Source organism: Paenibacillus sp. FW104-T2 (assembly GCF_058789975.1).
The window spans coordinates 115,344-205,629 of record NZ_JBYTCE010000011.1; the positions used below are offsets into that span (position 1 = coordinate 115,344).

Genomic DNA, 90,286 nt, shown 5'->3' on the forward strand with positions numbered 1-90,286 from the left:
ATTACGAGCCTTCTCACTAGCCCGGCGCACCAATTCATCATACATATCAATCCCGATAAAATTGTATTGCGGATATTTATAACTCATTTGGCTGATAAATTGACCTTTACCCATACCAAATTCAACAAAGATCGGATGGTCGTTGCCAAACAGTTCAGACCATTTCCCCTTGTACTGTTTGGGTTCCAGAACAACAAGATCCACTTGCTCCTCCAGATTTTCCCGAATCCCTTTTCTGCCACGTAAACGCATTTTATTCCTCCGTTTGTCCATACTTGTCTCAGACTCATTTTGCCGAAGAACCGGCCAATTGTAAAGAGCAATGAAAAGGGAATCTTCGGATCTGCCACTTGGGGCAAATCTCAAAGATTCCCTCTTCGATTTATTTGGAATTGGGGTCCAACTACTTTAATAGTTCATAGTCTACCTTATCTTGGTGTGAAAAATCAAATGTCTTTTCGAAAGCCGTGCGAACTTTTTGTCTTGCAGCCGCTTCCACTTTCGGATTGCCATTAAATCGAACACCTGTCAAAGCCAGTGCTTCTTCTGCCGTCAGTTCTACTGAAACATGATGAAGGTTATTGTTTTTAACTTGGGAATTCATTCATATCACCTCACGGTTTAGTATGGTCCATGACGTCAATTTTGATTCAAATGCTATGATGAATAGTACCCATTGGATGCTGTCTGACGTTAAGTTAAATATAACACAATGTGTAAACTATAGCAAGCGAAAAACCTTGATAATACAGTCTATTTTTGACTTCGAATTCCCCTTTTTTTGCGTTTTTTGATACAATGGTTAAAGTCCATGGAGACACGGATTATCACAATCCGTTCTATCACGTGAATAGATAAACATCTGTCTCTCCCGAGAGGGAATCCGGCAGCCAAAGGAGCACCCTGAAGATGAATGCACCTGCAATACAACCTCCTCTTTCCTGGGGAGATAAACGATTCCACACCTGGAATTACGAAATGCGAAACGAGTTCAACAATAAAGTGTTCAAAGTTATGCTTGACGCAGGATTCACCTGCCCAAACCGTGACGGTTCAATTGCCAAAGGCGGATGTACCTTCTGCAGTGCTCGGGGATCAGGAGATTTTGCCGGCAGCCGACGGGATGATCTGGTTACCCAATTTAATACGATTCGGGACAAACAGCACCTCAAATGGCCTACGGCCCAGTACATCGGATATTTTCAGGCATATACGAACACGTATGCTCCTGTTGAGCAGCTCCGTGAGTATTTTGAAGTGATTTTACAACAGCCCGGTGTCGTCGGTCTGTCCATTGCCACTCGCCCCGATTGTTTGCCTGATGATGTTGTGGATTACCTGGCCGAACTGAATGAACGTACCTACCTGTGGGTTGAAATGGGACTTCAAACCATCCACGAGTCGACCTCAACGCTCATCAACCGCGCGCATGATACGAAATGTTATGAAGAGGCCGTAGAGAAGCTGCGGAAACGGAATATACGTGTGTGCACACATATCATCTATGGCTTGCCTCAGGAAACGCATGAAATGATGCTGGATACCGGACGCGCAGTAGCCAATATGGATATGCAAGGCATTAAGATCCATCTGCTGCACCTCATGCGTAAGACGCCAATGGTCAAACAGTATGAAGCCGGGCTTCTTCGATTCCTGGAACAAGACGAGTACATCAAACTGATTGTCGATACACTCGAGATGCTTCCACCGGAAATGATTGTGCACCGCCTCACCGGTGATGCTCCGCGTGATCTGTTGATTGGACCGATGTGGTCCATGAAAAAGTGGGAAGTGCTGAATTCCATTGACCGCGAATTACGTTTACGTGATTCATGGCAGGGTAAATATTGGAGGGGAGCATAAGATGGGCTTTCTCTCGGTTCTTAGCTGCGCCCATCAATGGGTATCCTCCCGTTTGCAGCCCGGGGATTTTGCGATTGATGCCACTGTAGGCACGGGTGCGGATACCCTGTTTCTCGCACAGCAGGTTGGGAAACGTGGTCAGGTCATCGGTTTCGATATCCAAAATGAAGCGCTGACTCTTGCACAAGCCCGAATTCGTAAACAGCAAGACGGATCAAAGCTCGGTTCCATCTCCCTGATGGAGTTAAGCCATGACCGAATGGCTGAAGCTGTTCCCGAGCAATGGCAGGGCCAAGTGGGCGCAGTCATGTTCAACTTGGGATACCTGCCCGCCGAAGGTGCGGATGCTTCTGTTATTACTCTAACGGACAGCACGATTGGGGCATTGGAAGCAGCACTGGGCCTATTGCGACCACGCGGCATAATTACAGCTGTATTGTATCCGGGCCATGAGGGTGGTGCACAGGAGGCAGATGCAGTACTGGCCTGGTGTTCGGCTTTGCCTGTAGACCAGGCACAAGTTGTGATGTACCGCCAGCTGCAGCGCGCAACCTCTCCATTTCTGATTGGTATTGAGAAAAAGTAATTTCCTTTACTCTCCAAATGCCATAAAATAAACACATTAAATAGCACGACATCGCTGTGCATGAATATGGGCCAAGCTCTAACCTTGGCTCGTTTACTATGACGATGCGTGCTTTACATATTTGGCTGCTGCAACCGTATACAATACGGAATGCACAGGCATGGATTTGATTAAAGCGATTCACCACTTCATATACTAGAGGAGAGATTACGATGTCTAAGCCATACCCACTACAATTTCAACCCGAGTTTAAGGAACGTGTATGGGGAGGTCGGGCGCTGGAGCAATTCGGTCTGACACCACCTGAAGGACATATTGGAGAAGGATGGATGATTGCAGATCATCCTAACGGTACAACCAAAGTCATTAATGGCGAACTTGCTGGTAAAGGTCTGGATGAAGTGCGGGAACAGCTAGGCACTTCGTGGCTCGGAACAAAAGGTGTATCTGAAAAAGGCGGACGCTTCCCCCTCTTGATCAAACTGCTGGACTGCAATGATGATCTATCCGTACAGGTTCATCCGACAGATGATTATGAAGCCCTTCCTCCAGGCGAACTTGGCAAAACGGAAATGTGGTATGTGCTGGACGCGAAACCGGGAGCGCACATCATTTATGGTTTAAACGAAGGAGTCGATCGTGCGGTGCTGAAGGAAGCATTGGAGAATGGCACCGTGATGGATACGCTCCGTCAAGTACCGGTTGAAGCGGGAGATACGTTCTTCATTCCTGCCGGAACGGTACATGCTCTGTGCGCAGGAGTGGTCGTTGCCGAGATCCAGCAAAATTCGGATACAACTTATCGGATCTACGATTATAATCGCCCAGGACTGGATGGAAAACCACGCGAGCTGCATGTTGAAGATTCCTTGAATGTGACTGCCTATGAGGGCGCTGGTGCTACCACAATGAAAACCAATAACGCGACACCAGGCGAATGGCTGAGGCTGGCGGAATGCCCTTATTTTGTCGTAGAAAAAGGAATTGTTTCGGATCGGTGGGAACTCTCTACTCATGCTGACAGTTTCACCATTCTCGTCGTTTGTGAAGGGAACGGAACCTTGGAATGGGACAATGATACGCAGGAAAAAATTGAATTGAGCGCTGGACAATGCTACCTGCTGCCTGCCAATCTTGGAGCTTATACGCTGGATGGCAATACGACAGTTCTTCGTTCTTATCTACCTTAATCAAACCAGTGAAGGAGGGGTTACACGATGCAGGAATCTACGTTTGCCCTTGTGGGTAATGAAGGGACCCGCATTCATGTCTACCGCTGGCTTCCCGATCCGGAATGCGATATCAGAGGCGTTGTACAGATTGCGCACGGCATGGCCGAGACCGCAGCACGATATGGTGAATTCGCCGAGTGTCTTACCAGTCACGGGTATGCTGTCTACGCCAATGACCACCGAGGACATGGAAAATCTGTCGAGAATCCGAAACTGCTCGGCAATGCCGGAGCAGACGCCTTTCGCTGGATGGCAAGTGATATGATTAATCTCGGTGAGGTCGCATCCAAGGAACATCCGGGAGTCCCCTTGTTTCTGATGGGACATAGTATGGGGTCGTTCCTGGTGCAGCATCTGATGTATGCTGGACATGAACGTTACCATGCATTTATTTTGTCCGGAACCAATGGGAAGCGTGGTCTTCTCCGATTTGGTGAAAAACTCGCACTCATGCAATGTGGTATCCAGGGTGCGGCACATCCAAGCATGCTGCTCAACGCCATTGTGTTTGGCGGCTTTAACCGTTCCTTCCGTCCGGCTAACACACCTTTTGATTGGCTATCACGTGATGCGGATGAAGTTAAACGATTTATCGACGATCCATTGTGCGGGGCCATCTGTACCGCCGGATTCTTTCGTGATTTTTTCAAACTGTTGTTGGAAATCCATATGCCTGAACACATGAAGCGGATTCCGAAAAATAAAGCAGTGTATCTGTTCTCCGGAGAACTGGACCCTGTTGGACTGAATGGTAAAGGTGTGTATAACCTGGTCTCCCAGTACAGACAGCTTCAGATTCAGGATGTGGAGTATCGCCTGTATCCCGAAGGACGGCACGAGATGCTGCACGAGACCAATCGTGAAGAAGTATACTTGCATGTGGTCAACTGGTTAGAGCGTCACACGCCGGGCTCCGAGCAAGACAGCACAAATGACATTCGTGATACACTCGCTGATACGGTCTGAATTTCCTTACAAAGCTATAGCAATACGAAAGCCCCTACCGAGGGACACAGTTTGCACTGTGCCCCAGGTAGGGGCTTTCTGCTAGGTGAATCTATAATGATTGCTAATGTTGTTTTGGTCCGTGTTACCCTTCGATCAGCAAGGATTCTGGATCTTCCAGCAGTTCCTTCACCGTAACGAGGAAGCGTACTGCCTCGCTACCATCGATAATACGGTGATCGTAAGACAATGCGATATACATCATTGGACGATTTTCCATCCGCTCTGCGTCGATCGCAACCGGACGAAGCTGGATCTTATGCATACCTAGAATACCTACTTGAGGTGTATTCAGGATTGGTGTAGACAACAGGGAACCAAAGGTTCCGCCATTGGTAATCGTAAACGTACCGCCTTGCAGGTCGGAGAGCGCAAGAGAGTTGGAGCGAGCTTTGGAAGCGAGGTCCGCAATACTCTTCTCAATCTCAGCGAAGCCCAGTCGATCTGCATCGCGAACAACAGGAACGACAAGACCTTCCTTGGCAGACACTGCGATTCCGATGTCATAATATTTTTTGAGTACAACATCTTCCCCATCAATCTCAGCATTAATGGTTGGGAATTTTTTGAGTGCGCCAACCACGGCTTTGGTAAAGAAAGACATGAATCCCAGGCCGATATCGTGCTTCTCTTTGAACTTGTCCTTACGACGTTTACGAACATCCATGATTGCAGTCATGTCTACTTCGTTAAAGGTTGTCAGCATTGCCGCGGTTTGCTGTGCTTCTACCAGACGCTTCGCAATGGTAGCCCGGCGACGGGACATGCGTTGGCGTTCAACCGGTTTAGCATAAGTAGAACCTCCAGCTGCCGGAGCACTTGCTGGTGCTGCCGGAGCTTTGCTTGCAGGAGCTGGCGTTGAAGCCGGTGCCTGCGTGTTATGACTTTTTACGTCTTCCTGATACACACGTCCAATCGGATCTTTGCTCTGAACCTGATCCAGCTCAATGCCGCGCTCGCGAGCAAGCTTGCGTGCGGCTGGTGAAGCCGTTTTGGTTCCATTCTCGGAAGATTCCGGAGCTGCAGTTGCAGGTGGAGTTGCTACCGCTACTGCCACTGCTTCTGGAGCTGGGGCCGCAGCCTGCTGCTGTTCTGCAGCCGGCTGGGAAGCGGGTGCTCCGCTTCCTCCTCCAGTTCCTGCTCCCAGCGTACCAATCGTTTCTCCGATTTCAACCGTCTCGCCTTCCTGACGAATAATTTTCTCGAGTACTCCGCTCTCTTCGGCACTGATTTCGATATTTACCTTATCTGTTTCCAGCTCCAGAAGAACGTCACCCTGATTTACAGTTTCGCCTTCTTTGACAAGCCATCTGGAAACCGTTCCTTCAGTAATCGATTCACCCATTGCAGGTACTTTAATTTCACTCACAGCTGTTACCTCCCCAGTGGAATATTATTCTTCGTCGTTTGCTTCAACGCGGATGTAATAATCTGTTGCTGTTCCATGCTATGCACACTTTGATAACCGCTGGAAGGACTCGCGTGTTCCGGACGGCCTTCGTATCTCACGGTTGTTCCTTCCGGTGCAATAGCGCGCAAGCGAGGTTCCATGTATGTCCAGGCTCCCATGTTTTTGTTCTCTTCCTGAACCCAAACCAGTTCTTTCAGCTTGCTGAAACGTGCAAGGACGCGCTTGATTTCTTCCGCCGGGAACGGATACAGCTGCTCAACACGAATAATGTGAAGCCAGGACCAGTCGGCTCTGTCTTTCTCAAAAGCGTCCTCGAGATCGATGGCGATCTTACCACTGCACAGAATGATGCGTTCTACGCGATCCGGTTTGGTTCCAAGCCCTGCTTGTTCAAGTACAGGCTCAAACTTGCCTTCACTGAACGCTGCAGCGGGAGATGCAACACGCGGATTACGAATAAGACTCTTCGGCGACATCAAGACCAGAGGACGTGCATCTTCTGTTTCAGTCAACGAAGCCTGACGGCGCAGCAGATGGAAATACTGGGATGCACTCGTCAAGTTGGCAACCGTCATATTATCTTCTGCACAGAGCTGCAGGAAACGTTCGAGACGGGCACTTGTATGCTCAGGTCCCTGCCCTTCATTGGCATGAGGAAGCAGCATGACCAGACTCGATTTCTGAGACCATTTGGCACGGCCAGCGGATACGAATTGGTCAAAAATAACCTGTGCACAGTTGGCGAAGTCACCAAATTGAGCTTCCCAGATAACAAGCGTATCCGGGGAATACACGTTATATCCATACTCGAATCCAAGCACCGACTCTTCCGACAGCGGGCTGTTGTAAATGGCAAACGCTGCACGTGCTTGTGGCAGATGATGCAGCGGGCAAAATGTTGTCCCGTTCTCCGAATCATGCAATACCAGATTCCGGTGAGCGAAGGTTGCACGTTCTGCGTCCTGTCCGCTGATCCGAATTGGCTTGCCGTCAGCCAGAATTGTGGCAAATGCCAGTGTCTCGGCAAGACTCCAGTCCACTTTTTCGCCTTCGTTCAGGGAAGTGCTGCGACGCTGCAGAATACGCTGCAACTTCGGATATACATTGAAGTTCTCTGGCCATTTCAACAGATCGGCATTAATGCTGCGCAGATTATCCAGCGGTACAGCTGTTGGAATAAGCGAAACCGCCTCAGGTTGAGTGGCTTTCAGTTGTGACTGCTCATGAACTTCGTTTTTCTTCATTTGTTCATAAGCTTCTTTCAGACGATTAGTCACCGCTTCGCGAATGCTGCTAATGGATGCATCATCAATAACGGCTTCCTGCTTGAGCTGGTCCTGATACAGATGACTCACTGTAGGGTGACTCTTCACTTTTTCATAGACCTTCGGTTGGGTTGTCTCCGGATCGTCCGTTTCATTGTGACCATAGCGGCGGTAACCGATCAGATCAATTAGGAAATCCTTTTTAAACTTGTTGCGATACTCTGCTGCCATGCGAATCGCCGCGATACATGCTTCCGGATTGTCTGCATTCACATGCACAATCGGAATCTCGTAACCTTTAGCAAGGTCACTCGCGTAATAAGTAGAACGGGAATCGCTGCTATCGGTTGTAAACCCGAGACGGTTGTTCACAATAATATGAATCGTTCCGCCGTTTTGATAGCCCGGGAGTGCTTTGAAATTGAGCGTTTCCGCCACAATGCCTTCACCAGGGAAGGCTGCATCGCCATGCATCAGAATTGTCGCTGCTTTTGTAACGTCCTGTTTCGGATATCCCGGATCACGCCGATCATCCTGCGCCGCACGTGCAAAGCCTTGAACGACAGGGTTAACGTATTCCAGGTGACTCGGATTGTTAGCCAAAGTCAGACGAGCCTGTACTGCTTCGCCATCTTTTACAAAGCGGTTCGCACCAAGGTGGTATTTGACATCCCCTGTCCAGCCGTAATTGATTCCTGTCGATCCTTCAGACGGAACCAGATCCTTGTTCGGGGAATGATGGAATTCAGAGAAAATTTTGCTGTAAGGTTTACCCAGGACATGGGCGAGTACGTTCAGGCGACCCCGGTGAGCCATCCCCATCAGAATATGGCTTGAGCCCGAGTGTGCCATAATGCGTACTGCTTCATCCAGCATCGGAACGAGCACATCGTTTCCTTCAATCGAGAAACGTTTTTGTCCCACAAACGTTTTGTGAAGGAAATCCTCGAACTGCTCCACCTCAACCAGACGTTCCAGCAGTGCCTTCCGTTCATCCTGATTCAGTGGTGCCGGGGAAGTCCGTGATTCAGCACGGCGGTTCAGCCACTCGCGTTCATGAACTTCATGAACATGGCTGAATTCATAAGCAATCGGACCTGTATAGATCTGGCGCAGACGCTGAATGGCATCCCAGCCGTTGCTTGTCTGTCCATCTGCACCCTCCCAGATCAGGGATGCGGGCAGTGCTTTCAAATCTTCTTCATTCAATTCAAAATGCTTCGGTTCCAATAAAGATGTATCTGAATCTTCACTTATGCCAAGTGGATCAATATCCGCGGCAAGGTGACCATAAGTTCGAATATTCCAAACCAGTTTCCCGGCTGTAACCGCTTTCTGTAATAATTGAATATCCACGCTCCCGGAAGCTGTTTGGGCGTTGCCGGAATAAGTGGCTGTATGTGCATCTCTGCCAGGCATCGGCGGAGCACCCCATTGTTCAAACAATTCCCGATATGCGGGTGTAACCGATTCAGGATCTTGAGAGAATAATTCATATTGTTCTTGTACGTATCCCAAATTGGGTCCATAGTAACTTTCCCAGGGCTTCTTGTTGCCTTCCTCGATCGTCATCGACGTTCCCTCCGTCTTGATTTAGTCGTGTTTTTTGACGGAAATCATTGACTAAGCCGTAATTTGCGTTCGTTCAACATTTTAAGCGAAATTTTTCATGAAGTCCAATCATCGTGATGTTGGGGGTAAATAACGTTGTTCCGACGCTCCCGTCAAGGTTTGTCTGCGTTTTCAAAAACATAATAAACAATAATTGGATATGCCGCCGACACAGATGTCGAATCGTGTCCGGATCTGCTCGAGGGTTCCATCTAGCTCAAGGTAAATCGAATTCGTTTTCTAATGTCTATTCTATAAACTTTTACGCTCAGGAGCATTTCCTATTTTTAGTTCAATTGATGCATAAATTAGATGAATCAGATAAATGAAGCATAAACTCTGCATATCGCAGATATATCTGTTCCCACGTTTCCGCATTAACCCCCTTTAATATGAATTGTAGTCCATAACAAGCCAAAACAAACCGTCCAGTTAAACATTAACCATTTGAGAACAGATTCAACAAAAAAAGACCGTGAATCGACACATTCACAGCCTTCGCTTCGGTATACAGGTTTCGAATCGGAGTAGCGGGATTTGAACCCACGACCTCACCCACCCCAAGGGTGCGCGCTACCAGGCTGCGCTATACCCCGATAAATCGCAAATTGATTTCGAGAATTATAACGTGTGGTCTTTTCATACCACAAGGTCGCTGAATCCTATTGCGGGATCCCAATCAACATATATCCAAATTATACCGTACGCTCGCTTCACCTGGCAATATATAACATTGCGTCTACCGATGTGTTTCTATAAAAAACTCTATCGTACCAAATCCATGGATTCCGATATACAACCCTGGCTCCTAACTGCGTCCATAGATCATATGTAATGCAAATGGGGTTAAGGAGAGCTGTTGAATCTGCTCCATTGTGAACCAAGCCGCACCCAATGAATCTTCCCCATCCGGTTCTTTCCTGATCTCACTTGCCTGCTTGTCAGACTTCAACTGCACATCATACAAAATGCCGATATGGTAAAGCTCCTCAGGCATTCCCTGATACACCCAATGCACAACAGTGGATTCCGCAGAACGAATGGTCACCTGCACATCTGTAAGTCCCGTTTCTTCTTCAATTTCGCGGTGCAGGGCAGTCTCCGGCTGTTCTCCGAATTCCAGTCTGCCACCAGGCAGATCCCAATACCCTTTATATGCCCCTCGTGCTTTATGAATTAACAATATCTTGTCGCCCCATCGAATGAGACCATATACCCCCAGATGTGTATGTTGATTCATCAATGACTCCTTCTTTCATCTGTGAGGTTGTGAGGTATCTGACTTGTTCCTCGAATTTTCGTATCCGCTTATTCATCTGATAAAACGATGGAGTGAAGATTAACCCCGTTATAATGACAACCACCCAGAGCATACTCAAAGGCTTCAGCTCCCTTTTCAGATTCATTTAGCATGCAAGGACAAACGAATATCCAGCTCACTTCCTTCGATCAACATGGCCGTTAACCCATGCTCCGAACCGGAACGATGGTTCTCACCGTCCATCCAGAATGCAGCTTCTCCAGCTTGGATAACTATACGTTCCCCCGTTTCCCCTTCAACCCAGCCTTCACCTTCAAGTACCAGAAACACCTGCTCCCCTACAGCCGGATGCATACCCAATTCTCCGCCGCCAGTGAGTTTGAGATAAGACACCTGGCAACCCGAGGTGTTTCGAAGTATTGGCATAATTTCTGCTCCGCTACTTCCAAAAGCGGTAACCGTTCGCGCATTTCCAGGTGCTACATGATAAATTCTCACTTGTTGTTTTCCTCCGCTAGAGTATCCAAGTCCACCGCCAGGCGGATCATATCCACGCAGCGAATACCGTCCTCGATAATCTCTTCATCGTAATGTCTCACAAAATAGTCGCGATCAACTCCTATAATGCGAAAACCGCAGCGCTGATACAGCTTCAACTGATGAAAGCTTGAATTGCCTGTTCCGATCTCGACCGTTCGACAGCCCAGCCTGCCTGCTGCTTCAATTGCTTCCTTAATCATGTGCTTGCCGACGCCTTGCCCCTGTAATTCTTCCTGAACAGCAATATTAACAATCTCAACAGTCTCGGGCCGGGTCTTAAGCAAAACAAACTCGCCTACCATCTCGCCTTCATATTCAGCGATAAAACACACACCACGACTTAAATATTCGTCTACTTTGGCTTTGGAGGGATCAGCCATTAGCAAAAGTTCATAGGGCTTTTCCTCTTCCCAATCCAGTATTCGGAACGTTAGTCTCATACGGATCTCCACCTTTTCATCGTAAAATATTCTTTTACGGCCCGTTTGCTGAAGCCTATGTATCAGCTTAAACGCTAAACTCGGATGATTCTCGTCACACGTTGGCACTAGGACTAATAGAGAAATATATCTTGAACTCACTTCTAATCTGGTCATAGTGAAACATCTTATATTTCTATTTACTATAAGTACGCTGCTCCATTCTGATTGGAATAATGGCGAACCATCATGCCGCTGGCTCTGCGCATTCCCTGCCTCTCATAAAAAGGCTGCGTTTCGGTATCACATAACAGATCGATCATGTACAAACCCTGGAGCCTCTTCAGCATCCTCTCTGTTAGCGTTGTCCCAATCCCCTTACCTTGGAACTCCGGCACCACTTCCACAATGGAATGTATGCACTAAGCACCCCATCCGAAATAGCTTGAATAAAGCCTATGACCTTCCCTGTCTCATCATCCACTGCAAGCTCAACTGCATACGATTGCTCCAACAGTCTCAAAAAAATCGCCTTCGACGGTGGATTGGGCCAGCCATCAAAAAAATGTTCGCTCAGTTGTTCCGCGCCTATTCCGTCCAGATTCGATCGGTATGACACCTTCAACGCTCACCTCTCCCTTCAAAAAAAGCAAACCTCATTATATCACAATATATGGATACGTATACATGAAAATGGATGATACATTTTGTTCAATTCCGGTGAGTATTCATCTGTTTTCATAACCTTAATTCTTCTATTCCATTGCCCTATCGTTATACACCATAAACGTTTCTTGTAGTGTACGGTTTGTCGACTTTTCCCAGATCACGCTACGTTCAAATGTACCTTCTTGAAAGAAGCGCGGGAATCGTTCTGCAAACCAATCCTGCATAGGCAGTTCAAGCGCCTGTTCCACCGGGATCCACAGCAATTCGCCTTCAGGCGGATCCTGCAATAATTCACCTTCAAATGAAGTGGCCAGATAATTAAAAACCATATACCGCAGTCCCTGCTCGGGATCACAAAACTCATCCAACCCCTTGTATGTAATCTCACGGACCACAAGTCCCGTTTCTTCCTCAACTTCCCTCATAGCCCCGTCCACGATGCTTTCCGGAAAATCCACCTTACCTCCAGGTGCAATGTATCCCGGGAATCCTTTGCGATCAGGTCTGTTCATCAATAAAACCTTGCCACTATGCTTGTCCCACACCATACACATCGTAAATATGTCAATTCTGTTACTCATCGTTATCCTCCTGAGCTGATCTCCCATGGTTGTACATTAACATTTCTGGTCATCCCTTGAATTTTCCTGCCTCTTCGCTAGGATAAAAAAACAAAAGCAAAACAGACCTCGAATTCATCTTCGAGGCCTGCTATTAAACCGTTATGATTCAGTCCATACTTGTAATCAACACTCTGCGTTCTTTCCACTCGGCACGACGATAAGCCTGAAGCAGGCCAAATTTGCGTATGCTTGCTTTGGGCACCGATTTGTAAGGCAGACCGACTGTGAATTCCTGAGTAAATGGAAAGTAGGAGAGTCCTACCTTTTCACCCGAGATCCATTCGGCGCGAATCGGTTGTCTTCCACAGGCATCGAAGGTGCAGCTGAGTCCCTCTGCAAAAAAATCATAGCGCGATGCAGGGGTTCCCGGCTCCTCCATACAGAGAAAAAGGCTTAGCTGATCACAGAATAACATGATCTCCAGGTCGCTTTGCAATCTGCGCTTGAGTTCATCTCCTCCGCCGAGCTGCTGCTGCCAATCCTCCTGAAAACGTTGTTCTTTGTTCAGATATTCCCTGATATCGTCATCATCGTTAGGGTTAGCACCCAGGGTGTTCTGAAATAGCTCCGTGTACATCATGCTGCACAAAAGCCCGGCATACAGACTTTTTTCACGGACTTCTTCAATTCCTTTTTGGTAAAATACAAAACGCGGGCGTAACGGAAAATCCCGAAACGAATACGGGGACTGACTGTAATCATTCCAAAAAGGTACGGAATCCAGCTCAATCCAGCCACGATCGTGTTCTCTTGCTGCAAGTATAAGCTCCTCCCGGTGACGGGAATCAGCGAGCAATTCATCTTTCCAGTGGGAAGCCATCACGCCGGCTACTTGTCCATGCTCATGCTGTGCGGTCAAAACAAAATCATGCTCTCTCTCATATACGATCATTTGCTGTCACCCTTCCGCATGGTATACTTCGACTTTTACATATACTGGTATAAATTGTCCCATTATCTCTTCACTTTTTCTTCTTCACCCGGACGGCATAACAAATTTGCAAATGTAAAGGTGTTGTCAGTTGCCTGAAATTTGGTACACTAAAGATTGTGTCACTGATTACATTACATACAGAAAGCGGGATCTCATGAATTTATACTCTCCTTACATCGAGTTTAACCGCAAGGAATGGGCTGAACTGAAAGAACATCAGACCACCCTTCCACTGACGGAAGCCGAATTGGAACAACTAAAGGGATTGAACGAAGAAGTATCCATTCAGGAAGTGGAGGATATTTATTTACCACTTACCCACTTTATTGACTTATATGCAAGAGTTTCACGTGAATTGAATCAATTAACGGCTTCTTTTTTGAAAAAGGAACAATCTCCCGCTCCCTACATCATCGGAATTGGGGGCAGTGTTGCCGTGGGCAAAAGCACGGCAGCCCGTTTGCTCCAAGCCATGCTCGCCAGAGGTAAAAACAAACCCAAGGTTGACCTCGTTACGACCGACGGTTTTCTATATCCCAATGCCATACTGGAAGAGAAAGGCATCATGAACCGGAAGGGTTTTCCCGAAAGCTACGATATCAAGTCTCTTATTCAGTTCATGGGCGATGTAAAATCGGGTAAACCTGAAGTAAAAGCGCCAGTGTATTCCCACCTTGCGTATGATGTCATTCAAGGAGAAGAGCAAACGATCTGTCAACCGGACATCCTGATTATTGAAGGCATTAACGTTCTGCAGGTGAAAAAGGAAACACCGCTGCTTGTCAGCGATTTTTTTGACTTTTCCATCTATATTGATGCAGAAGAGGAGCACATCCGTCATTGGTACATTGAACGTTTCAAGCTGCTGCGCAGCACCGCATTTCAGAATGCAGATTCCTTCTTCCATGACCGCTTTGCCCACATTGGTGAAGAGGAAGCTGTACTGACGGCCAGTCAGATCTGGCAGGACATTAACGCCAAGAATCTGCACGAGAACATTTTGCCAACCAAGGGACGAGCCAGACTAATCCTAAGAAAAGAAGCCGACCACTCGATTCAGCAAATTAAACTGCGCAAACTGTAATTGCTGTCAGCAAGCTGTACGGAAGATCCAACTACCCCTCTACTAAAGGAGACAATAGCCTATGCAAACCTTGGTTGTACTCGGTAGTATCATGATGTTTCTCGCCGTAGCTCTCGGAGCGTTCGGTGCACACGCGCTCAAGCGAAAATTATCTGCAGACATGATCAAAATATACGAAACCGGAGTTCAGTATCACATTGCCCACGGTCTCGGATTGATCCTTCTGGGCCTGATTGCGGACCGCCTGGAACAGTCTTCGCTCATTATGGCAGCCGGATGGCTGCTGTTCGCAGGCATCCTTCTATTTTCGGGCAGCCTCTATGCACTGAGCATAACGGGTGTCCGCAAACTTGGTGCGATTACTCCGCTTGGCGGAGTCGCATTCCTTGCCGGATGGGTCATGGTCATCATTGCCGTTCTGTAATACAGAACGGATTGTAAACGAAAAAGAGTGTTCTAGCCGATGTAGATGATCGCTGGAGCACTCTTTGTTGTTTAATCTGTCCATATTCTGCGAATGGAAGGTGGCCCCTGCTCTCCTCGCTGCCGTTCCAGCACATACACATCTGGATTGGTTAGCAGCCTCCACTCTTCGTAACCAAAGGACCTTTGATAATGGCGAAGGAGCAGAGATAACATGTTGCCATGAGTTATAACAGCCGCAGATTGCTCCGGGCGACTCCAGCATTCCTCCAGCACTTCCATCCCACGTGCGGTCGCGATGCGTGACGACTCTCCGCCTTCTTCTGCGAAGTTCTCATCGGTATATGTCCGTTCCAGTACTTCCATCCAGTTCTCCAGATGACGCGTGCTGAGCACTCTTTCCTGAAGACGCTCATCGGTATGTATATGTTGAGATGCAGCTCTGGCGAGCGGTGCTGCCGTCTGGAGCGTTCTTTTCCACGGACTGGAGACAATGTAAGCTATGGAATGAACAGCAAGTTTCTCCGCCAAACGCTCTGCCTGACGAAGACCATCATCTGTAAGTTCTGCATTCGGCTCCTGTCCTGTTGCCTTGGCGTGTCGAATGAGGTAGATCGATTGCAGGATTCTCTCCTCCTCTGGTACAGCTCATCTGGACATCGTGTCAAGATACCGAAGAGCAGCCTTCATTTTCTCCTGATCCTCCAAATGTCCTCCTGAACTCAAAAATGTAACCTGCTCCTCCGGTCTCTCCCCATGCTGTTCCGTCAACTCAAGCAGTTGCTTCAGACGGTTGACCGTGCCTGTACTGCCATCAATAATCTGTACATGATCCGGAAGTACAGTCCGGAGAATGTCTGAATAGAACGGATAATGTGTACAACCAAGTACAACCGTACCGTATGAATCCAGATCCAGATCAGCCAGTTTCCGGCGAAAATACGCAGCACTTTTTTCCGGATCAAAATCCAGCTGTTCACACCATTCCACGAGTTCAGGCAGTGGCATGGAATCCACACTGTGATGGTCATCCACACGGGATACGAGTTCGTTATATTTGCTCTGACTCAAGGTTAGTGCCGTTGCAAATACGAGAACTCTCCTCCCGCTTTCACGGTTCATCTCTACAGCCGGCTTCACCGCAGGCTCCATTCCGATGACCGGGATATCATACCTGGCACGCAAATCCTTTACCGCCAGACTTGTCGCCGTGTTGCAAGCAACCACGATTGCTTTTACATGTTCCCGCACGATCGCTTCCGCGCAATCAAAGACATGCCCTCTTACTTCATCGGCCGATTTGGTTCCGTAGGGGACATGAAGCGTATCTGCATAATACAAAAATTGTTCTTCAGGCAGCTGCTGTAAAGCTTCATGCAGGACGGTTAAACCGCCGATGCCCGAGTCAAAAAATGCAATTTTCTTATTCAAGGGTTTCACCTCTATAACGTATTCTTTTGGGTACCAGGTCCAGGAACCTGTATTTCCTGCTCATGATGACTGGAGGTGAGGATTGTTCTAGAGAACTAATATTCTTCATTCATTTTATACTGTCTAAGCCAGTCTTTGCCACTGTTCCACTCGTTCACGGAATTCTGCTCCCCGAGCAGCTCCGTACTTGCCTGAGCCATAATCCATTCCCTTAGGCCGTTATCGGAGCTGGACTCAAGTTTCTGTAAAAGAACATGCAGCCCTTCCTCACCCGTATTCAGGATCAGTCCATACGCCTCCGGGCTGCCTGTAATATAATCGTTAGGATTACTGCTGCTCACGATTACAGATTCACTAACCATTTCCTGCAGGCTGTGCTCAATCACCCCTGATATATTCTGTTCTTCGGTCTGGACCGAGCACCCTCCCACCACAAATACAATACTCAGGGATACCAGGCTGCGTACCAAATGTTTACGTATCATCGGACCACGCCTTTCAACAAAAGTTTAACGAAATAGGGACCTGCCATTCATTTCCCAGTACCGCTGCTCCTCTGGCACCCGATCCAGGAAATCCACATAGGATCCAACCCAGCCCTGAGGCATGTAATGTTCGAAAGACGCCGGCTCGGGAAACATGGAGCAAAACTGTCTTTGGTCAAAATCCACAAGGAATGAAGGTACAAACTTCAACCACTCGTCACCTTCTTGATGCTGCTTCCTAAATTGATAGAGACGGTCTCGCAGCTCTGCGGCGGTTACTCGCTCATCCTGAATAGCCTGCAGGAATACTGCAGCGGTTTCCTCGTTCAGTATTTCAATGCCGAACCGTTCCTCCATCTCCACATTCAAAAACCAGTACTCCCGCTCAGTTACATACCAGCAAAACGTCCCACGAAACAAGACTCCCGCAATGGTATTCTGCGCATATTCAGGCTCTGTCTTCATAATTATACTCCTCCCGGTAAATACGGATATGAGCTTCAATGACATGTTGCAGATCCTTTTGTACATATATCCGAATCACCGGGTTCACCCTCTATGACGAAGTCGTAATGCTGAAATCCATGCCGTATTGGTACAGTCCCAGTTTGCGGGCCACCTGCTGCGAGGAAAGATTGTCCCAGGATGTACTGTAGAGAGGAATGCGTCCGCTCTCTTGCACGTGGTACTGCCAGCATTTGACCGCCTCCACCCCATATCCATGTCCTCTGTAGGCAGGAACTGTATGCAAGCTCGCTTCTGCGCCCAGCTCCGAAGTTCGGGCAGAGCAGCATACGGCTACGGCGGAAGCTCCAATAACATAAGCGACTACAGGTGCTTTCGCATGCAAGCGTCCGATGAGATCGTGAAAATGCTCTTCCAGCAAAAACGTATGATGGTGGTCAATAAGCTGCACATATGAATGCCACTCATCCCATTTCTCCCGGAAGACAAATGCAGGCCCCATCCATAGATTCTTGACGGGCTTATAAGCCTCGATCGTCCCTATCAGCTTCGGAATGTCAAGCGGAAGCTTCGCTTCAGTCGCCAGCAGATCCGTAAGGTTTGGCGGCAGGTCCTCATGATAATAAGGTAGAAGGCCAGCAGAAATCATGCCAATAAACAAGGCAGGCGCACGCCCGCCTTCCGGTTCGTTAATACCAGTCAGACGCTGCTGCATGTTCATCGTATATAAGGTCTGTGCCTGTATTTTCATCAAGTCAGACGGTTCAATATTGAATAGGCGATCCATATTATTTAACCAGCCTTAGTAATAACCGCTCGCCTTCACTTCGTTTATGAACGGACTTTTCCAGAAACTCGGGCAGTTGCCGCAATTCAGCCGGACGATATCCGGGCCCGCAGCCACAACTATGGTAGGTGAATCCGTGGCGATAAAGAATCGCTACCTTCTTCCATTGCTTCAGATCGCTTTGCTTCGGTGCTCTAAAATCTTTTCCCATGCTAACCATGGGTGCTGCACACTGCGGGCATTTAAATTCAAGCCTTTCATACACTTCAGGAGCGAGATCATGTCTCGATATTTGCTTAAATGATTTGCGGCAGTCGAAACAGGCATACGTATCTTTGTATGGTCCTGACATGGCATATCTGCACAAAGAACTGCACCTCCTCATTAATTTCCATTATACGGTATATTCCAAGGAGAAACGAATGCTAACTGATAATTCCTAATGAAGAGCATACTGAACTGAATTTCTGGATCCATCATTCACCAGTAATACATTCATCCTGTTTTACCGCCAGCTTCCAGGCTTCACCGAGCTCCTTCACGGATGCATAGCGACGGGCCCGATCAGGATCCACTGCTCGAATTACAACCTGATATAAGGCTTCTCCAGCGTTCCACTTGGCATATGAACGATCCTTCTCTCCACCAAGCAGTACAAACGCCGTTGCACCCATGTTGAATACATTGGTTACTCCATCGATGGGTGCACCGAATTCAAACTCCTCGGGAGACATGAAGCGGGATGAGCCCCACATGCGTCCCATGGAATTGGTAAACGAACCCTTCTGATACAGATCGATATCACAAATCTTGATCTTATTTTGTTCAAAATCATTGATCAGACTGCCATCGTAAAAATCAACAGCTACATACCCTTTTCGTTCCACCTCAATATGAAAATTCAAGATCTGCTCCATCGCCTGAATTTGCATCTTAATAGGGAGTTGCCTGAAACGATAATATGGTGAACGCGGATCTTCATATTTCGCTGGAGCCGGAAAATACCACTGGGAATGCAGACATTCTCCATCCACCCAATCAAATACACAGACATAACCCTGTTCCGTTGCAAAATGATCTCTTAGTCGAATCAAAGCGTCATGCTTCAAATCCTCGTAGACTGAAACAGAAGATCTCAAACTACGGATGGCTTCCGGCGGACTATTAAGTATACTCGCATGAATGGTACGTGCTCCCGCATATTTAACAAAGAGCCTTGTACCGTCCTCCTGTATCATACCAAAGGACAGATTGCCGGAATCCTGCTGATCAAATACGCGAAATACCTTGCCCAAGGGCCGTAACCATTCGAAAGAATGGGGCTCTTGTAATACAAAGGCGTTACCGTCCACTTCAAGATGAACCGTATCTGTCATATGGACCTCACAGATGGATAAACATATGTCATATGAGCTTCATCATACCCTTGTCCCTCAACTTCAAGAGCATAATTCTCTATGCCATACGTTTCGAATCCATATTTTTCGTATAACCGTCTGGCTGATTCATTCGTTGTAACCACACTCAGGTTAATTTGCCTGATGCCCTCCAGTGTCTCTCCCCGCTTCAATACTTCTCGGAGCAGCCTTGAAGCAAGCCCATGCCCTCGATATTGCGGAGCCACGTACACTCCCCAGATGAATCCCTTGTGCCTGAGTTTGAGGCCGTATTCTCTCTTGAAACCCATCATTCCAACCAGTGTTCCTTCTGCTGTATAGGCTCCAAGGATGTAATCACCGGGCTCATTATGTATGCGATCCTGCACTTCATTCATTGGAAGCTGAACAGACAACTCGTATGATGCTCCGAAGGATTCCGGATGATTTTTCAGCGCCTCCAGACGCAAAGACCAGTATTGATCCACTTCATCGCGCCGAATATTGCGGATATTGAATCTGCTCTGCTTGATATCTTCGCTCATTCTTCGATCACTCCTTGCATCTCGTAAGGATAGTCGATCTGCTGCTTCACATTCTCGGCTGCCTCCCGTCCGGCAAGCAATCCAAGTACGTAAATTCCGAGATCAATCGACGTGGCGACACCGCCGGCCGTAATGACATTTCCGTCCTTGACAATCCGGGTCTGGATGACCTCGTCTGCGTACGGCTGCAGTAGATCATACACATTAGGGTGAGTCGTAGCCTTCTTACCAGAGAGAAAACCTGCCGCACCGAGCAGCAAAGAGCCCGTGCATACCGACACCTTCATCGGAACCTTCTCTGCCTGTTTCAGCCATCCTACGAATGCTTCATCAAACCGAAGCTTTCGCGTACCCATGCCACCAGGAACAAAAACCATATCGTACTCACCCAAGTCCGGCTTCACTCGATCCACTTGGAGCGTTAATCCGGATTCGTCCGTGACCTGATCGGTCATCGCACAAGTTTCCCATGTACTGCCCTTGGTTGGTTCAAAGAAATTCAGCCGATTGATCACATCATAAAATCCTGCAAAATCAAGAAAGGTTAAACCATCAAACAAAACAAAAGCAATTTTCAACGTGAAAACCTCCCATGTTTTTATTTCGACGCGTCTCGTTCCATCGCTTCCTTCACCCAATCACGATGACTTCGAACAAGCTCAAGCCCTCCTGACTTAAATTTATTAAGTCTGCCCTATTTCAGACCTCGCGCAATAATCCACTCCAACCACTTCCACGGAAGCAGCGTTTTGCCAACAATGAGCACACGAGATCCTTTGCCGAGTGCATAGCGGAGCCGGGGTGCACGCATCCGTGCAATGCGGGCGATCAGGTCAGCCACTTCCTGCGGATCGGGCGCAGTCTGGCCCGCATGTGCAGAATAACGAAGTACCGCATCCAGTTTTTCTTTATAAGGGGAGTTATCATTGCGGTGAATTTCACCCAGCCCTTTATTCCATATGGGTGTGCGATAAGCTCCCGGCTCAACCAGGACTACCTTTACGCCAAACGAAGCCATTTCATGCCGAAGACTTTCGGTGAAACCCTCCACGGCAAATTTGGAAGCAGCATAAGGCGCGTAGCCCGGGAACCCCGACAAACCGCTGACACTGGAGAGGTTGATGATGAGTCCCCGCTTCTGTTCACGCATGACCGGAAGAACCGCACGCGTCATTGCAATCAGACCGAAGAGATTCGTCTCCATTTGCCGCCGCCAATCGTCCATGGTTACTTCCTCGATGAAACCACCAACTGCAAACCCTGCATTGTTCACCAGTATGTCAATTCGCCCATACATCTGAAGCACAGCCGCCACAGCAGCCTGTACCGAAGCCGAATCCGTCACATCCAGACGCATATAATGCAATCGATCCGCAATGCCTGCTTGTTCTGCCAGCTGGACTAATTCTTCATTCCGGCTCAGATCGCGCATGGTTGCGGCAACCCGGTACCCCTGCTTGGCAAGCGTAATCGCAGTAAGCATGCCGAACCCACTCGAGGTTCCCGTAATTAATGCTACTGGTGCAGTCTCTCCCTTAGTGTTCTGTACCATCTCCCCGTCCACCTTCCTCCATTGAATCGATCAGCTTCTCCCTTTCTATCATTACAAGACTGAACATGGCTTAATATCCGCTTCACTCAAGTCCAAGTCCAAGCTCAAGCACGTTGCCTCTCCACTCTGCGCAGCTTGGTCATTCCCGGTTCGAATGAGTAGGGAACATAATCCGTCTGCGGCACAGTGCACTCAAACCGATCTCCCAGTTTCAGGAGTTGACGCTGCACCTCGCCTTTCACCCATTCGAGATCATCACCACCTCCGCCAAGGCGAAGAGCAATTTCCAGTGATCCGTCTCTACGCTGAACAACACGGTAGTGCTCCAAATCCGGAGAAGCGGCTATAACTGCGCGGGTGATGAAGTCCGGAAATACAGGTACCTCCTCACCGGTATGGCGATGTGAAAAATAAAGCGTGTCATCACAGCGACCTTCGATCCGTTCAATGGCGGTAAAGGGTGAGCCGCAGTCACATGGGAATGCCGCCTCGGTTAGAATGTCATTCAGCCGATACCGGATTATCGGCTGTGATGTTCTGGAGAAGTCCGTAATAATGGGAACAAATCGCCGGGAAGCGGAATCAATAAACTCCTTTTCAATATGGACAATATCTTCATTCAAATGCAGTGTACCAAGACGGCAGGTCGCACCCAGAAATCCCTCTGTACATTGGTAGACTTGATGAATCGTTTGACCAAAGACGCGCTCCAGCACCTTGCGATCGAGTGGATCCAACACTTCGGCGACAGAGATGATTTTCTCGGGAGTCGCAGTCAACGAACCCACTTGATAAGCATCGGCCAGCATTCTCAGCATGGATGGAGGAGCTACCCACACGGTGGGACGATACTCTTCCATACGCTCGACCAAGGTATGCACGGGTTTCAGCAGATCAAAATATTGAAATTGCAGCTTGCCCCGCTGCACCGATTCATACAGGTTACTGTTAGCCCGCAGGAAAAAAGCAATCTTGGCAGGCTTCCACAGCCCACCAGGCAGCAGTTTGGCCAGCACAGTCCCCGTCCAGGCGTCCTGCTCCCGCTCACTCACAAGAAATAATCCCCGGTTCCCCGATGTCCCAGAGGAAAGACCAACCGTAATGCCTTGAACAGACGGTTTAAAATCACGTGTGTCTTCACTTTCTCCGGCAAGGGTCATGGCTTCGTTCTTCGAAATCCCGACCGTGTTGAGCTGGTCGAAATGCTGCATCATGATCTTTTTATCGATTATCGGAAAGCTCCTCCAGGCGGATGCTTCAGCATCTCCCCACCACTCTCGGTAAAACGGAGACTGTACACGAATTCGCCCGATATGCCGAAGGATCTGACGTTCCTGCCAATGTTCAAGCTCCTTACGTGATTTCCATTTTCGCAGTCCACGTGCCAATGCATAATGATAAACAATTCGCATGGTACTCATAAGTAATTCCCTCCCGTCCCCCACGCATTCAGCGCTTCCAGACAGTGGCTGGGTACAATCCGAATCTCGGGAAACTGCTGATGCAGCCGCACGAGTTTGTCAAAATTCATTCTGTATTCGGATCGATCCGACATGATGATGCCTGCGAGCACATGTGGTCTGCGTTGTTCACGGAAGGCCCGGCTGGACCACACCGCATCCGCGCACAGGAAGTATTCCTGTTCCCCCGTGCTGAGCAGGATGCCCATCATGCCTTCTGCGTGACCGGATACCTCTACACCAAGCAGGCTGCCATCACCGAAAAGATCGTATACCTCAGCAAAAGGGAAGTCGTCTCCCGCCTTCGTCCATCGCTCTGATTGTCTCATCACGGGCAAAGAACGGTCTGCAAAATCTCCCGGCAAAAGTCCGGATAAGAACCCGGATTTCACTGCTGCAACCGGGCCGAGTGATCGCACGGCCTCATACGCTTGGGGCAGATAGATGAACTGTGCCTCCGGGAAGTCACGCACCCCCGCGATATGGTCACCATGAAAATGGGAGAGAATAATGTAACGAATATCCGATGCTTTTAACCCTAACCGAGCAAGGAATTGTACCGCACTGTCCTCTTCACGATACACCACAGGCGTAATATGGCGATACAGCGCATTGGGCAGATGTGCCGTCTCCTTAAAGAAACGGGAGCTGTACCCCGTGTCCAGCAGCATCGGACCATGCACGGGATGAATAATACAGGCAAAGCCAGCAGGAAAGAGCACTGGCCGTAAACTTCCGCCCCGAATTGTCAGAAACTCCGGGTGGGTACAGAAGCCTGCCGCCCCCAGATGAAGTTCTACCTTCGTTGTTGTCAGCATGATTCTGCCCTCCACCAATCTGCAAACTGCTGTAGGCCTTCTTCAATGGTTACTCGCGGTGTATATCCTATCCGCTCTCGGGCGTCATGAATATTCAGCGTTTGCGGAATGGCTAACGAACCCACGGTGTATCTGGTTAGCTGCGGTTCGCCCAGCTTAGGCAGGAGACGATGCACACTCTCCAGCAGCAATGCTGCTCCATAAGCAGCCCTGTAGGGAATATTTCGGGGGTGCAGCGGCATACCCAGTAATTCAAACAGATGACTCACCAGTTCGTGGAACGGCCTCGGATCGCCATTGGAAATATTGTATGCCCTCCCCAGCGCTTCAGATGGCGCACTCCAGCATAACAGCAGCGCATCCACGACATTATCCACACAGGTGAGATCAATGACAGCCTGACCGCCCCCAATCATGGGCACACCTGATTTACGGTTAGCTGCGACGATTCTGGGGAAAAGCGTCTGATCATGTGGACCGAAGATGGCTCTCGGGCGAATCATGATGGAAGGAAGTCCGTTTGCATGGGCCTCAAGCACCACTTGCTCCGCCATTCTTTTGGTCGCTGCATAATGATTCGCTGGTTTGGCTGGCATGGGATCATCCTCATGAATGTCATATCGCGGTATATAATTAAAATACACGCTGGGCGTTGAGACATGAATGAATCGCTGTACACCCGCTCTCCTGCAACCATCGACCAAATGCTGCGTCGCTTCCACATTGCTGCTGTAAAAGTCCTGGTATCTGCCCCAAGGCGATGATAGCGCCGCACAGTGAAAGACGGCATCCTGATTGGTACATGCCTCAGCTGCTACTGACTTGTCACGCAGGTCACCTTGATAAAATTGGATCCCTTCGGCTTCCAGCTGAATACCGTATTCTTTTTTTCGGCCCATGCCCGTCACTCTCCAGCCCTGCTCTGCGAGCCTTAGCGCAAGATGTCTGCCCAAACAACCTGTTGCTCCTGTAACCAATGCTCTATTCATGGTTGTTCACCGTTCCATTCTATGTCGTGAGTCAATGCTTCAGTCAGAGATAGCTTGTACTTGCGTGCAAGACGCCAGGCGGACAGGACCACGGCCGCTTGTTCCAGCATGGGGCGTCTATCATTCTGCAGGTGTACGACATCTCTTGCACCTCGCCAGGCTGCCATCCATGCTCGCCACTGATCCGGTCGTCCAATCTGCTGCAATCCGCTGCCCAGCATCGGCAGCATGAGCATGGCCCTGCTGTGCTGCTTGGGAGTTATCAGGATACCTTCCTTCACCAGCGCTTCAGGCGTAACGATGGCACGTACCAATTCATCCCCCGGGTAGAAGAGATGGATTCCACTCGTAGCCCTGGGATTACACTCAATTGCAACCACCCGTCCCTCCGGTCCTTCAATAAAATCAAATCCAATCTGACCGCTAAATCCGGTAGCCTCTATAAATTGCTGAACCCACTTATAAGTACTCTCGTGCTCCACGTGTTCGAAATAGACACTGGCTCCCACGCTGCCTGTGCGATAGCGGCTGTCATACGTGGTATGAGCCACCATGTTCCCTTCATGAGCAACGCTGTATGTGCACAATGCTCGCCCAGAAACGTAAGCCTGAGCTACCCAGGGGAGGGCTGATGATATTTCTGCCTCACCTGGAGGAACGTTCCGTGAACCAGGCATGCGAACTCTGGCTGCAAATCGGGAATACACCGGCTTCCATACCCACTTCCCTTCCGTGTCCAGAACAGATTGGGTTTGAATCCATTCTTCCCGGCTGGTAATCAGACGCGTATCCGGTACAGCAAGGCCCATGGATTGTGCAAGCTGGATAAAATGAAACTTGTGATGCAGCTTATGCAGCTGCTCCAGTGGAGAAACAAGGACATGGCAATACGGACGCAATCTCTCTGCTCCCTGCGCAATATAGAACACTTCTTCACACATTGGAAGCAGCAGGTCGATTTGCGATGCTTGAATAATCCGTTCGAGCTCAGACAGATATGCCGCTGTTTCATGACGCGGGGATGGTACAACATAGCATTGCTCCACTGCACCGGACAATCTGCATAGATGACGTGATGCACTCTCCGCAACATACACACGATAACCTGCGCGCTTGAGCATGCGTGCCAGATCTAGTGTAACGGGAGCACGCCCCCCAGTGAGTAATACACTTCGGATTGCAGCAGCATCATCGGATTCTCTGAATCTAGTAATCAAAAATAAGTCCTCCCAATGACAATCCAGCGGCCGTTCCAATCAGGAGCACCCGATCACCTCGCCGGATACGCTGCTGCCTGATCGCCTCATGCAATCCCATGGGAATGGATGCGGCAATGGTATTCCCATGGTTTCGTGTAATGTCCATAAAGCGGTCTTCGGGAATATTTAATTTTTTGCGAATTAATCTCATGGCCATGGCACTGCCCTGATGCGGAATGACCAGCTTAAAATCTTCCATCCGGTTTCCGGAGGTCTTCAGCATATCGTCCAAGAATCCGGGAAGAAGCCTGGAAGCCATCCGGAAGATCGCCTGCCCATCCATATGAAAAAGGTAAGGCTCCGGCTGATCGGCCATATAATTCGAGGCATGAAGCCGTGTCCCCCCACCCGCAATTTCCGAGAATCTCGCCGCTCGGCTGTACGTCTTCAGGGAAGCATGCACAATCCGGGAAGATTGCTCTTCTTCGGAACGTTCGATAATGACCGCGGCGGCTCCATCGCCAAAGAGGGCCGCACTCTCCTTATCCGACCAATTCAAGCCAGCAGAAGCGATCTCCGTTGCTACGAGCAGTACCCGGCGATAACGACCCGCATCCACCATATAGGACATAACGTCCAGACCGTTTAGAAAACTCAGACAGGTTGCATCCATATCAAATGCCGGTATACCTGATTCCTGCTCTCCCATGGCCAGTTGAATGAATACTGCAGTGCTTGGCAAAGGCTGCTCCTTCGTACCGCTGGTGCACACCAGACAGTCGATATCGGCAAATTGCAGTCCTGCGTCGGCAAGCGCAGCTTCTGCAGCTCTCGCCCCCATGAACGAAGATGTTTCCTGACCGGAAGCATAATGGCGAACACCTACGCCTGTGGCTTTGGAGACCCAGCCTGCCGGCATATTCAAGCGGATATCCAGCTCCTCGTCCGTTACTTTCCGCTCCGGCAGATACTTGCCCGTTCCGGCAATTCTCACTCTTCTAAGTTGCATTTCCCCAACCTCTTTCTGTTTCATCTGACTGATTCAAATGACTTTTACACTGCGCCAGAGATCTCGAAACGTCAGCGGACCCGAATCTCCAGAACATACAGCAGAAGGGCAGATCATCTGCCCTTCCGAATGAAACGTTGTATTCAATATGGTTATTCAGTATCCACACTATTTCAGGATCTCATCAAGTGCGGTATCGAGTGTATCATATATAAACGTGAACCCTTCCTGCTCCATCCGCTCTGGGATAACCCAGCGGCTTTTGAGGACCAGCTCCGTTTCGGTCCGAATGAATCGCGCTCCCACTTCAAGCATCCAGCGAGGGGAAGGAATACCCACGCGGACGCCCATATGACGTCTCAGGCTCTCCATCAGTTGGCGATTGGTAACCGGATGCGGAGACGAAGCATTAAACACCCCTTCAAGTGCTGGGTGCTGCTGAAGATAAAGGACCATGCGAAACAAATCTTCAATATGAATCCAGCTGAACTGCTGTGTTCCGGGTCCCTGTGACCCGCCCAAGCCAAAACGCACCAGATTCGTGAGCGGCTCCATGACGCCGCCTTTGCCCAGCACAATCGCAATTCGCAAGGCAATCTGGCGGGTAGAAGGCAGACTGAATTCGAAGAAAGCCTGTTCCCACGCCTTGGCAACATCCACCGAGAATCCGGAGCCAATCTCACCTTCTTTTTCTGTCATGGGGCGGTCTTCTGCATGTCTGTAGATCGTGGCCGTACTTGAATTGATCCATAGTTCAGGCGGATGTTCACATTCAAGGATAGACTCGCCAAGAATACGTGTCGTGCTGGTCCTGGATTCTAGGATAACTCTGCGATTCTCGTCGGTGTAACGACAGTTTACAGATTTTCCGGCCAGATTAATCAACATTTCGGCACCTTCAAGTGCTTGCCTGATACCATCGGAGTCCTCCCAGGCAATATGACCTGGCTGACGTGAGATGATGAGCACCTCATATCCAAGTTTCTTGAATCTTTGTGCAAAATCCTGACCGACAAATCCCGTACCTCCGGCCAATACAACCTTCTTCACGTGATCCCCTCATTTCCATAAGCGATAAGACAATCCCTCATATATGGATAAACACGGTTACTGCACGTTTCGTTCGATGTTATCTGGCACCCATGGCTGCATAAAGCCGATCCCGCTCTTGAATAGCCCAGGTGTTTGACGGATTCTGCTCCAGCTGATAACGGAGTTCATCATAGAAATCATGAATCATGAATCCTTCAGGCAGTGTCCCAAGCATGCTTGCAAAATCATACTCCGGCAGGGCTCTCTGTCCTTCCCCAACCTGCTTCAGCCAGGCCATCCACGAGGCAAGATCAAGCACTTCTTCCTGCCACAGTTCTGCCTGTAATCCCAGGGCATCCTGAAGCTGCTCATAGGCAGCCGAATCAGGGAACTGGTGACAGGCCTTAACAGCCAGATCATACAGTTCCATTAGAGCAGGCCGAACTTCATGCTTGACTTCCATGTCCAAGCCTTCCGTGAAATCCTCAACCCGGATGCTCAAGCCGTCATCATATAATAAAGGTGCTTGTGCAAGCAGGCGTACAATTTCTTCCATTTCATTCGTTGAAATCTTCTTTTGCTCATAGAGAGCAGGTAACATATAAGTGGTAATCGTCATTCACTCCTACATCGTTCTTCTATTAATGACGTATATTATAACATGATTTGGCTGAGTATCCTTGAATTCACTTGAACAACGACAAAAAGCAGTCAAGCCGGAATCCATTCTGCTCAACTGCTTTTTGCACACATGTGTTCTGAGATTCAGAACCTCGTGAAACTTTTAAATGTGAATAGAGAAGATTAACTCTACATAAAAGCCTTGACCACCGCAAAATACTCACGGATCATGTTGATCGGTTTCAGGTATCCCGGAGACGGGGCCGAAATGCCGTATTCGGCAGCGTAGCCATTTTTGGCAGCCAAGTACTTGGAACGGAACATATGGTAGTCACTGGTGACAATCATGATCTCGGGGTGCTCCAGCCCCGCTTCGTCAATAATTCTTTTGGAAAAGGCCATATTCTCCTGCGTGCTGGTTGACTTGTCTTCCATAATAACCTGGGCTGGCGTGATCCCCTGTTCCACAAGATAGTTTTTCATGGCGAGTGCTTCTGGGATCGACTCCCCTGGCCCCTGGCCTCCGGATACAATGACCGGCGTCTGCGGATGGTTGCGGATATAGTCCAGACTGGCATCCAGCCGCTGCTTCAGCGTCAGTGATAACTCTGTGCCTTTGATGCCTGACCCCAGAATAATGACATAATCCGCCTGCTCCGGATCATTCGCATTCAGCTGTGTAAATACCAGTGCTTCAATAATGACAAAGGAAACCGCGCCAATACCGAATACCGTTAACAAAATGCGCTTAAGCACCACGTGCTTCTGGTAGTCAATCCGTCGAAGTACGATAAAAGCCACCGTAAGCAGTCCAAACAACATCACCGCGAAATTTCGGCCCCAGAATATCAGAAAAACGATAAAACAGGCTACCAGAACAAGATCAATGATCAGGCCTTTATCTTGAATAAACTTTTTCATTAACCGGGTAACACTCCTTCTTAAACCTGCACCGCTCGCTCTCTACGGATCCCATAACCAGGCTGTTGTATGCCAAATAAACAAATGATATGAATGTTCGTTACGACCCAAATCTGCCACCAGGCTCCATGGATTGAATGTTAGCAGTTTCGCTGAAAGGTCCATTACGACCTCTGAAACTCATCCCTTCACAATTGTTAGCTTCGGCCATTGCTCCTGCCAGCGCTTCTTCTCTACACGCCGATTGTACTCCATGACATTCTCGTATAATGGACTGCGGCGAACAGTTAACGCATACAGGTCATCTAATCCATGCGGGGCACAGAACCCAATCTGGTCCTGTTCATCCAGCTGAACGCCTATGGCGGTTACGATCTCAGGCCAGTATCGCAGGGCATCTTCTGTAGACTGATAGGGCACTGTGCCATTGCGCAGATGCATTCTCGCCTGGTTTTTCACGGACCACTTGGGATTGCTTGTCGCCTCCCGCAGCTGCAGCTCCAGTTGTACATCGCGCCCTTCATTCAGGTCTTCGGGATCGAAGTATACCACATCAATATCGCTGTGCAGTTCGCGCCGAGTATATCCATGGAGAAGATCCCAAATGTAATTACGAATATACCCCGCACCGATGTAACACTGAGGCAGCTCCAGGCTCCGAACCTGCCGCAAATCATGCATTAATTTCTCATGTGCCTTAATGGACTGGATGAATCTCTCCTCAAGCAGCACCTGATCCTCTCCTTACTTCTTTGCTCTTTAGGTCCTATCTATGACTCTACCTCTTTGAACTCGTCTGACTCCAATATACCATGCTTAAGTACCTTCGATAAAATAGACAAATCCCCTCAGTCCATACCTGGAAGATCATCTTGGACAGATGCTCCTTAAGGTATGTCTCCACTGAGGGGATTTGAAAGATTTATTTGTAAGCTTCAGAAGCGCGGAACAGCAGCAAGGACTTACACCATGTATCCATGATCCGGAATTGGGTTCATCCCCACATGCCGATCAGCAGGATTCCACCGAAAATGACGATGGAGCAGAGAATCCGCTTTTTCCCCTGCTGCTCTTTTAACAATAAAATGCCGAGGAACGCCGCAAATACCGTTCCCACTTCACGCAAAGGACCCAATCTCGCCATGGGAGCCTGCTCCAAAGCAAACAGGAATAACAGGTACGAACCTGGGTTCAATAGTGCCCCAAGCATAATGGTGGATCGGTTCACTTTCCATTCCTGGCGTAATTGCCGGGAAGCCAGAAGCGCCGGCGTCAGTCCCGCAACAAATCCGATGTTCGTCACCTCAAGCAGCGACAAGGGCGAGATATGCTGCAGGTTCAATTTGTCCACAAATACATAACTGGTCGTGCATAGTCCCACGCATAAAGCCATCAGTACCGGCTTCAATCCCTGTTCCCGTGAACCCTGCTTGGCATTTTTGCCTCCTACCCCGCTAAGTACCAGAAATCCACCGAGCATGCAGGCAATCCCGATCCATCCGAATGAAGACAGGGTTTCTCCCAGAAAAAAGACACCAATCAGAGGCACCAGCAAGGTACTCGTTCCCCGCATAATGGGATAAATCTGAGACAAGTCTCCAAGCTCGTAGGTTTGAGATAACAGCCAGGAATATAACGCCTGCAGAGCCATAGACAAAACCAACAGGGCATAAGCTGGCATGGTTAAGGGTTCACGTACCAACTCCACAATGAGTACAGGCAGCAGGATGACGGTAGGAATCATCATAATGGACCACAGAAACACACTCTTATTCAAACTTCGTTTGGTGAACATGCTCCAGACGGCATGAGCCATTCCGGATGCGAGCACCAGAAATATTGGTAAAATCATACGTTATTAATTCCTCTCTAATCGCCTTGCTCTATTGAACTCTATTTCGCTGAAGTGCTCTCAGGTTGATGTTCCGGCTGTTCCATGACGAGTGATCCGTCTTCGAGACGAATCCAAGTATCGAAGCTGCGCTGACCTGCCTGCAGCTGAATGACCCTTCCTCCGCGCAGCATACCTTCTCTTCCATACGTATTGTGCCCGCTCGAGCGCCCGTAACATAGACGAATGCCGTGAAGTTTGCCGTGAAAATCATTCACGTGATCATGTCCGCAGAACGTACCCATCACATCTCCCATCTCCAGCAGCGCCGAGAACAGACCCGAGTTGACTTGTGCAGCACAGACGGGTTCGTGCTTGCTGCCGTAACATGTCTGAGTGTCCCACATCACTTGATATTCCGGAATCGGGATATGGAAAAACGCCAAGGCTGGAAGCTTCTCCCCGCGGCTGCGGCCGGGATTTACGCGTGTTGATTCAGACATCAGCCACTGGATCTGATTGGGCTGAACCCAGCCATAACCGGGGATCTCCGGGAACGACGAATAGCTTCCCGAATCAAGAAAATACAACACGGCTGCCGGAGTGCCATCCGCTCCTGCAATCTCGAGTGTGTAATTGCCCAGCCCTGCAATTTGGCTGGGACCCGGTTCCGTTACCGTATGGTGGTGTTCCTGAATGACTTCCATCAGACCCGCCGGTGTAATCCGATTTTCGGTATCATGGTTACCGTACACAAATGCCCACGGAATCCCACATTCCTCCACAACAGATACGGCTTCGCGGAAGGCCTGTTCTGGATGCTCGCACGCCTTTTTCCCTGGATCAACGGGGCCTGTGTAGATTACATCTCCCGTAAATACGACCAGGTTAGGCTGCTCTGTTTCGATGACCGTTTTCATCAATTGACGGGTACGCAAGTCTTCAGGCCGACTATCTTTCCAATGCAGATCCGTAAACTGAACAATTTTGAACGTTTCATCCGCTTGAAATGCAAGCTGACGTCTCATATTGATTCCCCCTAATAGTTCGTTATGTACATACATCACACTGTTGTGGTTTCGTGTGGTTTTATGTTGTTTGTTTGATCCGATCTTATCCCCACCTCTTCATCCTGTCAATACATTTATTCCGGTCATGAAATAAGCACACTATAGCTAGAAGTATAAAAATTAACGTAGAATAGAAAAAAGTACGAAATGGAATACGGGAGGGCAAGTTATGTCGTTAACCTATGAAGAACGCAGACAGACCATTCTAGCTCAATTGGCCACCCAGGGAAAAGTTCAGGTGCAGCTGCTGGCTGACCACTTTCAGGTATCAACGGAGACCATCCGGCGCGATTTAGACCGGCTTGAAAAGGAAGGTGAATTGCGTAAAGTCTATGGCGGTGCAGTTCGTGTACGCTCAGGAATGATTGAAGCCTCTTTTCAGAAGCGTTCATTACAGCAACTGACCGAAAAACAACGTATCGGCGCTGCTGCAGCATCCCTGATTGAGGATGGGGAAACCGTAATGTTGGACAACGGGACAACTACGCTTGAAATCATGCGCCAACTGAAAAATCGGTCGCAGATCACGGTGATTACCAACTCTGTGCCCATTCTTGCCTGTGCTCTGGAGAATTTCGCAGGTAAGATCATTTTTGCCGGAGGCGATATCAATCCAGCGGTACAAGCCTCGACAGGTCATCTGGCTCATGAATTGTTGAATCAATTCAAAGTCAATAAAGCCTTCATCTCTGCCGGCGGAATATCGTTAACGGACGGCATCACAGATTATATGCTGGAGGAAGCCCAGATCTCCCGTAAGATGATGGAACGTGCGGAGGAATCCATTCTTGTAGCAGACAACACCAAATTTGGACGCTCCACCTTTGCGCAGATTGCACCCTTGGATCAGATCTCTATGGTTATTACCGACGATGGATGTCCCCCAGAGTGGGTAGACGCGCTGCACGGAATGGAGATTGAAATGGTTCACAGAATTTGACAACCGAATTGAATTGTTATAATTTGGGGTATAATGATCGTTCTATCTGATCCTAAAGGGAGAGATTGCAGCTATGAGCAGCAAAAAGGAAATGCTGTTGAACGTGGCAGAAGATTTATTCTATCAACATGGATTTCACTCCATTGGCCTGAAGCGGATTATCACGGATGCAGATATTGCCATCATGACCTTATATAATCACTTTGATTCCAAGGATGACCTCATCGTGGAAGTTCTTCTTCGGAGAGAACTGCGATATCTGGAACAGCTGAGACAATATGCAGATAACAAGGCGCAGCCCCTGTTTCTGAATCTAGCCGAAGGGCATGCTCGCTGGCTGATGGAGCACGAGTCCCGGGGTTGTATGTTTTTGCGTGCCAAGGAAGAGTTTGGCGGCGATCCGGAACATGTGATTGTTCAAGCTGTGCATGCGCACAAAAAACATGTGATGACCCTGATAAAAAAATTGGATGCGTCCATTACGGATCGGGATATGATCCGATTTTCCCTACTCTTGGAGGGCTCCACCGCGCTCGCTGAGACTCAAGATGTAAGTATTGTCTGCCGGGAACTGCTTGACATGACTCGAAACAGTTTCAAGTTGTCCCACACCGGGTGAGTTATAGTTCAACTCACTTTTTTTATTTCAGCAGAAATATAATGATCGTTCTATCTAAAAAGGCGGTGGATATGTTGAAAAGAATTATTTTTCCCGGGATCGCACTTATTTCGGTATGTTATGCGTTCGGGAGATTCAGTTATGGTCTGTTTATGCCGGAAATTTCGCAATCGCTGCAGTTGGATGATACCCAGTCGGGTGCAATCAATTCAGCTACTTACATTGCCTATTGTCTCTCTTTGATCATTGCACCTTTGATTATTAATCGCATCGGACATTACCAGGTTATTCATATGGCCGGCATAAGCGCCATAATTGGTTTGCTTGGCATCGCCCTTTCTCCAAATGCCTTGGTCCTAACCATAGCCGTATTTCTCGCCGGACTGAGTACAGGCCTGGCTTCTCCTGCTTTGGGTAACACCGTCTATGCGGAACTTCAGCCTGAGCAGCAGGCACGTGGTAACAGCTGGATTAACACGGGAACAGGCTTCGGCATTATTGTTTCCGGCCCAATTTATCTATTGTTCAGTGAATACTGGCGCTGGTCCTATATTTTCTTCGCTGTTCTTGGTGTTTTGGTTCTGCTGTGGAACAGACGCGTTCTTTCGCCACGCAAAACCGAACCTTGCACCAAATCACTCTGGGCATGCATGAAACCCACCAGACCTGGTGTAGCTCTGCTTATGGCTTCCCTATTGACAGGCTTTAGTTCTGCGATCTATTGGACGTTCGCGCGAAGCTTCCTGACGGACGAAAAAGGGGCCTCCGATTCGGAAGCCGTATTGTTCTGGATTGTAATGGGGATTTTGGGGATTTTGGGCGGATGTGCCGGGCGAATTATCGAACGTATTGGAATCGGGCGTTCCTATCATGTCGGTATCCTGCTGCTCGCCATTTCCCTTGGTGTTATTATTCTGCCATCCATGACTGCCAGTCTGACGTCTGCCGTCTTGTTCGGAAGCACCTACATCTTCCTGACCAGCGTGTTTATCGTGTGGGCGACCAGACTATTCCGCCCAAATACGTCGATCGGGATCAGCCTTGCCTTTCTTGCACTGGGTGCGGGACAGTTCTTTGGCTCTTCCATTGCGGGTTACACGATTGATGCATTCTCCAATACGACAGCATTTATCGCGTTCGCCGTGTTGGGGCTGTTTGGATTGCTGATTCGGGTTAAGGTAGCAGAGTAACGTCGATGTCTATGCCAGATATACGGTCAATACATTCACGGCACATCGGAAACCGATGTGTCCAGTGGATGTATCTGGTGTATTGGGGATTCTTATGTTGAGGGTGCACCTTAAACGCCTTGGTACGGTTGAATGATCAGCTCATCCCACACCTGAACTTCGATATAACGTTCCGGGCCCCATTCACCATTCCGGTTCCATTCCTGAGGCCATCCATAGTTCTGAATGACCTGCAGAATTTCATCTTTGGTATACACCTGCTTACGATTCGGCTTATCATCCGAATAACGCATGGTTGGGAAGAGATCTGATATGCGTTCAGGTCTGTCATACAGATCACGCCTCCGTCAGCGATATAAGTACACACTCTTTTATAAAGATACTAGCATCGTCTATCCTCGTACAGCCTGGCCTTCTGGATGACGGATTGAATAAAAGAAGCCTTAGCTGCAGTGTATCCCACACGGTCATGTCTGAACTGCTGTTCCAGCTTTTTCTTCAACGCGTAATACTCTTCCATAACTTCGGAGTCTCTCCTGAGAGCATTGCGAAACAGCAAGTTATCCTTCCATTCCACGCTCCTGTACTTGTAGACATGAAGATGATGCGTACCTGCTCTCCATTGTCCTTTTCGGAAAAACAAACGCTCCGGAAAATCCGGCTTGGGCACATACTCGTACCCCAGTTCTCCCAATGCTTCTATATGTACTGCCTTCACATCGTTCAACTCATGTACTCCTGCCATCATATCGATTAATGGTTTCGCCCCAAGTCCCGGCACAGACGTACTCCCAATATGTTCAAAATCCACGCAGATTTCTGCCAGCACTTTCATGATGTTATTGCGTTCTACGTGATATTCCTCAACCCATCTTGGGTCATATTCGGATACGACCACTTCTTCTCTCATAGTGATTTAGACCTTTCTGTCCCTTACATTTATTAGTCATAGTGTACATCATGTGAACATTGATGGAAATAACCGTTGTACATCATTTAGGTCTAGCAGCCATGGTTCATTTAACATATTTCACTATTAATGAGGAAATATTAACCATTTAATGATAAACTAATAAAAAAGTGGTTCACTTTAACTCATGATTGATTAGGAGGACATACGATGTTAGGTGTAAAAGTAGAGAAAGAAAATGATCAGCTGATTATTCGCTGGCAGTTTTCTAAAATTAGCATTCTGATCCCAGATATCCAATCCGTTACGCTTGATGAAACCTATGGTGGAAGTGAGCCTTCAGCCATTCGAATCGGTGCAGCGTATGGCGCTTCTGAAACCGTCCTAATCCGCACAGCCCATCAATCCTACGTCCTGTTCACTTCCAATGAGACTTTATTTCCAAAGATCAATGCTCTGATATCCAGCACAGCGAGTAACCCTTACATTTGATCCACTTCAGTATCCATAAAAATCACAATAAAAAAAGCGCTGGCATCCGCATAATTACTTATGCCATGCTAACGCTTTTTAGGTTCACGATACGCTGAACGCCTTGAACGACTATTTCCAACTCCACTCAGGCAACTGATCCAGAGTTATGACATAGTCGCTGTTGTACACTTCTTTTAAGAAATCCACAGTATTATGCTGGCCACCCCTCAGGAATTCACCTGTCCAGGTACAGAACCAGCTCCAATGAATGCCCTGCTCCTCCATCTGCTGTGGATCAGGAATGGAGCCGGTCTCCGCGAGTGCTATCAATTTGCTGTCACTCACCAAATTTCGCAAGTTCTCGTACCGTTCTGCAAGTGGATCATGGTCCCCTGCTTTCGGATATACATCCACGCTCACAATATCCACGACATCATCGCCCGGATACCATTCCGGATGTTCCGAGTTCCACACCCAGATGAGATTGCCCAGCTCATGTTGGTTGACCAATCGATCATACAGCAGACGATACAACTGTTTGGCAGGCTCAGGCCCTTTCGCTCCCCACCAGAACCACCCTCCTTCAGCTTCATGAAGTGGGCGGAATAACACAGGTACGCCTACATCCTTAAGCTCTTGCAGATGCCCGGCGATCACATCGATATCCCGGATCAACAAGGCATACTCATCCGATTCGGGGTGAGCCAGCGCGGAGGCGAGATCGAACGTTGTGGCCTCCGTATAAAATCCCCGCCACCACTCTTTGCCGGGTTCATCAATCAGCTGGGACGGTGCATTCCAGTGCCAACACAAGGTCACGATCCCGCCTTGCTGATGCCATGCAATCATATCTCGTATTTCCTCGGAGGTCGCCCCGCGCTCTTTTCTTGAAGGTGAGTATTCCATCAGATCAAACCCAATCACAGCTGGTTTCCGTCCCGTATTCTCATTAATCCAGTTCAGGTTGCTGTATTCCTGCTGTCCCGAAAGTACTGCCGACCCGTAACTCTTGACCAAGTACCTCATCAATTCCCTTGCCTCGGAAGTCGCATCTTGATTCACCAAGGTACTGCTTATCTTATTTTCCGTCATTGAACATCCCCCATTCCAAGGCAGGGTACATAGCGACCCAAATATCAAAATCAACCGAATTACGTATCCTATATGACTACGCCAAACCCTCTTAACCAACAACGCCAGAACGCTCAATACTTTCCACGAAATAACGCTGTACAAACAGATACAAAATAATCAGCGGCGCAATCGCCAGCAAAATGCCGGTATCCACGATCATGGCGACATAGTTCGGGTCAGCCTTCATGCCGGAATTCGAACCAAAACCCATCAGTTGAGGAATCAACTGATTGGCCTGAGCCGGTAAGGAAGCGACCTTGAGTGAGATTAATGGACTTTCACTCATGAACAACGCCGAATAAAACGTATCATTGTACTGCCACACAAAAGAAAACAGGATGACCGTGATCAGTGGTGAAATGGCGTTGGGCAGCATGATTCGGGCAAATGTACGGAATCCGCCCGCACCATCAATCAGCGCAGCTTCTTCGATCTCTTTGGGCATACCCTTGAAAAACTGCCGAAGAATATAAATGAACAGCCCTGCCTTCAGCCCTCCGGCCGTCGCTGCAGTAATCATGGAAGGCCAATAGGTGTTTAACAGATTAACCCCCTCCCTGCCCGTAAACAGCTGAATGATGCCCAGAAAGTCGAAACTTCGGAAATGCAGGTACATCGGTACCATCAGCGTGCTTGTCGGCACCAGAATGGTGAGAATCACCAGCACAAAGAGGACATTGCTGCCTGGAAAAGTAAAGCGGGCAAATCCATATCCGGCAAGCGCACAGGATATCGCCGTTAAAAGCGTCGTTATGGTAACAAACAGCAAGGTGTTCGCGAGCAAGGGCAGGTAATCCATTACCTGTGCGGCCAGCCTGATATTGTCCAGCGTGAAATGCTGGGGAATCATATAGATAGTTGGATTATAGATATCCTGTTTATCCTTGAACGCAACCGAGATTTTAAGAAATAACGGATACAGAATAATAAATGAAATGCCGATGATCAATGCATATCTGAATATGGAATACAGGAGGTCCGATGTTTTATTTCGAACTCGCTGCAGTTGATAATTCTGCTTCGGAACCACCACCATGCGATCCGTTCCCGACACAGCCATAGTCTAGTAGCCCTCCTTTTACATGATCCGTCAGTTGTAATGAACCCGCCGTGACAATACCCAGCCGACAACGACCAGCACAAGGCCGATCACCAGCGTATACAGCCAGGACATCGCCGAGCTCAGGCCAAAATTCTGGGTCTTAAATGCCGTTTGGTAGATGGCTTGTGTGACTGGACTTCCGGCAAATGAATCAATAATCGTATAAATGACATTTGTCAATATCAGCGGACTGACCATTGGAAATGTAATTTTCCAAAATGATTCATAGGCTGTTGCACCTTCGATTTTGGCTACTTCATACATGGAACCGGGTACGGACTGCAGGGCGGCGAGAAAGATCAGAATCTGAACGCCTGAGCGGCTAATAATCTCGTATATTCGCATAATGGCTTCTACGATGTAATCTACATAGGCCATCGGCAATCCAACATCGGCCAGCATCCGCACGATCGAAACCACGTTAAACGAAGCTCCTCCATCAGCCGTCGATTCAACGGCGCTGGCATCGCCCATCAGATTGATCAGACCTGCAGATTCAGCTGCCGCTACTGCACTGGAGGCCAGAATAACGGGCAGGAAGAAGATTGCTCGGGCCATGGTTCTGCCCTTGAACTTCTGATTCAGCAGGGTCGCCGTAAACAGACTGAAAAACAATATCATGGGCACATTCAGCAGCATGGCACCAACCGAATCAATCAGGATCCGGTTAAAGGTAGCATCCACGAGAAGTGCATCCTTAAAATTTTTCAGTCCGACAAAGTCAAGAACGTATCCTCCGGGAGCCACTGACAAGTTGCTGAAGCTGAACCGAATCGATTGCAGAAGCGGCGTGGCAAAAAGGAAGATGAAACCAAGCAGCCACGGCGATATAAATGCCAGACCGAGCAGTGCTCTCCGTGATTTCAATGATAAACGCAGAGTTCTCATTGGCTCACTCCTTCCACGGCATAGTCCATTTTGCCAACTGACACTCCGTCTACAGTTACCCGATCATCAGTGTAGTTTACAAGGATAGTCGTACCGCCGCTGTACGTCACCCGGACCACGCCTTCCTGAATTTGTTCATGCCCGGTCATCTGCTGATTCCCCAACCCTTTCAACACCTCATTTGCTTCCTTGTACAGAACAACCGCGTCATCTATCCAGTCTCCGTACGCGGTAGCATATGCCGAATCATAATTCGTTAACTTCAGCCTGGATGATGGTTCATGAGTCCATTGGAAATGCGGAGCTGCACCAAGCTCAAGACTTCGCAGCAGCTGCTTGCGCAGATCCTGATCTCCTGTTGTATTCATGGGAGATGCGGCGTAGTTCATATAACCATGAATGACCATTTCATAAAAAGGAACTTCCTCATCGGTAATGTTGAACCAACTGGAGCCTTGAGGCACATCCACTACATGCTCCGCATATCCCCATGCATAGGCATTAGCCGATGATAACATCATGCTCGGATATTCCTGCTGCAGCTTGCCAAGCTGCTCCTTCACAATATTCTTGGCCGTCTCGCGGTGAATGACACGGCTATCCCGATAATCGGAAGCTAGAACCTGCCCGAGATCACGGAGTGATAATCCGCTGAGTTCCAGTTTGGTAATGTTCTCGGCAAATTCGCCAATCACATAAGGAAGCTTCGCAGCCGAGAGCAGATAATAGCTATCCTTGCTCTGATCCATTCGGTTGAGAGCAGGACTGTAAGGATACAATTCCGCGGTCTCCTTGGTTACAAACCGGGCCGCATCGGAAGACGGCGCAAAACGCGAGTCATCATGATAGATCCGCTGGAATGCCACATCAGGGAATAGCGCTCCCCCTGACTGCTGCAATCGGGCAGACAGCTCCTGCAGCTCAGAACGACTGCCTACCTCACGATCCAGCTTCACTTGGGTCGGTGTATGGTGGCTGAACCCGCCACCGAACCAGCCCTGATACCGCATCTGTACGCGGCTCACACCTTCCTGCTGTAAATTTGCTGCCATGCGGGCAGCCTGTTCATACGTCGTCATGGCTAGTGTGGTTCGATAAGGCACACCCAGAAAAGAGGTTTTTTGGTCCACAGCACCGAGTACACTCACATAGAACGGCAGCTCCGTCTGTTCTTCCAGCGGCTTCAGCACACCCCCATCCACCAACTGCTGCTGATATAGGCGAGCCATACCGGAATAACTGGCATCTTCTCCATGCAGGAAATGATATCGGACCTGGATATCTCCGCGATAAGGCTCTTCACTCAGCAGTTGAATCTCCTGCATGTTCTGCGAGGTATACATCTCCAATTCATCCTCCCCACGCAGGGAGAAGGTCGCATGTACATGGTTGTAGCTGTTCTGCCTGCCTCCGATATCGGCAGAGATACTGGCCATTCCGTCTCCTTTTTCAATCACGGCAAACCAGGCATTTTTCCCGTTCTTGAGACCAAATACAGGCATATGGGCTGATTCGCTGACCTGGGGACGACTGAGCGAATTATCGTTAGGGTCTGCACCGTATACACGCTGGACATACTGCTCTTCCTTGACCTTTCCGTTATTCAGATGGATCAGACTGCCTGACCCGTCCGGCACGAACATATACCCTTGTCCTTTGGTATCCGCGGCACCGAAGTATGCGAGCAAATCCATGTTACGAATACGATATTGACCACTCTCTTCCACTTGACTCAGAGGTACGGTCACCACCAGCGAGCCTTGATCCAACCGATATTCCACCGGGATGACGAAGCTGGGCTTATCCGATGCCCCGCCACCTTCAACCCCATTTTCCTGATTGTCATAAGCAAGATCGTCTGCCGTGTAACCCGCTGTCTCAAAAGCATCCAGCATCTTGTTCAGGACAAGCTGCTTCGAGATCTGTCCATCCAGCCTTTCCAGAACATCCGGGTTGTCCTTGGTTGGATAGTAACGGGCAGAAGCATACCTGGCGGCGGTGGCATCCAGTTTCGAAAGAACCTTCTCCTCCAGGCGCTGTTTGCTAATCAATCTCGGCAATGCATCGATACCGAGCGAGGTATCTCCAAGGGTGTAGGTAATCCGGATTCCCCCATCCACATTGGCAGCAACAAATTGTTTGTTGGTAATACTGGTGCTGAAATTCGGAAAGTTCTCCAGTGTACCTATCGCATCCCGGAAGGAGATGTTTAGTTGGGACGACAGGACTTCTTTCTCATAAGCCGAAGCCAGACCATCTTGGGAGCGTCCTTTCGGATTGCTGTACCAGATCTCCCCGCTAGCCCCGTCGCGCACGGCGATCTCGGTCGTCTCCTCGTTATAATAAAGTGCCAAGCCCTGATCCTCAGCGACCAACTGCATGCCTGGCACTCCCTGTGAGGTATCCGTAAGATACTTCAGTGAATCCGTTTCGGCAGGTATTGCCTCCGTTGTTGCTTCCAGATAAGCCGCTACTTCTACAGCGGGTACTCCCCTGTTGTTGATATACAGCAGTCCGGCTGCCATCAGAATTACAGCTGTGCCACTGGCCAGCACCGTATATAATCGTTGCCTTTTGATCACGGATGCCGCCTCCTTTAGGTCCGAAAAATCAACTCGCGGTATATGTTATAACCGAATTCATATAATTGCTGCAGCATACTGAACACGAGCGCTCCTAGGAAAACGATAATCCCCATCACAATGAGCGTCAGCAGCATCGTAATGATCGTTTTGAACACCGTATATTGGTGCACCGTCATCGTGCCAATGAACAGGAGCAGCAGAAACCAGAAGAATGCGATGCTGTTAAACAGGTAATAAAAAGCAGTTTCCTCCTGCACCATGAACCGGCTGATGACGATCATTGGGGCATAGATCAGAATAACCGGTATGAGCGAGTATCCTGTCGCGAGAAAGATTTCCCTGAACTTGCCTTCCCCTTCCATCAGCGTCGTCACCGACCAATTGGCAATGCACCATAGGAAGAACGGCACCGCAACCGTCGCGATTTCCACAATACTGTTGATGGTGCGAGGATCCGTAAAATTGACGAGAAATCCCGCGTATTGCTTTTGCAAAGTCATCATGATGATGGTGAGCGCGAGTGCCAAAAAGGCAACAAGCATCCGTCCCCGGTTATCCGACTTGAGGTCCCAGTATGCATCGATAGGGTGAAAAATGAGATGCAGCGGAAACTTAATGTAATCCTGCTTCACGGTCAATCTGCCTCCTCCGTTTCCATTTAACCGCCACCCGGGCCAGGATCAGAATGAAAATCAGTACCATACCTGCGGTCAGGAACGTGCCGAAATGTTCCTTCATCATCTCCCGCCGGTACCTTTTGAACGCCACCGAATAACTCTTGCGGTCCATCCCAAGCTCGAAGTAGCCGAGAGCCTCCTTATTTTTCTTCTCCATGAGCAAGGATTTGCCGATACCGATATAGGCAATATCATAATTGGCGTTCAGCTTCAGTACTTCTTGCCAAATATGCACAGCTTCCGTATCCTCACCCTGATAATGAAGGGCAACCGCCACATTCACGTTGGTTCCAAACCGAGTCGGCTCATAGACCACCAGGTTGCTCTTCCCCCGGTCAAGAACCAGCTGGTGATCGCCGGATTGCTCAATGGCAACGGGTGTTTTGAGGGTGCCCACCTGATTTCCTTTGCCACCATAGATGTAGAGCAGATGACCCTCATCGTCGTAAGTGAACACCCGATTCTGTGTCGCGTCCAGCACACTGTACATGCCGTTGCCCAGCACTTTCACATCAATAAGCTTGGATGGCCCCGTATTGTTGCGGAACCGGATATCCCCCTTGACGTCAAAATAACCAAACCGCTTCAGCACATCTTCTCCGGACGGATTGAGTCGTTTGATCGGCTCATTCGAACCAGGATCGATATTGGTTGCGTAGACAAACCCTTTATGGTCGATATCCACGCTCGAAAACTCGGTCGGTACAAACAGGACCATCTGTGCCCGCTGGGCCTTGGTGGAGAACATGCGCCAGATATATTCGCCGTAGTCCCGCTCCACCTTATTGGTGCCGACGTATCCGATGAACTTCCCCGTCTCGTCAAACTGCATAATTCCTTCGTAAACGCCTTGAGCTACTACATAAACCCGGCCCACATGGTCAACCGTCAACTTCAGCGGCTGGAATTGAAAATTCGTCGCCAGAACATCCGACTCGGGCGCCTTGATCATATGATCCAATTGTCCCTCTGCATCCAGGATCACGACCCGACTGTTCCCTGTATCTGCGACATAGATTCGCTCTTCTTCATCCACAAACAGTCCACCGGGAGCATTAAATGTTTCCTTGCTGCCTTCTCCCGTGAACCCGTCCATGACCCGAAGAAGCTTATACTCTGCATCCAATATAACAATCCGGCTGTTGCCGCTATCCAAAATATAGATCTGACCGGATGGAGATACATTCACATCACCGGGATCCTTGAACTCCCCGATGCCCAAATCGCTGCCCGAGATGGTTCGCTTGGGCAGATAGGCATCCGGGGAAGGAACGGCTTCTCTCCAGGAGTTGTAGTTATAACTCTCATACGGCGCCGAAGAAGCTGCCGCAGGCACCGCATTCGCCAGCAGCAGGGATACTGCCGCCAGGAGAACAAGCCATCTTTTCACTGTGCGTGCCATATCGCTCCCCCTCAATCCTTCATGCCCGAGCTCGCCATCGTCTCAATAATGCGGCTCTGCGAGAAAATAAACAGTGTAATCGGCACACTCATCAGAATAAGTGCCACCGCAGCACCTGCTCCTGCCCGGGATATTCCGCCTTGAATGATCTGGCCTGCTGCGTAGTGCAGTGTCTTGAGCTGCTCGCTGTAAATGTAGCCATTGCCGTCACTGCCCCATAACATCTGGAACAGCAGGATGATCAAGGTCAGCCAGGCGGGCTTCACATTTGGCATCACAATCGACCAGAAGATCCGGTATTCACTCGCACCATCAATCTTCGCCGCTTCCAGCAATGCATCCGGAATCTGCTCCATGAACTGCTTCATCAGATACAGACCAAGTGAATAGGCGAATGCCGGAATAATAACGGCCCAATACGTGTCGATCCAGCCGAGCCAGGACATGATCATATAATTGGGAATGGCCGTTACAGCAGGTGTGAACATGAGCGATAGCACAACCACCTGGAACATGAACACTTTGCCCGGAAATTTATGCTTGGCAAGTGGATAGGCCGCTGCAGAAGCCAAGAGCACATGACCCACAATACCGATGCCCGTGATAAATACGGTATTGAATATATATCGTGAGAAGGGCACCCACGAGTCGCTCAGCAGATTCAGCAAATCCGTAAAATTGCTGAACGTTGGATTTTTGACAAACAACGTCGGTGGAAAGGTAAAAATCTCATCCAGCGGTTTGAAGGCATTGTTGATCGCATAGATCAGCGGCAGTACCATGAAGGCACCAAATACGAGCAGAAGGGCAAACAGGGAGAGACTGCCGGATAACGAGCGATTCACCCGCTTTTTGCCTGTCGCAATTGCAGCCATAGCTATTCTCCCACCCTTCGCAGCAATTTCTGTACCAACAGGTTAGTGCCTACCATAATCATGAAAAGTACGGTTGCAATCGCCGAAGCATAACCCATCTCAAACCGTGTTGTACCAAAGTCGATCAGGTGAGTGACCACCGTCTCTGCCGCATAGTTCACGCTTGGAAACCCAGCCAGTGCGATGGAGACGTCCGCCACGGCAAACGAGGTGGTGAGTTGAATGACTGCACCGAACATCAGCTGCGGCCGCATGGAAGGCAAAGTAATATACCAGAGCTCCTGCCAGCGATTTTTGACCCCGTCTACCGCACCTGCTTCATATAACGTCCGGTCAACCGTCTGCAACCCGGCGATGAATGCCAGAAACCCCGTACCCAAGCTCAGCCACAGCTGCACGAGGATAAGAATAGGCATGATGTAAGCCTCCGTCTTCAGCCACTGGATCGGTTCCAGCAGGAAGCCCCATCGGATCAATAATCCATTGGCAATACCGTAGCGATCGCCCGAGAAGATCATCAACCAGATAAAGTAGACATTTCCGGAAATGGAGGGCGCGTAAAAGATCAATGTCATGAATGCCCTCCATTTGGGCGTCAATTCATTAATGATCCAGGCAAACACGAAGCAGGCAATATAACTGATGGGTCCGGTAATAATGGCAAACAGCAGCGTATTCTTGATGGCGATCAGGAATACGTCATCCTCCAAAAACAACCGAGTATAGTTCTGCCAGCCAATAAAACGCGGAAACTCCAGCATGTTGAAATAGGTAAAGCTGAGTATGATTGAGATAACAACCGGGATCACGGTAAACATGGTGAACAGAATCATGTAGGGAGCCAGCAGGATATAGGAATGCTTGCTGGCCTTCATCTCCTGGAGCTTCCAGCTCCACCATGATTTTATGCCCATCCTTGAAGCCTTCTCAGGAGGACTGTGTTGACCGTCTCGGAGTGATATTTGTGACACTGTTAACCCTCCCTCTGCTTACGGAAGACCAAATTCATTACGTTTGATCCGAATCTCGTCCTGAATATACTGGGTGTAGTCCATGATGGATTCTCTGGCCTCCACTTGACCAACCACCGTTTTGTAAAAGGCATTGAACAGATGGCGCCCGGTAAAATAACCGCCTGGCACTTCGGGAATGCCCTTCACCGTTTCGAATTGTGCCTTAAGATTGGCATAATCCTCAGCTGGCCACGGCAATGAATCAAGCGCCTTGATGTTGGCCGTTGGATAACGCGCAGCAGCGCCCATCAGTCCTTCCATCTCGCGGCCGAATTCAGCCTGTACCGGTGTGCTGGTCCACCATTTCATGAACTCCCACGCGGCTTCCTTATCCTTGGCGCTCTCCAGCATCATGACTGCGCTGCCTCCGCCCGGTACATCCCGATTCAATGTGCCATCCGCCTGTACCGTACCCGGGACAGGAACGAATCCCCATAGTCCGCGAATCTCCGGTGCAAATACGGATAGCTGGTTATACATCGTGTAATCCGTCAAGCCGATCGGCATCTGCCCTGTTCTGAAGCGGTTGGCAAAGTCATATTCCCGCTCCAGCTTGTAATCGGTATAGAACTCTGTCCACTGCTTGAATGTCTCGATCCCGATACGTGAATCCAGATCGGATTCCTTGCCATCGTTGCGGTAGAAAGATCCTCCATTCTGTAGAAGCATCGTTGCGTACTGCGAGTTGGGCGGAATGTTGACACCCTGCATATTGGCCTGAGTCACAACCGGCATGCCGAATTCCATATGGTTTTTGCTCAGAATAGCCAGCAGACTCTCGACGTCTTCCCACGTTTGAGGGACTTCAAGTCCCAGTTCTGCGAGCACATCTTTTCGGTAAAATAGCATATTAAAAGTCTGTGTTTCCGGCAGGGCATACACACCTGAATCATATACGTAGGGGATAATGGCACTTTCCCTGAACTCCTGTTCCACCGAGCTATAGTCAGCGAACTTGGTCAGATCCACTGCCGAATTCCTCATGGCAAAGTTTACGGGTAGATCATTGCCGATCTGCATCGCTACATCCGGTCCTTCACCGGACAACGTAGCTGGCAATAACGTCCCCATGTTGACCAGCTTCAGATTGACATTAATGCCGCTCTCCGGCGTAAAAGTCTCATCAATCATCGCCTTCATCGTATTGGCCTGGTCACGTCCACTGCCGATCCAAACCGTCACCGTACGCTGATCTTCCGAAGTGGCAACATTACCGATTTGGTTATAGTCAATGAAGAACGAATGATAGAATGTCTTCGCTTCATGGCCAACCTTCGCCATCGCTCCCATCCCTTTATGGGGGATACTGGTGTCGATGGACGCGACATACAGGGCATCAATTTCAAGCGGCTGCTCCCGTGCCTGCTGAACCCATGTTCCGAGCCCACCTGTATTCGTTTTGTAAGCTGCCAGCCGTCTTGGTATGGTATCCGGCTTGTCAATCATCTCGTCCAGCTGCTGTGCCATCGTCTTGATCAACGCTTCCTGATCACTGGACTGGCCAGATAGAAGTCGAAGCTGCGCTGCCACGTCCTTGAGTCGTTTACTCTCCCCGGCAAATACCTCCAGCAGGTTCGGAATTTGCTTCTCCACCCGGTAATCCCGGAATTCATCCGGCTTGGTGCCTGTGATCATCAGAATTCGCCGGTACATAGAGTTCAGGTTATACAGACTATCCTCTACATTGCGGATCAACGGTGCGAAGTCACCCAGGCTGTTCTCCAGCCGTATGACATGTTTGCCTTTTTCCAGCTGAAACTTGTAGGGTTCCTTCCCGCCCATCACATCCACGCGATAGTCGCTTTGGTAGCGGAAAGGTGCTTTTGCCATCTCGGCAAAGGGGACCTCACCATCAATGGTCAGTTTGCGCGTGGAATAGATGCCTTTGACGAAATTCTGCTGTGCAGTCAAGCCGATATGATAAAGTCCACTCTCCGGCACATCGACCTCCCACTCAATCCACTGTCCCGGCAGACGCCAGTTGTAGCCACCAATCGTATTGACGCGCACCTGGGAAGCACTATACGGGGATACCGCTGAACTTGATCTTTCGCTGGTCGGGTACAACGTTGGTGAGGATTTGGCAATCGCCGCTTCTCCTTCAATCCGAATAAGTACATCTTTTGGCTGTCCGGAAGAATCCGTCTGCTGTGCCCCTGCGGTTTCCGCATAAGGAAGGACATTCTTCTCGTTGAAGAGCCGCAAGGATCGTATGACCATCGGTTCACGCGTAGATTTCAGCGTTAGGGTGTGTTCCCCTTTTTCGAGAAAAAACTTGAATGGTGCCTGCTCGTATCCATCTGAATCCTGGAACGTCTCTTCCATCCAGCGTGGTTTCTCCACTTGTTTCGGACGAAGATCATTTCCCTGATTATCCTGCTCAGCGGTTTCTTTCTCACTGCCCCATACCCGGTCAAATTGCAAATAGGCTGCTTCCGCAAATGGAAGTTCACCGTCAATATAGAGTGCACGCTCAATCGCGGAACTTTTGCCTTCTACAGGAAAATAAACTGCCGAGAGATTGTACATTCCGGTTTCCGGCACATCGACAATCCAATCAACCTCTCCTGTCTCACCGGTATACAAGGACACCCCTTCCTTGCCTTCATAATCGATCAGTTTGCGGACCTCTTCACCCTCAGCTCGTATGTAGTCCCCCACTTCAATGGTGATATCCACCTCTGGCCGCAATGCTTCACCTGCTTGGATTACATATTGTTCGTATCCCTTCTTCTGCCTGGTCTGCTGCAAGATTGCATCGACCTCAATAGCTGGCAGACTGCCAGGCGGGACATCTGCACTCTCCACATCCGTACCGGAAGTGAAATACAGCAAAATGCCGGCTGCAGCCGCTACGAGTACAGTAGGCAGGATCCATCGGTTTCGTTGTAGAATTCCAGCCATTCTACGAGTCCTCCTCATCAAGGCTGATGCCAGCAACACCCTGGTTGGAATTCAGAAAAACGGGGTTTCGTGCATGATTACAGGCACCGGAAACCCCACTCTGAATCACTTGCTGGTGTTATTGCTTGCCAAGTTTATCAACTGCAGCTTGTGCCTGAGCCTTATATTTCTCAGCTGTCGCTGTAACGGACGCGTTGTTTTTGATGATGTCGTTCACATAATCTCCGATGGGATACCCTGCGTAGGCATCATCAAGCAGGATACGTCCCGTACCGGCAATATGCTCACGAATCATGGCAATGTCCTTCTCGTCGGTATAGCGGCTCTCCAGGTAATCCTGACCCGGATACTCTTCAATCTGCGGGATATCATAGGTCTCTTCATATATCTGGTAGACAATCTTAGGATCCTCTACACCTTTAGGAATGAATTTCGCTGAGGCAGCGTTATTGGCGTAGGTTATGTCCTTGCTGCCCTGAGGTCCGTTCGGAATGGGAACTACACCAGCGGCAAAGGTGATATCTCCCAGCTGCCATTCAGCGGCAGTGAATAAGGCAACGTCTCCGTCCTTGAATGTATTGCTTTCCTCCCAGTTGGTTTTGTCGCCCGTTTTGACCTTCACGACATTCTCCACGTTATACAGGCGTTTGACGAATTCGGCTGCCTCAATGGTTTTGGGATCGGACAATCCTTCTTTTGCATTTTCGTCATCTACGATCGTGCCGCCATTGGCAGCGGTAAAGTGACGAAGCACGTCAATCGGCCAGCCGGAGAATCCGTATACGTCAATTTTGCCGTCGTTATCCGTATCTTTCGTTGCCTGTTTGGCCAGTTCCATGAATTTGTCCCAATTCCACTCACCCTGGTTATAGAGCTCCTGTGGATCAGGCAGCGACATTTTTTTGAACAGGTCACGGTTATAGTGAAGTCCCAGACCAATGCTGATTGGATTATCGAATGAGTAGTAATCACCGGCGATGGCCGGATATTTGGTAATCAAATTGGCTTCTTGATTGATGTTGTTCTCGGCTGTGGTGAATTCGGAGATCGGCAGCAGCTGCCCTTTGAGGATGGCGGGAAGAGCGGACTTGTACTCCATCTGGACGATGTCTGCGAATGGCTCGCCAGCCAGCGCAGTCGTGGTGAATTTATTCATGTATTCTTCGAATGGGACATTAACAAACTCGATTTTCACGTTATATTTTTTTTCGACTTCAGCAATCTTATCGAGACGGGCCTTATCCGATGCGGTCTCCCCCGCTGGCGTCAGATCCCACCAGGCAGCAACCTTGATGACACGTCCACCGAGATCCGGTACATTCGCTGCCACCTCTTCTGTCTCGCCTTCTGTCTCTGTTCCGGCGGTTTCGGTCGTGGTGCCCGAATTGGGAGTACCCTCTGGATTCGTGCCATTCTGCGCTGTCCCACCTCCACTGCAAGCGGATACAAAAAGCATCACGGCCAGTAACATCAACGGCAGAACGTTCCATTTTCTTATCATGTTTTTTACAACCTCCCCGAATGTGTATGCCTGAAATGGTCATATCAAATCACTAGCATTCACTCACCTAATAAAATCAGCACACCACCACCATTTGTTATTTTAACGTTTGGTTTGAACAAACAAAATTTAACATAGCCAAATGTAAGCGTCAACATTTTATTGTTAACATTTTCTATTTTATCTGATATCATGCTGATATAACCCATAAAATCGCTGATAATAAGCATGTCAGAAAAATTTTCCTGTCCTAATCTTTTCTTCACCATCTCCATATCGTTAAAATTTTGTTATTTTATAAAAATAACAAATAGATAATAACGAGTGACATATTCCGATCTTTTCTCTCACCAAACTTCATCATTCCAGTTTCTTGTCCAACTTAGAACGATAGAACCACTAACATTTTTCATTCTGTATCCGTTATTAGATTAGAGGAAATATATCATGATATACTGGAATCAGTTTCATGCTACATGGTCAAGAATACGGCAGAACTAAGAATGTAAGGATGGTATGATGAAGACGAAGGTAACAATTCAGGAAATTGCACATTTTACGGGTCTGTCAAAATTTGCGGTTTCACGTGCGCTCTCGGGTAAATCCGGTGTGAGCGACCAGACACGTGATATCATCCTCAAGGCCGCTGGCAAACTTGGATATTTCAAAGATAACAGCCTGTTATCTGGCGATATGAACAACAGCAATGAACTTCACGACCCTCAAAACATACGGTGGAGCGGAACGATTCTCATTCTGTTTCCCAATGTCCGTTATCAGAACCAGGAATCCGTCTATTGGGGTCCTATCTTTAACGGGATATCATCCAGACTGAACCAGAAAGGGTTTAACATCCTCACTCTGACGGAGCCTTCTACAGATCAATTATTTACGCTGCTGAATCCCGATGCCATTCGGGGCATTATTACAGTCGGTTCAATAACGACACCCATTTTGCTAGAAATCAAACGTCTGGGAATACCTGTTGTTATGGTGGATCATCTCGATCCAGTCTTCCACAGTGACAGCATTTTTACGGATAACTTTGCTTCCATGCGTGAAATTATGCTATATCTCCTTCGTAAGGGCTTCAAAAGCTTTCAATTTGTTGGAAACACCAGTGACGCCCACAGCTTTTATGAACGTTGGATTGCTTACAGTTCTGTGCTTATGGGTAACGGGATAGAAATGAATCAGATACCTGAATTGTGCAGTCCTGCGGTTGATGATTTCCGGCAAACATTTACCTCTGTGATCCATGAAGCGAACTTGCCAGAGGTGTTTGTATGTGCCAATGACTTCTTCGCCCTCTACACCATTGAAGCACTGGAGAGCATGGGGATTAGCGTACCTGAACAATGTGTTGTCACCGGTTTTGATAACACATACGACAATATTCCCGTGCTTGCCACGGTTAATGTGAACAAGGAATTAATCGGTGCACGTGCAGTGGACCAGATGTTGTGGCGCATTATAAACCCGGAAAGTAATGTGGAGAAAAAGCTGATCATGGCTGATGTCCTCATTCGGGAGCAATATGGCCGGCATAGCGGATAAACCACGCTAACGACAAAAAATCCCCCACGCCAGTGTTCTTACTGGCTGGGGGATTTTAAAGTCATGCCTACATATCAAAGTCCGCTATGCCTATTACGTATCTGTCCGCACGTCGTCCCATTCCTGATCCATATAACAGATCAGCCAATTCAATGCCCGGTGGCGTTCGTAAGCCACGCCTCCATTCAATCCCGCGGGAGGTGTTTGCTCATTAATCCGGCTGTTCACACATACCCAGTTGTAACGGTAGATCAGGTCGGCCGCATCGAGAATTTCACTCTTGCTCCGCAGGGATGCACCTGCGAGGAAGTCCTCGAAGCTGTCCTTTTGCTGCAAATAACCTACGGCCTGTCCAACGTTACATAGCTCTACTGGAGCTCCCAGCTCATCGACGTAACCAAGCGCCCACAACATGACGTGGTAAGCCTCGTATCCCCACGAAAAGGTGATGACTTCCTGCTGCTGCGCACCATACTGCTCAATAAATCTTTTCTCCGCCGGGGAGAAAAATAAGGCTGCATCGTACTTGTCAATGACTTCCTGAACGAGTGCTGCTGTGTCTTCTGGACTTTCTCCTGCCCCGAGGCATTCACCCTTGAGTGCTGCGAGACATAAGGCTACCGCTCGTTGTGCTACTTCTTCCACACTCCGGATCGTTGTATGCTCATCTCCAGCCCTTGCGGGTAAATGCACATTGAATGGAATCCCCTGCGCTGCCATAATCGACTCGGAATTTTCCTTGCGGCGAGTGCCTGACTCGGACGGTGGTCTGACATCATCCAAAAGACTGGTGTGCGCTGTCACTTGGTAATCCTCTACCTCGGATTCCCCATTCACGTCCAGCAGCAGCTGTCCTTGTGCGTCCAGCAGGGAGCCGCCTCCCCAAAATATAACCGCATCCAGCCCTTGAGCAAGCTTCAATAATTCTTGGAAGAACTCCTCCGATATATCCTCTTCGGTCTCAATGCCAATGACCATGTTCAGGGTCGAGCATTTGATCAATACTTTTTCCTGTACTGCCGGATTGCGTCCTTCAATCTGACTCATGAACCCCATCATGCCGTTCATCATCGAAGCGAATTCTTCAGGATGTGTCTGACTTGTCATGATATTGAAGCCCTTGGTTTTCTTGCTGAGCCACTTCTTGCGGATAACCTGGATATGCGTCTTGTCTTCCTTGCGTATGATCTTATCCTGTGGATAGATGGATTGAATCCGTTCAAACAGCTGGTCCAGGTCAAACTGGGAGCTGTATAATGCGCAGTTTCTCATGGTGCTCACCTTCTTCTATTAAGTTCATATCATTCATAATTAAACAAGTGCTTCCGGTACAGAACCTAGCTCACTAGTCCTTATATGGATCAAATTCATTGCCACCAGCCATGGCAACGCCAACAGGGCGCAGCACATGATTGATTTTCAGAGTGTCTGCATGAGCATTCAGGACGCCCTGCAGCTTTTTATACACAAACGGGCTTTCGTCCGTGCCTGCACCCCTCAGTTCCACGCCATAGGCACGAATGGCCGCATGCATCTGTTCTTCACTGATCTCGCCGCCCATGCGAGTGCGCAGCTTGTAGTTCATTTTCCCGGCAGCCTGGGTACGACTCATGATCCGTCCAGCCCCATGCACCGTGCTGCGGTAGGATTCCGTGTTCTCCGCGCTGTGAATGCCCTCCACAATCACTGAGATATCTCCCATGCTGCCTCCGACAAAACCAAGCTGTCCGGGTGCCAGCGGGGTGGCTCCCTTGCGGACGACGACCACGTCTTCCCCCATATGCTGTTCTTTCCAGGCAAAGTTATGATGGTTATGCACCGAGTACTCCGCACTCGCTCCAAGAATACCAAGGACCTGTTCTATTACATAATCTCGTCCTGCATAGGCATACCGGCCTGCGAGTGTCATTCCCTCCCAATACATTTCGCCCATTTCGCTGTTCAAGTCAAACAACGTTGGTGCCTGATCCATGGATTCTCCAGGCGCTTTCCCGCTGAACTCACGACCTGCAGCCAGATTGAGGAAACCGCTCGCGACTTTATGACCAAACCCCCGACTGCCGAAATGATTCGCAACCCATACTTTACCGGTTAATTCCTCTACGAAAATATCCACAAAGTGATTGCCGCTGCCTACCGTACCAAGCTGGTTGCGTGCGAGCGTTTTTAATTTGTGCTGCAGCCCAGGTTCAATCGAATCGAACAGCTTCCAACTCGCATCATCAAACAGCTCGTGATCAACCGGAGTTGGATTATTGCGACCCACGCCGAACGATACGTTTGCATTGATATCATCCATAATAACGGCAATCTGTTCCTTGATATCCTCCCACATGAGATTTGTACGTACCGCCTTGTTTCCGCAGGCAATATCGTATCCAACGCCCGAAGGACTAATCATGTTACGGTAGGCGACAACACCTCCGATCGGTTGCGAGTATCCTTTGTGATGGTCAGCCATCAGTGCAACCCCAAGCACATCTCCATGCTGTGAACACGTCACTGCCTGACTCACTGCATTCTCCAGCGGCTCCCCCCATACCTTGATGTTATCCACGATTCTCATGTTATGTATGACCTCCAGTCTTATCAAACACTTTGTATATATTACCAAAAACCATACCAAATGGGCAGTACATCATTCCCTATTAGATGATACACATTGCTGCTCTGATGGCAGCACTTTCTAATAATCGCTGTGTGTAATCGGAACAATTTCAAGTTTTCATTTTGTTCTCATGCATCCTATATCAAACAAAATGACATATATATATTGCAAAAAGACTCAAATAATATTAACATAAGATCCATAGGAAATATTCCCCACATTTTCAATTCCTACAAAGGAGAGGTCAATCATGAAATGGTTCAACAAAAAAGGAAATCAGGATGAGCGTATCGTCAATCTCAAAAACAAGGTGTACAAGGAAGCTTACATTTTTATTATGTATCTATGCGGCATCTCCATCTTGGTCAAAAGTTTTTTCCAATGGGAAACGTATTCCATGTTGACGGAATTGATCGTCATTCTCGCAGGAAGTATTTATTTCGGAGTTCGATCCGTCATGCTGGGCATTTATTCGGATGAAGTTGAGGTCCACGACCAGACAAGCAAAATGTCGTACAGCCAGCGAAACGTAATTACGGGTCTCATTATCGGTATTTCGATGGCCTTGTTCCTGGGCATAAGAAGCTCCGTTTTGTTTGCCGATACAGCGCATGAGAAGTGGTGGTATTTCTTCCTCGTGTTCATATTTTCACTGCTGCTTTACATCCCGCTCTTTGCGGGGTTTAATGTCATCGTTCATCACTTTGCAAACAAGGCGAGTCAAAAGGCCGCAAGTAAAGATCAGTGTGATTCATAGAAAGGATACAAGGGTGAATGGGCATGAAAAATATACGATTGAAAGTCGCCAGGGTAGAAAAGGATCTATCACAGGATGATCTGGCACGGATCGTCGGTGTATCGAGGCAGACCATTGGTCTCATAGAACTGGGCAAGTATAATCCGTCTCTCAGCTTATGTATCGCCATATGCAAGGCACTCTCCAGAACACTGAATGATCTGTTCTGGGACGATGAGCAGACATAAGCCGGAACGTTCATTACGGAATCATTATCATATTTATAGATGGAGGAGGCGTTATTTTGAGCTATTTCAGAAAACGAAAAACGGGTGCAGTGCTTGCACTGTCTACAGTCATGCTGGTGAATCTGCTCTACCCAACCGGATATGCAGGTGCAGCTTCATCAACCGCTGTGGAGACCATTCATGGACAGGTAACCCAGGTGGAAACTGCGAAAACATCGGATGAGAAAATTGCAGAATGGAACAAGTGGGCTAGAGATCACGCATATCGACTGGAGAGCATCCAGCCTGCAAAGACAGGTCAGGAGACCGATTCCTTCTCGGACCTCGAGATGTTGAGACCCCTGCTCCATGACAAGCGAATGGTATTCCTTGGTGAAAGCTCTCATGGGGTTGCCGAGTTTAATCTGGCGAAGACCCGGCTGATCCAGTTTTTGCATCAGGAAATGGGATACAACGTTCTTGCATTTGAGAGCGGTCTTTCCAACACGTCACTGGCTAATGCCACGGCCAACCAGCAGCATCCAGAGCAAACGATGAAAAACGCCATATTCGGCGTCTGGTGGTCCAAGGAAATGATGCCCTTATTCGATTACCTCAAAACAAGTACAAAAACCGAACAGCCCCTCATTCTAACCGGTTTCGACATGCAGCTGCAATTCCCGTTGTTGGATGGTAAGTGGCTGAAAGATAAAGAACTTGCAAATCGTCTCGCACACACGGAACAGAAACTAGCCAGTTTCTCTGCCGGAACGGACCTGAAAGCCTATCAAGCTGAGAAAAATAAAATCATCAAGGTATACCAAGACGTTCTTCAATCCCTGAGATCCAAACCGAACCAGGCCTATCTGCAAAAAGAATACCCGGATCAGCCCAAGCTTTCCATGCTGCTAGAGCGAAGCCTCAGTGATCGAATTCGCGTCGCGAGGGAATATGTCGATCTGTCCATCCGGGCTACAAGTGAAATGAATGAGGGCAAATATAAGACATTTCTAGATTCCATGGATTGGCGCGATCAGGCGATGCATGACAATCTCATGTGGCTTGCAACCGAAGTGTATCCAAACGAAAAATTCATAGTATGGGGACATAATGATCACATCAGAAAGGCGCAGAGCGAAGTCATGGGCTCACCCTATCCCATAACCATGATGGGGGAGAAACTTTCGGAAGAAATGAAAAAATCCAGCTATGTTTTGGGATTGTATGCATCAAGCGGTCAAACAGCAGATAACACAGGTGGAATTCATGCCGTTGAGCCAGCATCACCCGGTTCTATTGAAGGTATTATGTCTGCGACAAACACACCTTATAGCTTCCTGGATCTTCGGTACCAGAACAGAGAGACCGGGAACTCCTGGATGTTCGAACCACGATTTGCATACAGCTGGGGCATGATCCCTGAGAGCCTCATCCCCCGTGATCAATATGACGGCATTTTGATGATTGACGACGTACATCCGCCGCAATATATCCGCTCCTCCTCATCAGATTCTCAAGAACAAAACAAGGAATAAATACAAAAAGAGAGCTGTCAGCTCTCTTTTCCTTGCGGTTGTATACGTTCTTACTTCTTGCTGATTTTGAATTTGAACTCCCATGTTGCCGTGTTACCCGAATATCGGCCTCTGTTCTCCTTTACTACAACGGAAAGAGTCTTATTTGTTGATTTGGAGAATGAAGATACTTTGACATTCGCGCTCTTTCTTCCGATATCCGGAATCTTATCCTGTTCTTCGGCTTCCGCTTTTATTTTCAGCGTATCGGTTGATTTCAGATTTAATGTAACCGATGAACCCTCCTTCAGGTTTTTACCGTTCACACTTGCCCCTATTGCCCATTCGTTTCCGACGGAATTGTTCTCTGCCAGCTCAGCGCTCATCAGCGTCACCGTTACCTTAAGCGTTTTGGCAGCGGCGTAAGATGTTGGGGAACATACGGCGAAGATCAAACTCATCATCATCAAGACATTAGCCCATTTTTTGAACACGAGAGTGCCTCCCTCAGATCCATGAATTTTTCAATGTTGACTATGCCTTATTCGCCTTGCTCCTTAAGTAATCCTTCTGGTCATCAAGGGGATTCTTATGCTCTAGTGTTTGCCACTGAACACAAATTTTCACTGCACTTGTGCATAGCTTCTCCATTAGCAGCAAATACCTAACTTAGAGGTGTTGACCATATGTTCCAATTTATTTTTAGAAAAAAACAAAAATCAGAGTTCCTTCCTGTACCAACAGGCCCTCAAACGAAGACAGCTGATCAAGGGAGTCCTACTCCTGATTTCATCCAACCAAATCTGGAGTCTAACCTTCAGGAATTACAACATTCGTTCACAAACTGTTCTGATGTCGTTTTCCGCACAATCACTGTTGAAAACTCTCTAGCCGCTTGCCTGATCTATATTGATGGTTTGTGTGACACCGAACTTCTCGATCAGCTGCTGCTCCAGCCTTTTCTTCCAGGGGGAGAACTTGCTCAGGCTGCAGCAGAAAAGAACTTGGGCACTTTAACACGAGATAAACTGGCAGCAGCAGGCAAGGTTCAGCAGGCTCAAACATTGACCAACCTGATGGATGGCATCCTGATTGGACAAACAGGGATCCTGATTGAGGGAGAGAGCCAAGGCCTTCTCGCGGATTTCTCCAAATCCGCACAACGAGGCATTGAGGAACCTACCTCAGAAAAGGTCGTGCGCGGTCCGCGGGATGGCTTTACGGAAACTCTGCGTGTTAACACTTCGCTACTGCGCAAAAGAATTCACAGCAGCCGGCTGAAGATGGAATCCATGAGCATGGGTGAACTGACCAGAACGGAAGTCGTCCTTTGTTATATCGAGGGTATCGTTCAGGATGAGCTGCTTCATCTCGTTCGGAAGAGGCTGCAGCAGATCCATATTCAGGCTTTGGGAGGGTCAGCTAATATTGAGGAACTAATTGAGGATAATCCCTATTCCCCATTTCCCCAACTGCAGAACACTGAACGCCCGGATGTCACAGCGGCGAGTCTGCTGGAAGGCAAGGTTGCCATCCTTGTGGACAACACCCCTTTTGTACTGATTGCTCCAATGAATTATTGGACCGGTCTCCAGTCTGCCGAAGACTACCATGAACGTTTTCAATACATGACGTTTGTACGCTGGATTCGCTATACTTTTGTACATATATCCCTGCTGCTTCCGTCTCTGTATGTCGCACTAACCACCTTTCATCCACAGGTCATTCCAACATCCCTATTGATTAGCGTTGCCTCTGCCCGCGAAGGAGTTCCTTTACCGGCTGTATTTGAAGCGATCATCATGGAATTTGTGTTTGAAGGGCTGCGTGAAGCAGGAATCAGACTGCCCCAGCAAGTCGGTCCTGCAGTCAGCATTGCAGGTGCGTTGGTAATCGGTCAGGCTGCAGTAGAGGCGGGTATTATTTCGGCACCCATGGTGATTATTGTCGCTACGACCGGTATTGCCTCCTTTGCTTTTCCCAGATACAATCTGGGATTTGCATTTCGGATGCTCCGTTTTCCACTGCTTGTATGCGCTGGTTTTATGGGTTTCTATGGGATTGTTTTGTTTCTGATTGCGCTGAGTGTTCACCTTGTTTCGCTGAAGCCATTTGGAGTCCCTTACATGACGCCTGTTGCACCATCATCTTCCCGCCATCTGAATGATGTTCTATTCCGAGGTCCGGTATGGAAAAAGAAAAATAAAAAACAGCTGCTTGCCAGCATTCCGCCCGATATGGAGTCAGACCAAACCCAAGAGAGCAGGAGTAGATCCAAATGAACAGCGTACGATTTTATACCATGATGCCGCTGCTTTTCGTACTTTTGGTGATCACTACGGGCTGCTGGGACCGGCAAGAAATGAATGACAGGGCGATCATTCTTGGCTGGGGCATGGACCTTAATGAAGATGGGAGCTACACCGCAACAGCTAACATTGTGGTACCCATGAATACCAAATCAGGTGGTGCTCAAGGAGGAAATAATGAATATATGTTGCAGACTGCGAGAGGCAGAAGTGTCATTGACGCTGCACAAAACATTCAAAAGAAAATGTCACGTGTTTTGTTTGCCAGCCATCGCCGCAATATTTTCCTTGGGGAGTCTTTGGCCAAGAGAGGTATCGGCCATATTGTCGATGAATATGCCAGAAACCCGGAGTTGCGGCTAAGGACCAATATATTCGTGGTCAAAGGCGGAACAGCCCAGCAGGCTATGTCGTTATCCAATCAGTTGGAGAAGAATCCCTCAGTCGCCGTACTCAAAATTCAGGAAAAAATCGGTGCACCGGTAGGCCGTTCTCTACTTGATTTTTTTATCATGAGTAATGCTTACGGCGGATCGGTCATGCCTGTGCTGCAAATTGTTTCACCGCCTGGCGAGTCCCAAAAAAAGAATGAGAATGATAGCCCCCCTACGCCGACACTGGAGGCTGCTGGTTCCGCGATCTTCGACCGTTCCTTGAAACTGACCGGGTACCTGGGCTACAACGAATACTGGGCAAGATTGTGGATTGTCAACAAACTTCGTAATCGGGATTTGATCGCGCAGATGGACGGACCAGAGAGCACAGTCGCAGTGCGAGCCAGGAATTTCAAATCCAAAGTCACGCCGGTGATTAACACTCATCCCATTCGGCTGAACGTCGTGCTCTCTGCTCAAGGGCAGATACCCGAGAACAATACCAGTTTAGATCTGTCGATTCCCGAGAATATCAAAAAAGTGGAGACACGCTTGAATTTGCAGCTTCAACGGCAAATCGAACATATCGTGACTAAGGTTCAGGATGAGTTTCAGACAGATATTTTTGATCTTGGAGATATCATCCATCGTAAGTATCCTCAGCAGTGGAAAAAGATGGCCGGAGATTGGAATACGCTTTTCCGTGCTGCAGATATTTCCGTTAAAGTGAATGTCAAAGTGGATGGAGCGGGATTGACGGGAAAATCATTGCTGCCGGATGTATACAAAGGAGAAGAACAACATGCAGATCAGTAACCGTCAATTGTTCTGGCTTATCATGTCTATCGAGATCGGCATGAACCTGCTGCTCTCCATTAACTTTGCAATCCAGAGTAGCAAGCAGGATGTCTGGATGTCAATGATCCTGGCCGGTCTGGTAAGCCTGTTCATTGGGTGGATATGTATCAAGGTCAGTCTGCTATATCCGGATCAAACACTGATGGAATTCACCACCACCATCCTTGGCAAAGGATTAGGAAAAGTTGTAGGTCTTTTCTATCTTGCCCAGTGGTATTGGGTGGTCGCAGTTATGCTCAGGGAGGAGTATACTTTTGTCCGGCTCAGCCTGTTGCCCAAAACACCGGACTATCTGATCGTCCTGACAATGCTTGCTGTTGTGGTCTATGCTGTCTACAAAGGTGGAATTGAGACCATTGGACGCTTAAGTGAACTGTGGGGCCCCATTCTCCTGCTTATTCTCGTGTTCACCATCATTTTGACTTCTCACAATCTAAGGATTCATGCCCTGCTGCCTATCTATTCCGATTCAGGCATGCTTCCGATTATGAGAGGAGCCCTGACACCAACCTCTCTGTTAGGCGAAGTCTCTCTAGTCATGATGCTGATCTCTTTTACCTCCTTTTCCAACAAGACAGATAAACAGCGGCAGCTATCCAAAAGTATCCTGAGCGCGGTCTTCTTATCGACAACGTTTCTGATTTTGGGTGCTGTGTGGGTCATCATGACCTTTGGAGCAGAATTGGCCGCACGAATCCATTATCCTTTTTTTGAAATGGTCAAGCTTGTCTATCTGATGGAATTTATTCAGAGTCTGGAAATTATCATGGTTTCCATTTGGGTGATCAGTGTCTTCATTAAGCAATCCGTCTACCTGTTTATCGCCAGTTATGGGTCAGCCCAATGGATTGGTCGCACCCCTGGGTGGAAAAAGTGGTTGTGGGCTGCTGCGTTTATCATTGGGGCTTTGGCCATGACGATAGTCAGGCTCGATCCATCCTCCAAAACCCTGCTGGAAGTGATCTGGATCCGCTTTGTGCTGCCAATTAACTTCCTCATTTTTCCATCCATACTATATATTGTCGGACGCTTGCGAAAGAGAAAACAGGAACACAAAGCAAGCCCATGATTGTAACACATCAGATTTCCCCTCTCGTGCAACAAAGACACACTCCTGTAAAGGAAGCATTAACTGCCCGAGAGGGTTCACTATTATTTTCCCCCCGGCACAATTACAAATGGAAAATACTCATTTCAAATGCTTCCGGTACCCTTGGACCTTCTCATCCTTGAATCCAAGCTTTTCATAGAAAAGATGTGCTTCCTTGCGCTGATCTCCAGATACCAGAATCATGTACTCGCACCCGAGGTCTCTCGCAATCCGTTCAATCTGGAGCATCAGCTTCTGACCGATTCCCTGTCTTCGTACCTGATCGGATACGATCACATTCTCTACAACCATGAAAGGCTTGCATTGTCCCACGAGATCCATGCATTCGATCCCCATAACAGATCCGGTCAGTTCACCATTGTAAAATGCACCAAGCACATGATAATGACCATTATGTTGTATGTACCGAAACATTTTCTGCATCTGCTCCTCATTGGTGGGGGTTCCCATCAACTCATTGTACAATTTGCTTAAGGCCGGCAAATCCTGAAATTCAATGGCTTTGATTGTAACCATAGATCGATCCTCCTAAGTTCCTATCATGTTGTTCCGTACTCTATATCATACCCTACGTTAGATCCTTCTTAAAGTAATAATGAGAATGTCCTTATCCCCTGCCTCATTTTTGATATTAAAATTCAATTCCTCATACCGATGCTTCAGATCCTCACTCAGATGAGCCGCATTAAATGCAATCAGTTGATTACGCACATAGGCTGATTCTTCCGCATTACTTGGATTCAACGTACCTTCAGACATTTTTCATTCTCCTCCCTGTTACTCTCGCTGTTATAAACGGAATCATTCGTATACATCCCTTGAATATTCTAACATTATTGGACTGCATGCAGCATAAAAAACGCACCTCCAGAGGAGATGCGCAGCACCTGATATTATTCGATTGCTTGAATTGAAAAGCCACTCATTTTAGAGCAATTCTTCTCTCGTTTTAAGCATGACCTCTACGTATCCTGCGTCCATTCTGCCCAGCACGTCTCTAGCCTGCACGTGGATTTGAATCGGGGTTTCACTTGATGCAAGAGCTCTGATGTAGAGCTTCTGCCCTTCCATTCTGACTTCAGCTAGCTGCGGGTCCGGTGACTCTGCTGTGAGAATCAGTGTTGAACGGTCATCATCTTCATCTTCAAACATGTATGCCAGATCGATCTCGGTCTCTTCGTCACCAACATAAACGGTATTCCCAGCGGGGGCCTCCACCAGAACTGGTGCAGCATCATCGAAATCGTACATCGGTAAACGTTCAATCAGCCCCATATGCAAAGTAAAGTCAGGCTCGTCTCTGAGCATAATGGAATTGTAACGGATATTTAAGTTTTGCAGTAAAGGCAGGTCAGCAACTCCGGTAGGGATATGATTCAGTTGGTTATCGCCAACGTCCAACACTTGAAGGGAACTCAGGCCACTTACATCAAGTGATGTCAACTGATTGTAGGACAATACCAGCTCCTCAAGGTTTGAAAGTCCTGACACATGGACCTCTGTAAGTTGATTGCTGAATAAATCCAGCTTCTTCAAATGCGTAAAACCTTCAGCATTCACAAGGCTGATGTTATTCCCGGATAGGTCAATTTCCGTAACGTTCATGCCTTTGAAAATTTCGTATCCTGTCAGGTCAGAGATGCCCGCATCTCGCGCATACAGTCCTCCGTCCGTCTGTACCAGTGCATCCACCAGTTCCTGCTTGGTTAATGGATCATTCACATCCTTCTCAAGCCAATAGGCAACAGCTCGCGCTAAATTAGGATCAGGGAATTGCCTGCTGATCGTATTCGCAAGGACCGTGATCTTGAACTGTGCAGTAACACTGGCACCCTGGTTATCGACAGCCTTGACTGTAAGTACAGCTTCTCCTTCTGCCACTGCTGTGAGCTTGATTGTCTGACCATCTACCGCAGTAGAAACAACCGTTTCATCTCCATCTATAATACTAAATTGCAGGACTTCTCCATCCGGATCACTGAAGTAAGAGGAAGCCTGAAACTCCAGAGACGCATGATCCAGAACAAGTTCCTGATCGGGCAACCCATCTTTAATCACCACTGGGGCTTGATTTTCAGGTTCAGGGTTGGAAGGAGTTTCTGGATTGGATGGATTGGTTGGGTTGGTTGGATTCGTTGGCGTTGATCCGCTGCCTCCTCCTGCATTTCCACTTCCACTGCCGGAATTGTTTCCACTCCCATTCGTTGCGTTTCCACCGGTATTCCCTGTAACTTCACTACCTGTAGTCGTCCCCTCAACTTCCGTCACTTGATCTGGCTTATCCGAATCAGAATCTGAAGCAGCATTATCCAATTCCGATGATTGTTCAAGCGCCTTGATCGCGTCGCTTCCACGCAAAGCAATCACAGCCATTTCTTGTCTTGTTGTAGCACGTTTCGGAGCAAACTGGCCATTCTCGCCCTTTAACAAGCCCAGTTCAACTGCCTGCTTCACGCTGTCTGCAGCCCATGGACTGATACTGGAAGCATCCTTGAAAGATAACATTGAGTTCGTACCTGTTGCTTCTGTAAATCCTCTAAAATGAATCAAACGCATCAAAGTCACTGCGAGTTGTTCCCTGGTGACCAATCCATCCGGACGAAATGTGCCATCAGGATAGCCTTTCATGATTCCTGCAGTGCTTATCAATTTAATAAAAGCAATGTTATCCGTGCCTGAATTCAGATCCTTGAAAGCTTCGGATGAATTCTGAATTTCAGAGTCCTGATTCAAACCCGCAATGCGAACCAAGGTATACGCCAGATCACCGCGTGTAAGACTCCCTCTCGGATAAAACAATCCATCCTGCGTACCTGGGAACATCTGTTGTTCTGTTACGATCTCAATGGCCTGTCTCGCCCAAGGCGAGGCTTGCTGTAAGTCATTTGCGCTCCCGGTTCCCGCAGCGGCCCCGACGTTACCAGGAACAGTAAGTGATGAGACGGACAATAGAACTGCCAGATAAGGTAGGATTCTGTTGTTTTTGTTTCGTGTTTTCCCTTTGGATAGACGTGTTGACATGGTTAAGCTTTACCTCCCACATGACTCTAACCGTGCTTTTTCTTAAACAGCAAAGTTATTAATTGTCTTTATTGTAGGAGAGACTTCCATGAGAAAATAGTCTACAAAACGATAGACAGCTTGCTGCACATTCACAGCCAGCCCTGCTGTTCAGCAATCTGTACGGCATGCGCACGACTACTCGCGCCTAGCTTCGCAAACACCCGCCTGATATGCGTATTAACCGTTCCTGCCGAAATCCCAAACTCAGCTGCGATTTGTTTGCTGGTTAACCCTTCAGCAATGTATCCAAATACTCGTTGCTCCATGGGACTAAGTCGCACGGAGGGAATACCACCCCGATTTTCTTTTGAAAATGCAGATAGCAGCTCCTTTACATAGGCCAGTTTAATGCCCGAATCTGGTATGGAATGCGTACGACGCAGGTGCAGGTAATGCTGCAAAAGGCTCTTGACCGGTTCGCCTTCGTTTATAAAAGAACGAATGTAGCCCTCGGAACTGCCAATCGCTATAGCCCGCAGCAGCGGAGCCATACACTCCTCCTGACGCCCTTGGCGTTGAAGAATCTGAGCCTCAAGCAGTCCGCACTCGACTTGTTCCGTTAACCAGTTCCGTTCTTCAGCAAGTGCACGTATGCGTTTCAGCTCATTTAAGGACTCTTCATCATCCCCTAACAAGAATTTAGCCCGCACACGTACAAGCGAGCTGAATACCTGATCACAGCTGATCTCAGGGTTCACCATTTCGATAATAGAGTCATCAACCATGAGCTGTGCTGTTGCTGTAGGTTGAATTTCGAGTTGCAATCGGTATTGATGTGCCTGAATGATCGGCTGCCAGTATTCCAGATCCTTGACAGATAACAGAACGCAGAGCTGCTGCAGCAGCTTCACCCCTTCATTCGGTCTACCTTGAGCCATTTCTATTCTTGCTTTGAGAACGTAGGCTGGTACTAGAAGTGCAGCGACTTTGATCTGGAGTGCAATTTCAAGAGCACGATCCGCATAATGAATCGCTTCGGACAAGCGATTTTGCTCCAGCTTTATTTCAGCATAGCCAGTACCATAATAGGAGGTCACATAAGAACTCTCTGCAAACCAGCGATTCGTGATTGCACCGAAGCATTGTTCGCCTCGTTGCAGGGAACCGTTCACACCGTGGAAGCTGCGCAGACGCATGCTTTCCCTCCGGTCATAATCCATATACTGAAACGCAATATCATCCGGATAACCTTGATCGATATAGAATATCAGATGGTCAGACAGCCCTTGTAAATCCCTGTTTAGATAAGCCATATAAGCCCTCATCACACAGACGACCTGCAGCAAGTAACTGCTTATCTCAGGTGGCAATTGGTCCTGTAAATGGACCTGAATCATGTGCTCCAGTCCATCAAGCTCTTTCATCATCTCACCATATGGCCGTTCACGAGCAATAAGAAATAAATAGGACATATACAATTTGGGACGAGCCTTCACTACCTCCTGTGGCAGAACATCGAAGTACCTTCGAAGTGTCCACCATTCACCCATAATAAAATGTGCAAATAGCTCCTCCAGCAGCCGGGCCGCATCCTGCACATGCTGTCCGTGAATATAATGATCCAGTGCTTCAGCTGCATATCCTTGCTGTTCGTACCACCGTGCAGCCTTCGCATGAAGTGCGTTCACCTGTTCCGTTCCGGAACGAGCAAGCTCACGCCGCAAAAAGGATGAGAACATATGATGATAACGGAACCAGTACGCTCCCCGATCCATTGTAATTAGAAACAGATGCTCCTTCTCCAGATGTCTGAGCAATTGCGGAGCTTCACTTAGTTCGGTCAGTGCTCTGCATAGATCTCCATTCATCCGCTGTACGACAGAGGTGCTGAGCAAGAAATGCTGCATTTCCGGGGATTGCCGATGAAACACTTCCTCCAGCAAATATTCGGAAACTGACCGATCGCCGTAGTGATGCTGTTCATCCTGAGAAGTTGGAGCCCGTCGATTGGCACTGCGCGATCTTACTTGTTCTGTGCTATCGGTATAGGACAGTGCCAGCAGCTTAAGTCCGGCCACCCACCCTTCCGTCTGCTGCACCCAGTCATGCACATGAGAATTTGTAACGTTGAGCTTCAGGGCATCCTGACAGAACTTTACTCCTTCTTCGGCAGTGAACGCCAGATCCTGAAGCTTAACATGCCTGAGCTCACCGCGAAGCTTCAGCTTCTCCAGCTTGAGCGGCAGAGATGTCCGACTCGATAATACGAGATGAACGGACGGGGGCATATTCTCAACAAAATACTCCACTTGTTCATGAATCTCCGCTTGGGTTACAGCATGGTAATCATCCAAAATGAGTAACACCGGTTGCTCTGCCAAGGCAAGGTGATTCATTAACAATACCAGTGCTGATCGCGGGTTCATGCTGTATCCTCGCAAAAAATTCGCTAGAATTTCTCTGCAGAAATCCGGCTTAACCCGATCAAGCGCGTGAATAACATACAACCAAAATTGAAGCGGGTCCTGATCTTTGTCATCCAGACAAACACAGGCTGCTTGCTCGTGCTGCACCCAGCTGCCTAACAATGTGGATTTCCCTGAGCCCGCCGGAGCAGTAAGCAGCGTGACTTTAAAGTTGTATAATTGTTCTCTGGTTGAACTGAGCCTTGGACGATCCAACGTATTTGGAGGCAAGGGAGGCAGTTCCAGTTTGGTCTTTAATATCATGAATTGAATCCAATTTTCCTCTAGACCCACGGTATGCTCTTGGTGCATTAAAATCCTCCTGAATCAGCACACTTGTGCCATTTTCCGATATGTATCATGTGGTTTCAGCTGCTACTACAAGTATACTCGGGAACGCCGCTAAGGCCCTATATTTTTTTGATTGCTGTTGTATCACAGAAAAACGGAACCTGCATTGTTCATGCCTGCTCCGTTTTATGGTGTAAACTATTCGGGTAACTCTAATACCCATTTACGCAATGCATTAATTTCTATAAATAGGTCTTTACCGTCATCTTTCGGTCTTGATATATCAAGACCACTTGGTTTATGGTACTCATGCAACATTTTGATCCATAGGAATTCAATAGATCTCAAAATTTCCAGCAGAAACGTGCGGGCATGTATGGTGAACTGTGTGAGTATATGCTGGGGAACTAGCTCCAAACGTATAGCAAACCTTATTTGTCCATTTGCATACTGCTCCATTTCAAGCAAGAGCGGATCAATGCCGTAACTCACACAGACTTTGCCCTGCTCCATCAACATACGAATCGCTTTCAGATAATCGTGCCAAATATTCAAGCCACTTGGGACTTCATATCCAATTAAAGGTTGTCCGCTAGCATCGAATACGTGAATAGCCATCTGAAGAGCGTCAAGTCCGAACTTTCTACTCCTCATCAATCGATTTATCTGATTACAATCATTTACATCGGCATACTGGACTTCGGGCTGTTGTATCACAGCCATCAGCCAGTTATCTGTCCCCGTTTCCTCCTCTATTAATGAACCTGGTTTGACAAGCAAAACTTTAGCTTCAATCAGTGCTCTCAACCTCCTTCATCTGATTGGTAAACTGTATTCCCCTAATTTATTTTCCTAATTGAAGCATCTTATAGTTCATCCGTATGTAATTCATCCCGGAGAAAAGCCATCCTAGCGAGCGTGATTCGATTAGCCCAATTCATCATATTCCCCCTTTCATGATAACTCATTGGAAAGTACTCTCACTTCTAATCATTTCGTCCATCATCCATTTATCACCTGTTTTTCCAAGAGGTATTTTTTGAACGTGATATCTAAACCTACACATAAAGACTAGCCAGCAGGCGATTTGAACCTGCAAAACATGTTTATATTGTCATGTTCAGAACAAAGCCGGATTTTCATGGTTGATGGAGTGGAGCAACTGCTGGATAAAGGCAGAATCAATTCCTTGATCGTGATGACAAAAAGGCCAGGCTGCAGAGAGACAGCCTGACCTTTTTACGTGATATTTTTCCATATCATTCATTACGATTTACAACGCTTCCTTGATAACCCGCTTGTAATACCACACCGATAACAGTCCAAAGATGGAATACAGCAGTGTATACAGAATCATGACAATGATTGTTGGTGTCACCAGTTCCGTACCGAAGAAGAACCACCCGGATTTCACCGCAAAATAGCTATGACTCAATCCCACCACCAGCGGAATCCCGAAATTGAAGACCTGCTTGAGTTGAATGCCGTGCAGCAGATTGCCCTGTGTGAATCCGAGTTTGCGTAGGATGGTATAGCTCGGTTTTTCTTCTTCACTTTCATTCATTTGTTTAAAGTATAAGATACATCCAGAAGTAATCAGGAAGGTCAGACCAAGGAAACCGACAATGAACATAATTAGCCCCATACTGGTGCGCTGGTTATTTTTGAACTCGATCTGGGAGAAGCTTGGGGTCGTAAGCTGTTGTTTTTGGAAAACGCCATAAGCCTCTTCTGCTTGTTTATCGTTCACAATGCGAACACCATAATAGTCCGTCGGCTCGCCTTCTTGCAATGAAGGATCAAGATCCTTCTGAAGCTGCTGATAGACCGTTTCATCCACCACAGCTACGGGTGTACCCTTGGTATAGTATACGGGAAGAACTCCCTGTTTGGTTGTACCGACCAACTGTTGATCGATGGTTTGCTTCAAACCATGCAGAACGATTGAACCCTTTTCCTGAATGGAAATCATCTGCTTAACAACATTTCCATAACCCATAAAGATCACTTCACCAGGCTTCAGATCCATATCATCGACCATGCTGTCACTGACCACGCTGCTGAATAGAAGCTCTCCCTTCAATGAATCGTCCATTACTTCGCTGGCATCGATTTCAATATAAATGGGCTGTCTGTGCTTCACCTCATACAGAATCTGTTTCTCTTCAAGCTCCGCTACAAACTGGTTTTTTACACTTGCCTGAGCAAAAGAGAAATCTTCCGGCAAGCTTTCTTTGGCTTGGGCTTCAGCCGAATAGTATGAAATGTAACTCAGTGACAGCATGCCGATGGCAAGTGCGGACACCGTCGTAATAATCGTAAGCAGCAGAGCATTCGACTTCATACGGAACATGATGGAGGATAGTGACAAGACTTCATGGATGGAAAGGTAGCCGTTTTTGCTTTTGCGAATCAGATTAAATATAAAACTGACTGAACCCTTGTAGAACAGATACGTCCCCAGGATGACCGAAAATAGGATCAGGAGCATCATATACATCAGCTGCTGCATATCCAGTGCTTGGCCGCTGAACATCCTTGCGGATAATACGTATCCGAACACAATCAGGACAATACCCAGGATGCCGATGATAATCTGTGCGATAGACATCTTCTGCACCTGCTGCTCAGCCTTAGCCGTTACCCGGAAAAGCGAGAGAATACTCTGTGCCTTGATAAAGGTATAATTCATCAGCATGATAAGCAAATACAGCACCGCAAACACAATCAGGGTCTGGACCAAGGCCATCGCAGAGAAATACAGTTTCGTCATCGCATCAATGCCAAGGATCTTGAACAAAATCATCAGCACCAGCTTGGAACCAAGGAAACCGATCAGAACACCTACCGCCATGGAGCCAAAATAGAGAACGAAATTTTCCGTACTCAGAATGCCAAAAATTTTCCCTTTCGTCAGCCCAATTAACTGAAATAAACCAATCTCCTTGCTGCGTCTCTTAATAAAGATGGTGTTGGCGTAGAGCAGGAAAATGCCCACAATGACGATCAATAATACGGAAGACGTACCGATCGCCGCTGCTCCTTTGGTCGAGGCCGCCACTTCATCCATGGAAGGATCATACTGCAGCGTCACAAATGAAAAATATAAGGCTACGCTAAAAATAAGCGCAAATACATATAAATAATAGCTTTTCAGGTTCTTTCTCAGATTGCGGAAGATGATGTAACGCAAGCTCATTGCTGCACACCACCCAACACGCCTTGGGTTTTGATAATGTCGTTGAAGAAGGACTGACGGGACTCGTCTCCTTTATTCAATTGAGTATAGATCTGCCCGTCCCGGATGAAAATCACCCTGCTGCAATAACTCGCGGCAACCGGATCGTGAGTGACCATTACAATGGTAGCCTGATGCTTGACATTCATTTCGCTTAATTTGCCGAGCAGATCCGAAGCTGATTTGGAGTCCAGTGCGCCTGTCGGCTCATCGGCAAATATGATGCTCGGATCATGAACAAAGGCTCGCGCAGCCGAGGTCCGCTGTTTCTGACCACCCGAAATTTCGGATGGGTATTTGTCTTTTAGTTCATAAATGCCCAGTTCACGGGCAATTTGTTCGAACTTCCGATGTGCTTCCTGCTTCGGCACGCTCGTGATGGAAAGCGGCAGCAGCACATTTTCCTTCACGGTAAGCGTATCAAGCAAGTTATATTCCTGAAAAATAAAACCAAGATGATGTTTGCGAAATTCAGCAAGCTGCTTCTCCTTCATCCCGGTGAACTCCTTGCCTTCGATCTCAATGCTACCCTGACTTACCCGGTCTATCGAAGAGAGCACATTAAGTAATGTTGTTTTTCCTGAACCCGACGGTCCCATGATGCCTACAAATTCTCCTCTGCCAACCCCGAGATCTATCCCTTTCAGCACTTCCTGCTTATTCAGTTTGTTGCCATATACTTTGCTAATTTTTTTGGCTTCCAGTATCCACATATCCCACACACTCTCCTTTGGTCTATCTCTATCATAGGCGGGATCTGCCAACTTATCGTGCGATTCACCGAACAAAACGAAAAAGCATGTGACATTGTTGTCACACGCCCGCAAGATGCACCATGTCGTTTTTCCGGGGGAAGGTTAGTTTGACGATTGTGCCTTCGCCGGGAGCAGACTCGACGTGAATGTCCATATGAAGCGTCTGTGCCACCTGCCGGGTCAGGTACAGCCCCATTCCGGTTGCCGCACCTTCCAGCCTGCCTCGGGTTGACGTGAAGCCTTTATCGAAGATACGGGGTAAATCCTGCGCTTCAATTCCTCGCCCGTGATCCTGAATTGAGAGAACGTGATGTCCTTCCTGCTCCCAGCTTCCGATGATAATATCCGAGGATTCACTGTATTTCACCGCATTGCTCAGCAGCTGCCGGATCATAAAACTCAGCCATTTGCTGTCGGTCAAAACACGCGTGACACCTAGAGACACATCGAAACCGATGCCTTTGGAAATGCACCAGGATTTCAAGGCTCGAATCTCCGCATTCAAAATCGGTTCAAGCTCCGTCTCTTCGATAAACAGATCGTTATGCATAAATGGAATTCGCTTCTGATGCAGCTGCTGATCGAGCAGTTGATGAATTCGCAGCCATTCGTACGTCATCTGATTCCGCAGTTTCTCATCCGGGGTACGTTCGATCATTAACTGCAGCGCTGTGAGCGGTGTCTTCACCTCATGGATCCAGGATAACATCTGGTCCTTCTCCTGCTCGAGCAGAATCAGACTAGTTGAGGATTCCTTCCGATAGCGCTCGGTCTGTGAGGTTACGGCATCCTGCACGATAAGCTCGTAGGGACTTTCGGCTGTATCCAGATCTGCCAGATCATAGGTATGGTCCCAGGTCGTTAGTTTTTTATAAAAACGGGTTTCCCTTGGATATCTCGCCCAGATAAACACCATGCAAATCATCACATTCAGGATAACAACGTATGCCAAAGATTGAAGGGGTATGGAAGAGTCCATATAGGCAACAAACAAAATGATGAGCTGCATGGCTACCAGCAGCAAGATCCAGCTGAGCTTTTCTCTGATGTATTTGCCGATCATGCTTCGGCCTCTTCCGTTGCCATATATCCTTGTCCCACTTTGGTTTCAATATACGCATCCAGTCCAAGTGGCTCAAGCTTCTTGCGAAGCCGATTGACGTTGACCGTCAGCGTGTTATCACTCACAAAGTGTTCATGATCCCACAAGCTTCGAATCATTTCCTCACGGGTGACAATCTGATTTTTGTGCTCTATCAGCACTTTGAGAATAAACATTTCGTTTTTGGTCAAAAGAACCACTTCAGAACCCAGTGTCAGTGTATTTTTCACATATTCTATCGCTGCCCCGCGCCAGGTTCGAAGTTCGATGCGTTCCGTGTTGTAGTTATACACCCTCCGCAATGTGGCCTGGATTTTCGCGATCAAGACGTCGAAATGGAAGGGCTTCTGGATAAAATCATCCGCTCCCAGGTGCATGGACATGACCATATCCGTAGGATGATCCCGTGAGGACAAAAAGATAATGGGCACGTTCGAGTGAGCTCGAATCATCCGGCACCAGTGGAAACCGTCATACTTGGGCAATTGTATATCAATGATGACCAGCTGCGGCTGAACGTCACTATACTCCTGCATGACTTTCCCGAAATCCTGTATGCCATATATGTCATAAGACCATTGGGACAGCCTTTCCTTAATTTCGCTGAATAAGGATTCATCGTCTTCAATAAGCATAATTTTAAACAAGGTCCTTCACCACATTTCCGTTCTTCTAAGGCTGGAATACGTTAAATTACAAATGAACTAATCCCATCTCAGTATGTTGTCAGTTTACAGCGAAGTTGAAGTTAGATCAAAGGGAACTTAACATGGAGCAGTAAAATCGAGAAATCGTAATGAATAATGTTAGCTCTCCATGGTATGTATGACTTTGTTTGTAACACTGATCTCTTCGATCCGTTCAATGAGCTGCTTGGCTACCTCCCGTGGCGATCTTAATTGCTTGGCTTCATATACTTGATTAAATAGACCAGATAGCACAAATTCATCTGTACTCTTGCCTCTTGCCACAGCCTGCAGTTCTGTATCTACCATGCCAGGATCAAACGCTATGACCTCTACAGGGTTCATCCTCTCAGACTGTTCCATCGCCACACACGCCGAAAACATGTTAATTCCAGCTTTTGAGGTACAGTATGCGGCCATCGAGGGTGCCGGATAACTACCTGAACCCGAGGTCATATTCACAATTTTTCGACGTGCAGCAAGATGATTAGTTTGCCGTATAAAAGAAGAACTCAACATCATTGGGGCTCCTAAACTAATATTCAAATTTTTGCTTATCTCTTCTGTGCTGCACTGATCTATCGGCTTCAAGGGTTCCAGCATTGCTGCATTATTAATAAGTCCTATGAACTCCGTTTCCTGCAAAGGAATATGCTCCAGTATTCGTGTCACCAACATTTCTATACCCATCAGATCACTCAGATCATACTTAAAATGCTTATATAGGTCATGGCCATGCAGAAGCTCAGCAGTCTCCCGTGAAACGCCATAGACCCGGTCTCCCTGTTCCAGTAGCAACTGAGCCAGTTGCAAGCCAATCCCCTTGGACGTACCAGTAATAATAACCCCCCTATTCCCCATGCTTAGCCCCCCCTTTTTTATCAGTAAGCGGTTTTCTCCATAGCGTCACCCACAGGATCGGAAGGCCGAATCGATGATCTTCCTTACCCATCGCCTGCATCGGGCGCAGCTCCACGCATTCAAACGGATCTTCCAGCAAATAACGAAGCTTCTCCTCTGTAAAAGCCAGTCCGCCCTTCATGGATCTCTCTTGATACACTTCCCAGTCGTTCATCACAGTCTCTGGTCCGCCCAACCCTCCAAAACCGGGAGCAAAACACGTCATGCCAAAATAACCCCCAGGCTTGAGTGCATTGGTAATCATCTGAATATACGGGATACGCTGATGTGGCAGCAAGTGGTGCAAGCAGCCGGAATCATAGACAAAGTCATACGCCTGCTCCGGTTCAAGTTCAAATACGGATCGGCATTCAAAGTTCACATCCAGCTGCATTTCGGCAGCTCGTTCCTTGGCCCATGCAATCGCTGTTTCGGAAAGGTCATACGCATCCACGCTGTACCCTGCCTTTGTCAAATAAAGTGCATTCCGCCCGGGTCCACAGCCAAGCTCCATCGCTTTTCCTCCGGTAAGCAAGCCCGAATTCACTTGGTCAACCAGATTCTCATCAGGCTTGTTAGGGAAAAAGGGAATTGGACGATCCCGATCTTCATAGAATGGCTCCCAGAATTGCTTCGCTGACCTAAACTCTGCATCCAGCATATCATACAGATCCTGTACATTTTTAATTGTCTTCTCCAACGCAATACTCCTCCTCAATTTCCTCCAATAAGGTGCTCCTGCCTAATTTCTCTTATGTATGTAACTAATCGTTAGTTATCCATGCAAACCCCTTGATATCTAGCCGTTTTAACTCGTCATATTGCTTCAGAACTCCACACTATATTATACCATTTTTGCCGAATATATCTCTATTTTTCTTGTACGTTTCCATAGATAAAACCTAGTTCAATAAGGATCAAAAAAAGGACTTATCGCAGGAGATTAACCTCTGCTCAAGCCCTGTTTTACTGCCACGCTCAAATGTATATTATTAATTTTAAACCGTTCTCAATTTCTTTGTTAAATAAAGTACGACGTCATCATCAATGATGGTTTCATCCCCTGGCATAAGGTAGCGATCATGCTTGTGAATTCCCTTGCCATCCGGGATATATCCGCGTCGGGCATATAGAATCTGGGCTTTGCCATAATCGGTGAATACGCCAACCCCAATCCCTGCAGTATCCGTGCGTTCTTGAATCAATTCCTCCGCGCGATCCATTAATCGTGAACCTATGCCTTGACGCTGATATTGGATCAGCACATTGAAATCATTAATTTCAGGGATTCCCTGCTCCTTGAACGACGGGTATGGTGAATTCCATAGGACATTGACGTATCCCGCAAATGCTCCGTCCAACTCGGCGATCAATGTGATGCGTTCACCCTTTTCCTGTTCTGCCAGGTAGTGAAGGTACTGTTCCACAGGTTTGACCCAGCCTTGTTTCTGGAATGCCTGAGAGATTAAGGCTGGATCATTCTCATTCAACGTTCGAATATGTATGTTCATCTTGTCTCTCCCTTACAACATCGTTTAGATTTTAGTAACACCCGTTAAATCCATATCATACTGGATAGTTCCCTTAGAGGGATACGCTGTCCATTGCTCCAAAAAAATATAGAACATTTCTCCAAAGCTCATGCCCGAAGGCAAGGCATCTACCAATTTAAGCCCTCCAATTTCATGATTCGGAAGCTCAAATGACATAGAGTTGAACTCGTCAACAGAGGCATAATAAACCATGCCGAGATTCCCATTCATTTTGTAAATACCAAAAGGCTCAAGATTGAACCTTATTGCTCCTGTCTCTTCGTAGAGTTCCCTGCCTGCAGCGTTCAGCGGAGTTTCACCTGGTTCACAAGTGCCCCCCGGAAACTCCCATCCTTTGCGTTTATTGTTGTAAACAACGACGTATTTCTCCTGAAACTGTGTAACCATAATCACGAATGCAATTCCTCGTTCAGGCTGCTCCATTTCATTCAAATAAAACCATTTCGGCTCTTTCACAATAGCTGCACCTCTCTGTTAGATCCCCAGCCTTTTTCTGAGCGAAGTGATATGGGCAACATGGTGTCTGCCATGCCAGGAGTAAACCCCCAGGTTGTAATCCAGGCTTGTCGTTTCCTGCGAACCCGGATGATAGAATTGTTTAGCATAATCCTCATCGGATAATGTATGCAGCAGTGCAACCCAGCGTCGATGCAGCGCATCCAGTATTTGCAGGGAGAACTCAATATCCAAATCCCTTGAATCGTTTAGCTCTGCCCATCGCTCTTCATAATAAGGTCTTATCGTTGGTGTATCCTCAGTGAGAGCCAATTTGAAACGGATCATACTGTTCATGTGACTGTCTGCCATATGGTGTATAACCTGCTTGAGCATCCATCCACCTTCCCGATAGGGCAGACTTAATTGCTCGTCACTTAATCCTTTTACAGCTTCTCTCGCACGTTCTGGAAGCTCGGCAATATCCTGAATCCACTGCTCCCTCTGTGCGGCTGTAATTTCGCCGGTATGTTCAAATGTGCCTATCGGGTAACGCAAATCCATTCTCCAATCCTCCTTGTCATATTCCATCAACCAACAGTCTCTCATCTGGCCCTCGTGCAGCTCATGTTCCCTCAACAGCCTGATTTTTCTGAACCCACATTTCTCATAACAAGCGATGGCCCGTACGTTCCTTGTCTGGGGATCCATGACTACTTTCCGAGCCAGCTTCTCATCTGTTAAATAGGCTACCATAGATTGCAGAAGTTTTGTGCCCATTCCTGTATTCCAGTACGCTACATCGCCTATGAATTGATCTGTTCCATAGATTATCTCATCCGTATCTCCATAGCCGTATTCATTTCGTTCATCTTCTTCAAGCTCATAGAATTGAATATAGCCTATAGGCTTACCTTCCACCTCAATCAGGCAACGACTCGTGGCATCCTCCTGTCTGTAAAAATGTTCTCTTACCCGCTCCAGATCATGCGGCCGATCACGGCCCTCGTAATATTGCAGTACTGCCGGGTCAGACAGCCACTGAACCAAATGAACTTCGTCTGCTTTTTCCAACAATCGTACAGTCATCTCATTGGATCGGTATATTGACTTCACTCCACACTCTCCTTAATCATCACCATGTGCTCTTTCTTGACCCAATTTAGAGTTTTTCCGAGTACCTTCTCTTGATGCACATAATAGATCTGGGGATCATTTATTGAATGAACATTCTCACTCAATGGAGAGATCGTGAAGCGCACTCTATATGTACCTGCTTCATTAGGTATGGAGAATCCCGTGAAATTCCCATTTTCGTTAGTCGTATTAATATCCTCATCCTGCAACGCTTGATGAACGAGCTGTTCCAATTCGCCTGATGTACCCACAGAAGAAGGCCTTAAATATGAATCGTCCAGTTCCTCATTGAATGACAGATTGCCCCAACCGAAAATCAAAGGGTATACCATGTGAATACCATTGTCTTCCTTGCTACGGGTGATCTGCATATCCACCTCATACTTATCCGTATCGACCTGACGAATGGTGCCTTTCATGCTGACATCCTGCTCCTTCAGACTGGGGACCAAGTTATTGTAGGTAAGCAGCACCACAACAACTACAATAGCGATCCCCGTGATCCAAAATATGGTTCGTTTTCGCATTGGTCCAACCCCCTGACTGCTTAGCTGCCTTTTTGCAAGATTTCATACTCCGATAAGGACTGTGTCAACCGATCCAATTCGGGAGATGCCGTCCAGTCACTTGCGGTGTTGATCCCATATTTGATGGTATGTATTACACTGCCCGCAGACATGTACAGATTGTGATGAACCCCCGGTTGAACAACAATGTGTTGTCCTTCTGTAACAATCCGAAGATGTAAAATGGATTGGCCTTCTACATATGATGCGTAAGCAATCCAGCCAGCTTGAACGAGATAATGCTCGGTCACATGCAGATGGAGATGGCTGTTCTGCCAGGCTCCTTCGCGAGAGGCAACCGTTCTACAATAATAGCTCCCGTCATCTGCTATCATCTTATATTTACATTCTCCATTGTCCATCTGCTCGTAAAGTGCTCTAATATCGTCCCCAAGCAGCAGTTCCTTCGTTTTGTTTCGATTCATATCGTTGCACCTCAAACTGATAAATTGTTGTTATATGGCGGTTTTTACCGCCTTCCAGATGTACTTGTGCTCTCGCACAGCAATTTTCCCGTTCATGTGATGCTCCTGGATTTTCACCTGTAATTGTTCCCGATACTCAGGCAGTGTGTAATCTGGATTGCCTGGAACATCGGAGAGAAAAAGTGCAAATTCCTGTTCATTCGGGAAAATCATGAACGCCTCATTGAACTCCTCAATCTCGATCTGCTCATATCGGTTGCGAAGCAATCGTTCCTTCACCTTCCTTATGTCTGTATGTATGCCGAAGATCATGCCACCACTTCGCAGCACTCTTCCATGTTCAATGATGGAAGTAGGCCCTCTGCGGTCATAGATCAGATCAAACTGTTCATTTTCAAAAGGGACTTCGGTCTTCGTTGTGGCATACACAAACTCAACATTGTTCACTTCGCTTGCCGCTTCAAGTGCAGCTTGCGCGATACGCAGCAGCTCCTTAGAATTATCAAAACCCGTAATATGACGGGTATGTGGAGACATTCTCATTGTAAAATCACCATCACCACAGCCCGCATCGAGCACGGATTGATGCTGAGAGAGCAACCGGATCAATCGTTCTTCGAAAATGTCCTCCGCCGATTGACCTTCCCAGGTATATGTAGATCTCCCCTTATATCCTCCGTTTCGCAGGGCGATCATATCGTACCAATCCATTCCCATCGTTACATCTCCTTCCAGAAGGAAATTCCTAATTAAACAATATTCGACAACTGGAGTTTATTTCTCCTGTCTTTTTCCCCATCTTTTTTGGCTAAGCACAGGCTATGTTCGTTCTCAACAACCATTTACAACAAATTTGAAACGACTATCTCATCGATTCCGTATTAAGGTCGAAGTCATATTTTTTTCCATGTATAAACCATTATGATCTGGAGGTTGAACGGATGTCTTTTTTCAAGAAAATGTTAGCCAGTGTAGGTGTTGGAGCAGCGAAGGTCAACACGGAACTCGATACACCAGAGGTCGAGCCAGGAGGAGTCCTTTCGGGAACCGTCTATATTCAAGCTGGAGATGTGGAACAAAATGTGGACCGGATCTATCTGACCATCAACACGCATTACATAAGGGAACACGATGATCGCAAAGTAAAGGAAACAGCCGTAGTGGCCAGATATTTGCTGACCGAAGGATTTACACTTCAACCTGGGACGAAGCTTGAGAAGAAGTTCTCGTTCGACCTGCCAGAAAACCTTCCAATCACGCTCCATAGCGCAGAGGTCTGGGTAGAGACAGGCCTGGATATCTCAAGTGCCGTTGACCCTTCAGATCGGGACAGACTTCGCGTTGTGCCCACTCAGAATATGCGTACCGTGCTGGATGCCATCGACATCCTTGGTTTCCGGCTGCGCGAAGTGACCAATGATTATGCTCCAAAACTTGGCGGCAATCTGCCATTTGTACAGGAGTTTGAGTTCGTGCCAACGAACAAGTTCCGTGGATATCTGGATGAACTGGAAGTGCTGTTCTATCCGATGGGCGATTCCATGGAATTGCTGCTGCAGATCGACCGAAGAGCACGTGGTCTTGGCGGCATTTTTGCAGAAGCCATGGGTACGGACGAAAGCTTCGTTCGTCTGCATTTGTATGACAGACATTTGGAGCGAGGAGCTCACTCTGTAGCCCAAGGTCTTGAAGAAGTCATTTCCAAGCATCTATAAATCAATTTTTGTAGTAAATCAACAGCTCTCAGGCTGCATTTCATGCGGTCAGAGGGCTGTTTTTTATTTGTTGATTAATTAATAGCCTCTTACGGGATCTTCTTAACCAGCTTGCCTGCTGGAAATAATGGGTATATTAAATAAAACAGAGGAGGCGAATTTCACTTGAGTTCACAACGTAAGAATCAGGAAAAGAACGAAGATTCAACGATTATCATTGGCGCAGGCCTGGCTGGTTTAAGCTGTGCCTTTGAACTTGTGGACCACGGAAAGCCTGTACTAATCCTAGAAGCAGCCCCATATGTTGGGGGACGCACAGGCAATTGGGAAGAGCGCGGGATGGAAGTGGAATCGGGATTTCATAAATTCATTGGATATTATAAAGAATTGCCAAAATTACTTGAACGGGCAGGCATAGATCTGGATCAGATGCTGGCGTGGGAGACAACCATGCAAGTCCGCCATCCTGACGCAGAAGAGTACGGCGAATTTGGACTGGACATTATCCATGCTCCACTTAAAACATTATCAGGCGTACTAGGCAACAATGATTTTATTACACCTGGCGATAAGGCTTCCCTTGTCCCGTTTCTGGCTGCAGGGTTCAAGGACTGTGTCTCTAGACCTGAGGAACTGGATGAGATATCGCTACTTGATTATGCTAAGCAGCACGGAGTAAATGAGCAGGCTCTGGAGCGCATCGTTGAACCGTTATCTTCCGGCATTTTCTTCATGCCTCTTGAGCAATATTCGGCATACGCCTTCTTCGGCCTCTTTCTTCCGGGCATCCCGCGTATTCATAAAATGCGGATTGGTGCCTTCACCGGGGGCATGACGGATGTGATGTGCGCCCCTCTTGCAGCAGCAATCGAGCAAAAAGGAGGACACATTCGTACCAACGCCCCTGTAACGCGATTGTTAGTCGGAGCGAATGGTTTGGAAGGTGTGGAATTAAAAGATGGAGAACGAATTAAAGCGAATCGTATCGTTGTTGCGGCCAATATTCGTCGTTCCCAGCAATTACTTGAGGAGCATTTCAGTGAGCATGAATGGTTCCAACCTTTCCTGACCCTGGATGCGATGCCGCATGTTACCGTACAATTCGAATCGGCACTTCCTCTTCTACCGGAAGATCGGACAACATTTGGACCGGGTACTGATGTTGGTTCGTTCGGAGAACAATCCCGCACTACGTTTCGTGGACGACCTGGCAGAGCTTCTATCATTATGGTAAACCCGGATGAGCTAATTGATCTCCCAGATGAGGAAGTCTGGCATCGGGCTCGGAGAGGCCTTGCTGCCATCGGACTTCATGAAGGGGTTTCATCCGTAACCGAGTATCGTATTGTCCGAGGGAATGAAAACTTTTATCGAATCGCCCCAGGCAATGAACGCAAGCGTCCCGAACAGGTGACTCCAATCCGTGGACTTTATCTTGCTGGTGATTATACCAAACAGCCCATGTTTACCACGATGGAAGGTGCCGTGTTATCCGGGCAGAAGGCAGCAGCCGGCATTCTTGAGGAAGCGACTGAATAGTCATCTGACCTCGCTAATGCCGGTGTAGCAAAATGGGCAGCCTGCGCCGTCATGACCTGACGAGCAGAGCTGCCCTTTGGTGTACAAAAAATATGAGGTAACATGATTTCTAAGAACGTTGCTTTCTCTTCATGAGACCTGACCGGATTCCATAATAAGCGGCGGCAAACAGAATAAAACCAATTCCATAGAGAAAAATCAACCCGGCATCCCATCGAACGACAGCTCCAAATGTAACTTGGGATTGCAAATTAGCAACAGATGAATAGCTATGTGACATTTCAGGTACGTAAGTCGCTGTCATCCACATTCCTCGAGCTACCTTCCAACCGATTATACCCAAAGTCATGAACAGTGTAACCAGTAATGATTCAACGCACAAACGCCTATTGATCCCCATCATTTGGCCCCCTTATACACGGTGTGTTCATCCATCAGTCTGGAAAAATAAGATCCACTACATCACCTGTCGTTTATGGTAGCTCTCCCCGTGAACTGAATTTAATTTATCAAGATTTGCTCAATTTCCTGTCTTAAGCTGGCTTTGTTATTGTCCACATATTGATACAGAAGATCGAATGCTTCTTCATTATCTTCCTGCATGCTTAAGCTTCCGGCTTGCAATTCTACCCGCTGCAGGACTTCATGAATGTGCGGCCCATGTGTTTTCAGCGATGTGGCTACGTCGTGCTCAGACAGTGCATTCACATTCTGCCTCAGTTGCTCGGAAGTTACGCCACTTCCGGATAACTCGTGCTGGATACTCATGAGGATCTCGGCATCAGCCTCATTCCCGATCCGCTGCATCGCTGTTATGGTTTCCTGCAGAAATCCTCCGCTTGCATTTTCCAAAAATCCGGTCATGCCGTTCATGGACAGCTCGGTATCCAGATCAATAATTAGGATCACGTCACGCAGAACCTGCGGAAGTTCAGGCCCACATTTACGAATGGTTGCAAACTCCGCACGGTATAGATCCATGGCCACACTCCCCACCACTTCTTCCCCAGACATGGCTTCTAGCTGATCCAAAGGCAATAATTGTTGTAATTCTTCCTGTAAGGTATTCATCCATTTCCTCCTATATACACTAGACCCATTTGCGGTCAAAACAACCTCTCAGTCGCTTGAACTTTTATATCATAGCAGAATAACCTATTTTAATTGAATACATTCATCATTTTTCCTGGACAGGCTATCTTCAAATTTACATAGAGCGTCTTGAAGTTAACCTTCATTTGACCTGCGGAAAACGATCCATTGTTATGATCTTCACATCAAGAGTCATGGGAGGGGTAATGATGCGCCTGGCCTTGTTTACTGACACCTACATTCCCGAAACCAATGGTGTTGCCGGTACACTGCACCGCCTGAGTAACCACATGAACCGCAGAGGTATCGAACATCTGCTGTTTACTCCGATGTCTGTCATTGATGGCAGTGACTCCGCTTCGGTACGAGCGGTCGCCAATATCCCCTTTTTTCTGTATCCGGAATGTCGGATCGCCTTACCTAACCGGAACTCCATCCATCAACAGCTGCAAGCCTTTGAGCCAGATCTGCTGCACATCGCCACACCTTTCAATATGGGACTTCTCGGTCTCAAGTATGCACTCAAGCATCGACTGCCGCATGTGGTCTCCTACCATACCCACTTCGATCGCTACCTCGAATATTACCGATTAAAAAGCATGATTCCTCTCTATTGGAAGTACATCAAATGGTTCCATCGATCCGCCGATGCCACCCTGACCCCGTCCGTGGAAACGCTAAACACACTCCAGTCGCAAGGTATTCAGCGTCTTAAGCTCTGGTCACGCGGAATTGACTGCGATCTGTATTCACCAGATAAGCGAAGAGACGCGATTCGTACTCGCTACAATATAACAGCCCCTCTTATTTTACTCTACGTTGGACGAATTGCCCCAGAAAAGGATATCGCTACGCTCACGTCTGCCATGCAGAACCTGCCTGAACACATGCAATCCCGTGTACATTGGCTCATTGTAGGGGACGGACCCCTGCTTCCCAAAATGCGTTCACAATGCCCACCGAATGTGTCCTTTACCGGTTATGTGCATGGCGAAGAGCTTGCTGCTATGTATGCTTCGTCGGATTGGTTTGTGTTTCCTTCCTGCACAGAGACCTTTGGAAATGTGGTGCTGGAGGCCATGGCTTCCGGACTGCCTGTTCTTGCTGCAAATGCTGGAGGTGTGAAGGATTTGGTAGTACATCACCGTAGTGGTGTTTTGTTTGAGCCGGGCAATCCCGAAGCCTTGATTCGTGAGATATGTTTCTGGGGCGATCACTTGGATCAGCTTCAGATGATGGGTCTGGAAGGCAGGAAGCTGGCTCTCCAGCGATCCTGGGAACATATATTTGACGGATTGATCAAGGACTATGAAGAAGCCATTGAAAACCGCAACAGACGCTCGAGGTCTCGAATGATAACTGCCTGAACCGTGTTAGAAAGACACATGCTTGAGTTAAGCTAGGTAATACTACAAAAAAGTGGGGATGCAGCCAACATCCTCACTCTTTCAACTATTCCTCCCTTATAGCAAGGGCAGCAATTCACGCAGATGCGTGATGGAATGCAGAGGACGGGCCGTGATGCTATCCCGCCAAGGCTGGTTGACTTTCATCCAGATGGTGTTCATGCCTACATTGGCAGCTCCCTCAACATCGTTCGTCGGATGATCTCCGATGTAAATGCACTGCTCGGGAGACAGACCGAAATGATCGAGTGCCAGCCGAAATATCTGCGGATCGGGCTTTTTCACCCCTGCTTCTTCCGAAACAATAATCAGGTCAAAATCATCCCGAATTCCAAGCTGATCGATTTTGCCATACTGTATGTCTGTTTTGCCGTTGGTGATTAATCCCGTTTGGTATTTGCTTCGGAGCTGCTGCACCACTTCCCGCGCCTCTTCCATCAGCACCGCGCTTCTTACATACTCCTTGTTATAGAACTCCATAAGCTCTGCATGCGGCGGGTACACGGACCAAGGCAGTTCCTGCAGCAATTCATTGAATAGAAGCGGTTTATCCTTATAACCATCCTGATCAAGTTCAATAATTCGTTGGCTAATATCGTCGGTAGTCTCCAAATGACTGAAGTATGTCTCCAACAGACTTTGAGTAAATCCCTCGAAAGTTCGTGTCCTGTTCAGAATGGTATTATCCAAGTCAAAAATAATGGCTTTAAACTTCTCCATTTTACTTATGCCCCCTTAACTTTATCTTAAATTACGTGGATCTGTTCCTCGTTAGGAGTCTTTCTCCAGAAATTGCTCCAGCTTCTGATTTATTCGGGCTTGCTCCTGCATTATTTTTTTGGTTTTCACTTCGATGCTAAGTAATGTGACTGTCATCATCAAGATACACACCAAAAGAATCAATTCTTCGATCACCCTCACCTCTTTATCTACCATTTTATATTAAAATCCATATTAAGGATATATTTTACATTAAATCCTTCTTGCTCATAACAACTTAAATTTCTTCAATGCATGGGTGACCCCGTCCTCACTCGCTTTTAGAGTAACGTAATCTGCGCTTTGTTTAAGACGTTCTCCCCCGTTTCCCATTGCGATCCCGAGGCTTACAAACTCTAGCAGATCAATATCATTCTCCCCATCACCGAAGGCCATGGCTTCCTCTCTGGTCAGATGGAGATAGTCAAGGACTCTTGCTGCAGCTGCAGATTTGGATACTTCGTTTTTTTCCAGCACATTGGACACATACGGATGAAATCTCACAAAGCGCAATGAAGAAAATCTGGCTTGAAATTTCTCTGCCTCTGTCTCATCCGCATATAAACAAATGCAAACCACTTCCTGCTCCAAAGAATCCATTTTCTGCGGAGAATGCGTTACGCCAAGTGTTTCCTGCAAGGCACCTAAGACACGAACATCCGTGGCACGTACACCATTCATCGCAAACGACTCTGTAAAATAGGACATGCAGTGATTGTTCAGCTCGGCAAATTCACTTAATTCCCGGACCGTCTGTCCAGAGAGCACGGACTTATGTATAATCTCTTCCCCGATTTTAATCAATGCCCCGTTGGCTGAAATAATGGTATCGATCCCCAAATCAATGAATTCCTCACACAAACTGTAGGGCCTGCCTGTGACAAGTACCACCCGTATGCCTTTATGTATCAATTCGCGAATGGAATCCGCCGTAGCTGATGATAAACTACGGTCCGTTTCGCTCAACAATGTACCGTCTACATCGAAAAATACTATTCGAATCAAACGTTCTTCCCCCTCTTCTGCGTAATTTGAATTGAATACACTGAGGAAGACAAACCTCAGCAGAAAGGACCCTCACATTTTAAATGTCCCACTTCGTAAAAGAGATGACCCCTGTGAGTCCAGGTAGTCATCTCTTGTGCGCTTCTAATTTGCTGCAAAATCCTTCACATTGCATAACCACACCATATGGTCCGTTCCCTCGCCCCAGTAATTGCGTGCCACGGTGTAGGGTTCTCCAAACTTTCGCTTCCACTTCTTCTGCGCGGTCCGGTAGCCGCTATCAAGGCAAAATTGCTTAACCCCTCGCTTCTGCAGCTCAGTTGCGAGCGCCTCAATGAGCATCGAACCTATTCCCTGCCCTTGAACTTCCGGCAGTATGTATAAGCTACCCAATTCTCCGATATGATTCAGTCGATTCCCACTGAGAATTCGGATCTCCTCACCGCAGGGTGCATATGAAATCGTTCCAACTACGTTATTTCCGCGTTTAGCCAGCAGAAAAAAAGAACCGATATCAGTAGACTCTCTAGAATTGTCCGGATGTAATGTTGATTGAAGCAGGGACTTTTTGTGTTCAATTTCATCTTTAATATCATCTTGAAGCGATCCCAGTCCCTCTTGAGTAAACGCCTGCGTGATGGAACGTTCAAACACCAGGTAGGCACCATCCACATCTGTTGAATTTAAGGGTTGAATAATAATCGGTTGTTCCATATATAACGGTCTCTCCATTCATGATGTCTGATTAATCGGTATGCTTCTCAATTAATGCTCTTAGTTGATTTGAATCCTCTAGCGATATGCTATATCCCGTGGTGGTGTCTATCCCGTCTACCAACAGGGCCTTCATTTTAGGATCAGTTCCTATAGAAAAATCATATTTGGTCACGGATTGATCCGTATTCGTTACACTCATTTTGTATCGTGCTAGGTAATTAAGATTTCCTGGTAAAAGTTCCGCGTTTCCTATCGCATTCATGATCACCCGAACTTCGGTTGGCTCATTGAACTGAATATCTTGGCAGGGTTCAAATGTGTAATCAGGGTTACACGTTAAAGTGATGAGCGAGGGAAGATTTTCATCTGCACCAGAAGTATCGGTATGTGTACAACTCGCAAGGAAAACAGCGAACAAACATAAGAAGATTGCTCCTTTTTTCATTAGATACTCCCCCTCTCTAGCTCCCCATGTTCACATTCAGATGCTGCAACTCAGGGTCCCAAGATTGGAATAACAAGATCAACCGCTGCACCGTATCGGTCACAAACGCCTGTACCAAGTCATCAGTCAAGTATGTTGGCACGATTCTGGGCTCATTGGCCGGCTCGTTAAAAAATGAAATTGTACGATCCCTCCAGCGCAGAATCTCTTCTGCGGTTAAACGACCCTCGACATCATAACTCTGCGTGCTCTTGAGCATATGCCACACGTCCCCACTCCAACTGGCATAATGGTAGAGGTTAAAATCAATCTGATCCGTCTCCTTGTAGTACAAACGGCCAAGTTCATCCTTGGTTCGCTTCACATCGTTGGTTTCATCTGTGCTGGTGACTCGTTCCACGAATTCAGGATACACACTCCGGAACCAGTAATAATCCGTCATGACATGCATGAAATAACCGCGTATAAACCACTTCCAGCCCTCATCTGAACGTTGTTGAATATAGACGGAGTATAGCTCTTGTAAACGTGCGATATATTTCTCATCACCCTTAGGGTTGAAGTGAGTGTATTCCTTGTCCTCCCTTGTTGTACCTTCACGCATATGAATGGAATCCGGTGCAATATTCCCAAGATAGAACGAACCTCTTTCAACACGTTCTGGATTAGCATCAGCAAATAGCACAGCAACATGTAAGTGAACCATCGGCAGTGGCATGGAATATTCTCCTTTACACAAGAGTCTGCTGCTCATAGAACCGATAAGAAACATTACTTAACAGCATTTAGCCGAGGAAAAGCAAATTCATCCCTGAACTCGTTCTAACAGAATTGTATTAAACAACTGTTCCAAATCTGTATGAAGAGCCGGCTGTTCACGAACCAACAGACTGATGTACTCCGATCCGCACTCATAGAAAACCAGACGATTATAAGGGGCTGCGTCCCCCCAATGATTCAATTCCAGCCCGAATTTTTCTCGTATCCGATTCTCAATATATCGCGCATAGCCTTCGTTCCACTCCAGCCAGTTCCAGTACTCCCCTTGTTCCTCTGTTAAAGAGCTGAATAACGCCTTTCTTGCTGATTGTACCTGGACTACATCCCCGCTCTTTAAGGCAATCAACAGTGAATTGATCCGCTGGACCGCATTCTCATCCTCATAAGGGAATTCGTAATCCAACTCCCATGTCACACGTTTAATTTTCTCCATCCTATGTTTAATTGGAAGACGATTTCCGATCTCCTCATATTTCTCATGGACATAACAATGAACATACTCGTGAAACAGAAACACTTTCTGCTCAAAATTTTGGAAGGCTGAGTCTGTCACAATTGCACACATTCGTTCGTCCATATGGTGTACTGGCATGGCTGCCAGACACTCGTCAGGGATATTAAGATCATCCGGAACCGTTTTCACCCATTCATATTGCCCTTTCTCTGCCGAGTAATCATACATATATAATAGGGCTTCAAATGCGACAACCACAGGATAATGCTCTGCAAATAAAGGATGTATGCTGACCAAATCTTTTTGAAGCTCGTTCAAGTCGTTAATTTGACCTAAAAAAGTATCCACCATGTCATTTGCCCTCTCTTTACTTAATTGATGTGTTAATCATACTAAACCAGTAGAAATAAAACACTGAGAGAAAAATGATAATCTTGTGGTTGATTGATTCATGAGAGACTCAGAAGCGTTCCCCACGTTTTTCACTTAGATAGATATCCAGTGCTTGGATTCCACGTTGAGCAAGTTTTATAAACAGGATTAGAGCGTATACGCCCAACCCGTATAACACCAAGTTAAATATAATTGCAAAGGATGACACTATTGAAAACAATACTTTTCCCTCCTAATCAACCTGATCAAAGCAGAAATGTCTAAGCTACAGGCATTATATTTTTTAGTTATCATTCCTATTCTAGCATATTTTTCCTTAAATTACTTTCAAGAGGATTAATATGTAACACTAGTCCAGTTTATTTTTCAAAGTCTCGATACTCTTAACATTTAGGGACTTAAATATCGTCTCCTATACTCAGCTTCGTCGTACTCTTTATAGTTACATGCCATAGAGCCTGAGAAAACACGAAAAAACCCTTGAGTATTCCTCAAGGGTTTCTTAAATTCAGCAGACACCGTCGTTAGTGGAGTTTACTCTCAGCTAAACTAACCATCGTCCATTTTGATAATTTTGAAGTTACACGCCGGATGAATGATCCTCCAACACGGAGATAAACAATGAGCCATGAAGGGCTCGAACCTTCGACACCCTGATTAAAAGTCAGGTGCTCTACCAACTGAGCTAATGGCTCATAATAAAATGGCAGGGGCAGCAGGAATTGAACCCACACCAACGGTTTTGGAGACCGTTGTTCTACCTTTAAACTATGCCCCTAAAATGGTGGAGGCTGAGGGGCTCGAACCCCCGACCCTCTGCTTGTAAGGCAGATGCTCTCCCAGCTGAGCTAAGCCTCCATATATGACCCGTAGGGGATTCCAACCCCTGTTACCTCCGTGAAAGGGAGGTGTCTTAACCCCTTGACCAACGGGCCTTAATAGCTCTCAACAAACAAGAAGCTGTAAATCTACTAAACTGAGCTTATGACTCATACGAGCCAAAAAAAATACCCCAGTGGGGTCTCGCTTGGCAGCGTCCTACTCTCCCAGGACCCTTCGGTCCAAGTACCATCGGCGCTAGAGGGCTTAACGGTCGTGTTCGGGATGGGTACGTGTGGAACCCCTCCGCCATCGCCACCAAACGAGCATTTGTGTAACAAATGCATTCGCGTTCCATTCGGTCCTACACATCGGTGTGGATGAATGGTTCAGCGTCTGTGGAACTGAAAATCATACACACATTGGAGTGTTGTACCGATTTTCATTTCAGAGATCATTCTCTGAAAACTAGATCCGAAACGAAACTTGCGACTAAAACCTGCTATTTGGATAAGCCCTCGACCGATTAGTACTGGTCAGCTCCATGCATTACTGCACTTCCACCCCCAGCCTATCTACCT

At 47.7% G+C, this 90,286-nt stretch carries 93 protein-coding genes, 5 tRNA genes, 1 rRNA gene and 1 pseudogene (1 of these 100 running past the window's edge); 20 read left to right on the forward strand and 80 right to left on the reverse strand.

Annotated features, from left to right (window positions below; all coding sequences use genetic code 11):
- On the reverse strand, window positions 1-252 hold the 5' portion of the coding sequence (gene trmB, locus AC3WQ3_RS15695; protein ID WP_336779340.1) for a tRNA (guanosine(46)-N7)-methyltransferase TrmB. It extends 498 nt beyond the left edge of the window; 252 of the gene's 750 nt are visible here — the first part of the coding sequence; its start codon is at window positions 250-252; its stop codon lies beyond the left edge, outside the window.
- Between the two features lie 151 nt (window positions 253-403).
- Window positions 404-604, reverse strand: coding sequence for a hypothetical protein (locus AC3WQ3_RS15700; protein WP_095288345.1), 201 nt, complete (start codon window positions 602-604; stop codon window positions 404-406).
- 305 nt (window positions 605-909) lie between these two features.
- On the opposite strand from AC3WQ3_RS15700, the gene mnmL reads away from it, so the two are divergent.
- From mnmL to AC3WQ3_RS15720, 4 genes are all read left to right on the forward strand, one after another.
- Complete coding sequence (gene mnmL, locus AC3WQ3_RS15705; protein WP_492472712.1) at window positions 910-1,863, forward strand: tRNA modification radical SAM protein MnmL/YtqA; 954 nt, start codon at window positions 910-912, stop codon at window positions 1,861-1,863.
- 1 nt (window position 1,864) lies between these two features.
- A complete protein-coding gene (mnmM, locus tag AC3WQ3_RS15710; protein WP_336779339.1) occupies window positions 1,865-2,449 on the forward strand; it encodes a tRNA 5-(aminomethyl)-2-thiouridylate-methyltransferase MnmM in 585 nt (194 codons plus the stop codon).
- A gap of 212 nt (window positions 2,450-2,661) precedes the next feature.
- A complete protein-coding gene (locus AC3WQ3_RS15715; RefSeq protein WP_492472713.1) occupies window positions 2,662-3,639 on the forward strand; it encodes a type I phosphomannose isomerase catalytic subunit in 978 nt (325 codons plus the stop codon).
- Window positions 3,640-3,666: 27 nt separating this feature from the next.
- Window positions 3,667-4,647 carry an alpha/beta fold hydrolase gene (locus AC3WQ3_RS15720; RefSeq protein WP_492472714.1) on the forward strand — a complete coding sequence of 327 codons (981 nt, stop codon included), beginning with the start codon at window positions 3,667-3,669 and terminating at the stop codon, window positions 4,645-4,647.
- Between the two features lie 124 nt (window positions 4,648-4,771).
- On the opposite strand, the gene odhB is transcribed toward AC3WQ3_RS15720, so the two are convergent.
- The 10 genes from odhB to AC3WQ3_RS15770 all read right to left on the reverse strand — a co-directional run bounded on the left by odhB (window position 4,772) and on the right by AC3WQ3_RS15770 (window position 13,377).
- On the reverse strand, window positions 4,772-6,055 hold the full coding sequence (gene odhB / locus AC3WQ3_RS15725; protein WP_154895872.1) for a 2-oxoglutarate dehydrogenase complex dihydrolipoyllysine-residue succinyltransferase: 1,284 nt from the start codon (window positions 6,053-6,055) through the stop codon (window positions 4,772-4,774).
- Between the two features lie 5 nt (window positions 6,056-6,060).
- A complete protein-coding gene (locus AC3WQ3_RS15730; protein ID WP_492472715.1) occupies window positions 6,061-8,934 on the reverse strand; it encodes a 2-oxoglutarate dehydrogenase E1 component in 2,874 nt (957 codons plus the stop codon).
- A 561-nt stretch (window positions 8,935-9,495) separates the two neighbouring features.
- Window positions 9,496-9,569 (reverse strand) — tRNA-Pro (locus AC3WQ3_RS15735).
- Between the two features lie 212 nt (window positions 9,570-9,781).
- The gene (locus AC3WQ3_RS15740; protein WP_492472716.1) at window positions 9,782-10,213 is read right to left on the reverse strand and encodes an NUDIX domain-containing protein; all 432 of its coding nucleotides are present in this window, start codon (window positions 10,211-10,213) and stop codon (window positions 9,782-9,784) included.
- Window positions 10,214-10,375: 162 nt separating this feature from the next.
- Window positions 10,376-10,732 carry a cupin domain-containing protein gene (locus AC3WQ3_RS15745; protein WP_492472717.1) on the reverse strand — a complete coding sequence of 119 codons (357 nt, stop codon included), beginning with the start codon at window positions 10,730-10,732 and terminating at the stop codon, window positions 10,376-10,378.
- Entirely contained in the window at window positions 10,729-11,214 is a 486-nt protein-coding gene (locus AC3WQ3_RS15750) for a GNAT family N-acetyltransferase (RefSeq protein ID WP_492472718.1), read from the reverse strand. Before AC3WQ3_RS15750 ends, AC3WQ3_RS15745 begins: the two co-directional genes overlap by 4 nt.
- Before the next feature lie 182 nt (window positions 11,215-11,396).
- Window positions 11,397-11,543, reverse strand: coding sequence for a hypothetical protein (locus AC3WQ3_RS15755; protein ID WP_492472720.1), 147 nt, complete (start codon window positions 11,541-11,543; stop codon window positions 11,397-11,399).
- An 8-nt stretch (window positions 11,544-11,551) separates the two neighbouring features.
- Window positions 11,552-11,812, reverse strand: coding sequence for a hypothetical protein (locus AC3WQ3_RS15760; RefSeq protein ID WP_492472721.1), 261 nt, complete (start codon window positions 11,810-11,812; stop codon window positions 11,552-11,554).
- Between the two features lie 136 nt (window positions 11,813-11,948).
- Entirely contained in the window at window positions 11,949-12,443 is a 495-nt protein-coding gene (locus AC3WQ3_RS15765; RefSeq protein WP_492472722.1) for an 8-oxo-dGTP diphosphatase, read from the reverse strand.
- A gap of 148 nt (window positions 12,444-12,591) precedes the next feature.
- On the reverse strand, window positions 12,592-13,377 hold the full coding sequence (locus tag AC3WQ3_RS15770; RefSeq protein ID WP_492472723.1) for a DUF3891 family protein: 786 nt from the start codon (window positions 13,375-13,377) through the stop codon (window positions 12,592-12,594).
- A gap of 196 nt (window positions 13,378-13,573) precedes the next feature.
- Here AC3WQ3_RS15770 and coaA point away from each other — a divergent pair, with 196 nt between their 5' ends.
- Both coaA and AC3WQ3_RS15780 read left to right on the forward strand, forming a co-directional pair.
- Window positions 13,574-14,503: a type I pantothenate kinase gene (gene coaA / locus AC3WQ3_RS15775; protein ID WP_492472724.1), complete on the forward strand. Its 930-nt coding sequence runs from the start codon at window positions 13,574-13,576 to the stop codon at window positions 14,501-14,503.
- A gap of 61 nt (window positions 14,504-14,564) precedes the next feature.
- Window positions 14,565-14,927 carry a DUF423 domain-containing protein gene (locus tag AC3WQ3_RS15780; protein WP_110821130.1) on the forward strand — a complete coding sequence of 121 codons (363 nt, stop codon included), beginning with the start codon at window positions 14,565-14,567 and terminating at the stop codon, window positions 14,925-14,927.
- A 71-nt stretch (window positions 14,928-14,998) separates the two neighbouring features.
- Here AC3WQ3_RS15780 and AC3WQ3_RS15785 read toward each other — a convergent pair whose 3' ends face one another.
- The 21 genes from AC3WQ3_RS15785 to AC3WQ3_RS15885 all read right to left on the reverse strand — a co-directional run bounded on the left by AC3WQ3_RS15785 (window position 14,999) and on the right by AC3WQ3_RS15885 (window position 32,475).
- On the reverse strand, window positions 14,999-15,553 hold the full coding sequence (locus AC3WQ3_RS15785; RefSeq protein ID WP_492472792.1) for a histidine phosphatase family protein: 555 nt from the start codon (window positions 15,551-15,553) through the stop codon (window positions 14,999-15,001).
- 21 nt (window positions 15,554-15,574) lie between these two features.
- Window positions 15,575-16,357, reverse strand: a complete 783-nt coding sequence (murI, locus tag AC3WQ3_RS15790) for a glutamate racemase (protein ID WP_336779328.1) — start codon at window positions 16,355-16,357, stop codon at window positions 15,575-15,577.
- A 95-nt stretch (window positions 16,358-16,452) separates the two neighbouring features.
- A complete protein-coding gene (locus AC3WQ3_RS15795) occupies window positions 16,453-16,842 on the reverse strand; it encodes a hypothetical protein (protein ID WP_492472725.1) in 390 nt (129 codons plus the stop codon).
- A 24-nt stretch (window positions 16,843-16,866) separates the two neighbouring features.
- Window positions 16,867-17,307 carry a hypothetical protein gene (locus tag AC3WQ3_RS15800; RefSeq protein ID WP_492472726.1) on the reverse strand — a complete coding sequence of 147 codons (441 nt, stop codon included), beginning with the start codon at window positions 17,305-17,307 and terminating at the stop codon, window positions 16,867-16,869.
- Between the two features lie 91 nt (window positions 17,308-17,398).
- Complete coding sequence (locus tag AC3WQ3_RS15805) at window positions 17,399-18,094, reverse strand: GNAT family N-acetyltransferase (protein ID WP_492472727.1); 696 nt, start codon at window positions 18,092-18,094, stop codon at window positions 17,399-17,401.
- Between the two features lies 1 nt (window position 18,095).
- The gene (locus AC3WQ3_RS15810; RefSeq protein ID WP_492472728.1) at window positions 18,096-18,461 is read right to left on the reverse strand and encodes a hypothetical protein; all 366 of its coding nucleotides are present in this window, start codon (window positions 18,459-18,461) and stop codon (window positions 18,096-18,098) included.
- Window positions 18,462-18,570: 109 nt separating this feature from the next.
- Window positions 18,571-19,470 (reverse strand): serine/threonine-protein kinase, encoded by a 900-nt coding sequence (locus AC3WQ3_RS15815; protein ID WP_492472730.1) that lies wholly within the window; start codon window positions 19,468-19,470, stop codon window positions 18,571-18,573.
- Window positions 19,467-20,015, reverse strand: a complete 549-nt coding sequence (locus tag AC3WQ3_RS15820) for a GNAT family N-acetyltransferase (RefSeq protein ID WP_492472731.1) — start codon at window positions 20,013-20,015, stop codon at window positions 19,467-19,469. The genes AC3WQ3_RS15815 and AC3WQ3_RS15820 overlap by 4 nt, the downstream gene beginning before the upstream one ends.
- A complete protein-coding gene (locus tag AC3WQ3_RS15825) occupies window positions 20,012-20,593 on the reverse strand; it encodes a DJ-1/PfpI family protein (protein ID WP_154895855.1) in 582 nt (193 codons plus the stop codon). The genes AC3WQ3_RS15820 and AC3WQ3_RS15825 overlap by 4 nt, the downstream gene beginning before the upstream one ends.
- A gap of 116 nt (window positions 20,594-20,709) precedes the next feature.
- Complete coding sequence (locus AC3WQ3_RS15830; protein WP_492472732.1) at window positions 20,710-21,567, reverse strand: SDR family oxidoreductase; 858 nt, start codon at window positions 21,565-21,567, stop codon at window positions 20,710-20,712.
- 104 nt (window positions 21,568-21,671) lie between these two features.
- A complete protein-coding gene (locus AC3WQ3_RS15835; RefSeq protein ID WP_492472733.1) occupies window positions 21,672-22,988 on the reverse strand; it encodes a F390 synthetase-related protein in 1,317 nt (438 codons plus the stop codon).
- Window positions 22,985-23,845 carry an MBL fold metallo-hydrolase gene (locus tag AC3WQ3_RS15840; protein WP_492472734.1) on the reverse strand — a complete coding sequence of 287 codons (861 nt, stop codon included), beginning with the start codon at window positions 23,843-23,845 and terminating at the stop codon, window positions 22,985-22,987. The genes AC3WQ3_RS15835 and AC3WQ3_RS15840 overlap by 4 nt, the downstream gene beginning before the upstream one ends.
- Window positions 23,839-24,834, reverse strand: coding sequence for an NAD-dependent epimerase/dehydratase family protein (locus AC3WQ3_RS15845; protein ID WP_492472735.1), 996 nt, complete (start codon window positions 24,832-24,834; stop codon window positions 23,839-23,841). Before AC3WQ3_RS15845 ends, AC3WQ3_RS15840 begins: the two co-directional genes overlap by 7 nt.
- The gene (locus AC3WQ3_RS15850; RefSeq protein WP_492472736.1) at window positions 24,831-26,051 is read right to left on the reverse strand and encodes an ATP-grasp domain-containing protein; all 1,221 of its coding nucleotides are present in this window, start codon (window positions 26,049-26,051) and stop codon (window positions 24,831-24,833) included. The genes AC3WQ3_RS15845 and AC3WQ3_RS15850 overlap by 4 nt, the downstream gene beginning before the upstream one ends.
- On the reverse strand, window positions 26,041-27,042 hold the full coding sequence (locus tag AC3WQ3_RS15855; RefSeq protein WP_492472737.1) for a beta-ketoacyl-ACP synthase III: 1,002 nt from the start codon (window positions 27,040-27,042) through the stop codon (window positions 26,041-26,043). The genes AC3WQ3_RS15850 and AC3WQ3_RS15855 overlap by 11 nt, the downstream gene beginning before the upstream one ends.
- A gap of 168 nt (window positions 27,043-27,210) precedes the next feature.
- Window positions 27,211-28,092, reverse strand: a complete 882-nt coding sequence (locus tag AC3WQ3_RS15860; RefSeq protein ID WP_492472738.1) for a TIGR01777 family oxidoreductase — start codon at window positions 28,090-28,092, stop codon at window positions 27,211-27,213.
- 79 nt (window positions 28,093-28,171) lie between these two features.
- On the reverse strand, window positions 28,172-28,693 hold the full coding sequence (locus tag AC3WQ3_RS15865; protein ID WP_492472739.1) for a hypothetical protein: 522 nt from the start codon (window positions 28,691-28,693) through the stop codon (window positions 28,172-28,174).
- Between the two features lie 191 nt (window positions 28,694-28,884).
- On the reverse strand, window positions 28,885-29,616 hold the full coding sequence (locus AC3WQ3_RS15870; RefSeq protein ID WP_154895846.1) for a YdcF family protein: 732 nt from the start codon (window positions 29,614-29,616) through the stop codon (window positions 28,885-28,887).
- A gap of 180 nt (window positions 29,617-29,796) precedes the next feature.
- A complete protein-coding gene (locus tag AC3WQ3_RS15875) occupies window positions 29,797-30,348 on the reverse strand; it encodes a nucleotidyltransferase family protein (protein ID WP_492472740.1) in 552 nt (183 codons plus the stop codon).
- Window positions 30,349-30,610: 262 nt separating this feature from the next.
- Window positions 30,611-31,468: a DMT family transporter gene (locus AC3WQ3_RS15880; protein WP_336779311.1), complete on the reverse strand. Its 858-nt coding sequence runs from the start codon at window positions 31,466-31,468 to the stop codon at window positions 30,611-30,613.
- Window positions 31,469-31,509: 41 nt separating this feature from the next.
- Window positions 31,510-32,475 carry a metallophosphoesterase family protein gene (locus AC3WQ3_RS15885; RefSeq protein ID WP_492472741.1) on the reverse strand — a complete coding sequence of 322 codons (966 nt, stop codon included), beginning with the start codon at window positions 32,473-32,475 and terminating at the stop codon, window positions 31,510-31,512.
- Between the two features lie 211 nt (window positions 32,476-32,686).
- Here AC3WQ3_RS15885 and AC3WQ3_RS15890 point away from each other — a divergent pair, with 211 nt between their 5' ends.
- The 3 genes from AC3WQ3_RS15890 to AC3WQ3_RS15900 all read left to right on the forward strand — a co-directional run bounded on the left by AC3WQ3_RS15890 (window position 32,687) and on the right by AC3WQ3_RS15900 (window position 35,266).
- A complete protein-coding gene (locus tag AC3WQ3_RS15890) occupies window positions 32,687-33,457 on the forward strand; it encodes a DeoR/GlpR family DNA-binding transcription regulator (RefSeq protein WP_336779309.1) in 771 nt (256 codons plus the stop codon).
- A gap of 73 nt (window positions 33,458-33,530) precedes the next feature.
- Window positions 33,531-34,076: a TetR/AcrR family transcriptional regulator gene (locus AC3WQ3_RS15895; RefSeq protein WP_492472742.1), complete on the forward strand. Its 546-nt coding sequence runs from the start codon at window positions 33,531-33,533 to the stop codon at window positions 34,074-34,076.
- Window positions 34,077-34,150: 74 nt separating this feature from the next.
- Window positions 34,151-35,266, forward strand: coding sequence for an MFS transporter (locus AC3WQ3_RS15900; RefSeq protein ID WP_492472743.1), 1,116 nt, complete (start codon window positions 34,151-34,153; stop codon window positions 35,264-35,266).
- Window positions 35,267-35,376: 110 nt separating this feature from the next.
- Here AC3WQ3_RS15900 and AC3WQ3_RS15905 read toward each other — a convergent pair whose 3' ends face one another.
- Together AC3WQ3_RS15905 and AC3WQ3_RS15910 are read right to left on the reverse strand one after the other, a co-directional pair.
- Entirely contained in the window at window positions 35,377-35,559 is a 183-nt protein-coding gene (locus tag AC3WQ3_RS15905; protein ID WP_492472744.1) for a hypothetical protein, read from the reverse strand.
- 89 nt (window positions 35,560-35,648) lie between these two features.
- On the reverse strand, window positions 35,649-36,176 hold the full coding sequence (locus AC3WQ3_RS15910; RefSeq protein ID WP_492472745.1) for a GrpB family protein: 528 nt from the start codon (window positions 36,174-36,176) through the stop codon (window positions 35,649-35,651).
- Between the two features lie 210 nt (window positions 36,177-36,386).
- Here AC3WQ3_RS15910 and AC3WQ3_RS15915 point away from each other — a divergent pair, with 210 nt between their 5' ends.
- Complete coding sequence (locus AC3WQ3_RS15915; RefSeq protein WP_492472746.1) at window positions 36,387-36,668, forward strand: SunI/YnzG family protein; 282 nt, start codon at window positions 36,387-36,389, stop codon at window positions 36,666-36,668.
- 111 nt (window positions 36,669-36,779) lie between these two features.
- On the opposite strand, the gene AC3WQ3_RS15920 is transcribed toward AC3WQ3_RS15915, so the two are convergent.
- From AC3WQ3_RS15920 to AC3WQ3_RS15970, 11 genes are all read right to left on the reverse strand, one after another.
- Window positions 36,780-37,742 carry a glycosyl hydrolase gene (locus AC3WQ3_RS15920; RefSeq protein ID WP_492472747.1) on the reverse strand — a complete coding sequence of 321 codons (963 nt, stop codon included), beginning with the start codon at window positions 37,740-37,742 and terminating at the stop codon, window positions 36,780-36,782.
- Between the two features lie 91 nt (window positions 37,743-37,833).
- On the reverse strand, window positions 37,834-38,844 hold the full coding sequence (locus AC3WQ3_RS15925) for a carbohydrate ABC transporter permease (protein ID WP_492472748.1): 1,011 nt from the start codon (window positions 38,842-38,844) through the stop codon (window positions 37,834-37,836).
- A 30-nt stretch (window positions 38,845-38,874) separates the two neighbouring features.
- A complete protein-coding gene (locus AC3WQ3_RS15930) occupies window positions 38,875-39,774 on the reverse strand; it encodes a carbohydrate ABC transporter permease (RefSeq protein ID WP_492472749.1) in 900 nt (299 codons plus the stop codon).
- Window positions 39,771-42,356 carry a DUF5696 domain-containing protein gene (locus AC3WQ3_RS15935; protein WP_492472750.1) on the reverse strand — a complete coding sequence of 862 codons (2,586 nt, stop codon included), beginning with the start codon at window positions 42,354-42,356 and terminating at the stop codon, window positions 39,771-39,773. Before AC3WQ3_RS15935 ends, AC3WQ3_RS15930 begins: the two co-directional genes overlap by 4 nt.
- A 14-nt stretch (window positions 42,357-42,370) precedes the next feature.
- The gene (locus tag AC3WQ3_RS15940; protein WP_095359181.1) at window positions 42,371-42,991 is read right to left on the reverse strand and encodes a YIP1 family protein; all 621 of its coding nucleotides are present in this window, start codon (window positions 42,989-42,991) and stop codon (window positions 42,371-42,373) included.
- Window positions 42,972-44,438: an NHL repeat-containing protein gene (locus tag AC3WQ3_RS15945; protein ID WP_492472751.1), complete on the reverse strand. Its 1,467-nt coding sequence runs from the start codon at window positions 44,436-44,438 to the stop codon at window positions 42,972-42,974. Before AC3WQ3_RS15945 ends, AC3WQ3_RS15940 begins: the two co-directional genes overlap by 20 nt.
- Window positions 44,439-44,449: 11 nt before the next feature.
- On the reverse strand, window positions 44,450-45,313 hold the full coding sequence (locus AC3WQ3_RS15950; RefSeq protein WP_017689719.1) for a carbohydrate ABC transporter permease: 864 nt from the start codon (window positions 45,311-45,313) through the stop codon (window positions 44,450-44,452).
- Between the two features lie 2 nt (window positions 45,314-45,315).
- Window positions 45,316-46,227, reverse strand: a complete 912-nt coding sequence (locus AC3WQ3_RS15955; protein ID WP_492472752.1) for a carbohydrate ABC transporter permease — start codon at window positions 46,225-46,227, stop codon at window positions 45,316-45,318.
- Window positions 46,228-46,302: 75 nt separating this feature from the next.
- Entirely contained in the window at window positions 46,303-49,230 is a 2,928-nt protein-coding gene (locus AC3WQ3_RS15960; protein ID WP_492472753.1) for an extracellular solute-binding protein, read from the reverse strand.
- Window positions 49,231-49,348: 118 nt separating this feature from the next.
- On the reverse strand, window positions 49,349-50,731 hold the full coding sequence (locus AC3WQ3_RS15965) for an ABC transporter substrate-binding protein (RefSeq protein WP_492472754.1): 1,383 nt from the start codon (window positions 50,729-50,731) through the stop codon (window positions 49,349-49,351).
- A 59-nt stretch (window positions 50,732-50,790) separates the two neighbouring features.
- The gene (locus tag AC3WQ3_RS15970) at window positions 50,791-50,997 is read right to left on the reverse strand and encodes a hypothetical protein (protein WP_492472755.1); all 207 of its coding nucleotides are present in this window, start codon (window positions 50,995-50,997) and stop codon (window positions 50,791-50,793) included.
- 253 nt (window positions 50,998-51,250) lie between these two features.
- Between AC3WQ3_RS15970 and AC3WQ3_RS15975 the strand changes: the two genes are divergently transcribed.
- On the forward strand, window positions 51,251-52,288 hold the full coding sequence (locus AC3WQ3_RS15975) for a LacI family DNA-binding transcriptional regulator (protein WP_193722195.1): 1,038 nt from the start codon (window positions 51,251-51,253) through the stop codon (window positions 52,286-52,288).
- A gap of 93 nt (window positions 52,289-52,381) precedes the next feature.
- Here the strand turns inward: AC3WQ3_RS15975 and AC3WQ3_RS15980 are convergent, their stop codons facing one another.
- Entirely contained in the window at window positions 52,382-53,560 is a 1,179-nt protein-coding gene (locus tag AC3WQ3_RS15980) for a DUF4272 domain-containing protein (RefSeq protein ID WP_492472756.1), read from the reverse strand.
- A gap of 73 nt (window positions 53,561-53,633) precedes the next feature.
- Window positions 53,634-54,854, reverse strand: coding sequence for an RtcB family protein (locus AC3WQ3_RS15985; protein ID WP_492472757.1), 1,221 nt, complete (start codon window positions 54,852-54,854; stop codon window positions 53,634-53,636).
- A gap of 292 nt (window positions 54,855-55,146) precedes the next feature.
- Here AC3WQ3_RS15985 and AC3WQ3_RS15990 point away from each other — a divergent pair, with 292 nt between their 5' ends.
- From AC3WQ3_RS15990 to AC3WQ3_RS16000, 3 genes are read left to right on the forward strand one after another with little or no spacing between them, the layout of a single operon-like run.
- The gene (locus AC3WQ3_RS15990) at window positions 55,147-55,653 is read left to right on the forward strand and encodes a DUF6773 family protein (protein ID WP_492472758.1); all 507 of its coding nucleotides are present in this window, start codon (window positions 55,147-55,149) and stop codon (window positions 55,651-55,653) included.
- Between the two features lie 23 nt (window positions 55,654-55,676).
- Window positions 55,677-55,880, forward strand: a complete 204-nt coding sequence (locus tag AC3WQ3_RS15995) for a helix-turn-helix transcriptional regulator (RefSeq protein ID WP_095288443.1) — start codon at window positions 55,677-55,679, stop codon at window positions 55,878-55,880.
- Window positions 55,881-55,936: 56 nt separating this feature from the next.
- Window positions 55,937-57,394, forward strand: a complete 1,458-nt coding sequence (locus AC3WQ3_RS16000) for an erythromycin esterase family protein (RefSeq protein WP_492472759.1) — start codon at window positions 55,937-55,939, stop codon at window positions 57,392-57,394.
- 50 nt (window positions 57,395-57,444) lie between these two features.
- On the opposite strand, the gene AC3WQ3_RS16005 is transcribed toward AC3WQ3_RS16000, so the two are convergent.
- Window positions 57,445-57,867 (reverse strand): hypothetical protein, encoded by a 423-nt coding sequence (locus AC3WQ3_RS16005; protein WP_492472760.1) that lies wholly within the window; start codon window positions 57,865-57,867, stop codon window positions 57,445-57,447.
- A 192-nt stretch (window positions 57,868-58,059) separates the two neighbouring features.
- Between AC3WQ3_RS16005 and AC3WQ3_RS16010 the strand changes: the two genes are divergently transcribed.
- From AC3WQ3_RS16010 to AC3WQ3_RS16020, 3 genes are read left to right on the forward strand one after another with little or no spacing between them, the layout of a single operon-like run.
- Window positions 58,060-59,655 (forward strand): spore germination protein, encoded by a 1,596-nt coding sequence (locus AC3WQ3_RS16010; protein WP_492472761.1) that lies wholly within the window; start codon window positions 58,060-58,062, stop codon window positions 59,653-59,655.
- Window positions 59,652-60,872: a Ger(x)C family spore germination protein gene (locus tag AC3WQ3_RS16015; RefSeq protein WP_492472762.1), complete on the forward strand. Its 1,221-nt coding sequence runs from the start codon at window positions 59,652-59,654 to the stop codon at window positions 60,870-60,872. The genes AC3WQ3_RS16010 and AC3WQ3_RS16015 overlap by 4 nt, the downstream gene beginning before the upstream one ends.
- Window positions 60,859-61,983, forward strand: coding sequence for a GerAB/ArcD/ProY family transporter (locus tag AC3WQ3_RS16020; RefSeq protein ID WP_336779291.1), 1,125 nt, complete (start codon window positions 60,859-60,861; stop codon window positions 61,981-61,983). The genes AC3WQ3_RS16015 and AC3WQ3_RS16020 overlap by 14 nt, the downstream gene beginning before the upstream one ends.
- Window positions 61,984-62,103: 120 nt before the next feature.
- Here the strand turns inward: AC3WQ3_RS16020 and AC3WQ3_RS16025 are convergent, their stop codons facing one another.
- From AC3WQ3_RS16025 to AC3WQ3_RS16110, 18 genes and pseudogenes are all read right to left on the reverse strand, one after another.
- A complete protein-coding gene (locus AC3WQ3_RS16025) occupies window positions 62,104-62,541 on the reverse strand; it encodes a GNAT family N-acetyltransferase (protein WP_492472764.1) in 438 nt (145 codons plus the stop codon).
- Window positions 62,542-62,598: 57 nt separating this feature from the next.
- Window positions 62,599-62,784 carry a hypothetical protein gene (locus AC3WQ3_RS16030; protein WP_492472765.1) on the reverse strand — a complete coding sequence of 62 codons (186 nt, stop codon included), beginning with the start codon at window positions 62,782-62,784 and terminating at the stop codon, window positions 62,599-62,601.
- A gap of 168 nt (window positions 62,785-62,952) precedes the next feature.
- Window positions 62,953-65,046, reverse strand: coding sequence for an S-layer homology domain-containing protein (locus AC3WQ3_RS16035; protein ID WP_492472766.1), 2,094 nt, complete (start codon window positions 65,044-65,046; stop codon window positions 62,953-62,955).
- Window positions 65,047-65,177: 131 nt separating this feature from the next.
- Window positions 65,178-67,805 (reverse strand): winged helix-turn-helix domain-containing protein, encoded by a 2,628-nt coding sequence (locus AC3WQ3_RS16040; RefSeq protein WP_492472767.1) that lies wholly within the window; start codon window positions 67,803-67,805, stop codon window positions 65,178-65,180.
- A 177-nt stretch (window positions 67,806-67,982) separates the two neighbouring features.
- Complete coding sequence (locus AC3WQ3_RS16045; protein ID WP_492472768.1) at window positions 67,983-68,591, reverse strand: hypothetical protein; 609 nt, start codon at window positions 68,589-68,591, stop codon at window positions 67,983-67,985.
- A gap of 466 nt (window positions 68,592-69,057) precedes the next feature.
- Complete coding sequence (locus AC3WQ3_RS16050; protein ID WP_492472769.1) at window positions 69,058-70,983, reverse strand: FtsX-like permease family protein; 1,926 nt, start codon at window positions 70,981-70,983, stop codon at window positions 69,058-69,060.
- The gene (locus tag AC3WQ3_RS16055) at window positions 70,980-71,735 is read right to left on the reverse strand and encodes an ABC transporter ATP-binding protein (protein ID WP_221806349.1); all 756 of its coding nucleotides are present in this window, start codon (window positions 71,733-71,735) and stop codon (window positions 70,980-70,982) included. Before AC3WQ3_RS16055 ends, AC3WQ3_RS16050 begins: the two co-directional genes overlap by 4 nt.
- Before the next feature lie 100 nt (window positions 71,736-71,835).
- Window positions 71,836-72,840, reverse strand: a complete 1,005-nt coding sequence (locus tag AC3WQ3_RS16060; protein WP_492472770.1) for a sensor histidine kinase — start codon at window positions 72,838-72,840, stop codon at window positions 71,836-71,838.
- On the reverse strand, window positions 72,837-73,526 hold the full coding sequence (locus AC3WQ3_RS16065) for a response regulator transcription factor (RefSeq protein WP_492472771.1): 690 nt from the start codon (window positions 73,524-73,526) through the stop codon (window positions 72,837-72,839). Before AC3WQ3_RS16065 ends, AC3WQ3_RS16060 begins: the two co-directional genes overlap by 4 nt.
- Window positions 73,527-73,685: 159 nt before the next feature.
- Window positions 73,686-74,426 (reverse strand): SDR family NAD(P)-dependent oxidoreductase, encoded by a 741-nt coding sequence (locus AC3WQ3_RS16070; RefSeq protein ID WP_492472772.1) that lies wholly within the window; start codon window positions 74,424-74,426, stop codon window positions 73,686-73,688.
- Window positions 74,416-75,165: a class I SAM-dependent methyltransferase gene (locus AC3WQ3_RS16075; protein ID WP_492472773.1), complete on the reverse strand. Its 750-nt coding sequence runs from the start codon at window positions 75,163-75,165 to the stop codon at window positions 74,416-74,418. Before AC3WQ3_RS16075 ends, AC3WQ3_RS16070 begins: the two co-directional genes overlap by 11 nt.
- A 298-nt stretch (window positions 75,166-75,463) precedes the next feature.
- On the reverse strand, window positions 75,464-75,976 hold the full coding sequence (locus tag AC3WQ3_RS16080; protein ID WP_492472774.1) for a GNAT family N-acetyltransferase: 513 nt from the start codon (window positions 75,974-75,976) through the stop codon (window positions 75,464-75,466).
- Between the two features lie 24 nt (window positions 75,977-76,000).
- Window positions 76,001-76,474 (reverse strand): NUDIX domain-containing protein, encoded by a 474-nt coding sequence (locus AC3WQ3_RS16085; RefSeq protein ID WP_336779277.1) that lies wholly within the window; start codon window positions 76,472-76,474, stop codon window positions 76,001-76,003.
- Window positions 76,475-76,492: 18 nt separating this feature from the next.
- Window positions 76,493-77,017 (reverse strand): YfiT family bacillithiol transferase, encoded by a 525-nt coding sequence (locus AC3WQ3_RS16090; protein WP_492472793.1) that lies wholly within the window; start codon window positions 77,015-77,017, stop codon window positions 76,493-76,495.
- Between the two features lie 90 nt (window positions 77,018-77,107).
- Window positions 77,108-77,542: pseudogene (locus AC3WQ3_RS16095) on the reverse strand (GNAT family N-acetyltransferase); the annotation flags it as partial.
- Window positions 77,543-77,565: 23 nt separating this feature from the next.
- On the reverse strand, window positions 77,566-78,117 hold the full coding sequence (locus tag AC3WQ3_RS16100) for a hypothetical protein (protein WP_492472775.1): 552 nt from the start codon (window positions 78,115-78,117) through the stop codon (window positions 77,566-77,568).
- A gap of 20 nt (window positions 78,118-78,137) precedes the next feature.
- The gene (locus AC3WQ3_RS16105) at window positions 78,138-78,581 is read right to left on the reverse strand and encodes a hypothetical protein (protein WP_492472776.1); all 444 of its coding nucleotides are present in this window, start codon (window positions 78,579-78,581) and stop codon (window positions 78,138-78,140) included.
- Window positions 78,582-78,611: 30 nt separating this feature from the next.
- Window positions 78,612-79,298, reverse strand: coding sequence for a class I SAM-dependent methyltransferase (locus AC3WQ3_RS16110; RefSeq protein WP_492472777.1), 687 nt, complete (start codon window positions 79,296-79,298; stop codon window positions 78,612-78,614).
- Between the two features lie 224 nt (window positions 79,299-79,522).
- Here AC3WQ3_RS16110 and AC3WQ3_RS16115 point away from each other — a divergent pair, with 224 nt between their 5' ends.
- Together AC3WQ3_RS16115 and AC3WQ3_RS16120 are read left to right on the forward strand one after the other, a co-directional pair.
- Window positions 79,523-80,296, forward strand: a complete 774-nt coding sequence (locus AC3WQ3_RS16115) for a sporulation protein (RefSeq protein ID WP_492472778.1) — start codon at window positions 79,523-79,525, stop codon at window positions 80,294-80,296.
- A gap of 165 nt (window positions 80,297-80,461) precedes the next feature.
- Window positions 80,462-81,835: a hydroxysqualene dehydroxylase gene (locus AC3WQ3_RS16120; RefSeq protein ID WP_492472779.1), complete on the forward strand. Its 1,374-nt coding sequence runs from the start codon at window positions 80,462-80,464 to the stop codon at window positions 81,833-81,835.
- Window positions 81,836-81,944: 109 nt separating this feature from the next.
- On the opposite strand, the gene AC3WQ3_RS16125 is transcribed toward AC3WQ3_RS16120, so the two are convergent.
- Together AC3WQ3_RS16125 and AC3WQ3_RS16130 are read right to left on the reverse strand one after the other, a co-directional pair.
- The gene (locus tag AC3WQ3_RS16125; RefSeq protein WP_492472780.1) at window positions 81,945-82,235 is read right to left on the reverse strand and encodes a hypothetical protein; all 291 of its coding nucleotides are present in this window, start codon (window positions 82,233-82,235) and stop codon (window positions 81,945-81,947) included.
- A 101-nt stretch (window positions 82,236-82,336) separates the two neighbouring features.
- Complete coding sequence (locus tag AC3WQ3_RS16130) at window positions 82,337-82,906, reverse strand: DMP19 family protein (RefSeq protein WP_492472781.1); 570 nt, start codon at window positions 82,904-82,906, stop codon at window positions 82,337-82,339.
- A gap of 230 nt (window positions 82,907-83,136) precedes the next feature.
- Between AC3WQ3_RS16130 and AC3WQ3_RS16135 the strand changes: the two genes are divergently transcribed.
- Window positions 83,137-84,294, forward strand: coding sequence for a glycosyltransferase family 4 protein (locus tag AC3WQ3_RS16135; RefSeq protein ID WP_492472782.1), 1,158 nt, complete (start codon window positions 83,137-83,139; stop codon window positions 84,292-84,294).
- 96 nt (window positions 84,295-84,390) lie between these two features.
- On the opposite strand, the gene AC3WQ3_RS16140 is transcribed toward AC3WQ3_RS16135, so the two are convergent.
- The 11 genes from AC3WQ3_RS16140 to rrf form a co-directional block, all read right to left on the reverse strand.
- Complete coding sequence (locus tag AC3WQ3_RS16140; RefSeq protein ID WP_492472783.1) at window positions 84,391-85,053, reverse strand: HAD family hydrolase; 663 nt, start codon at window positions 85,051-85,053, stop codon at window positions 84,391-84,393.
- Window positions 85,054-85,320: 267 nt separating this feature from the next.
- On the reverse strand, window positions 85,321-86,097 hold the full coding sequence (locus AC3WQ3_RS16145) for a Cof-type HAD-IIB family hydrolase (protein WP_492472784.1): 777 nt from the start codon (window positions 86,095-86,097) through the stop codon (window positions 85,321-85,323).
- Window positions 86,098-86,241: 144 nt separating this feature from the next.
- Window positions 86,242-86,811, reverse strand: coding sequence for a GNAT family N-acetyltransferase (locus tag AC3WQ3_RS16150; protein ID WP_492472785.1), 570 nt, complete (start codon window positions 86,809-86,811; stop codon window positions 86,242-86,244).
- Window positions 86,812-86,842: 31 nt separating this feature from the next.
- Complete coding sequence (locus AC3WQ3_RS16155) at window positions 86,843-87,259, reverse strand: YhfM domain-containing protein (RefSeq protein ID WP_341174418.1); 417 nt, start codon at window positions 87,257-87,259, stop codon at window positions 86,843-86,845.
- Window positions 87,260-87,275: 16 nt separating this feature from the next.
- Window positions 87,276-87,977, reverse strand: a complete 702-nt coding sequence (locus AC3WQ3_RS16160) for a hypothetical protein (RefSeq protein ID WP_492472787.1) — start codon at window positions 87,975-87,977, stop codon at window positions 87,276-87,278.
- 87 nt (window positions 87,978-88,064) lie between these two features.
- Window positions 88,065-88,844, reverse strand: coding sequence for a hypothetical protein (locus AC3WQ3_RS16165; RefSeq protein ID WP_492472788.1), 780 nt, complete (start codon window positions 88,842-88,844; stop codon window positions 88,065-88,067).
- Between the two features lie 664 nt (window positions 88,845-89,508).
- Window positions 89,509-89,581 (reverse strand) — tRNA-Lys (locus AC3WQ3_RS16170).
- 9 nt (window positions 89,582-89,590) lie between these two features.
- A tRNA-Trp gene (locus AC3WQ3_RS16175) sits at window positions 89,591-89,664 on the reverse strand.
- 4 nt (window positions 89,665-89,668) lie between these two features.
- Window positions 89,669-89,744, reverse strand: a tRNA-Val gene (locus AC3WQ3_RS16180).
- Window positions 89,745-89,749: 5 nt separating this feature from the next.
- Window positions 89,750-89,821: transfer RNA gene (locus tag AC3WQ3_RS16185), tRNA-Glu, on the reverse strand.
- Between the two features lie 90 nt (window positions 89,822-89,911).
- Window positions 89,912-90,028: ribosomal RNA gene (gene rrf / locus AC3WQ3_RS16190) — 5S ribosomal RNA — on the reverse strand.
- Between the last annotated feature and the right edge of the window lie 258 nt (window positions 90,029-90,286).

What these genes read in the sequence shown, in the direction of transcription:
- AC3WQ3_RS16155 (WP_341174418.1), bottom strand. Translation starts at nt 87,259, where the DNA reads ATGAAAAAAGGAGCAATCTTCTTATGTTTGTTCGCTGTTTTCCTTGCG.
- AC3WQ3_RS16100 (WP_492472775.1), bottom strand. Translation starts at nt 78,117, where the DNA reads ATGCGAAAACGAACCATATTTTGGATCACGGGGATCGCTATTGTAGTT.
- AC3WQ3_RS16135 (WP_492472782.1), top strand. Translation starts at nt 83,137, where the DNA reads ATGCGCCTGGCCTTGTTTACTGACACCTACATTCCCGAAACCAATGGT.
- AC3WQ3_RS15815 (WP_492472730.1), bottom strand. Translation starts at nt 19,470, where the DNA reads ATGACAGATACGGTTCATCTTGAAGTGGACGGTAACGCCTTTGTATTA.
- AC3WQ3_RS16025 (WP_492472764.1), bottom strand. Translation starts at nt 62,541, where the DNA reads ATGGTTACAATCAAAGCCATTGAATTTCAGGATTTGCCGGCCTTAAGC.
- AC3WQ3_RS15800 (WP_492472726.1), bottom strand. Translation starts at nt 17,307, where the DNA reads ATGAAGACAGAGCCTGAATATGCGCAGAATACCATTGCGGGAGTCTTG.
- AC3WQ3_RS15955 (WP_492472752.1), bottom strand. Translation starts at nt 46,227, where the DNA reads ATGGGCATAAAATCATGGTGGAGCTGGAAGCTCCAGGAGATGAAGGCC.
- AC3WQ3_RS15805 (WP_492472727.1), bottom strand. Translation starts at nt 18,094, where the DNA reads ATGGATCGCCTATTCAATATTGAACCGTCTGACTTGATGAAAATACAG.
- AC3WQ3_RS16060 (WP_492472770.1), bottom strand. Translation starts at nt 72,840, where the DNA reads ATGATCGGCAAATACATCAGAGAAAAGCTCAGCTGGATCTTGCTGCTG.
- AC3WQ3_RS15920 (WP_492472747.1), bottom strand. Translation starts at nt 37,742, where the DNA reads ATGACGGAAAATAAGATAAGCAGTACCTTGGTGAATCAAGATGCGACT.
- AC3WQ3_RS15845 (WP_492472735.1), bottom strand. Translation starts at nt 24,834, where the DNA reads ATGAATAGAGCATTGGTTACAGGAGCAACAGGTTGTTTGGGCAGACAT.
- AC3WQ3_RS16035 (WP_492472766.1), bottom strand. Translation starts at nt 65,046, where the DNA reads ATGTCAACACGTCTATCCAAAGGGAAAACACGAAACAAAAACAACAGA.
- AC3WQ3_RS15965 (WP_492472754.1), bottom strand. Translation starts at nt 50,731, where the DNA reads ATGATAAGAAAATGGAACGTTCTGCCGTTGATGTTACTGGCCGTGATG.
- AC3WQ3_RS15750 (WP_492472718.1), bottom strand. Translation starts at nt 11,214, where the DNA reads ATGAGACTAACGTTCCGAATACTGGATTGGGAAGAGGAAAAGCCCTAT.
- coaA (WP_492472724.1), top strand. Translation starts at nt 13,574, where the DNA reads ATGAATTTATACTCTCCTTACATCGAGTTTAACCGCAAGGAATGGGCT.
- AC3WQ3_RS16030 (WP_492472765.1), bottom strand. Translation starts at nt 62,784, where the DNA reads ATGTCTGAAGGTACGTTGAATCCAAGTAATGCGGAAGAATCAGCCTAT.
- AC3WQ3_RS16140 (WP_492472783.1), bottom strand. Translation starts at nt 85,053, where the DNA reads ATGGAGAAGTTTAAAGCCATTATTTTTGACTTGGATAATACCATTCTG.
- AC3WQ3_RS16130 (WP_492472781.1), bottom strand. Translation starts at nt 82,906, where the DNA reads ATGAATACCTTACAGGAAGAATTACAACAATTATTGCCTTTGGATCAG.
- AC3WQ3_RS16015 (WP_492472762.1), top strand. Translation starts at nt 59,652, where the DNA reads ATGAACAGCGTACGATTTTATACCATGATGCCGCTGCTTTTCGTACTT.
- AC3WQ3_RS15870 (WP_154895846.1), bottom strand. Translation starts at nt 29,616, where the DNA reads ATGAAAAAGTTTATTCAAGATAAAGGCCTGATCATTGATCTTGTTCTG.
- AC3WQ3_RS16110 (WP_492472777.1), bottom strand. Translation starts at nt 79,298, where the DNA reads ATGGGAATGGATTGGTACGATATGATCGCCCTGCGAAACGGAGGATAT.
- AC3WQ3_RS15890 (WP_336779309.1), top strand. Translation starts at nt 32,687, where the DNA reads ATGTCGTTAACCTATGAAGAACGCAGACAGACCATTCTAGCTCAATTG.
- AC3WQ3_RS15830 (WP_492472732.1), bottom strand. Translation starts at nt 21,567, where the DNA reads ATGGTACAGAACACTAAGGGAGAGACTGCACCAGTAGCATTAATTACG.
- AC3WQ3_RS15700 (WP_095288345.1), bottom strand. Translation starts at nt 604, where the DNA reads ATGAATTCCCAAGTTAAAAACAATAACCTTCATCATGTTTCAGTAGAA.
- AC3WQ3_RS15770 (WP_492472723.1), bottom strand. Translation starts at nt 13,377, where the DNA reads ATGATCGTATATGAGAGAGAGCATGATTTTGTTTTGACCGCACAGCAT.
- AC3WQ3_RS16115 (WP_492472778.1), top strand. Translation starts at nt 79,523, where the DNA reads ATGTCTTTTTTCAAGAAAATGTTAGCCAGTGTAGGTGTTGGAGCAGCG.
- AC3WQ3_RS15755 (WP_492472720.1), bottom strand. Translation starts at nt 11,543, where the DNA reads ATGCTGAAGAGGCTCCAGGGTTTGTACATGATCGATCTGTTATGTGAT.
- AC3WQ3_RS16050 (WP_492472769.1), bottom strand. Translation starts at nt 70,983, where the DNA reads ATGAGCTTGCGTTACATCATCTTCCGCAATCTGAGAAAGAACCTGAAA.
- AC3WQ3_RS15855 (WP_492472737.1), bottom strand. Translation starts at nt 27,042, where the DNA reads ATGCAACTTAGAAGAGTGAGAATTGCCGGAACGGGCAAGTATCTGCCG.
- AC3WQ3_RS15905 (WP_492472744.1), bottom strand. Translation starts at nt 35,559, where the DNA reads ATGCGTTATTCGGATGATAAGCCGAATCGTAAGCAGGTGTATACCAAA.
- AC3WQ3_RS15780 (WP_110821130.1), top strand. Translation starts at nt 14,565, where the DNA reads ATGCAAACCTTGGTTGTACTCGGTAGTATCATGATGTTTCTCGCCGTA.
- AC3WQ3_RS15885 (WP_492472741.1), bottom strand. Translation starts at nt 32,475, where the DNA reads ATGAGACGTCAGCTTGCATTTCAAGCGGATGAAACGTTCAAAATTGTT.
- AC3WQ3_RS15865 (WP_492472739.1), bottom strand. Translation starts at nt 28,693, where the DNA reads ATGACGATTACCACTTATATGTTACCTGCTCTCTATGAGCAAAAGAAG.
- mnmM (WP_336779339.1), top strand. Translation starts at nt 1,865, where the DNA reads ATGGGCTTTCTCTCGGTTCTTAGCTGCGCCCATCAATGGGTATCCTCC.
- AC3WQ3_RS15840 (WP_492472734.1), bottom strand. Translation starts at nt 23,845, where the DNA reads ATGCTGACAACAACGAAGGTAGAACTTCATCTGGGGGCGGCAGGCTTC.
- AC3WQ3_RS15975 (WP_193722195.1), top strand. Translation starts at nt 51,251, where the DNA reads ATGAAGACGAAGGTAACAATTCAGGAAATTGCACATTTTACGGGTCTG.
- AC3WQ3_RS15740 (WP_492472716.1), bottom strand. Translation starts at nt 10,213, where the DNA reads ATGAATCAACATACACATCTGGGGGTATATGGTCTCATTCGATGGGGC.
- AC3WQ3_RS15980 (WP_492472756.1), bottom strand. Translation starts at nt 53,560, where the DNA reads ATGAGAAACTGCGCATTATACAGCTCCCAGTTTGACCTGGACCAGCTG.
- AC3WQ3_RS16010 (WP_492472761.1), top strand. Translation starts at nt 58,060, where the DNA reads ATGTTCCAATTTATTTTTAGAAAAAAACAAAAATCAGAGTTCCTTCCT.
- AC3WQ3_RS15820 (WP_492472731.1), bottom strand. Translation starts at nt 20,015, where the DNA reads ATGAGCGAAGATATCAAGCAGAGCAGATTCAATATCCGCAATATTCGG.
- AC3WQ3_RS15930 (WP_492472749.1), bottom strand. Translation starts at nt 39,774, where the DNA reads ATGAGAACTCTGCGTTTATCATTGAAATCACGGAGAGCACTGCTCGGT.
- AC3WQ3_RS16020 (WP_336779291.1), top strand. Translation starts at nt 60,859, where the DNA reads ATGCAGATCAGTAACCGTCAATTGTTCTGGCTTATCATGTCTATCGAG.
- AC3WQ3_RS15925 (WP_492472748.1), bottom strand. Translation starts at nt 38,844, where the DNA reads ATGGCTGTGTCGGGAACGGATCGCATGGTGGTGGTTCCGAAGCAGAAT.
- AC3WQ3_RS16055 (WP_221806349.1), bottom strand. Translation starts at nt 71,735, where the DNA reads ATGTGGATACTGGAAGCCAAAAAAATTAGCAAAGTATATGGCAACAAA.
- AC3WQ3_RS15985 (WP_492472757.1), bottom strand. Translation starts at nt 54,854, where the DNA reads ATGAGAATCGTGGATAACATCAAGGTATGGGGGGAGCCGCTGGAGAAT.
- AC3WQ3_RS15910 (WP_492472745.1), bottom strand. Translation starts at nt 36,176, where the DNA reads ATGAGAGAAGAAGTGGTCGTATCCGAATATGACCCAAGATGGGTTGAG.
- AC3WQ3_RS15765 (WP_492472722.1), bottom strand. Translation starts at nt 12,443, where the DNA reads ATGAGTAACAGAATTGACATATTTACGATGTGTATGGTGTGGGACAAG.
- AC3WQ3_RS15960 (WP_492472753.1), bottom strand. Translation starts at nt 49,230, where the DNA reads ATGGCTGGAATTCTACAACGAAACCGATGGATCCTGCCTACTGTACTC.
- AC3WQ3_RS15795 (WP_492472725.1), bottom strand. Translation starts at nt 16,842, where the DNA reads ATGATACGTAAACATTTGGTACGCAGCCTGGTATCCCTGAGTATTGTA.
- AC3WQ3_RS16080 (WP_492472774.1), bottom strand. Translation starts at nt 75,976, where the DNA reads ATGAACATACATATTCGAACGTTGAATGAGAATGATCCAGCCTTAATC.
- AC3WQ3_RS16105 (WP_492472776.1), bottom strand. Translation starts at nt 78,581, where the DNA reads ATGAATCGAAACAAAACGAAGGAACTGCTGCTTGGGGACGATATTAGA.
- AC3WQ3_RS16070 (WP_492472772.1), bottom strand. Translation starts at nt 74,426, where the DNA reads ATGGGGAATAGGGGGGTTATTATTACTGGTACGTCCAAGGGGATTGGC.
- AC3WQ3_RS15720 (WP_492472714.1), top strand. Translation starts at nt 3,667, where the DNA reads ATGCAGGAATCTACGTTTGCCCTTGTGGGTAATGAAGGGACCCGCATT.
- AC3WQ3_RS15990 (WP_492472758.1), top strand. Translation starts at nt 55,147, where the DNA reads ATGAAATGGTTCAACAAAAAAGGAAATCAGGATGAGCGTATCGTCAAT.
- AC3WQ3_RS16040 (WP_492472767.1), bottom strand. Translation starts at nt 67,805, where the DNA reads ATGCACCAAGAGCATACCGTGGGTCTAGAGGAAAATTGGATTCAATTC.
- AC3WQ3_RS15915 (WP_492472746.1), top strand. Translation starts at nt 36,387, where the DNA reads ATGTTAGGTGTAAAAGTAGAGAAAGAAAATGATCAGCTGATTATTCGC.
- AC3WQ3_RS16150 (WP_492472785.1), bottom strand. Translation starts at nt 86,811, where the DNA reads ATGGAACAACCGATTATTATTCAACCCTTAAATTCAACAGATGTGGAT.
- AC3WQ3_RS15715 (WP_492472713.1), top strand. Translation starts at nt 2,662, where the DNA reads ATGTCTAAGCCATACCCACTACAATTTCAACCCGAGTTTAAGGAACGT.
- AC3WQ3_RS15945 (WP_492472751.1), bottom strand. Translation starts at nt 44,438, where the DNA reads ATGGCACGCACAGTGAAAAGATGGCTTGTTCTCCTGGCGGCAGTATCC.
- AC3WQ3_RS15880 (WP_336779311.1), bottom strand. Translation starts at nt 31,468, where the DNA reads ATGATTTTACCAATATTTCTGGTGCTCGCATCCGGAATGGCTCATGCC.
- AC3WQ3_RS15995 (WP_095288443.1), top strand. Translation starts at nt 55,677, where the DNA reads ATGAAAAATATACGATTGAAAGTCGCCAGGGTAGAAAAGGATCTATCA.
- AC3WQ3_RS16090 (WP_492472793.1), bottom strand. Translation starts at nt 77,017, where the DNA reads ATGGATTTGCGTTACCCGATAGGCACATTTGAACATACCGGCGAAATT.
- AC3WQ3_RS16125 (WP_492472780.1), bottom strand. Translation starts at nt 82,235, where the DNA reads ATGGGGATCAATAGGCGTTTGTGCGTTGAATCATTACTGGTTACACTG.
- AC3WQ3_RS15895 (WP_492472742.1), top strand. Translation starts at nt 33,531, where the DNA reads ATGAGCAGCAAAAAGGAAATGCTGTTGAACGTGGCAGAAGATTTATTC.
- AC3WQ3_RS15730 (WP_492472715.1), bottom strand. Translation starts at nt 8,934, where the DNA reads ATGACGATCGAGGAAGGCAACAAGAAGCCCTGGGAAAGTTACTATGGA.
- AC3WQ3_RS15950 (WP_017689719.1), bottom strand. Translation starts at nt 45,313, where the DNA reads ATGGCTGCAATTGCGACAGGCAAAAAGCGGGTGAATCGCTCGTTATCC.
- AC3WQ3_RS15835 (WP_492472733.1), bottom strand. Translation starts at nt 22,988, where the DNA reads ATGAGTACCATGCGAATTGTTTATCATTATGCATTGGCACGTGGACTG.
- AC3WQ3_RS16165 (WP_492472788.1), bottom strand. Translation starts at nt 88,844, where the DNA reads ATGGTGGATACTTTTTTAGGTCAAATTAACGACTTGAACGAGCTTCAA.
- AC3WQ3_RS16160 (WP_492472787.1), bottom strand. Translation starts at nt 87,977, where the DNA reads ATGCCACTGCCGATGGTTCACTTACATGTTGCTGTGCTATTTGCTGAT.
- mnmL (WP_492472712.1), top strand. Translation starts at nt 910, where the DNA reads ATGAATGCACCTGCAATACAACCTCCTCTTTCCTGGGGAGATAAACGA.